At 68.7% G+C, this 115,343-nt stretch carries 83 protein-coding genes (1 of these 83 cut by a window edge); 47 read left to right on the top strand and 36 right to left on the bottom strand.

What is annotated here, in order from left to right; translation table 11 throughout:
- A protein-coding gene (locus tag FMQ63_RS03795) for a TonB family protein (protein WP_225909899.1) crosses the window boundary here: on the bottom strand, nucleotides 1–194 show its 5' end (the start). 220 nt of this gene lie to the left of the window's left edge; 194 of the gene's 414 nt are visible here — the first part of the coding sequence; its start codon is at nucleotides 192–194; its stop codon lies beyond the left edge, outside the window.
- A gap of 149 nt (nucleotides 195–343) precedes the next feature.
- Between FMQ63_RS03795 and FMQ63_RS03790 the strand changes: the two genes are divergently transcribed.
- Nucleotides 344–1,720 carry a cytochrome P450 gene (locus tag FMQ63_RS03790; protein WP_011552379.1) on the top strand — a complete coding sequence of 459 codons (1,377 nt, stop codon included), beginning with the start codon at nucleotides 344–346 and terminating at the stop codon, nucleotides 1,718–1,720.
- A gap of 66 nt (nucleotides 1,721–1,786) precedes the next feature.
- Nucleotides 1,787–2,698, top strand: coding sequence for a hypothetical protein (locus FMQ63_RS03785; RefSeq protein WP_020477596.1), 912 nt, complete (start codon nucleotides 1,787–1,789; stop codon nucleotides 2,696–2,698).
- 189 nt (nucleotides 2,699–2,887) lie between these two features.
- On the opposite strand, the gene FMQ63_RS03780 is transcribed toward FMQ63_RS03785, so the two are convergent.
- Nucleotides 2,888–3,511, bottom strand: coding sequence for a hypothetical protein (locus tag FMQ63_RS03780; RefSeq protein WP_020480707.1), 624 nt, complete (start codon nucleotides 3,509–3,511; stop codon nucleotides 2,888–2,890).
- A 498-nt stretch (nucleotides 3,512–4,009) separates the two neighbouring features.
- Here FMQ63_RS03780 and FMQ63_RS03775 point away from each other — a divergent pair, with 498 nt between their 5' ends.
- The 3 genes from FMQ63_RS03775 (at nucleotide 4,010) to FMQ63_RS03765 (ending at nucleotide 6,933) form a co-directional block, all read left to right on the top strand.
- The gene (locus tag FMQ63_RS03775; RefSeq protein ID WP_216609167.1) at nucleotides 4,010–4,720 is read left to right on the top strand and encodes an abortive infection system antitoxin AbiGi family protein; all 711 of its coding nucleotides are present in this window, start codon (nucleotides 4,010–4,012) and stop codon (nucleotides 4,718–4,720) included.
- 131 nt (nucleotides 4,721–4,851) lie between these two features.
- Nucleotides 4,852–5,148, top strand: coding sequence for a MerR family DNA-binding protein (locus tag FMQ63_RS03770; protein WP_020477594.1), 297 nt, complete (start codon nucleotides 4,852–4,854; stop codon nucleotides 5,146–5,148).
- A 69-nt stretch (nucleotides 5,149–5,217) separates the two neighbouring features.
- On the top strand, nucleotides 5,218–6,933 hold the full coding sequence (locus tag FMQ63_RS03765) for a CotH kinase family protein (RefSeq protein WP_216609168.1): 1,716 nt from the start codon (nucleotides 5,218–5,220) through the stop codon (nucleotides 6,931–6,933).
- A 48-nt stretch (nucleotides 6,934–6,981) separates the two neighbouring features.
- On the opposite strand, the gene asnS is transcribed toward FMQ63_RS03765, so the two are convergent.
- Nucleotides 6,982–8,382, bottom strand: coding sequence for an asparagine--tRNA ligase (asnS, locus tag FMQ63_RS03760; protein WP_011552374.1), 1,401 nt, complete (start codon nucleotides 8,380–8,382; stop codon nucleotides 6,982–6,984).
- Nucleotides 8,383–8,665: 283 nt separating this feature from the next.
- Between asnS and FMQ63_RS03755 the strand changes: the two genes are divergently transcribed.
- Entirely contained in the window at nucleotides 8,666–9,694 is a 1,029-nt protein-coding gene (locus FMQ63_RS03755) for a hypothetical protein (protein ID WP_011552373.1), read from the top strand.
- 121 nt (nucleotides 9,695–9,815) lie between these two features.
- Nucleotides 9,816–10,841, top strand: coding sequence for a methyltransferase (locus FMQ63_RS03750; RefSeq protein ID WP_011552372.1), 1,026 nt, complete (start codon nucleotides 9,816–9,818; stop codon nucleotides 10,839–10,841).
- Nucleotide 10,842: 1 nt separating this feature from the next.
- On the opposite strand, the gene FMQ63_RS03745 is transcribed toward FMQ63_RS03750, so the two are convergent.
- Complete coding sequence (locus FMQ63_RS03745; protein WP_020480708.1) at nucleotides 10,843–13,068, bottom strand: fused MFS/spermidine synthase; 2,226 nt, start codon at nucleotides 13,066–13,068, stop codon at nucleotides 10,843–10,845.
- A 101-nt stretch (nucleotides 13,069–13,169) separates the two neighbouring features.
- On the opposite strand from FMQ63_RS03745, the gene FMQ63_RS03740 reads away from it, so the two are divergent.
- From FMQ63_RS03740 to FMQ63_RS03730, 3 genes are all read left to right on the top strand, one after another.
- Nucleotides 13,170–13,376, top strand: a complete 207-nt coding sequence (locus FMQ63_RS03740; RefSeq protein ID WP_216609169.1) for a hypothetical protein — start codon at nucleotides 13,170–13,172, stop codon at nucleotides 13,374–13,376.
- Between the two features lie 4 nt (nucleotides 13,377–13,380).
- Nucleotides 13,381–14,190, top strand: coding sequence for an SAM-dependent methyltransferase (locus tag FMQ63_RS03735; RefSeq protein ID WP_011552369.1), 810 nt, complete (start codon nucleotides 13,381–13,383; stop codon nucleotides 14,188–14,190).
- A gap of 192 nt (nucleotides 14,191–14,382) precedes the next feature.
- Nucleotides 14,383–15,060 (top strand): hypothetical protein, encoded by a 678-nt coding sequence (locus tag FMQ63_RS03730; RefSeq protein WP_225909897.1) that lies wholly within the window; start codon nucleotides 14,383–14,385, stop codon nucleotides 15,058–15,060.
- Nucleotides 15,061–15,115: 55 nt separating this feature from the next.
- Here the strand turns inward: FMQ63_RS03730 and FMQ63_RS03725 are convergent, their stop codons facing one another.
- The 3 genes from FMQ63_RS03725 to FMQ63_RS03715 all read right to left on the bottom strand — a co-directional run bounded on the left by FMQ63_RS03725 (nucleotide 15,116) and on the right by FMQ63_RS03715 (nucleotide 20,173).
- Nucleotides 15,116–16,570 (bottom strand): hypothetical protein, encoded by a 1,455-nt coding sequence (locus tag FMQ63_RS03725; RefSeq protein ID WP_225909896.1) that lies wholly within the window; start codon nucleotides 16,568–16,570, stop codon nucleotides 15,116–15,118.
- A 146-nt stretch (nucleotides 16,571–16,716) separates the two neighbouring features.
- Nucleotides 16,717–18,468, bottom strand: coding sequence for a DUF4215 domain-containing protein (locus FMQ63_RS03720; protein WP_011552366.1), 1,752 nt, complete (start codon nucleotides 18,466–18,468; stop codon nucleotides 16,717–16,719).
- A 244-nt stretch (nucleotides 18,469–18,712) separates the two neighbouring features.
- Nucleotides 18,713–20,173 carry a M20 family peptidase gene (locus FMQ63_RS03715; RefSeq protein WP_171452311.1) on the bottom strand — a complete coding sequence of 487 codons (1,461 nt, stop codon included), beginning with the start codon at nucleotides 20,171–20,173 and terminating at the stop codon, nucleotides 18,713–18,715.
- Nucleotides 20,174–20,364: 191 nt separating this feature from the next.
- On the opposite strand from FMQ63_RS03715, the gene FMQ63_RS03710 reads away from it, so the two are divergent.
- Both FMQ63_RS03710 and thiD read left to right on the top strand, forming a co-directional pair.
- Nucleotides 20,365–22,155, top strand: a complete 1,791-nt coding sequence (locus tag FMQ63_RS03710) for a glycosyl hydrolase family 18 protein (protein ID WP_020477593.1) — start codon at nucleotides 20,365–20,367, stop codon at nucleotides 22,153–22,155.
- A 40-nt stretch (nucleotides 22,156–22,195) separates the two neighbouring features.
- A complete protein-coding gene (gene thiD, locus FMQ63_RS03705) occupies nucleotides 22,196–23,014 on the top strand; it encodes a bifunctional hydroxymethylpyrimidine kinase/phosphomethylpyrimidine kinase (protein ID WP_011552363.1) in 819 nt (272 codons plus the stop codon).
- A gap of 21 nt (nucleotides 23,015–23,035) precedes the next feature.
- Here the strand turns inward: thiD and FMQ63_RS03700 are convergent, their stop codons facing one another.
- On the bottom strand, nucleotides 23,036–25,249 hold the full coding sequence (locus FMQ63_RS03700) for a M3 family metallopeptidase (RefSeq protein WP_011552362.1): 2,214 nt from the start codon (nucleotides 25,247–25,249) through the stop codon (nucleotides 23,036–23,038).
- Between the two features lie 196 nt (nucleotides 25,250–25,445).
- Here FMQ63_RS03700 and FMQ63_RS03695 point away from each other — a divergent pair, with 196 nt between their 5' ends.
- Nucleotides 25,446–26,975 carry an acetyl-CoA hydrolase/transferase C-terminal domain-containing protein gene (locus FMQ63_RS03695; protein ID WP_011552361.1) on the top strand — a complete coding sequence of 510 codons (1,530 nt, stop codon included), beginning with the start codon at nucleotides 25,446–25,448 and terminating at the stop codon, nucleotides 26,973–26,975.
- A gap of 10 nt (nucleotides 26,976–26,985) precedes the next feature.
- Nucleotides 26,986–27,702 (top strand): tetratricopeptide repeat protein, encoded by a 717-nt coding sequence (locus FMQ63_RS03690; protein ID WP_011552360.1) that lies wholly within the window; start codon nucleotides 26,986–26,988, stop codon nucleotides 27,700–27,702.
- 314 nt (nucleotides 27,703–28,016) lie between these two features.
- On the opposite strand, the gene dusA is transcribed toward FMQ63_RS03690, so the two are convergent.
- Nucleotides 28,017–29,015: a tRNA dihydrouridine(20/20a) synthase DusA gene (dusA, locus tag FMQ63_RS03685; protein WP_011552359.1), complete on the bottom strand. Its 999-nt coding sequence runs from the start codon at nucleotides 29,013–29,015 to the stop codon at nucleotides 28,017–28,019.
- A gap of 230 nt (nucleotides 29,016–29,245) precedes the next feature.
- Between dusA and FMQ63_RS03680 the strand changes: the two genes are divergently transcribed.
- The 8 genes from FMQ63_RS03680 (at nucleotide 29,246) to FMQ63_RS03650 (ending at nucleotide 39,707) form a co-directional block, all read left to right on the top strand.
- Nucleotides 29,246–30,256 carry an NAD(P)-dependent alcohol dehydrogenase gene (locus tag FMQ63_RS03680; protein ID WP_011552358.1) on the top strand — a complete coding sequence of 337 codons (1,011 nt, stop codon included), beginning with the start codon at nucleotides 29,246–29,248 and terminating at the stop codon, nucleotides 30,254–30,256.
- A 215-nt stretch (nucleotides 30,257–30,471) separates the two neighbouring features.
- Nucleotides 30,472–31,098, top strand: a complete 627-nt coding sequence (locus tag FMQ63_RS03675) for a DUF47 domain-containing protein (RefSeq protein WP_011552357.1) — start codon at nucleotides 30,472–30,474, stop codon at nucleotides 31,096–31,098.
- Nucleotides 31,099–32,124: an inorganic phosphate transporter gene (locus tag FMQ63_RS03670; protein ID WP_011552356.1), complete on the top strand. Its 1,026-nt coding sequence runs from the start codon at nucleotides 31,099–31,101 to the stop codon at nucleotides 32,122–32,124.
- Nucleotides 32,125–32,232: 108 nt separating this feature from the next.
- Nucleotides 32,233–32,364: a hypothetical protein gene (locus FMQ63_RS38320; RefSeq protein WP_011552355.1), complete on the top strand. Its 132-nt coding sequence runs from the start codon at nucleotides 32,233–32,235 to the stop codon at nucleotides 32,362–32,364.
- A 159-nt stretch (nucleotides 32,365–32,523) separates the two neighbouring features.
- Nucleotides 32,524–34,983, top strand: a complete 2,460-nt coding sequence (thrA, locus tag FMQ63_RS03665) for a bifunctional aspartate kinase/homoserine dehydrogenase I (protein WP_011552354.1) — start codon at nucleotides 32,524–32,526, stop codon at nucleotides 34,981–34,983.
- Nucleotides 34,984–35,098: 115 nt separating this feature from the next.
- Nucleotides 35,099–36,712 carry a hypothetical protein gene (locus FMQ63_RS03660; protein ID WP_225909894.1) on the top strand — a complete coding sequence of 538 codons (1,614 nt, stop codon included), beginning with the start codon at nucleotides 35,099–35,101 and terminating at the stop codon, nucleotides 36,710–36,712.
- 13 nt (nucleotides 36,713–36,725) lie between these two features.
- Nucleotides 36,726–37,226, top strand: a complete 501-nt coding sequence (locus FMQ63_RS03655; RefSeq protein ID WP_011552352.1) for a hypothetical protein — start codon at nucleotides 36,726–36,728, stop codon at nucleotides 37,224–37,226.
- A 381-nt stretch (nucleotides 37,227–37,607) separates the two neighbouring features.
- A complete protein-coding gene (locus FMQ63_RS03650; RefSeq protein WP_020477592.1) occupies nucleotides 37,608–39,707 on the top strand; it encodes a spermidine synthase in 2,100 nt (699 codons plus the stop codon).
- A 57-nt stretch (nucleotides 39,708–39,764) separates the two neighbouring features.
- Here FMQ63_RS03650 and FMQ63_RS03645 read toward each other — a convergent pair whose 3' ends face one another.
- The 3 genes from FMQ63_RS03645 to FMQ63_RS03635 form a co-directional block, all read right to left on the bottom strand.
- A complete protein-coding gene (locus FMQ63_RS03645; protein ID WP_011552350.1) occupies nucleotides 39,765–41,132 on the bottom strand; it encodes a TAXI family TRAP transporter solute-binding subunit in 1,368 nt (455 codons plus the stop codon).
- A 113-nt stretch (nucleotides 41,133–41,245) separates the two neighbouring features.
- Complete coding sequence (gene rsgA / locus FMQ63_RS03640; protein WP_011552349.1) at nucleotides 41,246–42,331, bottom strand: ribosome small subunit-dependent GTPase A; 1,086 nt, start codon at nucleotides 42,329–42,331, stop codon at nucleotides 41,246–41,248.
- Between the two features lie 101 nt (nucleotides 42,332–42,432).
- Nucleotides 42,433–42,651 (bottom strand): hypothetical protein, encoded by a 219-nt coding sequence (locus FMQ63_RS03635; RefSeq protein WP_020477591.1) that lies wholly within the window; start codon nucleotides 42,649–42,651, stop codon nucleotides 42,433–42,435.
- Between the two features lie 85 nt (nucleotides 42,652–42,736).
- Between FMQ63_RS03635 and FMQ63_RS03630 the strand changes: the two genes are divergently transcribed.
- Nucleotides 42,737–43,207, top strand: a complete 471-nt coding sequence (locus FMQ63_RS03630; protein ID WP_026113942.1) for an FBP domain-containing protein — start codon at nucleotides 42,737–42,739, stop codon at nucleotides 43,205–43,207.
- Between the two features lie 56 nt (nucleotides 43,208–43,263).
- Nucleotides 43,264–45,567: a hypothetical protein gene (locus FMQ63_RS03625; RefSeq protein ID WP_171452312.1), complete on the top strand. Its 2,304-nt coding sequence runs from the start codon at nucleotides 43,264–43,266 to the stop codon at nucleotides 45,565–45,567.
- Nucleotides 45,568–45,827: 260 nt separating this feature from the next.
- On the opposite strand, the gene FMQ63_RS03620 is transcribed toward FMQ63_RS03625, so the two are convergent.
- A complete protein-coding gene (locus FMQ63_RS03620; protein WP_020477590.1) occupies nucleotides 45,828–46,280 on the bottom strand; it encodes a hypothetical protein in 453 nt (150 codons plus the stop codon).
- Between the two features lie 188 nt (nucleotides 46,281–46,468).
- Nucleotides 46,469–48,904: an ABC transporter permease gene (locus tag FMQ63_RS03615; protein ID WP_225909893.1), complete on the bottom strand. Its 2,436-nt coding sequence runs from the start codon at nucleotides 48,902–48,904 to the stop codon at nucleotides 46,469–46,471.
- Between the two features lie 193 nt (nucleotides 48,905–49,097).
- Here FMQ63_RS03615 and FMQ63_RS03610 point away from each other — a divergent pair, with 193 nt between their 5' ends.
- From FMQ63_RS03610 to FMQ63_RS03580, 7 genes are all read left to right on the top strand, one after another.
- The gene (locus tag FMQ63_RS03610; RefSeq protein ID WP_011552343.1) at nucleotides 49,098–50,171 is read left to right on the top strand and encodes a nitronate monooxygenase family protein; all 1,074 of its coding nucleotides are present in this window, start codon (nucleotides 49,098–49,100) and stop codon (nucleotides 50,169–50,171) included.
- A gap of 152 nt (nucleotides 50,172–50,323) precedes the next feature.
- A complete protein-coding gene (locus FMQ63_RS03605) occupies nucleotides 50,324–50,965 on the top strand; it encodes a DsbA family protein (RefSeq protein WP_011552342.1) in 642 nt (213 codons plus the stop codon).
- Nucleotides 50,966–51,020: 55 nt separating this feature from the next.
- On the top strand, nucleotides 51,021–51,788 hold the full coding sequence (locus FMQ63_RS03600; RefSeq protein WP_011552341.1) for an RNase H family protein: 768 nt from the start codon (nucleotides 51,021–51,023) through the stop codon (nucleotides 51,786–51,788).
- 80 nt (nucleotides 51,789–51,868) lie between these two features.
- On the top strand, nucleotides 51,869–53,749 hold the full coding sequence (locus FMQ63_RS03595; protein WP_011552340.1) for a methylmalonyl-CoA mutase family protein: 1,881 nt from the start codon (nucleotides 51,869–51,871) through the stop codon (nucleotides 53,747–53,749).
- Nucleotides 53,749–55,941: a methylmalonyl-CoA mutase gene (gene scpA / locus FMQ63_RS03590; RefSeq protein ID WP_011552339.1), complete on the top strand. Its 2,193-nt coding sequence runs from the start codon at nucleotides 53,749–53,751 to the stop codon at nucleotides 55,939–55,941. Before FMQ63_RS03595 ends, scpA begins: the two co-directional genes overlap by 1 nt.
- Complete coding sequence (meaB, locus tag FMQ63_RS03585; protein ID WP_011552338.1) at nucleotides 55,938–56,921, top strand: methylmalonyl Co-A mutase-associated GTPase MeaB; 984 nt, start codon at nucleotides 55,938–55,940, stop codon at nucleotides 56,919–56,921. The genes scpA and meaB overlap by 4 nt, the downstream gene beginning before the upstream one ends.
- Nucleotides 56,922–56,997: 76 nt before the next feature.
- Nucleotides 56,998–60,465 (top strand): methylmalonyl-CoA mutase family protein, encoded by a 3,468-nt coding sequence (locus FMQ63_RS03580; protein ID WP_011552337.1) that lies wholly within the window; start codon nucleotides 56,998–57,000, stop codon nucleotides 60,463–60,465.
- A gap of 134 nt (nucleotides 60,466–60,599) precedes the next feature.
- Here FMQ63_RS03580 and ybaL read toward each other — a convergent pair whose 3' ends face one another.
- Nucleotides 60,600–62,351 carry a YbaL family putative K(+) efflux transporter gene (gene ybaL, locus FMQ63_RS03575; RefSeq protein ID WP_011552336.1) on the bottom strand — a complete coding sequence of 584 codons (1,752 nt, stop codon included), beginning with the start codon at nucleotides 62,349–62,351 and terminating at the stop codon, nucleotides 60,600–60,602.
- 316 nt (nucleotides 62,352–62,667) lie between these two features.
- Between ybaL and FMQ63_RS03570 the strand changes: the two genes are divergently transcribed.
- Entirely contained in the window at nucleotides 62,668–64,329 is a 1,662-nt protein-coding gene (locus tag FMQ63_RS03570; RefSeq protein WP_225909892.1) for a hypothetical protein, read from the top strand.
- A gap of 91 nt (nucleotides 64,330–64,420) precedes the next feature.
- Entirely contained in the window at nucleotides 64,421–67,441 is a 3,021-nt protein-coding gene (locus FMQ63_RS03565) for a DEAD/DEAH box helicase (protein WP_011552334.1), read from the top strand.
- 17 nt (nucleotides 67,442–67,458) lie between these two features.
- On the opposite strand, the gene FMQ63_RS03560 is transcribed toward FMQ63_RS03565, so the two are convergent.
- Both FMQ63_RS03560 and trxA read right to left on the bottom strand, forming a co-directional pair.
- Nucleotides 67,459–68,880 carry an FHA domain-containing protein gene (locus tag FMQ63_RS03560; RefSeq protein ID WP_011552333.1) on the bottom strand — a complete coding sequence of 474 codons (1,422 nt, stop codon included), beginning with the start codon at nucleotides 68,878–68,880 and terminating at the stop codon, nucleotides 67,459–67,461.
- 2 nt (nucleotides 68,881–68,882) lie between these two features.
- A complete protein-coding gene (trxA, locus tag FMQ63_RS03555) occupies nucleotides 68,883–71,180 on the bottom strand; it encodes a thioredoxin (RefSeq protein WP_011552332.1) in 2,298 nt (765 codons plus the stop codon).
- A gap of 513 nt (nucleotides 71,181–71,693) precedes the next feature.
- Here trxA and FMQ63_RS03550 point away from each other — a divergent pair.
- A complete protein-coding gene (locus FMQ63_RS03550) occupies nucleotides 71,694–73,184 on the top strand; it encodes a serine/threonine-protein kinase (RefSeq protein WP_011552331.1) in 1,491 nt (496 codons plus the stop codon).
- Between the two features lie 15 nt (nucleotides 73,185–73,199).
- Here the strand turns inward: FMQ63_RS03550 and FMQ63_RS03545 are convergent, their stop codons facing one another.
- Nucleotides 73,200–74,774: a DUF4419 domain-containing protein gene (locus FMQ63_RS03545; RefSeq protein WP_020477589.1), complete on the bottom strand. Its 1,575-nt coding sequence runs from the start codon at nucleotides 74,772–74,774 to the stop codon at nucleotides 73,200–73,202.
- Nucleotides 74,775–74,974: 200 nt separating this feature from the next.
- Between FMQ63_RS03545 and FMQ63_RS03540 the strand changes: the two genes are divergently transcribed.
- Together FMQ63_RS03540 and FMQ63_RS03535 are read left to right on the top strand one after the other, a co-directional pair.
- Nucleotides 74,975–76,864 (top strand): S28 family serine protease, encoded by a 1,890-nt coding sequence (locus tag FMQ63_RS03540; protein WP_228556357.1) that lies wholly within the window; start codon nucleotides 74,975–74,977, stop codon nucleotides 76,862–76,864.
- A gap of 318 nt (nucleotides 76,865–77,182) precedes the next feature.
- A complete protein-coding gene (locus FMQ63_RS03535; RefSeq protein ID WP_011552328.1) occupies nucleotides 77,183–78,208 on the top strand; it encodes a phosphagen kinase in 1,026 nt (341 codons plus the stop codon).
- A gap of 27 nt (nucleotides 78,209–78,235) precedes the next feature.
- Here the strand turns inward: FMQ63_RS03535 and FMQ63_RS03530 are convergent, their stop codons facing one another.
- The 5 genes from FMQ63_RS03530 to FMQ63_RS03510 form a co-directional block, all read right to left on the bottom strand.
- The gene (locus tag FMQ63_RS03530) at nucleotides 78,236–79,147 is read right to left on the bottom strand and encodes a glycine betaine ABC transporter substrate-binding protein (RefSeq protein WP_225909891.1); all 912 of its coding nucleotides are present in this window, start codon (nucleotides 79,145–79,147) and stop codon (nucleotides 78,236–78,238) included.
- A 14-nt stretch (nucleotides 79,148–79,161) separates the two neighbouring features.
- Entirely contained in the window at nucleotides 79,162–79,995 is an 834-nt protein-coding gene (locus FMQ63_RS03525) for a proline/glycine betaine ABC transporter permease (protein ID WP_011552326.1), read from the bottom strand.
- Nucleotide 79,996: 1 nt separating this feature from the next.
- Nucleotides 79,997–81,181: a glycine betaine/L-proline ABC transporter ATP-binding protein gene (locus FMQ63_RS03520; protein ID WP_011552325.1), complete on the bottom strand. Its 1,185-nt coding sequence runs from the start codon at nucleotides 81,179–81,181 to the stop codon at nucleotides 79,997–79,999.
- Between the two features lie 8 nt (nucleotides 81,182–81,189).
- Nucleotides 81,190–82,392, bottom strand: coding sequence for a hypothetical protein (locus tag FMQ63_RS03515; RefSeq protein WP_225909890.1), 1,203 nt, complete (start codon nucleotides 82,390–82,392; stop codon nucleotides 81,190–81,192).
- A gap of 468 nt (nucleotides 82,393–82,860) precedes the next feature.
- Nucleotides 82,861–84,942 carry a WD40 repeat domain-containing protein gene (locus FMQ63_RS03510; RefSeq protein ID WP_225909889.1) on the bottom strand — a complete coding sequence of 694 codons (2,082 nt, stop codon included), beginning with the start codon at nucleotides 84,940–84,942 and terminating at the stop codon, nucleotides 82,861–82,863.
- An 895-nt stretch (nucleotides 84,943–85,837) separates the two neighbouring features.
- Between FMQ63_RS03510 and FMQ63_RS03505 the strand changes: the two genes are divergently transcribed.
- From FMQ63_RS03505 to FMQ63_RS03485, 5 genes are all read left to right on the top strand, one after another.
- Nucleotides 85,838–87,193 carry an FAD-binding oxidoreductase gene (locus FMQ63_RS03505; protein WP_225909888.1) on the top strand — a complete coding sequence of 452 codons (1,356 nt, stop codon included), beginning with the start codon at nucleotides 85,838–85,840 and terminating at the stop codon, nucleotides 87,191–87,193.
- 99 nt (nucleotides 87,194–87,292) lie between these two features.
- The gene (locus FMQ63_RS03500) at nucleotides 87,293–88,498 is read left to right on the top strand and encodes a class I SAM-dependent methyltransferase (protein ID WP_011552321.1); all 1,206 of its coding nucleotides are present in this window, start codon (nucleotides 87,293–87,295) and stop codon (nucleotides 88,496–88,498) included.
- A gap of 538 nt (nucleotides 88,499–89,036) precedes the next feature.
- Nucleotides 89,037–90,917 (top strand): methyl-accepting chemotaxis protein, encoded by a 1,881-nt coding sequence (locus FMQ63_RS03495; protein WP_225909887.1) that lies wholly within the window; start codon nucleotides 89,037–89,039, stop codon nucleotides 90,915–90,917.
- Nucleotides 90,918–90,998: 81 nt separating this feature from the next.
- Entirely contained in the window at nucleotides 90,999–91,727 is a 729-nt protein-coding gene (locus FMQ63_RS03490; protein WP_011552319.1) for a bifunctional 2-polyprenyl-6-hydroxyphenol methylase/3-demethylubiquinol 3-O-methyltransferase UbiG, read from the top strand.
- A 290-nt stretch (nucleotides 91,728–92,017) separates the two neighbouring features.
- A complete protein-coding gene (locus FMQ63_RS03485) occupies nucleotides 92,018–93,553 on the top strand; it encodes a hypothetical protein (RefSeq protein ID WP_225909886.1) in 1,536 nt (511 codons plus the stop codon).
- A gap of 177 nt (nucleotides 93,554–93,730) precedes the next feature.
- Here the strand turns inward: FMQ63_RS03485 and FMQ63_RS03480 are convergent, their stop codons facing one another.
- The 7 genes from FMQ63_RS03480 to FMQ63_RS03450 all read right to left on the bottom strand — a co-directional run bounded on the left by FMQ63_RS03480 (nucleotide 93,731) and on the right by FMQ63_RS03450 (nucleotide 103,057).
- Nucleotides 93,731–96,199: a helicase-related protein gene (locus FMQ63_RS03480; RefSeq protein WP_011552317.1), complete on the bottom strand. Its 2,469-nt coding sequence runs from the start codon at nucleotides 96,197–96,199 to the stop codon at nucleotides 93,731–93,733.
- Between the two features lie 94 nt (nucleotides 96,200–96,293).
- A complete protein-coding gene (locus FMQ63_RS03475) occupies nucleotides 96,294–97,271 on the bottom strand; it encodes an NADP-dependent oxidoreductase (protein ID WP_026113943.1) in 978 nt (325 codons plus the stop codon).
- A gap of 278 nt (nucleotides 97,272–97,549) precedes the next feature.
- On the bottom strand, nucleotides 97,550–98,119 hold the full coding sequence (locus FMQ63_RS03470) for an NADPH-dependent FMN reductase (protein WP_011552315.1): 570 nt from the start codon (nucleotides 98,117–98,119) through the stop codon (nucleotides 97,550–97,552).
- 128 nt (nucleotides 98,120–98,247) lie between these two features.
- A complete protein-coding gene (locus FMQ63_RS03465) occupies nucleotides 98,248–98,862 on the bottom strand; it encodes a hydrolase (protein WP_228556356.1) in 615 nt (204 codons plus the stop codon).
- A gap of 47 nt (nucleotides 98,863–98,909) precedes the next feature.
- Nucleotides 98,910–99,587, bottom strand: coding sequence for an isochorismatase family protein (locus FMQ63_RS03460; protein ID WP_011552313.1), 678 nt, complete (start codon nucleotides 99,585–99,587; stop codon nucleotides 98,910–98,912).
- Between the two features lie 662 nt (nucleotides 99,588–100,249).
- Entirely contained in the window at nucleotides 100,250–102,181 is a 1,932-nt protein-coding gene (locus FMQ63_RS03455) for a bifunctional UDP-sugar hydrolase/5'-nucleotidase (protein ID WP_225909885.1), read from the bottom strand.
- A gap of 126 nt (nucleotides 102,182–102,307) precedes the next feature.
- Entirely contained in the window at nucleotides 102,308–103,057 is a 750-nt protein-coding gene (locus FMQ63_RS03450; RefSeq protein ID WP_011552311.1) for a sulfite exporter TauE/SafE family protein, read from the bottom strand.
- A gap of 292 nt (nucleotides 103,058–103,349) precedes the next feature.
- Here FMQ63_RS03450 and FMQ63_RS03445 point away from each other — a divergent pair, with 292 nt between their 5' ends.
- On the top strand, nucleotides 103,350–103,898 hold the full coding sequence (locus FMQ63_RS03445; RefSeq protein WP_011552310.1) for a TetR/AcrR family transcriptional regulator: 549 nt from the start codon (nucleotides 103,350–103,352) through the stop codon (nucleotides 103,896–103,898).
- A 6-nt stretch (nucleotides 103,899–103,904) separates the two neighbouring features.
- Complete coding sequence (locus tag FMQ63_RS03440) at nucleotides 103,905–105,164, top strand: MFS transporter (RefSeq protein WP_011552309.1); 1,260 nt, start codon at nucleotides 103,905–103,907, stop codon at nucleotides 105,162–105,164.
- 149 nt (nucleotides 105,165–105,313) lie between these two features.
- Here FMQ63_RS03440 and FMQ63_RS03435 read toward each other — a convergent pair whose 3' ends face one another.
- Entirely contained in the window at nucleotides 105,314–106,339 is a 1,026-nt protein-coding gene (locus tag FMQ63_RS03435) for a pirin family protein (RefSeq protein ID WP_011552308.1), read from the bottom strand.
- Between the two features lie 189 nt (nucleotides 106,340–106,528).
- Nucleotides 106,529–107,845, bottom strand: a complete 1,317-nt coding sequence (locus FMQ63_RS03430) for a ferritin-like domain-containing protein (protein WP_026113944.1) — start codon at nucleotides 107,843–107,845, stop codon at nucleotides 106,529–106,531.
- Nucleotides 107,846–108,233: 388 nt separating this feature from the next.
- Between FMQ63_RS03430 and FMQ63_RS03425 the strand changes: the two genes are divergently transcribed.
- Nucleotides 108,234–109,316 carry a LuxR C-terminal-related transcriptional regulator gene (locus FMQ63_RS03425; RefSeq protein WP_225909884.1) on the top strand — a complete coding sequence of 361 codons (1,083 nt, stop codon included), beginning with the start codon at nucleotides 108,234–108,236 and terminating at the stop codon, nucleotides 109,314–109,316.
- 9 nt (nucleotides 109,317–109,325) lie between these two features.
- On the opposite strand, the gene FMQ63_RS03420 is transcribed toward FMQ63_RS03425, so the two are convergent.
- From FMQ63_RS03420 to FMQ63_RS03410, 3 genes are all read right to left on the bottom strand, one after another.
- A complete protein-coding gene (locus tag FMQ63_RS03420) occupies nucleotides 109,326–109,586 on the bottom strand; it encodes a DUF3892 domain-containing protein (RefSeq protein WP_026113945.1) in 261 nt (86 codons plus the stop codon).
- Nucleotides 109,587–109,678: 92 nt separating this feature from the next.
- Entirely contained in the window at nucleotides 109,679–110,362 is a 684-nt protein-coding gene (locus FMQ63_RS03415) for an iron-containing redox enzyme family protein (RefSeq protein WP_020477582.1), read from the bottom strand.
- An 81-nt stretch (nucleotides 110,363–110,443) separates the two neighbouring features.
- The gene (locus tag FMQ63_RS03410) at nucleotides 110,444–111,253 is read right to left on the bottom strand and encodes a GNAT family N-acyltransferase (protein ID WP_020477581.1); all 810 of its coding nucleotides are present in this window, start codon (nucleotides 111,251–111,253) and stop codon (nucleotides 110,444–110,446) included.
- Nucleotides 111,254–111,471: 218 nt separating this feature from the next.
- Here FMQ63_RS03410 and folD point away from each other — a divergent pair, with 218 nt between their 5' ends.
- The 3 genes from folD (at nucleotide 111,472) to FMQ63_RS03395 (ending at nucleotide 114,857) form a co-directional block, all read left to right on the top strand.
- Complete coding sequence (gene folD / locus FMQ63_RS03405; RefSeq protein WP_011552302.1) at nucleotides 111,472–112,350, top strand: bifunctional methylenetetrahydrofolate dehydrogenase/methenyltetrahydrofolate cyclohydrolase FolD; 879 nt, start codon at nucleotides 111,472–111,474, stop codon at nucleotides 112,348–112,350.
- A gap of 341 nt (nucleotides 112,351–112,691) precedes the next feature.
- Nucleotides 112,692–113,924: an SGNH/GDSL hydrolase family protein gene (locus tag FMQ63_RS03400; protein WP_225909883.1), complete on the top strand. Its 1,233-nt coding sequence runs from the start codon at nucleotides 112,692–112,694 to the stop codon at nucleotides 113,922–113,924.
- Nucleotides 113,925–114,050: 126 nt separating this feature from the next.
- Nucleotides 114,051–114,857 carry a glyoxalase gene (locus FMQ63_RS03395; protein ID WP_020477580.1) on the top strand — a complete coding sequence of 269 codons (807 nt, stop codon included), beginning with the start codon at nucleotides 114,051–114,053 and terminating at the stop codon, nucleotides 114,855–114,857.
- A gap of 36 nt (nucleotides 114,858–114,893) precedes the next feature.
- On the opposite strand, the gene FMQ63_RS03390 is transcribed toward FMQ63_RS03395, so the two are convergent.
- Nucleotides 114,894–115,154 (bottom strand): hypothetical protein, encoded by a 261-nt coding sequence (locus FMQ63_RS03390; RefSeq protein ID WP_020477579.1) that lies wholly within the window; start codon nucleotides 115,152–115,154, stop codon nucleotides 114,894–114,896.
- Nucleotides 115,155–115,343: the final 189 nt, after the last annotated feature.

Genomic DNA, 115,343 nt, shown 5'->3' with positions numbered 1-115,343 from the left:
CCCTTGGCACCGGGTTGCCGCCACTTCCCCGCGACGCGCGAGTAGACCTTCTGCTGGTAGTCAGCGCTGGTCAGGTCCTGCTGGAAGAAGGCCTGGAGTTGCGGACTGCCCGCGGCGGCCAGGGCCATGGGCGACAGGGCCAGGACGAGCACGGCGGCGAGCGCCAGGCGACCATTTCGGAACAGGGTTTCCAAGAACGTTCCCTCGTCAAGAAAAGGCCAATGGTAGTCCGCCAGCGTGCGCCCTCCAACGGGCCGGAGCCGGGCCCGGATGCGCTCGCCGCCGGGGATGAACACCCCATGCCCAGCACGAGGCTTCGTTGCCAGGAAGGGAGCTCGCGACCATGTCCATCCATCCAGCGGGTGCGTCGACCGCCGCGCCCCTTCCGCCCCTGTCACCAGGAGCCCCGCTGATCGGACATCTACGTGCCCTGAGAAAGGACCCGCTCCACTTCCTGCAAGCCCAGGCGCGGGAATACGGCGACGTGGTGCGCCTCCCCATGGGGCCCGCCGACCTCGTCCTGGTGGCGCACCCGGATGGCGTGCGCCACGTCCTCCAAGACCATGCGCGCAACTACAGCAAACAGTCACGCGGATTCAGGGTGCTTCAAGAACTGCTGGGCCATGGCCTGCTCACCAGCGACGGTGACCATTGGCTGCGGCAACGCCGACTCGCGCAGCCCGCTTTCCATCGCCAACGGGTCGCGGGCTTCACGAGGACCATGGTGGACGCGGCTGCGGACCTCGCCGCCACGATGGAGGCCCGCGCCGACACGGGCGCCGCGTTCAATGTGGCCGAGGACTTCACCCGCCTGACGCTTCGCATCGCCAGCTCGACGCTGTTCGGCGCCGATGTCAGCAGCGCCACGCATGACATCGCGACGGTGATGAGCCGGCTGCAAGTGTTTGTCTACAAGCGGCTCACACAACCCGTGCCGCTTTCCTTGCGCCTTCCGCTTCCCGCCCATCGGCAGTTCGAGCGAGACGTCGGCAGCCTCAACCGCGTGGTGCACGGCATCATCGCGAAGCGACGACGCGAGAGCGGCGAGCACCACGACCTGCTGCAGATGATGATGGAGGCACACGATGATGACACGGGCGAGCGGATGAGCGACTCGCAGCTCCGCGACGAGGTCCTGACCCTGCTGCTCGCCGGCCATGAAACGACGGCGAGCGCGCTGGCATGGACCATCATGCTGTTGTCCCAGCACCCGGGCGTGCGAAGGGACATGGAGTCGGAGCTGGCACGTGAACTGGGTGGCCGCAACCCCACGCACGAGGACCTGCCCCGGCTGGAACTCACCCACCGCGTGGTGGACGAATCCTTGCGGCTCTATCCACCGGCATGGGCCCTCTCTCGAATCGCCACCAAGGAGGACCTCGTGGGCGGATTCCGGATTCCCAAAGGCGCCCATCTATTGATCGCCCCCTGGGTGACACACCGGCACCCGAGCATCTGGGACAATCCTGAAGGCTTCGACCCGGATCGCTTCCTTCCCGAACGGGAGCAGGCGCGTCCACGCTTCGCCTGGTTCCCTTTCGGCGGTGGGCCACGTCAGTGCATCGGCAACCAGTTCGCGCTGATGGAGTTGGTGTTGGTGCTGGCCACCCTGCTCCAACGCGTCCGGCTGAACCTGACGCCGGGCCAAGTCATCCACCCCACGCCCGCCATCACCCTGCGCCCCAGGCCCGGCGTCTGGGTCACCGCCTCGCGGCCCTGATGACGACGGGTTGCAGCAGACGCGGCAGGAGCCCAAGCCGCGCGGTCATTGAGGTATAGCGGCCGCATGACGTCCTCTCCTCCCCCGCCCCCGGGCGCGGTCGCCTTCGTGGACCGCTGGCGCGAGCTGTTCGATGCCCGTGACTGGTCTGGCCTGCGGGCGCACGAGCATCCCGACTTTCCGGAGGCCGGCCCTCCCCGTCAGAACGACAGCTTCATCCGGGGACTCGGCACGAGCGGCTTTCGAGTCACGAGCGCGACGCTGAAGCCCTTCGTGCAGCCCCGGTGGTCCATCTTCCGCACGCAGCGCCTGCACCCGCAACCGACGTACTGGTGTGACCTGGTGTTGAAGAACGCGAAGGGCCACGAGACCGAGGCCTTCATCGCCCTGGCTCCGTGGGAGGGCACCGAGGGTGCCTTCCGCGCCTCGTACTACGTCGCGATTCCCCCGAAGAAGAAGGTCGCTCCGTTGGACTTGGGCAAGGAGCGCCAGCGCGTCGCGAAGTTCCTCGCCAAGGCGGTGAAGGACTTCTCCCGGGTCCAGGACGCACGGCCGCTCCAGCGACTGGAGCTCCAGTACTCCACCGACAACGGGACGCTGAACGTGAGCTTCGACCTCGACCCGGCGGCCGAGCCGGGACGTGGCGACGCAATGACTCATTTCGGCTTCGCGGAGCTCCTCGTCCCGCGCTGGGCCGACGTGAAGGACCACAAGCCGTCCCTGGTGGGCCTCGATGGCGCGAAGCTCGCGGCCCGCGAGGATGGGACCTGGGGCACGCCCGAGGCGCACGCGAAACTCGAGGAGCACTTGGGGAAGATGCTCGTCGCGACGCTGCTCGAGCTGCGGGACAGCAGCCAGTTCGAGGCCCTGCGCGCCTCGGCCACCGCGGAGCTGGGTGTCGAGGAGTACGAAGGCCACTTCGGCTGGCCCGACTACGAAGAGCGCGGGCGCGAGAACAGGATTGCGTCGTCCCCGTAGCGCCGCGCATGGAGGCACGGCTGGAGGCCCCGCCCTCTGGGCGATGGAGGGGGACTCCACGCCGCCGGTCCGTGGGCCCGGAGCGCCCCGGCTACCGCGACGCGAGGGGTGATGACGCGGCCCCGCAGCGGCCGCGGCATCGCAGCGTGCGGGTCGGGCGCAGAGGCCGCCGAGGCGCCGCCGCACGCCTCAGCGCGTGCCGGTCGCCGCGTGGCCGCCCACACCCCAGAAGAACAGGTCGATCTTGCCCTTCCCCGCATCGTGGCGCGCCATGTACTTGAGGTCGGCATCGAGCTGGACGGCGAAATAGCGCTCGCCGGGTTGCGCAAACCAGGGGCGGATCTCCGTCAGCCGGCCCGCCGTCCCGCCCCAGTTGTAGGTGCCGTTGGCGCGGATGGTCAGGCTGTTCATGGCGGCTCCTTGCGTATAGTTGCGATAGATGCGGCTGCCGTCGGTGCTGTACCAGATGCCGCCCGGCACCCACAGATTCCAGCGCCCCACCATGCCGGCCGGGACCTTGCCCTGCGGCTGGACGACCTCCGGATTGTCCATCGCCCGGGGATCGACCTGCTGGGTGGTGGTGGGGCTGGACGCGAGGCCCGGCTGGGACTGGCCGGGCCCGCCCTTGCCCGGCGTGGGCGGCGTCTGGGCAGGCGATTGCGCCTGCGTGCGCGGCTGGGCCTGCGGCTGCTGTTGCGACGGTTGCGACCATTGCTCGGTCTTTGCCGGCTGCGACCACTGCCCCGTCTGCGCGGTCGCCGGCGCGCAGGCCAAGACGACAAACGACACTGCCAGCAACGACCGTCCAGACATGTTCGACCTCATCCGTTCCATCGCGTGTCAAGCATTGTGACAAGGAAAGGCCATGGGTTCGCCGGGCGCGTCGTGAGCCGCGCCTTTGACGTCCCCGCAGGCGGGCCATGGCCGCAAAATCCTGAAATTCGACAACCTGAAATGTCGCGATTTTCACTCTCGCAGGCGATGTGAAAAAAATCAGCGGGAAATGCGCGCCTCCGCCCAGAGGGGGCGGGGCCCCTGCGGCACGTGGACGGACACACCGCTGCCGTGCGCGGTCCAGGCCCCCCGCCGCGCTCAGCGGCGCTTCGTCCCCTGCCTCGGCGGCTCCCTCAACCGGGCTGCCGCCTCAAACGGCTCCTGCCCCCAGGAGGCTTCCCTGCCTGGCAATCGGGAGCAACGCATTGCGCCGGCAGCCCTCGTCCCCCTGAATACAAGACAGGCAGGCGCGGCGTGCCACGCGTCGTTCGAGTTGCATCCCCCCGCTCTGTCCGAGACATTGCCTGCGGAGTAGGGATGATGCTCGGCTACCAGACGAATCCACAGTGGCGAGACATGTCTGACTTCGTGGTTCACTTCACGAAGCCGGGACCACCCTATCGTGACGCCTACCAGAACATGATGAGCATCCTCGGCGCCCGGACGCTCATCCCCGGCGCCGAGGGCTTCGGCATCGCCCGCCGAGAGCCCGCCGTCGCCGAGCGCCACCGCTCCGTGTGCTTCAGCGAGATTCCCCTGGACCAGCTCGCCCGGCTCGTCCAGCGCCGCAGCCTGTATGGCATTGGTTTCAGCAAGACCTACATCCTCTCCCAGGGCGGCGGCCCTGTCTGGTACGTCCAGTACGCCTCCCCCGCGCACCTCGCCCTGAAGCATCAGGTGGAGCGCGCGCTCGCGGCGCCTTCACCCCTGCAAGAGCCCATCTGGTCCATGACGCCCTTTGTGGACATCCAGGGCGACCATCACAACGCGCCCTACAGCTACCGCTTCGACTGGGAGCGCGAGTGGCGCGTGCCGGGCCTGCTCCGCTTCACCGAGTACGACGTCGCCGCCCTCTTCCTGCCCGAGGAGCTCCACGACACCGCCCGCGAGTTCTTCACCTGGGCCGTGCGCGAGAAGGCGGGCCCCGGCTACTTCTGCCCCTGCCTGGACCCGCTGTGGAAGTCGGACCAGATCGCCGAGGCGCTCGCGAAGCACGCCTCTGATTCCGTGCGACTCAAAGCCGGATAGTCCCCTGGAAGCGAGCTGGCCCGGGCCGCGGATGTGGGCATTCCCACGCGCCGGTTCGACGAACGGCGCAAGCGACTGCCCCCGCCCCGCCGGACGCAGAGCGCCTACCGCGAGTCCCCCCGGAGGATGTGATGCGCGTGCGCTTCGTCCGGCGGACGCAGGGGCTGGGCTTCACGCTGCGGGAGGTCGCCGCCTTCCTCGCGATGGAGGACGGGCGCATCCCCTCCCCCTCCGAGTTGGAGACCTTCGCGGCGGCGAAGCTCCAGGCCATCGACGCGCGCCATCCAGAAGCTGCTGGCCCAGGGAGGTTGCCCACCGGACACCGCGTGTCCCGTCCTGACCTCGCCGGGCGCCCTCCCTCCGGCGGCGTCCACGAACCGACAACGCCGGCACCGCGGGGGGTGCCAGGCGCGTCACGGAATGGTTAATCCTGCGAGCCGTGACGGGGCGTTGTTCGAGGGGGGAGGGCTCAGGTGGGCGGGAAACGCTTTCCAAGGATGTTCCTGGCGGGAGTCGCGGGGCTGATGGTGGCGTGTGGTGGCGACTCCGGAAGCCGTGGCCTTCCGGACCCCGCCAGCGAGCCCCCTGACAACGGGACGCTTCCCGACGCAGGCCTGCCCACGAACGGCACGGACGGAGGGACGACACCCGACGCGGGAACCGGCCCAGGTCCCCCTGACGGCGGCGAGCCCGACGGCGGCCCACCGCCGCAGTCCAACCTCTGTGAGCCCACCGCGGGCGAGCCACGCTGGGTGCTCGAAGGCGAGCCCGTCTCCGCCACCGTGACGTGCACCACCGGCCATGCCGCGCCGGACACGCGCTTCGTCGTGGACAACCTGCCGCCCGGCGCCCGGTTCGATGCGGCCACGGGCACCCTGAGCTGGACGCCCGGCAAGGACCAGGCCGCCGTGTGGCACCTCACGCTCCGGGAAGAGAGCACCGGCGAGACGGGCACGCTCAAGGTCGGCGTGGCGGAGAACGAGTCCGCGCCCGGCAACGTCCCCATCGTCGACCCGGCGGCCTACACGGAGGAGTTCGGCCTGCCGGTGTTCCACCTCTCCTACGAGGGCGGTTTGACGGCGGGCGGCTACCTGCCGGTGCAGCTCGTCTACCGGGGCCAGCGCTTCGACCTGGAGGCGAAGTACCGGGGCGCCACCTCCAGTGTGTTTCCCAAGCGCAGCCTCACGCTGAAATTCCCGGACGAGGACCTGTTCACCGAGCCTGTCTTCGGAAACGGCTTCGAGGACCGCAAGCGCGTGGTGCTCATCACCACGTTCAATGACAACTCCTACATTCGCTCACGGCTCGCCTTCGACGTGTGGAGCCGGATGAGCCCGGGCCATATCCACCTGCGCACCTACAGCGCGGTGCTCTACGCCAACAACAAATACGTCGGCCTTTACACGGCTGCGGACCACGTCAACAAACGCCTGATGGCCGCGCACGGCATCGACAAGGACGCGGACGCCTTCAAGGCCGTGGACCACCGCGCCAACTTCTCGCGCCTGCGCAAAGACGGCACGACCAAGAGCAGCCTCCACGAAGGCTTCGAAAAGTCGGAGGGCGATCCCGAGGAAGGCGAGCCTGGCGCCTTCGCGCCCATGGAGGCGCTCACCGCCTTCATCGCGGACTCGAACGCGGACGCCTTCCGCGCCGGCTTCCCGCAGCGGATGAATGCGCGGGACTACGAAGACTGGTGGATCTTCAACACGCTCATCCTGGGCGTGGACTCGCAGGCGAAGAATGCCTACCACGCCTACGACCCGGCCACCGGCGGCCCCTGGCGCTTCATCCCCTGGGACTTGGACGCGAGCTTCGGGCAGACCTACGACACCACCCGGACCTCACCCACGGCGCGGCCCAATTTCCGGGCGGACAACCTGCTCTTCCAGCGCATGCTGGCCGACCCCACCATCGCCGGGCCCTTGCGCGAGCGCTACCGGGCGCTGCTGCACGGCAGCCTGAACGTGGAGGTCATGCAGGCCCTCATCGACGGCTACGTCCAGGAGACGGCGCCTTCCGCGCGGCGTGACTGGGCGAAGTGGGGCGCCAAGCACCGCGCCTTCGGCGACCCGAATGACCCGTGGGGCGGCCATGGCAACTTCCCCCACTGGCACACGCGCAAGGACTTCAACTCCTACGAGAAGGAAATCGAGTACGTGCGCCAGTGGATTCGGACCCGCTGGGACGCGCTGGAGAGCCAGTTGCCCTGAACGGGCGGGTGTCCCCTCCCTCGGTGGAGGGGACACTCGGACGGCGGTTTAGAACGCCGCGGAGCCCGGCACGCGCGGGTAGGGAATCGCGTCCCGGATGTTCTGCAGACCGCACATGTAGACGATGAGCCGCTCGAAGCCGAGCCCGAAGCCCGCGTGTGGCACGGAGCCGTAGCGCCGCAGGTCGCGGTACCACTGGTAGCTCTCCGGCTTCAGGCCGAACTTCTGGATGCGCTGATCCAGCACATCCAGGCGCTCCTCGCGCTGGCTGCCGCCGATGATTTCGCCAATGCCCGGGGCGAGCACGTCCATGGCGGCGACCGTCTTCCCGTCATCGTTCAGGCGCATGTAGAAGGACTTGATGGCCTCCGGGTAGTTCATCACCACCACCGGCCGGCCCACGTGCTCCTCGGTGAGATAGCGCTCGTGCTCCGTCTGGAGGTCCTTGCCCCACTCGGGCTCGAACTCGAACTTCTTCTTGGCCTTCTTCAGGATTTCGACGGCCTCGGTGTAGTCGATGCGCTCGAAGCTGGAGTTGATGAACTTCTCCATGCGCTCGATGACGCCTTTCTGCACCCGCTCCTCGAAGAACTTCAGGTCCGGCGCACAGTCATTGAGCACCGCCTTGAAGACATGCTTGAGGAAGCGCTCGGCCAGGTTCGCGTCCTCGTTGAGGTCCGCGAAGGCAACCTCCGGCTCGATCATCCAGAACTCGGCCAGGTGCCGCGTGGTGTTGGAGTTCTCCGCCCGGAACGTGGGGCCGAACGTGTACACCTTGGACATAGCCAGGGCGTAGGCCTCCGCGTTGAGCTGGCCAGAGACGGTCAGGTACGCCTCCTTGCCGAAGAAGTCCTTGTGCCAGTCAATCTTCCCGTCCGACGTGCGCGGCGGATTCACCGCGTCCAGCGTGGAGACGCGGAACATCTGCCCGGCGCCCTCCGCGTCGCTCGCGGTGATGATGGGCGTGTTGACCCAGAAGAAGCCCTCCTCGTCGAAGAAGCGGTGGACGGCCTGGGCGGCGCGGTGCCGCACGCGCGTGACGGCGCTGAACGTGTTGGTGCGCACGCGCAGGTGGGCCACGTCGCGCAGGAACTCCAGCGTGTGCTGCTTGGGCTGGATGGGGTACGTGTCCGGGTCGTCCACGAAGCCCAGCACCTGGACTTCGTCCGCCTGGACTTCATAGGCCTGCCCCTTGCCCTGGGACTTCACCAGCGTGCCCCGGCTGATGACCGAGCAGCCCGCGGTGAGGTGCAGGATTTCCTTCTCGTAGTTGGGCAGCGAATTCGGAGCGACGACCTGGATGGGGTCGAACGTCGACCCGTCGCTGACGTTGACGAAGCTGATGCCCGCCTTGGAGTCGCGGCGCGTGCGCACCCAGCCGCGGACCTCCACCTTCGTCCCCTCCTCCACCCCTCCCGCGAGGGCCTTCTTCACACTGACGACCTGCATTGACGCTCTCCCTTGAGCCGTTTCGGGGACTGCGAGTTAGCCGGGCCCCGGCCCCGAGGACAAGGGCGCTGTGCCCCAAGCCTCGCCGCCCTGGCCGCCCAGAGGCGCTTCTGGGGGCTCCAAGCACCCCGCCAGACCGCCTGAAACCCGACCAACCATGTCAGACCCCCCAGGTATCTTTTTCCCATGGTCGCCCCAAAAGGGGACCAGCGATTCCACGAAACCCTCACGTCCCTCGCAGGCCTCACGGCCTGCCCTGGCCGTGCCCTACCTGGAGAGTCACATGGCTACTCGTAAGACGTCCAAGCGCAATGTCGTCGCCCGCAACCGCTCCACCGAGGCCACCAAGGCCGCCTTCGAGGAGCTCGCTCGCAAGGCGCGCAACAAGCCCATCGTCTCCACCAAGGAGCAGGACGCGCAGGAGGCCCACGCGAAGAACGTCCTCGCGGACGTGTCCAGCCTCACCGCCGAATCCGCCGTGAAGAAAGTCACGGAGGCGGGCCTCACCATCAACAAGACGCTGGCCGGCATCAACGAGCAGGTCATCTCGCTGGTGGAGGAGCTGAAGCAGCTCGACGAGGCCATCCAGCTCAAGACGGAGGAGCTGAACGGGCTGCACGGCAAGGACGTGGCCGCCAGCGCCATCGACGTGCTCGTGGCCGAGTACGACAAGAAGAAGGCCGAGCTCGAGGCGGAGATGGAGCGGCTCCAGAAGGACATCGAGGACACCCGGGCGAAGGCCGCCGCGGACCAGTCCTCCGAGCGGCAGGCCACCGAGGTCTCCCGCAAGCGCGCCGAGGAGGAGTACGCCTATGACACCCAGCTCCAGCGCAAGAAGGAGCAGGATGCCTTCGCCGAGTCGCTGCGCCAGCAGGCCGCCACCGAGCGCGACCGCAAGGAGAAGCTGGAGAAGGACTGGGCCACCCGCGAGGACGCCCTGAAGCAGCGTGAGAAGGAGTTGGAGGACCTGCGCAAGCAGGTGGCGGACTTCCCGCTGGTGCTCAAGAAGGAGACGGACACCGCCGCGGCCATCACCGGCAACCGGGTGAAGTCCGAGTGGGAGCTCAAGCTCACGCTCGCCACCAAGGACGCGGAGACGGCGCAGCGCGTCGCCGCCATGGAGATTTCCTCGCTCAAGGAGACCGCCACCAAGCAGGCCCAGGCGCTCCAGACGCTTCAGACGGAGCTGGCCGAGGCCAAGCGCCAGGTCCAGGCCATCGCCGAGAAGGCGCTCGAGTCCGCGTCCGGCGCCCGCGCGCTGGCCGAGGTCCAGGGCGTCATCGCCAGCCGCGACTACAGCAAGGGCAAGTAGCCCGGCGCGGTGGGCTCCCTGGCGCCGCGCCCTGTCCTGGCGCCGCCGGGGAGTCTCGGATCACGGCTTATTGGCGTCATCCCTGGTGATGACAGGATTTGAGCGCTGTTAGACTCCAAGCATGGACAAGACTCCCGGCGGGACTCCGTTTCCCACGCAGCTACTCTATGAGCGAATCGGCGGCTATTGGCTCACCCAGGTCATTGGCACGGCGGCCCGTCTGGGAATCGCGGACCTGCTCTCCAAGGGCCCGCGGAGCAGTGACGCGCTGGCGGACGAGCTCGGCATCAGCGCGGATGGCCTGTACCGGCTGCTGCGAGGCGGCATCTCCGCGGGCGTCTTCCAGGAGGTCGGTGAGCGGACCTTTGCCCTGACGCCCATGGGCGAAGGGCTCCGCTCGGATATCCCCGGCTCGCTGCGGGACGTGGCCATCGCGCAGAGTGACCGCGCCCACTGGCTGCCCTGGGGCCAGCTCATCGAGGCCGTCCGCACCGGGAAGTCCACCGTCCGCGAGGCCCTGGGGACAGACATCTGGGAGCACTTCGCCAAGCACCCCGAAGAGGCGACGCACTTCGCCCGGGCCATGGGCAACCTGTCGGCCCTGGTGGCCCATGAGCTGACGCAACAGGTCGACTTCTCCCCCTTCGCCCATGTGGCGGACATCGGCGGCAGCCAGGGCGCGCTGCTAGCGCGGGTGCTGCGCGCCAACCCCTCCTGCCGGGGCATTCTTTTCGACCTGCCGCACGTGCTCGAAGGCGCGAAGGCCCCAATGGAAGCCCAGGGCCTCCATGGACGGGTGGAGCTGGTGGGCGGCAGCTTCTTCGAGCCGGGCCTCCCCTCCGCCGAGGCCTACCTCCTCAAACACATCCTTCACGACTGGGACGAGGAGTCCGCCACCGCCATCCTGCGGAACATCCATGCCGCGGCGCCCGCGGGAGCCCGGCTCTTCGTGATGGAGCTGGTGATGCCCGACAACCAGACGCCCTCTCCCGTGCCCCTGATGGACCTCAACATGATGGTGCTGGCGGACGGACGGGAGCGCACGGCCAACGAATTCCAGACACTGCTGACCCGGACCTCCTGGGAGTTGGTGGGCATCCGCCCCACCCAGGCCGGCACGTGCATCATCGAAGCCGTGAAGCGCTGAGCTACGGCGCGACCTGTTCGCGGAGGAGGAAGAGCTCCGCGAGCAGGTTGTCCACCGGAGCGAAGTCATCCGTGAGCAGCAACGCGGGGCCCGCGGCCAGATAGGCGTCAATCTCCGCGCGAGGCACCCGGCCTGTGCGCGGCTGCTCGATGCCCACGCCGCGCAGCAGCTCCGGGAGACGCTCCAGTTCCATGGGCCGTGCCGAGCCCGCGACGATGTAGACACCCTGCCCCTTGGAGCCACTGCGGGCGTCGTGGAGCAGCTCCACGTGGGGGAAGACCTCCTGCATCGTCCGGAGGGCCGAGCGCAGAAAGGAGCCCCGGGGAATCTCGTCGATGACGGTCAGCAGGTAGAGGCCGTCCGGCTTGAGCAGCGAGCGCACCAGCATGTCGTACTCGCGCGTCATCAGGTGGTAGGGCACCGACAGGTCGTTCACCGCGTCCTGGACAATCAAGTCGTACGCGCCGCGCTCCGCCATCTCCTGGAGGTACTGCCGCCCATCCAGGCTGAAGGAGGCGATGCGCGTGTCCGGCTTCACACCGAAGCGCTCCAGCGCGATGCGCGTCACGGCCGGGTCTATCTCCACCACCTCCATCCGGACCTGCGGGACGTAGGTCTCCACCCAGCGCGGCACCACGTAGCCGCCGCCGCCAATCACGAGTACCCGGGGCTCCGCGGTGCGCGCGGCCACGTGGCGCACCACCTCCGAGTGGATGTACCCGTGCGGGTAGCCCAGGTACGACGGGTCCTCCAGGTCCACCATGGTGTGCGTCAGGTGGTCCAGTTGCATGGCCAGCAGCCGCCGACCGTCATGCTCCACCTGGTTGACCTTGATGCAGAAGTAGTCCGTCTCCTCCGTGCACGGCGACGCGAACAGCCCCAGCGCGCCGAACATGCCCGCCAGCGCGAGCGTGCCCGCGGTGGCGCCGACGAAGAGGGGCCGCCGCCACACCTGCCCCACGAAGGCCGCCAGCGCCACCAGGCCCAGGCTGGCTCCCATGACCAGCGGGTAGACGCCCACCTTCGCGATGAGCCACCAGCCGGTGAGGAACGAGCCCAGCAGCGCACCCGCGGTGCTCCACGCGTACAACCGGCCCACGGTGCGCCCCGCCCGCTCCACGTCCGCCAGCGCCAACCGGAGCACCTGGGGTGACAGCGTGCCCAGGGCCGTCACCGGCAGCAGGAACACCGCGGCCGTGTACCCGACGATGCGAGCCTGCAGGCCCAGGCCGTCGAAGTAGCCCTTCAGCACCAGCCACTGATGGATGGGCGGAATCAGCAGGCAGCTGGCCGCCGCCAGCAGCATGGAGCCGGCGAGCACCTCCTGCCGGGGCCACCGGTCCGCCAGGTGGCCGCCCAGGAAGTTGCCCAGCGCCATGCCCGTCAGCACCACGCCGATGATGCCTGTCCAGCTCAGCAGGGAAACACCCACGGTAGGCGCCAGGATGCGGCTGGCCGCCAGTTCGATGGCGAGCGTGCAGAAGCTCGCGCTGGCCACCAGGAAGCACGCCAGCACGGGCCGGGTGCGCAGGTCCACGCCCGTCGAGGACGGCGCGGCATCCGCTGCCGTCACGGCGCCGGCTGTCGCGGGGGCCGCCGGTTCGACGGGCGGCGCGGACACGGAGGCCTTGGGCAGCGCCAGCAGCGCGCACAACATCAGCGCGCCCGACACGGTGAGGACGATGGTGGGCACGGGGAACCACGCCACCAGCACGAAGCCCGTGAGGAAGTTGCCCGCGAGGCTCCCCAACGTGCCCAGCGCGTACAGCAGGCCCACGATGCGCCCGGCGCGCCCCAGGTCCGGCAGCAGCAGCCGGAGCGCCAGCGGCGTCACCATGGCCAGCACGAAGCTGACGGGGAAGAAGCCCAGGAAGGTGAGCAGGAAGGTGCGCGGCAGCACGGGGATGGGGCGCAGCGCGGCGCCATCCCCCAGCACGGCCACCCACCCCAGCGGCAGGAGCGCGAGCACCGCCCCCAGCGCGGTGAGGCCCGCCAGCCACCGGAACGATGCGCCCCGCTCCGACAGCCGGCCTCCGGCATAGCTGCCCAGACTGATGCCCGCGAGCACCACGCCGATGATGCTCGTCCACGTGTGGAGCGAAGCCCCGATGAAGGGCGCCAGCAACCTGGCGGCGGCCAGCTCCAACACCAGGGTAGCGCAGCTCGTCACCAACACGAGGAGGGCAGCGCGAAGCACATCCAGACGAGACGCGGGGAGAAGAGCCATGCAGTGGCGGCGACTGTACCACCCCCGTCCGAGGCGACCATCCGTGCTGGTGGGAATCACCCGAGGTGCGGGAAATCGCGCCCGGCGCATACGATGGCGCCATGTCCGCGCGCCCCGACCTCCAGCGCCTCCCCTACCAGGGCCTCTGGCTCGGCAGCTTCCCCCTCATGGGCATCCCCGGCCGCGCGCAGGCCCACTCGGACCACCCCGTCGTCGCCCTGGAACAGGGCGACTTCCTGCTGGTGAGCCTCATCCGCACCAGCCCCGAAGAAATTCCGCAGACCACGTCGATACGTTGGAGGCCCTGACCGCATGGATACCGAAGCGCTCGCCCGAATCCCGGGCGTCAACCCGAACGTCCCCAATGCCGCCCGCATCTACGACTACACGTTGGGAGGCACGCACCACTTCGAAGCCGACCGGCAAGCGGCGGAGTACCTGTTCTCGCTGGTGCCCTCCACCCGGAAGTGGGTGCCCATGCTGCGCGCCTGCCTGCGCACCGCCGCGCAGCGCCTGGCGGCCGACGGCTTCCACCATTGGGTGGACTTCGCGTCGGGGCTGCCCACCGGGGACCACGTCCACGCCGTGCTGCCAGACGCCCGCGTGCTCTACAGCGACGTCAATCCGCTCACCATCACCACGGCCCACCATCTGCTGGGGGACACGCCTCGCGTCCGCTACATGGAATGCGACATCCGCCAGGCGGGCGCCTTCCTGCGGCGGCCGGACGTCAATGCCTTCCTGGGGGGAGAGCGCCGCGTCGCTTTCGGCGCCAATGGCATCACCGTGTTCCTGTCCGCAGAGGAGAACCGCCAGTTCTTCCGTGACCTGTACGACTGGGCAGCCCCGGGCTCGAAGCTGTTCACCACCTTCGAGACGAAGTCACCGGACCTCAGCACCCCGAAGTGGGAGCAGTTCGTCGGCATGTTCCGGCAGATGGGCGAGTCCTTCCAGCTCTACTCCCTGCCCGAGTACCTGGACCTGTGTGGCCCCTGGGCCCGGGATGCCACCGGCGTGCTGCCCGTGCGCGAGTTCCTCGGGCTGCCCCCGGAGCACATCACCGACGAGGACCGTGAGGGCGTGGGCATCGAGTTCTACGCCGTCGTCCTGGAGAAGCGCTGACCGTCCCCCTTGGTGGAGCGAGCGTGCGGGCAGGCGCTCGCGCCCATCCCCGTCAGGGCAGCGCCACGGCACGCCTCCCTGCCGTCTGCCTCCCCAGCGGTGCGTGACTACCGTCTTTGCAGGCAACACGCGCACACGGAGAGGAGACGGAGCATGTTTCAATCGAGAAGGCGTCGGGTTCTTGCGGGCGTGATGATGGGAGCGGCCCTGTCGGTGGCGAGCGTTGGGTGCAGCTCGACGCGCTCGGCGAAGGTGGACGAGTCATGGCTGGCCCGGGTACCCGAGAGCCAGTTGGGCGACGTCCGCGAGGCCCAGACGCAGCGGCGCACGGCCCAGGACGCGGTGACCCGCTCCGACGTGGCCCTCAATGATGCGCGCCGGGAGCTGGAGGTGGCCAGGCGCAACGAGGACGCGGCCAAGTCCCGCCGGAAAGCGCATGACGAAGCGCTGAAGGCCGCCAACGCGACCGGGCAGAGCAGCAACATCACCCAGGCGCAGGCCGAGCTGAAAAGCGCGGACTCCAGCATGAGCGCGGCCCAGGCCCAGGTGAGGTACCGCGAGCACACCATCAAGACGATGGAGGCCCTGAAGGACCTGCGGGAGAGCGAGCTGGCGGAGGCCGACGCGAAGCTCAGCCAGGCCGAGTACGAGGCCCTGAAGACGAACCAGGACGTGCGCGCCCAGAATCTGTCCGAGGCCGACTTCGCCTCCGCCACGGCGGACGCCCAGCGCAAGGTGGAGGAGTCCCAGCGCAAGCTCCAGTCGCAGCAGCAGCAGGAGCGGCAGGCTCGCGCCACCTGGGAGCGGATGCGCAACCAGGTGCAGGGCTACGGCGGCAGCGGCACCGAGCACAAGCAGCGCAATCCGTAAGTCACCGCGACCACCGGCCCGGCTGAGCCAGAACAGGCACGGCCGGGTCCGTGGCTCACTTCGGCGGACGGAAGACGTACTGGAACACGGGCGTGTCGGGCCCCGGCGGGTACTGCGCGTCCATGAACGCGAAGTGGGCGTGGCCGGTGATGACCGCTTCGTTGAGGCTGTCATAGAGCACCGTCACGCCGGTGGCCCGGCCGGACGCGTCTACCTGGACTTGAACCTTGAGGTTGCCTTTGATGCCCGGCGTCTGCTGGAGCCGGTTCATGTAGAGCGCGACCAGGCCCAATGACACCCGGTTGTATATCTGGTCCTGGGTCCCCCGAGCGGGCTGGGACGGCAACCGGAAGTGGCGCACCAGCGCGGCGGCTTCGCTCTCGGCCTCGGCGACCCGGCGCTCGGGCGCAGCCAGCGCCGCGCGGTAGGCGGCCAGCGCATCCTGGTGACGCTCCTGCTTCAACACCAATCGGGCCCGCAGCACGTGGATGTCGGCGCGGGCGGGCGCTCGCTCGGAAGCCTTCACCAGGTGGGTTTCGGCCGCCTTGGAATCTCCGCGCGCTTCGGCCAGCTCGGCCAGGCGAAGCAACGGCTCCGGGTCTTCTGGCGCGGCGGCGACGAGCCGGACCAGGGCCTTGTCCTCCACGTCGGCGCGGCCCAGCTCCCGATACAACCGCACCAGCAACCCCAGGGCCGCAGGCTCCATGCCGCCCAGCTCCGCGTAGCGCTCCAGCGACCCGGCGGCCTTCTCCTTCTCCGAGGCGGCCAGCCACAGGTCGGCCTGGAGCCGGTGCGCATCTTTGTCCCGGGGCTTGAGGGCCACCAGCTTCTCGCCCGCGGTCGCCGCCGCACGCACGTCGTTGGCTGCGCGGGCCAACTGCGCCAGCTTCCGCAGCGCCTCGGGCTGCTCGGGCCACGCCTCCACGGTCCGCGTCAGCTCCGCGCGCGCGTCCGCTTCCCGCTCGGGAATCCCCGCCAGCAACATGGCCAGGGACGTCCGAATCTGCGGCGCATCCAACTGAGCGAGCGCCTCACGCAGCCGGACTTCCGCCTCCGCGGGCTTGCCCTCCGCTTGGAGCAACACGCCCTGCGCCCACAGCGCTGGTGCGAAGCCAGGGACCTGCTTCAGGGCGGCGGCGATGGGCGGTCGCGCCTCCGCCAGCAGCCCCCACCGCACGTAGATGAGCCCCATGCCCACGAAGGGCCACGGATTCTCCGGGTCCAGGGTGGAGAGCGCCTTCAGCTCGTTCCAGCACGCGTCCGAGGGAAAGGTGAGCCACGCCCGGTACATCCGCGGCATCAAATCCCCGGGCCGGACCCGTGACTGCTCTTCCAGCTCGCTGTCCATCGCGCTGGCACGGCCGCGTGCCCGGGCCGTCTCCAACTGCCGCAGCGTCGCCATGACCTCTTCGGGAGGAGGCAAGCCCGGGCGCACCACCGCCCCCCGTGCCGGCGCGGCAAGCGCGAGCAACATGACGCACAGCGGAAGCGCGAACGAACGGGAGGCCATGAGGCGCGCGGACGATAGCAGACGCCCGTCCAGCGGAGGCTGCCTGCTCCCTTGGCAGCACGAACTCATTGATTTCAGGGAAGCCCCGCTCCGGAAGGACGAACCTTCCGGAGCGGCGCCTCGACCTTCACCTCAGGACGACGGGCTCAGCCAATCTCCAGCCGGCACGTTGAGCTGCAACCATCGCGGCTGACGGTGTTGCCGTCGTCGCACTCCTCGCCCTCGTTCTCCTGGGTTTCGCCGTCGCCGCATCGGGGGCCCCAGAGGCAGCCACGGCCGCACTCACCATAGCCACCCGCGTTGACGCCGTCGTCGCACTCCTCGCCGGCATCCGCGTCCACCACGCCGTCGCCGCAGGTGGCGGTGCACTCGGTGCGGGCGGTGAGGAAGTTGTTGAGCGTGAGGCGGTACGACGAGCCCTCGGTGTGGCGCTCGGCCTGGAACACCACCACCTCGTAGATGCCGCCCCGCCGCAGCCCCAGCGTGCTCGCCTGGCCCGACATGAAGATGGTGCCATCCGCCGGGCCGTGCACGCCGCCCAGGTCCAGCGCCAGCCGGCCGTTGACGAAGACCCACACGTCGTCGTCACCGCGGAACGTCAGCTCCTCGGAGCCCTTGTACTCGAACCAGTAGCGGGCCTCGCTGGTGAAGTGGAAGTTGCGCTGCTGCCTCGCCAAGTCCCTGCGCAGCGGCTCGTGGCCCTCGGCCACCCAACTGCCGCTGACATCGTCGAGCGGGAAGAACGCATCGTTATCGAACACGTACGAGCCATCGGACTGCCGCCCCAGCACGAAGGAGCCGACGATGGTCTTGTTGACGTTCTCGACCGCCTTGTACCACTGGTCGAAATTGGCCCGGTTGCTGGTGTTGTTCGACGCCTGTCCTTCCTTCGCGTAGACGGGGCGGCCATTGGCATCGAGCCGGTTCTCGACGATGCCATCCTCACGGCCCGCGTTCCGGTTCTGGAAGTCCTCGTGGCCGCGGGGCAGGTCATTCGCCGGATCGGCGGGCAGGTCCCAACCGCGGAAGTCACGGTAGACGACGGGGATGGACACCTGCGCCGGCGGCTCCTGCTCGATGAGCACGCACGCGAAGCCATCCTCCAACTTGCAGTCCGGCGAGCAGCCGTCATTGGCGCGCGTGTTGCCGTCGTCGCACTCCTCAACGGCGCTGTTGGGGAGGATGAGCCCGTCGCCGCACGTCTCCTCGCAGTTTCCATCCGAGCAGCGGGGCTCCTTGGTGCACAGCGGCGAGCAGCCGTCACCCATCACGGTGTTGCCGTCGTCGCACTGCTCGGTGCCCTCGGTGATGCCGTCACCACAGGTGGTGCGGCTGCACGGCTGACCCGGCGGGCACTTCCAGCCTTCCTCGAGCCGGCAGACGTCGCTGCAGCCGTCGCCCGGAGTGGTGTTGCCATCCTCGCACTCCTCATCACCGGCGATGATGTTGTCACCGCACTCCTTGGCGCGGCAGCGGCCACCCTGGGCCGGGCACGCCCAGCCACGTTCGACCCGGCAGCTCCCGTTGCAACCATCACCGCTGACCAGGTTCCGGTCGTCGCACTCCTCGCCGTCCTCGACGCGGCCGTTTCCGCAGTTCACCAGGTGGACGCACGGCGCTCCTGGCACCTCGCAGATGAACCCGCCCTCCACCGTGGTGCACGTCGCGTTACAGCCGTCACCGTCCACCCTGTTGCCGTCGTCACAGGCCTCGCCGGACTGGCGCTGGCCGTCACCACAGTCGTCGCCAGCATCCGGCGTCGACCCGTCCGGGGTGTTCGGGCCGGTGCCGGCATCGGGCTTCGTCGAGCCTCCCCCGCCGTTACAGGCCACCAATGTGAAGAGAAGAGATGCGAGCAACGCGCTCGCCAGCCGAGACCTGCGATGGGGGTTCACCATGGGAGCAAATGCTGAAAGTGCTTCGCACCGCTGTCAACGCGTCACGGCAGGTCAACGGATGCGCGGTGCAGACGGCGCACAGATGTGCAGGCAGAACGGACTTTCCATGAGCTCCCCGTCTGCTGCGCACATCTACATTCATGACAACAACGCCTGAAACATCACTTTCGTAGAAAGTCGGAAGCGGCGTGAAGCACGGGGCGCACACGTCCCGTGCGGGCCATTCCCCCCGTTCCCACCGGCGTCACTGGGCCACGTTGCGGACGTATTGGGCATAGAAGCGCACCGCGTCCGCGTAGCCCTTCACCGACACGCGCTCGTCCTTGCCGTGGAGGCGTGACAGGTCGGCGCCGTCCAGGCGCAGCGGCATGAAGCGGTAGACGTTCTCACTCAGCCCGGTGAAGTAGCGCGAATCCGTCGCGCCCAGCATGAGGTACGGGGCCACGACGACGTCGGGGAACACCTGGCGCACGCTGCGCTGGAGCTGCGACCACGCCTCGGAGTCCATGCGCGACACGGGCGACGGTTCACTGATGAAGCCCAGCGTGCGCACCTTCACCCGCGGGTCATCCACCACGCGCCGCACGTGCTCCAGCACGCCCGCCACGGAGTCTCCGGGGAGGATGCGGAAGTTCACCACCGCGCGGGCGCGGGCGGGCAGCACGTTGTCGCGCTCGCTGCCCTCGAACATGGTGGCCGCGGTGGTGGTGCGCACCGCCGCGTTGGTGGTGGCCTTCGCGGTGAGCTGGCGCAGCACCAGCGGCTCGAACAGCCACAGGTTGGCGAAGAGCGTGCGCATCCCGAAGCCCATCTCCGGCCCCGCGAACTCGAACAGGGCCCGGCTGCCACCGCGCAGCTTCGCGGGCATGGGCGCATCCTCCAGCCGGGAGATGGCGCGGCTCAGCACGCCCACGGCCGTCTGGGGCGGCGGCATGGACGAATGGCCGCCTTCGCCATCCGCCACCAACTCCGCGCTGGCGAAGCCCTTCTCCGACACGCCGACCAGGGCCACCGGTGAGGCCACGCCGGGCACGGTGCCGGACACAATCATCCCGCCCTCGTCCAGCACGGATTCCAGCGTCACGCCCCGCTCGCGGAGCAGCTTCGCCATCGCCTCCGCGCCCTCGCGCCCACCCACCTCTTCATCCCCACCGAAGGCGAGCAGCACCGTGCGCTTGGGCTGGAAGCCCGCCGCGAGCAGCGCCTCCACCGACTCCAGGATGCCGAACACGCTCCCCTTGTCGTCCAGCGCGCCCCGGCCCCAGACATAGCCGTCCGCCACCAGCCCGCTATAGGGCGGGTGAGTCCAGGACGCCTCCGTGCCGGGCTCCACGGGCACCACGTCCAGGTGCCCCAGCAGCAGCGCCGGGCGCAGCGACGCGTCCGTCCCCGTCCAGGTGTACAGCACCGAGTGCGCCCCCACGGGCTCGCGCTTCAGCGCCTGATGAAGCCGGGGGTATTGCTCCCGCATGTAGTCGTGGAGCGCGGTGAAGGCGGCGTCCTCCGCAGCCTGCCCCTCCGCCGCCGCCAGCGTCTTGAGCCGCAGCGCACCGCCCAGCCGGGCCGCGGCGGCATCCGCGTCCACGGTGAACTCCGCGGGCGCCTCCGGCTGGACCTGCCGAGAGGTGAAGCGAAAAGCCTTCGTGAGGAGAACCCCCGCGAGGGCAACGACGACAAACAACAACGACAAGAGGATGCGTTTCATCGGCAAGACTCGCGGTGGGGACGCCTCACGCTAGCAAAGGCGGCCCGCCACCCCACTGCGTCTCCAGGGCAGAGCCTCCACGGCAGGCCTCGCTTCCACGAACCACGGCTTTACAGAATTGCAACCATTTTCCATGTTCGCCGCGAAACGCAAGGCGTGTAGATGACGCGGCTCGTCGCAGGGGGTGCGCAGTGAAGAAGCCGTCCACGGTGTGGAGACAGCTCTGGCTTGGCCTGGTGTTGGGGACACTCGCTGGCTGCACCGCTGGAGGCGCGGAGGACCCGGGTCTTCCGGGCGCCCCGGGCGCGGCCACGGCCCAGGCAGCCGATGCCGAGGCCTTGGTGACGTGGCTGCCGCCCACGAGCGACGGCGGCCACCCGGTCATGTACTACATCGTGCGATGTGAGCCCGCCTGCGGCGGCGCCATCGTCACGTCGGACGAGTTCCAGGCCACCGTGCGCGGCCTCCACAACGGCTTCGCGTACACCTTCAAGGTCGCGGCGGTGAACATCAACGGGGAAGGTCCCGCCTCCGTGCAGTCGGAGCTGGTGACGCCGCAGCCCGGCCTCTCCATCCCCAACCCCACCGTCCCGGGCCAACCCCGTGGCGTCCGGGCCACGCCGGGCAACGGCCACGCCTTCGTGAGCTGGCTGGCTCCAGCCAGCTACGGTGGCCGGCCGCTGCGCCAATACCGGCTGACGGCGGAGCCAGGGGGCGTCTCCGTGATGGTGGACGCGCCGGCCGCGAGCGCCGTCATCCCCGGACTGGTCAACGGCGTGCCGTACCGCATCACCGTGGCGGCCACCAACGAGAAGGGGGAAGGCCCCGTCGCGGTCGCCAACACCATCCAGCCCCGCGCCGGGGGCGAGCCCACCGAATGGGTGACGGGCTACTTCGTGGGCTACCAACTGTGGATGCAGCCGGTGGACGCGGTGGACCTGGCGGGCATCACCCACCTCGTCGTGGGCCGCGTCAAGCCGAACCCCAACGGCACCCTCAACGCGAACTTCGACGCCAACATCGACGACAGCCACGGCCGCGCCATGGCCAAGGCCCTGGCGACGCGCGCGCACCAGCAAGGGCGCAAGGCGCTGCTGATGCTCGGCGGCTTCGGCGAGCATGAGCACTTCGTGCACGCGGCGTCCGAGGCCCAGCGCGCGCACTTCATCCGCAACATCATCCAGCTCATGGACGAGCTGGGCTACGACGGCATCGACGTCGACTGGGAGCCCATCATCCTGGCCGCGGACATCCCGGAAGGCGCGCCCATGGAGCCCGATGACGGAGAGCCCCTGCTCGCGCTGCTGGAGGGCCTGCGCGCCGCGCGGCCGGACATCATCCTCACAGTGCCGGTGGACTGGCTGAACTCCAACTTCAAGATGAGCCGCTATCGCGCCGACTTCATGAAGCAACTGGCGTCGCGCGTGGACCAGCTCAACATCATGTCCTACAAGATGAGCGGTCACTGGGGCGGCTGGGAGAGCTGGCACTCCAGTCCGCTCTACGGCCACTCGCAGTTCCACCCCACCTCCGTCTCGCACTCCGTGGAGGGCTACCTGGACGCGGGCGTGCCCGCGGGACGGCTGGGCATGGGCATTGGCTTCTTCGGGACGTGCTGGGGCGGCGTGACGGAGCCGAACACTCCCCTGGATGGTCGTGAGGGTGTCTTCGAGGGCCAGAGCGACAACTTCATGAGCTACACCAACATCATGACGCACTACTACCGTGCGGACGCCAGCCGCTGGGACGACGAGGCGAAGGTTCCCTACCTATCCTTCCCCACCGGCCACGGCCCGGGGCTCTGCAACTACGTCTCCTACGAGGACCCGCGCTCCATCTCCGTCAAGGGCCAGTACGCGCGCGAGAAGAACCTGGGCGGCGCCATCATCTGGACCATCAGCCAGGGGCACTTCCTCCAGCCGACGAACGGCCACAGGGACCCGCTGCTGGACGCGGTGAAACACGCCTTCCTGGACCCGTGAGCGCGGGAAGCACTGGCGGCGGAGCGCCCGCTCCCGCACCATGGCGGCCATGGAGACTTCGAAGTCCGTAGCCACCGCGCTCACCATCGCCGGCTCCGACAGCGGCGGCGGCGCCGGCATCCAGGCCGACCTGAGCACCTTCGCCTTCCACCGCGTTCACGGCACCAGCGCCCTGACGGCCATCACCGCACAGAACACACAGGGTGTCACTCGCGTGGACGTGATGGCCCCCGAAGCTGTCGCCGCGCAAATCGACGCCGTGGCCTCCGACATCGGCGCGGGCGCGGTGAAGACGGGCATGCTCGTCAACCCGGCCATCATCACCACGGTGGCCCAACGCTTGCGCGCGCTGGGCCTGGGTCCGCTGGTGGTGGACCCCGTCATGGTGTCCCGCGCCGGCGCGCGCCTCATCGACGACGCGGCGGTCGGCGCGCTCAAGGAGCTGCTGCTGCCCCTGGCCACGGTGGCCACGCCCAACCGGCACGAGGCGGAGCTGCTCGCCGGCATGAAGTTGGAGACGCTGGAGGACATGCGGGAGGCCGCGCGCCGCATCCACCGGCTCGGCCCCAAGGCGGTGCTGGTGAAGGGCGGCGGCATGACGGGTGCGCTGCGCGGCACCGACGTCTGGTTCGACGGCGAGCGCCTGGAGACGCTGCACCTGCGCGCGGTGGACACGCGCAACACCCACGGCACGGGTTGCACGCTGTCGGCGGCCATCGCCGCGCACCTGGCGCTGGGACAGCCGCCGCTGGAGGCCACGCGGCGCGCGAAGGACTACGTCACCGCCGCGCTGGAGCACCCCCTGCCCCTGGGCAAGGGCCCGGGCCCCTTCAGCCACTTCTTCCCGCTGGAGGGGTAGCCCGGGCCCGCCACCGGGCGACTACTTCGCGGCCTTCTTCGGCGCGGCCTGCGCGGCAGGCACGGGGAAGCCGCGCTTGCGCATCAGGGCCTGGATGCCCGCCTCACGGCCCCGGAAGGCGCGGTACGCGTCGGCCGGGTCCAGCGTGTTGCCCACGGAGAAGACGTGCTTGCGCAGGAGCGCGGCCACGTCCTTGTCGTAGGCGCCCTTGCCTTCGGTGAAGCGCTCGTAGGCGTCCGCCGTCAGCGTGTCCGACCACAGGTAGCTGTAGTAGCCCGCCGAGTATCCGTCACCCGCGAAGACGTGGCCGAACTGCGGCGTGCGGTGCCGCATGACGATTTCCTTCGGCATGCCCAGCGCGTTGAGCGTGTCGCGCTCGAAGGCGTCCGCGTCAATGGGCGTAGCCCCCGCCAGGTGCAGCTTCATGTCCACCAGCGCGCTGGACAGGTACTCCACCGTCCCGAAGCCCTGGTTGAAGGTGGCGGCCTTCTCGATGCGGTCCACCAGCGCCTGGGGAATGGGCTTCCCCGTCTGGTAGTGCAGCGCGTAGGTGTTCAGCACCTCGGGCGTGGACAGCCAGTGCTCCAGCAATTGCGAGGGGAACTCCACGTAGTCGCGCGCCACCGCGGTGCCGGCCAGCGACGGGTACGTCACGTTGGAGCTGAGGCCGTGCAGCGCGTGGCCGAACTCGTGGAACAGCGTGGAGGCATCCTCCCAGCTGATGAGGACGGGCTCACCGGGCTGGCCCTTCACGAAGTTGGAGTTGTTGGAGACGATGGTGGTGACTTCACCCCGGAACCGCTCCTGGCTGCGGTACGCGTTCATCCACGCGCCGGAGCGCTTGCCCTTGCGCGCGTACGGGTCGAAGTACCACAAGCCCACGTGACGCCCGCTGGCCTGGTCCTTCACCTCCCAGACGCGCACGTCGGGGTGGAACACGGGCACGTCGTTCACCTGCGTGAAGGAGAAGCCGAACAGCTCGCCGGCCACCCAGAACATGCCCTCGCGCAGCTTCTCCAACTGGAGGTAGGGCTTCACCTCGTTCTGGTCCAGGTCGTACTTCGCCTTGCGGACCTTCTCCGCGTAGTAGCGGTAGTCCCAGGGTTCAATCTTGAGCTTCGCGCCCTCCTTGTTGGCCACGCGCTGCATGTCCGCGACCTCTTCGTGAACGCGGGCCACCGCGGGCTTCCAGACGGCCTCCATCAGCTCCATGGCGCGCTCGGGCGTGCGGGCCATGGCGTTCTCCAGCCGCCAGTGCGCGTGCGTCTTGTAGCCCAGCAGCGTGGCGCGCTCGGCGCGCAGCTTCAGGACTTCGGCGATGATGACGTTGTTGTCGCGCGCGTCGCCGTTGTCACCTCGGTTGACGTAGTTGCGCCAGACCTTCTCGCGCAGGTCGCGCCGCGACGAGTACGTCAGGAACGGCTCCATGGAGGAGCGCGTGTTGGTGATGAGCCACTTGCCCTTCTGACCGCGCGACTCGGCCGCGGCGGCGGCGCCCGCGCGCACGGAGTCCGGCAGGCCCGCCAGGTCCGCCTCGGACTCCAGGACGACGGTGTAGCCCTCTTCGTCCGCGAGCACGTTCTGGCTGAAGGACGTGTAGAGCGACGCCAGCCGCTGGTTGATGGCCGCCAGCTTCTGCTTGGCCGCCGCGTCCAGCTTCGCGCCGGAGCGGACGAAGCGCGTGTAGTGCAGCCAGGTGAGCCGCTGCTGCTCGGGCGTCAGCTTCGCCTTGTCGGGCGACTGGTACACCGCCTCGATGCGGCGGAAGAGCGCCTCGTTCTGGAAGATTTCGTCGTCGAAGGCGGCCAGCTTCGGCGCCATCTCCCGCTCCAGCGCCTGGAACTCCGGCCCGCTCATGGACGAGCTCCAGATGCCGTAGAGCGTCTCCACTTCGCCCTGCGTCTTGCCGGCGGACTCCAGCGCGACGATGGTGTTCTCGAACGTGGGCGCCGAGGTGTCGTTCGCGATGGCCGCCAGTTCGCCGCGCGTCCGCTCCATCGCGGCCTCGAGCGCTGGCTTGAAGAGCTCCACCTTCACCTGGTCGAACGGCGGAACGCCGCCATGGGCGCCCGTCCACTTCGCGATCAGCGGGTTGGTCTGCTCCGGAGCAGCCGGCGCGGCGGGGGCGGTCGTCTGGGGCGCGGTGGCCAAGTTCTGGGACTCCTGCGAGGTCGTCGCACAGCCGGTGGACACGAGTACGGCCATGCCCGCGCCAGCGAAGAAGAGCTTACGCATGTAGAGGATGTCTCCCGACGAAAGGGGGGCTACCTGAAGAGGGACGCAGCCTAGCGGCATCGCGTCGCGAACCGGGGGACGGAATCGCGGGCACACCAACATGCCTGCCTGCCCATCTGTTCCCGGCCAACACCATGGTCACGGGAAAGACGCGGTGTGTTACACCCATTGCCCCCACAGCATTCACCCTCCAGGAATGACCGTGACGAGCACGCTGAAGGACCGCATCGAGAACACCGAGTTGCTGGCGAAGGTCGTCCCCGTCGAAGAGGCGGTGAAGCACGTCGTCCACGGCAACACCGTGGCCATCAGCGGCTTCACCAAGTCGGGTGAGCCGAAGACGTTCCTGCCGGCGCTTGCCTGGCACTTCTCCCAGACGGCACCGGACGCCCGCATCACCCTGCTGTCCGGCGCGTCCCTGTCCGAGGATGTGGAGGGCCCCATGGCGCCCTTCATCGCCAAGCGCGGTCCGTACATGTCCTCGCCTGCCTCGCGGCGCCGCATCCATGCCGGAGAGATGGACTTCACGGACGTCCACCTGTCCGCCTTCGCGCGCAACCTGATGTATGGCTTCTACGGCGACATCGACGTGGCCGTCGTCGAGGTGTCGCGCATCCGGAAGAACGGCAGCGTCGTCCTCACGTCGTCGGTGGGAATCAGCGCGGAGGCGCTGGCCCGCGCGAAGAAGATCGTCCTCGAGGTCAACACCTCCGGGCCGGACTACACGGGCTTCCACGACATCGTCCTGCCCGCCGTCCATCCGCACGTGGGCTGGCCGCTGCCGCTGGTGAACGTGAGGGACCGCATCGGCAACCCCTACGTGGAGCTCGACCTGAGCAAGGTGGTGGCGGTGGTGGAGTCCCGCACGCCCGACCACCCGGTGCCCTTCAAGGCGGCGGATGACACCGCCAAGCGCATCGCCGAGCACGTCATCGACTTCCTGATGCGCTGCCGTGAGCAGTACCAGTGGGGCAAGCGCCTGCCGCCCATCCAGTCCGGCGTGGGCAACGTGGCCAACGCCATCATCAGCCAGCTCTACGACTCTCCCTTCCAGAAAATCCGCTTCTGGACCGAGGTCTTCCAGGACGGGATGTTGCGCTACGTGGAGGACGACGCAAAGTTCGAATACGCGTCCGCCACCGCGGTGTCCTTCTCCTCTGAGGGCCGCCAGCGCTTCCTCGACATGTTCGAGCGGAGCAAGGACCGGCTGGTGCTGCGGCCCATGTGGCTGTCCAACAGCCCCGAAATCATCTCTCGCCTCTTCGTCATCGCGATGAACACCCCCATCGAGGTGGACATCTACGGGCACGTCAACTCCACGCACATCGACGGTTCGCGCATCGTCAACGGCCTGGGCGGCTCGGGTGACTTCTTCCGCAACGCGTACCTGAGCATCGTCCACACGCCGTCCACGCGAAAGCTGCGGGATGGCCGCACCGTGAGCTGTGTCATGCCGTACGTGCGGCACATCGACCACACCGAGCACGACATCAAGTGCGTCGTCACCGAGCAGGGCTACGCGCTCAACATGGACATCCGCTCGCCCAAGCGGCGCGCCCAGGACATCATCGACCGCTGCGCGCACCCCTACTTCCGGCCGCTGCTGCACGCGTACCTGGACATGGCGGGCCCTGGCGACGAGCCGCGCGCCACCGACATGAAGGTGCTCCAGGGCTGGTGGGCGGACTACGACGCGGCGACGCGTGCCTTCCCCCAGAACGGCTGAGACCCCGGCGGTGGAGCGCAACGGCCGCGAAGCCTGTCCCCCGGAGCTGGCCGCCCAACTCCGGGAGGTGGACCGCCTGCGACGCAGCGGGCGTTACGCATCCGCCCTCACGCTCGCGCGAGCGCTGGCGGAGGCGCATCCCCGGCAGGCCCGCGTGCTGCTGGAAGTGGCGCAGACGCTGGCCATCTGGGGCGGCGTCCCCGGGGAAGCGCTGGAGTGGTACGAGCGCGTGCTGGCGCTGGCCCCCGGCCACCTCACCAGCCGACTGCACCGCGCCTTGTGCCTGTCACGCCTGAGCCGCCATGAAGAGGCGGTCGCGGACTTCGACGCGCTTGTCGCCTCGGGCTACCGCAAGGCACTGGTGCTGCACATGAAGCGCGCCGAGGCGCTGGAGGCGCTGGGCCGGGATGAAGCAGCGGAGCGGGACTGGACGCTCGCGATTGAGGAGGCCCTGGGCAACCCGTGGCTGCTCCAGCAGCGCGCCGCCGCGCGGGCCCGCCTGGGCCGGCTGGACGACGCGGCGCAGGACCTCACCGAGGCGCTAGCGTCCCAGACGGGCGACGAGGTGGACCCGGAGCTGCTGCACGCGCGCGGTGTGTTGCGTGAGCGGCAAGGTGACGTGGACGGTGCGCGCGCGGACTTCGAGGCGGGACTCTCCGCCTTTCGTGAAGGCGACCCACCCGCCCTGCTGGACGCGCTTCGTGAAGGAACCATGCGCAAACCATGACGGGCCCTTCGCGGCCACGGCATGCGACAAGAATGGCCATGCACACGGCGGCTCCGGCCGCGGGTGCTGATTCCGGGCCTGATGCTCCCGGAGGGGCGGGGGTGCTCGCGAGTGGGCCGAGCGCCGATGCAATGCCTGACACCACGTGAGAGCGCCGACTTGGGGCGGTGCTTGGGAACCACGTTGGTGGAGGGGAGCGTCGTGCGGGCGCGGACCACGCCGAGCGCAGCGGTGGGCCAGAGGGAATCGCATGCCGGGCCGAAAGGAAGCGGCTCGTACCTGCGGTTCCCTCTGGTGTCGGGGTGATGCCCCAGTCAGGCCGCGACTTCGGCTTCGGGCTCCCGCCGCACCTTCGCCAGCGCCGCCACGACGACCTCCGGCCCGGCGCCCTGCTTGTGGGCATTCTCACTCAGGTGCCTGCGCCACGCGCGCGCCCCCGGGAGCCCCTGGAAGAGCCCCAGCATGTGTCGGGTGATGGCGCCCAGCGGCGCGCCGCGCAGCATGGCCTTCTCGATGTACGGCAGCATGGCCTCGACGACTTCGTGCCGCTGCGGCACCGGCGTGGTGGCGCCGAAGAAACGGCGGTCGGCCTCGGCCAGCAGGTACGGGTTCTCATACGGGGCGCGGCCCATCATCACCCCGTCCACATGGCGCAACTGCTCCGCGGCGGCGTCCAGCGTCTTGATGCCGCCGTTGATGCTGATGTCCAGGTGCGGGAACTCCACCTTGAGCCGGTGCACCAGGTCGTAGCGCAGCGGCGGGACGTCGCGGTTCTCCTTGGGGCTCAGCCCCTGGAGCCATGCCTTGCGCGCGTGCACGATGAAGCGGGTGCAGCCCGCGGCGGACACCTTCCGGATGAAGCCCTCCAGCGTGGGCCACTCCTCCAACTCGTCGATGGCGATGCGCGACTTCACCGTCACCGGGATGCTCACCGCCTCTCGCATCGCCCCCACCAGCCGAGCCACCAGGTCCGGCTCCGCCATCAGGCACGCGCCGAAGCGGCCCGACTGGACGCGGTCGCTCGGGCAACCCACGTTGAGGTTGATTTCGTCGTAGCCCCACTGCTCGCCGATGCGGGCGGACTCGGCGAGCGCCGCCGGCTCCGAACCGCCAAGCTGAAGCGCCACCGGGTGCTCCGCGGCGTCGTAGCCCAGCAGCCGCTCCCGGTCGCCATGCAGGATTGCGCCCGTGGTGACCATCTCCGTGTAAAGCAGCGTGTGGCGGCTGAGCTGGCGATGGAAGTACCGGCAGTTGCGGTCCGTCCAGTCCATCATCGGCGCGACAGACAGCGGCATGGGATGAGTCGGCATCATGCGAGAACCCGGGGCAGCAACCGGAGCGTCCCGTTCGGCGGGCCGCTCCCCTGCCGCCTGCATGTAGCCGGGTTTTCCGCCCCTGCCCACCCCTTTGCCGCCCCTCTTCCCTGGCCACCGGGCAGGCGCCCACGGCGAACCACTTCACTCCGGGCAAATCCACCCAGCCAGCGAGCCCTTCCCGCATGGTTGTCTGGCCGCCCTGACGGTCCGTGGATAGTCATGCCCGCATGAAAGCCTACGAACTGAAGCAGACAGGGAGCGCCGACGCATGGGTGCAGGTGGAGCGGCCGGAGCCCACGCCGGGCCACGGCCAGGCGCTGGTCCGGATCCGCGCGGTGTCCCTCAACTACCGGGACCTCTACATCGCCCTGGGCCGCTATCCCGGACCGCGCCCTGCCTCCCTCATCCCCGTGTCGGACGGCGCGGGAGAAGTCGTGGCCGTGGGCCCCGGCGTCTCACGCGTGACGCCGGGTGACCGCGTGGCCCCCACCTTCTTCCAGACCTGGACGGATGGCCCAGCCTCGCCGGAGAAGACGCGGAACGCCCTGGGTGGCAGCGTGAATGGCGTGCTCGCGGAGTACGTCGTCGTGGACGCGGAGGGGCTCGTCCTCCTCCCTGACCACCTGTCCTTCGAGGAAGGCGCCACCCTCCCGTGCGCCGCCGTCACCGCCTGGAACGCCCTGGTCGCCGAAGGCCGGCTCCAGCCGGGCCAGACGGTGCTGGCGCAGGGCACCGGCGGCGTGTCCATCTTCGCGCTCCAGTTGGCCAAGGCGCTGGGGGCGCGCGTCCTCATCACCTCCAGCCAGGACGCGAAGCTGAAGCACGCCCGGACGTTGGGTGCGGATGGCACCATCAACTACAAGACGCACCCGGACTGGGAGGAGCAGGTGCTGGCGCTCACCGGCGGCCAGGGCGTGGACCACGTCCTGGAGGTGGCCGGCGAGGAGACATTCCCCCACTCCGTCCGGGCCACGAAGCCCGGGGGCCACATCTCCCTCATCGGCATGCTCAGCGGCGGCTTCGCCAAGCCGGACCCCGCCCTGGTGGAGCCCAAGAAGCTCGACGTCCAGCGGACTTACGTGGGCAGCCGCGCCATGTTCGAGGACATGAACCGGCTCCTCATCCAGCACCGCCTCGAGCCCGTCATCGACCGGAGCTTCCCCTTTGAGCAGGCGCGCGAGGCCCTGCGTTACATGGAGTCCGGCGCCCACTTCGGGAAGATTGTCATCGCCGTCTGAGCGGCCGGGGCGCGAGCAAGGTGGCCAGCCCTGGCTCCCACCCTCTGCCACCGGCGGGCGCGCCCTAGCGAGGGAGAAAGCCACAGGCAAGCAGAAAGGAAGGCTGGAGATTCTCTCCACTTAGGGTAGTCACGGGCGCGCCAAGGGTGCGTGACAGACATGTCAACCGCCCTCAAGAACGGCGTCGCCTGCCCTCAGGCGACTTGGAGGGACGGATGCTCGAGAAGCTGATGCCGAAGTCGGACGAGTTCTTCGACGACTTCGATGCGCAATGTGCCGTCACCGTCGAAGGCGCGAAGATGCTCTACGAGTTGCTCAGTGACTACCGCGACGTCGGCCCGCGGGTCCAAGCGCTCAAGGACGCGGAGCACCGTGGGGACGAAGTCACCCACACCGCCTTCAACCGTCTGCACAAGCAGTTCATCACCCCATTCGACCGGGGACAGATTCACACCCTGCTCTCCCGCATCGACGACGTGTTGGATTTGACCAACGCCGCCGCCGCCCGCCTGCACTACTACGAAATCCCGGCCAGCCTGCCGGACGCCACGGAGCTGGCACGCCTGCTGGTGCTGTCCACGCAGAAGGTGCAGGAAGTGGTGGCCGCGCTGCGGCTCATCAAGAAGCCGGAGCAGATTCTCGCCGGGTGCAAGGAAATCAAGCGCCTGGAGACGCAGGCGGATGAAGCCCTGCGCTCGGGTGTCGGCCGGCTCTTCAAGAGCGGCGCAGACACGCTGCTCATCATCAAGTGGAAGGAGATTTACGACTTCATTGAGACCGCCACCGACAAGTGCCAGTCGGTGGCGAACGTCATCGAAGGCGTGGTGCTGGAGCACAGCTAAATGCTACTCGCCGCCGTCATCCTCATTGTCGCGGTCGCACTCATCTTCGATTTCATCAATGGATTCCACGACGCGGCGAACTCCATCGCCACCGTGGTCTCCACCCGAGTGCTGTCCCCCAACCTCGCCGTGGCCTGGGCCGCGTTCTTCAACTTCGTGGCGGCCTTTGGCGGGAACGTCCACGTGGCCAACACCATGGGCAAGGGCATCATCAACTTCGAGATGCTCCGGGCTCAGGGCCCCAGCGCGGTGCTCGCCGTCATCTTCTCCGCCCTCATGGGCGCCATCGTCTGGAACCTGTTGACGTGGTGGTGGGGCCTGCCCTCCTCGTCGTCGCACGCGCTGGCCGGAGGCATGATTGGCGCCACGCTGCCGGTGCTTGGCTTCGCGGGCCTGGTGGGCTCGGGCATCGCGAAGATCGCCGCCTTCATCGTGCTGTCGCCGCTCATTGGCATGACGCTGGGCATCGGTCTGATGGTGTTGAGCACGTGGGCGGTGCACCGCCAGACACCGCTGAAGGTGGACTCGTGGTTCCGCCGGCTGCAGCTCGTGTCGTCCGCCATCTTCTCCTACAGCCACGGCACCAATGACGCGCAGAAGGTGATGGGCATCATCGCGGTGGTGCTCTTCGGCACCATCTGGCAGGACCGGCCGTTCCACATCGACTGGTGGATGATCATCTCCTGCCACGCGGCCATCGCCCTGGGGACCTTCTTCGGCGGGTGGCGCATCGTCCGCACCATGGGCCACAGCCTCACCAAGCTGGCGCCCATCGGCGGCTTCGCCGCGGAGACGGGCGGCGGCGTCACCATCATCGCGCTGGCCCAACTGGGCATCCCCGTGTCCACCACGCACACCATCACCGGCGCCATCGTCGGCGTGGGCGCCACCCGGGGCTGGCGCGCGGTGAAGTGGGGCGTCGCCGGCCGCATCATCTGGGCCTGGGTGGTCACCATCCCGGCCGCGGCGCTGACCGCGGTGGTCTTCTACGGACTCACCCAGGTGGTCATGCGCCTGGCAAGCTGAGCGCTGGGGAGGGCTCGCATTGACCTCCGCGAGCCCTTCCCCGTCATGCATGGACCTGCCGGGTCCCCTGCTTGACTTGCCGCGGCAAGTTCGGCCAGCCTTCCCTTCATGAACGGCGTCAACGGCCAGCACGTGCAGCGCGAGGGAACGACGTTCCTCGCCCGCGCGTGTGTCCTGACGACCGTGCTGACCACCACCACCACGACCACGACGACTCCCCGCCGGGCGCGGGTGGTCTAGCGACGGAACCACCTTGGTTTCCAGCTCGGCCCCGCGCTCTCCGGCGCGGGGCTTTTTTGTTTTCACATGCCGCAGGAGCCCCGACATGCAGCCCTCCTCGCAGTCGACACCGACAAACCCGCCGTCCCGCCTCGCCGCCTTCCACGCGGAGGTGCGCTCATGAGGGTGATGAAATTCGGGGGGACGAGCGTGGGCAACGCCGAGCGGATGCGCGGCGTGGCGGACCTGGCCGCGGCGGCGCGCAAGCAGACGCGGGTGATGATGGTCGCCTCGGCCGTGTCCGGCATCACCAACCTCCTGTTGGAAGCGGCCCGCGCGGCCCAGGAAGGTCAGCCGGTGGAGTCGCTCCACGGCCGCTTCGAGGACGTCCACCGCGGCATCATCCGCGAGCTGGCGCCGGAGCTGGGGGAGGCGCGGCAGCGCTCGCTGGAAGAGGGACTTTCCACGCTGGCCTCGGAGCTGCGCGGGCTGCTGCAGGGCGTGGGGCTGCTGCGGGAATGTTCGCCCTCCGTGCTCGCGCACCTGTCCGGACTGGGCGAGCGCGCCGCGTGCCTGATTCTGGGCGCGCTGATGCACGCACGCGGACTGGAGCCGCACGCAGTGGAGCCACGGGACGTCATCCTCTGCGCGGGGGACCCGCTCCAGGCCACGCCGCTCCAGGAGGAGACCCGGGCGCGCTTCACGCCGCTGCGCGAGGCCGGCGGTCCCGGGTTGATGCTGATGCCGGGCTTCTTCGGCGGTGACACCCGGGGCAAGACGATGTGCCTGGGCCGGGGTGGCTCGGATTATTCGGCGGCGCTGGCGGCGGCGGCGCTGGACGCGGAGCTGCTGGAGATCTGGACGGACGTGGACGGCATCTTCAGCGCCGACCCGCGGCTGGTGCCAGAAGCCTTCCCGCTGCCCGAGGTGAGCTTCGAGGAAGCCATGGAGCTGGCCTACTTCGGCGCCAAGGTGCTCCACCCCAAGACGATTGCGCCCGCGCGCGAGCGCGGCATCCCCGTGCGCGTCTGCAACAGCTTCCGCCCCGACCACCCGGGCACCCGCGTCACCGACGACGCCGCGCCGCCCGAGCACCCGGTGCGCGGCCTCTCCTTCCTTCCCGGCATCGCCCTGGTGAACCTGGGCGGCGCGGGGCTCAAGGGCGTTCCGGGCACCGCCGCCCGCGTCTTCGAGTCCATGGCCCTCGCCAACATCTCCGTGGTGCTCATCACCCAGGGCTCCAGCGAATGCTCCATCAGCTTCTGCGTCCAGCAGGCGGACGCGGAGCGCGCCGTGCAGGCCCTGGAAGTCGCGTTCGAGATGGAGCGCGCGGCGGGCAAGGTGGACACCATCGAGCAGCAGCGCGGGCTCGCCGTGCTCAGCATCGTCGGTGATGGCATGCGCCACCGCGTGGGCGTGGCGGGCACCTTCTTCAGCGCGCTGGCGGACGTGGGTTGCAGCATCGCCGCCATCGCGCAGGGCTCCAGCGAGCGCAGCATCTCCGCGGTCATCGCGGAGACGGACGGTCCCCGCGCCCTGGCCCATGTCCACGGTCGGTGCTTCGGCACCACGGAAGTCGTGGAGCTGCTGCTGGCCGGCGTGGGCAGCGTGGGCGGCGAGCTGCTCAAGCAGGTCCACCAGCAGGCGCCCAAGCTGCGCGCCCACGGCGTGGACCTGCGCGTCTGCGTCATCGCCAACAGCAAGCGCGTCGCGACGGCGAGCGAGGGAATTCCCCTGGAGGACTGGAAGCAGCGGCTGGCGGCCAGCAGCGACGGCGCGCCCCTGGACGCCTTCCGCGACTGGGCCCGCGCGAAGCGGCCGGGCCGGCCCGTCTTCGTGGACTGCACCAGCAGCGAGGACATCGCGCTCGCCTACCCGTCGCTGATGGAGGCGGGGCTCCACGTCGTCACCGCCAACAAGAAGGCCAACGCCGGCCAGTGGAGCCACTACCGCAAGCTGCGCGAGACGGCCTCCCGTCACCAACGCCGCTTCCTCTACGAGACGAACGTGGGCGCGGCGCTGCCCGTCATCGACACGCTGAAGAACATGCTTCGCACGGGAGACCGGGTGCTGCGCGTGGAAGGCATTCTCTCCGGCTCGCTGTCATTCATCCTGGGCCTGACGGAGGAAGGCGTCCCCTTGTCGCAGGCGGTGGGCACCGCCATGGAGAAGCGCTTCACCGAACCCGACCCGCGCGACGACCTCCACGGCACCGACGTGGCGCGCAAGGTGCTCATCCTCGCCCGCGAGCTGGGCCGCCAGGTGGAGTTGGAGCAGGTGACGCTGGACTCCCTGCTGCCGTCGGACTTCGACGCCACCGGGCCGCTGGATGACTTCCTCGCCCGGCTCCCCCAGGTGGACGCCGCCTTCCAGCGCCGCGTGGAGACACTCCGCGCGGAGGGCAAGGTGCTACGCTACGTGGGCAGCGTCACGGAGGACGGTTGCTTTGTCGGGCTCGTGCCGGTGCCCCTGACGCACCCGCTGGCGGCGGTGAAGGGCGGAGAGAACGCGCTCAGCTTCACCTCGGAGCGCTACAGCCCCACACCGCTGGTGATTCGCGGCTATGGCGCGGGCGCCGCGGTGACAGCGGCTGGCGTGCTGGCGGACGTGCTCCGCCTGGTCGACGGGCCACTCCCCTGAGTTGACGCCCGGTCCGACAGGTCCGCGGCCGATGTACGTTTGAAGTTGGCTGCGGACTTGTCGACAATGCCCCGCCTGCCCTCGAATGCGCGAGAGGCAAGGGGGAGAGAACGGAATGGACGTGACTCGCAAGCCGACCCGAGACCTCACCTGCAAGGTGCTGGCGCTCGCATTCACCCTGGCGCTGACAACTGCGTGTCCCGGTGATGACGACGATGATGATGGGGGCAACGGTCCCCCGGGCGACCCCGTCACCCTGAGCGGCACGGTGACGTACGACTTCGTCCCAGCCGTCTACTCTCCCTCCACGCGGCGGGGGACCCTGGAGTTCAACCAGGCCCAGAAGCGACCCGTGCGCAACGCAGTCGTCCAGGTGCGACAGGGGACGCGGGTGCTCGTCGATGGAACGACGAACCAAGAGGGCCGCTACACGCTGACGTACAGGCCGTCTGGCAGCGGCGCGCTAACGGTCGTCGCGCTCGCCAAGACGACCCAGCCCGAAATCCAGATTGAGGACAACACCGACAACAACGCCATCTGGGCGTTGGGTGGCGACATCACCACGACGGTGACGACCAAGGACTTGCACGCGACCCACGGCTGGGCGGGCACCAGCTACACGGCCAGCCGGCGCATCGCGGCGCCCTTCGCCATCCTCGACAGCATGTACACCGCGTCGCGGGCCTTCATGGACGTGCGCCCGGTCAACTTCCCGCTGCTGAAGGTGAACTGGAGCCCGAACAACGTGCCCCAGTCTGGCAGCAAGCCGCAGGGCCGCATCGGCACGTCGCACTTCTCCTTCTCGGAGAACGAAATCTACGTGCTCGGCCGGGACGGCGTGGACACCGACGAGTTCGACGCCCACGTCATCGTCCACGAGTGGGGGCACTACTTCGAGGCCAACCTGTCGCGCGCGGACAGCCCGGGCGGACCGCACTCCAGCGGTGACATCCTTGACCCGCGCCTCGCCTTCGGCGAGGGCTATGGCAACGCGCTCGCCAGCATCCTGCTGCCGGAGCCCATCTACGTCGACACGATGTGGAGCGGCTCGACGCTGGCCGCCTTCGGCTTCGACGCGGAGAGCGAGCCGCCCAGCACCGACGACCCGGAAAAGGGCGCCTTCTCCGAGATGAGCGTCTTCCGGCTGCTCTATGACTTGTACGACTCCGGCACCAACGAGTCGTACGACAGGGTGTCGTACGACCTGGGCATCCTCTACGACGTGCTCGTCGGCCCGCAGAAGTCGACGCCCGCGCTGACCACCATCGGCTCGTTCATCAACGGCCTCAACGCCCAGCCCGGCGTCAGCACCGCGGACGTGTACCAACTGCTGGCCCACTACAACATCGGGTCCATCTCCTCGGACTTCGGAGATGGGGACACCCGGCTGCGCGCCATCTACACCGACGTGCCGGGCATCCCGTACACCACCGAAGTGCCGCTGGTGGGCGGGCTCGACTACAACAAGCGCAAGCAGAACCAGTACTACGTCTTCACCGGCACGGGCCGGAACATGACGCTCAGCGCGTCCCATGCGTCGCAGGACGTGGGCATCGAAGTCTTCGGCCAGGGCCGGAGCCTGGCGGAGTCCGACATCAGCTACACCGGTACGGAGACGGTCAGCATCCCGACCCAGGCGGACGCGCGGTACGTCGTCGTCGTGTACGGCTTCAAGGAGACGACCGGTAACTACAGTCCCTTCCCCACCCTCTCCATCACCAGCCAGTGATTCCGGAGCGCACATGAACCTCAAGGCAATCGCAGCCCTGTCCAGTCTCCTCGCGCTCACGGCGCAGGTCGCCTGCACCTCCCCGTCGAAGTCGAACCCCACGCCCAGCGACAGCTCGGACACCACGAAGGCCGGCGCGCCAGTGAAGGTGGACGCGAAGCTGGGTGAGGACCAGGCCCGCGTCTCCCTGCGCTTCGACGCGCCGGCGACCGACGTCAAGGTCAGCCTCTCCGGCGTGGACGGACTGGAAGTGAAGAGCTCCGCCACCCCCGTGTCGGGTGGCAGCTTCACCCCGGACGCCGTGTCCGAGTTCGACGTGAGCTTCACGCCGGGTGAAGGGCAGTCTCACCTCGTCGTCACCGTCACGGGTGATTTCCGCGGCGCGCACCTGTCGCGGGTGTTCAGCTTCGCGGTGGGCACGCCCACGGCGGCGCAGCAGAAGACCGAGGGCACGACGGTGACGGGCGACGACGGGCAGCCCATCAAGGTCATGCCCTCGTCCGACGCCGAGTAGTCCGGCGGGCACAGCCGGGGCCCGGAGAACCGGGCCCCGCCGAAGCAGACCCCCTGAAAAAACACAGCGGGGAGCGCGCCCCCCGACGCACTCCCCGCCGCGTGAGCCACTCAGACGAGAGCTCCAGAAAAAAACATTGGGAGCACGCCCCCTCGACGTGCTCCCAATGACTGCGCGGCCCGACTCCGGCGCGCCCTCCCCCTCTGGAAGCAACAGCCCCCCCGGGCTTGCTTCCTCCCCATCCCCACTTCGAAATTCAAAACGCACGGCGCCGAAAACCTTGAAGCACCCCTGCGTTTTTTTTCCGGGCCGCCTGGAGCGATGCTCCGCCCACACGGCCACACACACGCTGCGTATGGGCCTTCGCGAGTGGCTCCCAGGATGACGACCGACCTTCCCGCCCCGAAGCCCTCGACCCACGGCCTCACAGGGACGCTGTTCCACCTCTGGGTCTTCCTCGGCTCCTTCCTGCTCTTCCAGGTGGAGCTCATCCTCGCGCGGCTGCTGCTGCCCTCCTACGGAAGCAGCGCGGCCATCTGGACGACGTGCCTGGTGTTCTACCAGGCGGTGCTGCTGCTCGGTTACTTCTACTCGAGCCGGGTCGCGGTGGCCGCGCACCAGGGCCGCTACCGCTGGGCCCACCTGGGCTTCGTGCTGCTCGCGGTGGTCGTCTTCCCGTTCCGGCTGCACCTCTTCGAGCTGCACCCCGTGGCGGCCATCCTGCTCACGCTGACGCTGTCACTGGGGCTGCCGTTCCTCGCCCTGTCGACGACGAGCGTCGTCGCCCAGGGGTGGTTCACCCGAACGGAGCATCCCTCCCGGGGTGACCCGTTCTTCCTCTACGGAACGTCCAACGCGGGCGCGCTCACGGCGCTGCTCACCTTCCCCTTCCTGGTGGAGCCGGCGCTCGACATCCAGGAGCAACTGGCCGTCTGGTACGTGGGCTACGGCGCGTTCGTCGTCTTCGCGCTGCTCTGCATCCAGCGCGTTCGCCCGGCGCTTGCCGGTGGAAGCACGACGTCCGAGCCAGCGGCCCGGACCGAGCCGGTGCCCCGCGCGCCGCGCGCCTCACGCATCACCTGGCTGCTGCTGTCCGCGAGCGCCAATGCGCTGCTGCTCGCGGTCACCAACGTCCTCACGCTGGATGCCTCCATCCCGCTGCTGTGGATCCTCCCGCTCTCGCTGTACCTGCTCACGCTCATCGTCTGCTTCTCGAAGCGGCCCCCCACGCCCACGGGGTTGAACCGGCTCGCGCTGGGAAGCCTCGCCGTCGCGGCGGGCGCGGCGCTCTTCTCGCTGGCACGCGCGCAGACGTCGCTCCCGTCCCTGGTGCTGCACAGCGCGGTGCTTTGGGTGGGCTGCCTGCTGATGCATGGCAACCTCGTGTGGTGCCGCCCCTCGGACCCGCGCCTGCTGGGCTCGTTCTATCTGCACGTCTCGCTGGGCGGCCTGGTGGGCACCTTGCTGCTGGCCCTGCTCGTTCCCCTGACGCTGGGCTCGCTGGCGCTCCCGTACCTGGACCACGGCATCACCGGCCTGCTCCTGCTGGGAGGACTGGCGGCGCGGGACATGATGCGCCGGGGCCAGGGGCTGCCCGTCCCGAAGCTGGCGCCCTACGTATCGAGCGGAGCCGCCCTGTTCGTCGTCGCGGTCCTGGTGCTCTCCGGGTGGATGCTCGCGCGCGGGCGCATCGAAGGCTCGCGCACCTTCTACGGCCTCTACACGGTCAAGGACGCGGAGGGCCTGCGGCTGTTCCAGCACGGCAGCACCGTCCACGGCGTGGAGAACCTCCACCCGGACGAGCGAGGCGAGCCCCTCTCCTACTACCACCGGGGCTCCGCGGTGGGCCGGGTGCTGGCCTCGGAACGGATTCCGCGTGAGCGCGTGGCCGTCGTGGGGCTCGGCATCGGCAGCCTCGCCGCGTATGGCCGCACTGGCGAGCATTGGGACTTCTACGAGTTGGACCCGGAGGTGGAGCGGCTCGCGCGCCAGCACTTCAGCATGCTCGGCTCCAGCCAGGCGGAGCTCCGCGTCCTCGCGGGGGATGCGCGCCTTCGCATGGAGGAAGCCAAGGACGGCGGGTACGACGTCATCGTCCTCGATGCGTTCTCCAGCGACTTCGTCCCCACGCACCTGCTGACCCGGGAGGCGCTGAGCCTCTATCTCCGGAAGCTCGCGCCGGAGGGGCTCCTGCTGTTCCATGTCTCCAGCCGGCTTTTCGACCTGGTCCCCGTGCTCACCCGCTTGAGCACGGAGCTGCGGGTCCAGGGGCTCGTGAACCGGACGGAGCGCCTCACCGCCGAGGAGCTGGCGTCGGGCCGCTCCCCCAGCGTCTGGTTCGCCATGAGCGCCAACAGCGACGTCGTGGCCCGCCTCACCCAGGAGCTGCCCTTCCAGCCGGTGGACACGCCGCCCGAGCTGAAGGACAGGCGCGTCTGGTCCGACAGCTACGTCAACCTGCTGCACGCGCTCGCGCACTGACCCACGGCCTCGTGGCGCTTCCGACCAAGCCCCGGAAGCGCCCTGTGGCCGCGACGGCTACGCGGTCTTCTCCCGGGCCGTGAGCACCTCGGACGAGGGCTCGCCGGATTCGGCGATGCGCCGGGTGAGGCGGCGACGGACGACGTCGACGTGCTCCCGGAAGAAGTAGAGGTTCTCCGCGTAGGCCAGGGGCATGGGGATGCGGTTCACCTCGCGCTCGGCCTCGTCGAGCCGCCGCAGCATCTCCTCCAGCATCTCCCGGCCCGGGCCCTCCTCGAGCTGGAGCTCGATTTCCTTCAGCCGCGCGTACCAGCGGAAGATGCGCGAGCGCACGCGCCACTGGTACAGCGCCGGCGCCACCCGGCCCAGGGGCACCAGGACGGCGATGAAGGGCACCAGCATCACCCAGAGCCGGTCCACCAAGTTGGCGGCCCAGAACGGCAGATAGCGGTGCAGGAGCGGAACGCCGGACTCGTAGTAGCGGCGCGCCTCGCTGCTGAACGGAAAGCCCGCCTCGAGCGCCGCCGGGAATTCGCCCGTGCGGTCCAGGATGCCGGCCTTGCCGTGGACCTCGCTGGCCGCGCGCATCAAGAGGTAGGCCAGCGCCGGGTGGAGCGCATCGGTGGCGACCAGGTTCGCGGTGGGCGCCAACATCACCACGTCATGGCCTGGCACGTCCGCGGCCAGGTCGAGCACGCCCCGCGGCAGCACGTGCCGGGACAGATAGGGGTAGCGGCGCACGTAGGCCTCGCCCCGCGAGAAGCTGAGGAGATGGATGTCCGGCACCCGCGCGAGCCGCTGGACGGGCGGCGACTCCGCTGGGGACACGATGAAGACAGCATCGACCTTGCCCTGCTTGAGCTGCTCGATGGCCTCGTCGCGCCCCAGGTTCAAGAGTTCCGTGGGCGCGGCGCCCACGCCGTTGGCCTCCAGCAACTTCATGGACAGGGCGCGCGTGCCACTCTCCTCGGGGCCCACGACGATGCGCTTGCCCTGCAGGGCATTCAGGTCGTCGATAGTGGGCCCTCGGTAGAAGACCCACAACGGCACATAGGAGAGGCTTCCCAGGGACACGACGTGCGGCGCCTTGGTGGCGTCGGACGTCCCGCTCTGAACGAAGGCCACGTCCACGCCCGAGCGCTCGTCCTCCAGCAGTTTGATGCTGGTGAGCGAGCCGTCCGTGGGACGAATCTCCACCGTGACGCCGTGCTTCGCGAGAATCTCCTGATACTTGCGCGCGAAGTACCGGAAGCCGCCCTCGTCCCCAGCCGCGGCGATGACGACCTTCTTCGGCGGCGCGGGCTTGACGAAGTAGAACGTGACGGCGAACGCGATGCTGACGATGACGAGCGCGGGGCCCAGCGTCATCCAGAGGTCCCACCGCAACGTGCGACGCAGGCGGGCCTTGAGCGAGTCCTTCTTCATGATGGGCGCGGAGTATAGACACGGCGCGCGCCAGCCACGGGGCCCGGCCGCCGGTGGGGCGGCCGGGCAGTCAGAAGGCGGTCACTCCACCCGCCTCCCGAGGGACGGACGTCTCAGTCCCGCCGGCGCTTGGAGCGTGACGCCTCCCAGCCCATCAAGGTCCTGCCGCGCTCGTGGCGCCGGTGGTCGCGCTCGGCGGACGCACTGCGCTGACGGACCTGATAGGCCTGCTCACGCCGCAGCCGCTCGTAGCTGGCGAGCCGCGCCTCGGGCAGGGCCCCCGACGACACGGCCGCGCGCACCGCGCACCCGGGCTCGCGCTGGTGCTGGCAGTCCGTGAAGCGGCAGCCGGCGGCCAGCTCGAGGATGTCGGTGAACGTCTGGCCGATGCCGTCATCCTCGCCCCACAGCCCCAGCTCGCGCATGCCGGGTCCGTCGATGAGCAGTCCGCCGCCCGGGAGCACGAACAGCTCGCGGTGCGTGGTGGTGTGACGGCCCTTGTCGTCCTCGGCGCGGACCGCCTGGGTGACCAGCCGCGCCTCGCCCAGGAGCCGGTTGACCAGCGTGGACTTGCCAACACCGGAGGAACCGAGCAGCGCCCCCGTCTTCCCGGCCGGAAGCTGCGCGCGAAGGGCCTCGATGCCCTCCCCCGTCCAGGAACTCAGCGCGAGCACGGGTACGCCTGGAGCCAGCTCCTCCACCTCGGCCACGAGCGAGTCCGCGTCCGGGCGCAGGTCCGCCTTGGTGAGCACCACCACGGGCGCGGCGCCGCTGGTCCACGCCAGCGCCAATGCCCGTTCGATGCGGCGGGGATTGAAGTTGCCGTCCAGTCCCGCGACGAGGACCACGACGTCCAGGTTGGCGGCGATGAGCTGCCCGTCGCGCTCACTGCCCGCCTCGCGCCGGGCGAGCACGCTGGCGCGAGGCAGCACCGCGTGGAGCAGCGCCTCGCCGTCCCCATCGGGGAGTTGGAGCGCCACCCAGTCGCCGATGGTGGGCAGGGACTCGACGCCGGGGGCTTGATGGAGAAGCCGGCCCGCGGTGCGCGCCAACAGGGTGCGCGTGTCCGTCTGGACCGTGAGCAGCCCTCGATGCTGGCGCACGACGCGGCCAGGGACGAGGGACAGTGGGGACTGCGAGACGAGCGTAGAGAATGCGTGTTCGAAGGCTGGACCCCAGCCGAGGGTTTCAAGCGACATGGTTGGAAGGACTCCGGACAGAGCGGTGCCAATGGCGCACCTGGTTCTTCAGGGCTCCCCGAGGAGCGCACGGCCGCGCTGTGTCAGACCTTCGCGGCCGGCTAGGCGGCCTGCGCCCTCGAGGCGAACAGGACTTCCACCGCGTCGAGCACAAGGGGCGAGTTCACGATGCCTCCAAAGGACTTCAAGGGGCGGTGCCCACCACCGCCCGGCACGGCATGTCTATCCCGGCGCGTGGCGGCGGGGAATGGCCACGTGTGCAGAACCGCCGCCAGCGCCCGGCCGTCCAGGTAGCGCAGCGCGCCGAGCACATGCCGCACCGGGCGAGCGCCCGCCTTGCGGGTGGGTTCCGGTGGAAACGGACGCACCCCATTGTTAGGGGCAGATGTCCTCCAAGGAGCAGCCGTGTTCCGATTCGAAAACGACCGGGCGCTCATCGAATCCTTCCGCCCCAGAGACCGCCGAGTCATCGAGATGCCCCCGGGCATCACCTTCCCACTCTTCGTGCGGGACTACCTCGCCTGGACGGAGACGTCCGGCGCGCGCGTGTACCTCATCTTCTCCGCACCGGGCAGCCGCAAGCCCATTGGCATCATCTTCCGCCGGGACGCCCTGGGCGGCGAGCCCGTCACTCGCATGTGCGAGTGGTGCCACAGCTACGGCTCGGCTCACGAGGTGTGCCTGCTCACCACAGCGGTGGACAACAAGCGTCGTGTGGGGGTGAACCTCTGCGCCGACCTTCGGTGCAGGGAGAAGATGGAGGACGCGGCGGACCGCTCCGGTCGACACCCGCTTGAATTTCTCGGAAAGCTCAATGAACGAATGTTTCGTTTCGCGCATGAGGCGTTGGGCATCGAAGCGCAGCCCGCCGCCTGATGCCGCCGGGCAATCGGGCTTGACGGTGGCGGCATCCTTCGCTCTTTAGCGAAGTGATGCCCCCTGTCCGCCTCGTCGTTCTCGCCTCGCTGCTGGCCGCGGGGCTCGCCGCCGCCGCCCCCGTCGTGCAAGTGCCGGAGGGTGGCCGCCCCGTGGAAGTGCTGGCCCAGGGGGTCGTCTGCGGACCGGTCCGCAACGGCTGGAGCCTGGGCCCGGATGGTCGCTCCGTGCATCCGCCCGCCAGGCCGGACGACAACGCGCGCACGCAGGACCTCAAGGTCGCCGACACCCCGGCGCAGTGCGCGACCAGTGAGCGAATCGTCACGGTGATTGCCACCGGGCCGCTGCCGCGCATCGACTTCTCGGGGACTTCCTTCTATCCGGACGAAGGCCGCCTGGAGCTGCGCGGCGTGGGGCTGTTGAACGTGGGCGTCGCGTGGTCGGGCAAGCCGCGCGGCGAGCCGGAGCGCCCCGCCATGGAGGGGCAGGACGTCTGTCTGTCCCCCTCCAAGCCCCGGGGCCTCGCGGACTGCGCGGTGCCCGTGCCGCAGGGCCTGCCCACGGACACGTCGCTGTACTGGATTCCGCCCTACGGCCGCGTCGGGCCAGACGTGAAGACCTACGACGCCCTCGGGAACCTGGTGGACCCCGAATCGCTCCGCATCCGCCCCGGCCGCACCATCCTCACCGAGCCCCTGGTGCTCTCCAACGGAATCGACGTGTCGAAGGGGCCGGGCAGCGTCCCCGTCAGCCACTCCGAGGCGATTGCCACCGCCGACTGCGGCATCGCCCGCTGCGAACCAGCCGAAGGCTTCATCTCCGTGCGCAACGTCCCGGGCGTGGATGCCACGGTGACGCTGCGCGCGCGACTGGTGCCGCGCGTCTACTTCTCGCGCGCCGATGTGCTCGACCAGGTCATCACCACCACGCTGTCCGTGCTGGCGTGTCCCCTCACGGCGGTGGAGGGCTCGGTGCTGCGCGGCGCGGAGAACTCCGCGCTCGTGGTCCGGTTGGATCCCGTCTGCGCCCATGACCCGCGCACCCTGGTGTGGACCGTCAACGGCCTGCGCGTTCGCGTGGAGCGCGTGGTGAAGCTGGCGGAGGGCACCTATGTACTGCTGCGCACGGGCGGCACGTCCGATCAGCAGGTGACCATCACCGCGCTGACGTCGCGGCAGGATGGAACGGTGGTGGCCTCGGAGACGGCGAAGACGCTGCCCCTGCCCGTGCCCCGGGCCAGCTTGGAGCTGCCCGGGCTTGGCTCCATCGATTTCATCCCGACGAACCGGCCCGCCCAGGTGAGCATGGCGTCCAACGCCGGCCTGGGACGCTTCGTGCTGGAGCCCTTGCCTGGCGCCTACAGCGTCACGACGCGGGAGTCCGTCACCCTCATCCAGGGCGAGGCGGCGCCGGGCGCCTTCGTGGCGCTGCGCTTCGGCTACCGGCTCCCCACGCTGCCCGCGGAGCTGGCCACCACCGACCTGGTGCTGGTGGATGAGCGCTTCCAACGCGTGGTGCGCGAAGCCAGCGTGCCCGCCCGCATCGAGAACCTGGTGGAGTTCGTCTGCGCGGACAAGGACGGCAAGGACCAGGTACTGGAGCCCAGCCGCCCCCACCGGATTCCCTACGAGATGCGCAACACCTGTCGCGTCATCGTGCACCGTCAGCGCTTGAAGCCGGAGGATGGGAACCAGGAGGTCCTGCTCCGCATCAGCGTCACGAAGCCGGATGGCTCGGTGCGCGGGGAGAGCGGCGTCGAGCAGCGGATGTTCCTGCGTCCGCAGGGAGAGCAGCGCGACATCCCCGTCCCGGGCAACATGGGGCAGTACGACCGCATCACCGTCCAGGTCTCCCACGTGGCGGACGAGTCCCGTTACGCCTTGAGCACGACGGACCGTACGGGCCTGCCTTCCGCGCAGTGGACGGCCATCGTCACCGGTGGCCTCTTCCGGCTCTACACGACGGCTGCCATTCCCGCGGGCCTCTACCGCGCCACCGAGCCCACCGGGCAGCTCGCCATCAACTTCGGTGTCGTGTCGCGACTGGCGTTGCTGAACAACGAAGGCCAGGAACGCCTGCTGGGAATCGAAGCGGGTTTGATGGGACTGGGGCTCGTGCCGCAGTCGGGTGACATTCAATTCCCGCCGACGCTCGCGGTCGTCTTGGGCCTGGGACTGCGCGTTCCGATTGGTCCGGGCGCTGCCGTCGGTGCGCAGGCGTGGCTGGCCTACGAGTTCCGCGGAGACATCCGACGTCGCACGGGAGGAGACCCCACGCTGGACCCAATCGTTCCGTCGAGCAAATGGTCCTTCATCTTCGGACCGAGCATCTCTGTCGGCAACGTGGGCTTCAATCTCTGAGCGCTGTTGAGTCGAACCGGTCCTCGCGAAGGCACACCTCCGCTGAGGACCGGCTCCCACTCGCCCATCCCACATACCCGAGCCGTGCCAACCCGTAGCTTCCGCAGGCGCGCTCCCAGCCCGTGCTCCGCGACCGGCGGCAACATCGGCGCAGGACCGCGCCTCCAACACGCATCCAGGAACGGCGGGAGCCGCGGCCGGGGCGGCGGTGAACCTGCACCGTCACGCTCCGGACCGCGGCCGTCCCCGTGCGGCGTGGACTACTTGTTCATCTTGTCGATGGAAGACGCCATGTTCTCGGTCGTCTTCTCCACGTTGAACTTGGTCCGGACCTGGTCCCCCTCCTTGATTTCACGCCGGAGGTGACTGTGGATGTCGCGGTGCTTCTCGATGGGCTTCCCATCGATTTGCGTGGAGTGGTTCACGCCCATCGCCACCACCGCGCCGTTCTCATCCTTGATGAAGACCTTGTCCTTCCGCAGGGCCACCACGGAGCCGCTCAGCTCCTGCTGGCCCTGCATCTGACGGCCTTGCATGCCGCCGGACGTCTGCGAGCCGCTGCTGGGTGGATGCTGCATCGATGGGTCCTGCTGCATCGATGGGTCCTGCGGCATCGATGGCTCCTGCGGCATCGACGGCTCTTGCGAGCCCTGCGCCAGAGCCGCGCCACCCGACGCCAGACCCGCGATCATCCCAATCACCTTGAGCTTCATGACCGACCCCTTTCGTCCTGGAGGGCGCACCTCGCCTCCGAAGCCAACCGTGACCATGCCCGGCGGCGTTGCCACCCGGTGCCACGGTGCGACCCGCCCCCTGGAACGCACCTCCAAGCTCGTCCGTCCCTCCTCGCGGTACGATGACCGCCGCGCCCCGTTGAAACGCAGCGGCCCCGGACGCCTGCTCAGTCCGCCCGGAGCGCCACCGCGGGGGAGACTCGTGCGGCCCGGCGCGCGGGCAGCAGCACCGCCAGGACGGCCACCGCCAACAGCACCGCCGCCACCGCCACGTACGTCAGTGGGTCCGTGGGCCGCACGCCGCTCAGCAGGTGCGTGAGGCCGCGGCTGGTGGCCACCGCCAGCCCCAATCCAATGAGGAGCCCACACGCCGTCAGCCCCAGGTAGCGGCCGAGCACCAGCCCCAGCACCTGCGCCTGACGCGCGCCCAGCGCCATGCGGATGCCCAGCTCGCGGGTGCGCTGGAGCACCGCGTAGGCCACGACGCCATAGAGGCCCACCGCCGACAGCACCATCGCCAGCGCCGCGAAGGCCCCCGCCAGCAGCAGGTAGAAGCGCAGCGGCGCCACCGTGCGGTCAACCACCGAGGCCAGCGTGCGGACACTGCCTGGCGCCAGGCTCGCATCCAACGCACGAATCTCCGCGCGAGCCGCGGGAGCCAGGTCGAGCGGCGCCCCCTTCGTCCGCAGCAGCACCACCATGCTCGTGGTCCGCGCCTGCACGTAGGGCACGTACACCTCCGGCAGGGACGGCGCGCCAAGCCCTTCCAGTGCCACGTCGTCCACCACGCCCACCACGCGCCCACCCATGGCACCACTGCCCCAGTCCATGCCGGTGTCCAGCGTGCGCCCCAGGGGCTCTTCGCCAGGCCAGAAGCGGCGCGCCGCCGCCGCGTTGACCAGCACCGCGCGCCCACCCGCGCCCTGGTCCGCCGCCGAGATTCCCCGGCCCTGAAGCACCTTCACGCGCAAGGCCTCCAGCGCCCCGGGCGTCACGATGCGCACGCTGGCCTGCCATGGCTCCGTCCCCTCCGGAACGGGCCGCATGGGGTCCTTCACGGGAACGGTCCACCGGGCCCCATCCAGTGGAAGCCCATTCACGGCACCAACCTGCTCCACGCCGGGCAGCGCCCGCAGCCGCTCGAGCAACGTGTCATAGAACGCCGCGGGCGCGGCGGTGCCAAAGCCATAGTGAAGCGGCGGCAGGTCCACCTTCACCGTCAGCACGCCCTCGGGGTCGAAGCCGGGCTTGGCCCGTTGCAGGTGCACGAAGCTGCGCAGCAACAACCCCGCGCACACCAGCAGCAGCACCGCCAGCGCCGTCTCCGCCACGACGAGCACGGAGCGCGTGCGGTGCCCCTGCGCGCCGCCACCCCCGCCGCCCACCACCCGCTTCAACCCACGAACCAGGTCCAGCCGCCCCGCCTGGAGCGCGGGCACCAGCCCGAACAGCAGTGTGGTCAGCACGGCCAGTCCCGCGGTGAAGGCCAGCACCGGGCCATCCAGCGACACCTCTTCGATGCGGGGAATGTCCTGAGGCCCCCACGTGGCCAGCGCATCCAGCGCCCACATCGCCACCAGCAACCCCACAGCCGCGCCCAGACCCGCGAGCACGCCGCACTCCACCAACAGCTCGCGCGCGATGCGGCCACGGCTCGCGCCCAGGGCGATGCGCACGGAGACTTCCCCCTCACGCGAGGCTGCCCGCGCCAGGAGCAGGTGCGTGAGGTTCGCGCACGCGATGAGCAACACCAACCCCACCGCGCCCAGCATCAACAGGAGCGACGGACGGACGTTGCCCACCAGCACGTCGCGCAGCGGCTCCACGCGCGCATCCTTGCCCTCGTTCGTCTGGGGGTACTGCCCCGCGAGACGGTGGGCGATGGCGGAGAGCTCGGTGCGCGCGGACTCCAGCGCCACGTCCGGGCCCAGGCGGCCATACACCTCCAGCCAGTGCGCCCCGCGCCCCTCGGGCTTCGTCATGCCCTCTTCCCAGAGCAGCGGGCTCCACAGCTCCGAGCGTGCGGGGAAGTCGAAGCCCGGCGCCATCACCCCCACCACGGTCCACGGCTCCGGAGCGCCCAGGTCCACCGAGCGCCCCAGCACGGCGGCGCTCCCGCCGAAGCGCCGCTGCCACAGCGCATGGGAAATCACCGCCACCTTCGGAGCGCCGGGCCGGACGTCATCGGGGTGAAGCGCGCGCCCCAACTGCACGCGAGCGCCCAGCATCGGGAAGAAGTCGCCCGTCACCATCCCCGCCTGCACCTTCTCCGGCAAGGTGTCCGCGCTGTCCGCCGCCAGCGTCACCGCCACGGGCGCCACCGCGGACAGGCCCTTCAGCGTGCGGCTCTGCTCCCGCAGGTCCATGAAGTCCAGCACGGAGGTGGGCCCCGGCCCCTGCGTCCTCAGGCTGTACATGCGCACCAGACGGGCGTCGTCGTGCATGGGCAGCGGCCGCAGCAACACGGCATTCACCACGCTGAAGATGGAGACGTTGGCGCCAATCCCAAGCGCGAGCGTGGCCACCGCGACCAGCGTGAAGGTGGGACTGCCACGAAGCCGGCGCAGCGCGAAGCGGAGGTCCTGGCCAAGGGTCATCGTCATGTCCAGGACGCCCGAGCATGCCGCGTGCCACACCGGCGTACAGGCCATCTGGACGAAGCGAGAAGCCCGGTTGCACGGGAATGGGAATCGGAGTCCCGCATCCGGACATCCCGCGCGCTTCCGCGTGTCGTTTCTCGCACCCCGTCCAGCGTCCGCGGTTATCCCTCCGCCATTCCCGACTGAAGGAGCCGCGATGAGCCCGCACCGAACGAACGAAGCCCTCCAGAAGCTGGGCATCCAACACCCCATCATCCAGGGCCCCTTCGGAGGCGGACTCTCCACCGAACGACTCGCGGCGGCGGTGTCGAATCTCGGAGGGCTGGGCTCGTATGGGGCGTATCAGCTCCCGCCCGAGGAGCTTGGCCGCGTGGCGGACCGGATTCGGGCGCTGACGGACAAGCCCTTCGCGCTGAACCTCTGGGTCTCCGACCATGACGCTGGCGGAGACGCACTCAGCCCTGAGGATTTCGACCGCGTCTACCGACTCTTCGAGCCGTACTACCGCGAGCTCGGCGTGGAGAAGCCCGCCATGCCCGAGCGCTTCCACCACCGCTTCGAGGACCAGGTAGAGGCGCTGCTCGAAGCCCGTCCCCCCATCTTCAGCTTCGTGTTCGGCGTGCCCCCCGCCTCGGTCCTGGCGGAGTGTCGGCGCAAGGGCATCCTCACCGCCGGCGCGGCCACCACGCTGGCCGAAGCCGAGGCCCTGGACGCGGCGGGCGTCGACCTCATCGTGGCCACGGGCTTCGAGGCGGGCGGACACCGTCCTTCATTCCTCGCGCGCGCCGAGGACTCGCTGATGGGGACGCTGGCCCTCACGCCGCTCGTCGCCGACCGCGTGAAGGTGCCCGTCATCGCGGCGGGAGGCATCGCGGATGGCCGAGGCATTCGCGCCGCGCTCACACTGGGTGCCCAGGCCGCGCAACTGGGAACGGCGTTCCTTGCCTGCGAGGAATCGGGAACGACGGACGCCCACCGCGAGCTCCTCTTCAGCGACCGCGCGAAGCACACCACCTTGACGAGGTCCTTCACGGGCCGGCTCGCGCGAGGCATGCGCAATCGTTGGACTGAGGAGGTGGCCCATCAACTGTCAGCGCTCGCGCCCTTCCCCATCCAAGGTTGGTTCCTGTCGAAGCTCAAGCCCGCGGCCGTCAAGGCGGGCCGCACGGACCTCGTGTCGCTCTGGGCAGGTCAGGCCACGCCCAACCTGCGGCACCGGACCGTGCCCGCCCTGATGGACTCCCTCATCAAGGAGCTCTCGGCTTCGTGACGCGGCGCACCCTCCATCCTTTCGAGCGCGCGGCAACGGCCCGCACGCCCGGCTGGAGTCCAGGAGGACCGGCGCCACTGCATCCCGCGCACGCACGGGCATGGCCAACGTGAGGAGATGTCCCCTGCGGGGGACTTCAAGGAGCCTCGCCCATGGCCCAATCGGACACGCCGGTCCGCCTCGACGTCTGGAGCGATTACGTCTGCCCCTTCTGTTACCTCGAGCTTCCCGTCCTCGAGCAGTTGCATGCCCGGCTGGGCTCGGCGCTCGACATCCACTGGCGCGCGTTCGAGCTGCGTCCGGTGCCCGCGCGACCGCTCGCCCCGGTGAGTGAGCCCCCTCGGTCGGCCTGGGCCCGCTCCGTCTACCCGTTGGCCGAGCAGCGGGGCCTGACGATGAGGCCGCCGCCGGTGCAACCGAAGAGCCGGCTGGCGCTCGAAGCCGCCGAGTTCGCCAAGGACGCTGGGTCCTTCTCCCCGTTCCATGAGGCCCTCTTCCGTGCCTTCTTCGCGGACGGCCAGGACATCGGGGACCTGCGCGTGCTGGGGGCGCTGGCGGAGGACGTAGGCATGGACCGCGAGTCCATGACACGCGCACTGGAGGCGGGCCGGTACACCGCGCGCGTGCTCGCCGACGAGGAGGAGGCACAACGGCTGGGGATCCGCGGCGTCCCGGCCATGCGGCTCGCGGGCAATGGGCCCGTGCTCCTGCTGACCGGCGCTCAGCCGGAAGAAGCCGTTCGCGCCGCCTTCGCGCGCGTCCGGCCGGGCCCCTCCCTGAGTGCCGTGCACTGAGCGCGCGGCCACCGCCGTCCTGGCGGGAGCACTTCGCGCCGAATAGGGTGCCGGCATGGAGCACCGCCCGACCCTTGTCTTCGCTGATGGCGCCTGTTCAGGAAACCCTGGCCCGGGTGGCTGGGGGAGCATCATCGTCACGCCCGACGGGCTGGTGACGGAGCTGGGCGGACACGAGCCGGAGACCACCAACAACCGGATGGAGCTGACGGCCGTGGGCAAGGCCCTGCGCCACCTGGAGCGCGCGCCGGGCCCCATCCACATCCACACGGACTCCACGTATGTGATTCAGGGAGCTACCAAGTGGGCGTTCGGCTGGAGCCGGCGCGGGTGGAAGACGGCCGAGGGTGGCGAGGTCGCCAACGCCATCTATTGGAAACGGCTGATGGCGCTCCTGGCGCAGCGCAAGGAGAGCCATGCCGCCGAGGCCGCCGCCGTCGCGTGGTTCTACATCCGGGGCCACGTGGGCGTTCCCGGCAACGAGCGTGTGGACGCCATCGCCGTGGCCTATTCCAAGGGGCGTGACGCGAGGCTCTACACCGGCCCGCTCCACGGCTACGGCGTGGCGGTGCACGACCTGCCGGAGGACATGTCACTGCCTCCAGAGAAGCCCAAGGAACAGCGGGAGGCAGCGGCCAAGGCCTACTCCTACCTGAGCCAGGTGGGCAGCTCCGTGAAGCGCCACGCCTCCTGGGCCGCGTGTGAGCGCCGGGTAAAAGGTGTGTCCGGCGCCCGTTTCAAGAAGACAAAGAGCGCGTTGGATGAAGCCAAAGTGCTGGAGGACTGGGGCTTCAAGGGACAGGACGTCCCGTCGGAAGACTGAGGCAGCCCCTCCAAGCCCATTGCCCCGCCGGTCCATTGCGCCTATGGGTCGGTGCCACTCCCATCCCGCGAGGACGCAGCATGGCTCAAGAGCCTCTCCATATCGCCTCGGAGTTCCCGGCCCCGTCGGTGGAAGACTGGCGCCGGCTCGTGGACAAGGACCTGAAGGGCAAGCCCTTCACCGCGCTCCAGTCGCAGTTGGAAGGCGGCCTATCGCTCCAGCCGCTCTACACGCAGCAGGATGCCGCCGTCGCGCCGCCCGGCGTGGCCCCCTACGTGCGCGGCACCCAGGCCCTGGGCCTCACCGAGGGTGGATGGCTGGTGTGCCAGGAGTACAGCGAGCCAGACGTGACGCAGGCCGCCGAGGCCATCCGCACGGACCTGGACCGGGGCGGCTGGGGCGTGTGGCTCCACCTGGGCGACACGCACGGCGTTCGCGTACCGGATGCCGAGGCGCTGCGGCGGCTGCTCGCCCATGCGCCACTGGACACGACGCCCGTCCACCTGGAGCCCGAGTCCGACCCGCTGGCCGCCGCCCAGCGCCTGCTCCACGTCGCGGAGCAGACGGGCGTGTCCCGCGCGGCGCTGAAGGGCAGCCTCGGCGTGGATCCGCTCGGCATCCTGGCCCGTACGGGCTCGCTGCCCATGGGGCTGGACGCGACGCTTTCCCAGGCCGCGCCCCTGGTCACCTCGCTGCGTGAAGCCGCGCCCGGCCTCCGGGTGCTGCTCGTGTCCACGCGCGCCTACGCGGACGCGGGCGCCACATCGGTGCACGAGCTGGCCTGGGCCATCGCCACGGGCGTGGCGTACCTGCGCGGACTGGAGCGCGCGGGCGTCTCCCCCGACGTCGCGGCGCGCTCCGTCCAGTTCGCCATGTCCGTGGGGGGACAGTTCTTCCCGGAGATTGCCCGGCTGCGCGCGGCGAGGCTCTTGTGGTCCAAGGCCGTGGCGGCCTGTGGCGGCTCGCCGGAGGCCCAGGCCATGGTGCTGCACGCGCGCACCGCGAGCACCACGAAGACGCAGCGGGACCCGTGGGTGAACATCCTCCGCGCCACCGCGGAGTCCTTCGCCGCCGTCGTCGGTGGCGCGGACAGCGTCAGCACCTCGCCGTTCGACGAAGCCCTGGGCACGCCCGACGCGTCCGCCCGCCGGCTGGCGCGCAATACGCAGCTCATCCTGCGCGACGAGTCGAGCCTCAACCGCGTCGCCGACCCCGCGGGCGGCAGCTACTACCTGGAGCAGCTCACACAGGACATCGCCCGCGCGGCGTGGACCGAGCTGCGGCGCATCGAGGCGCTGGGCCGCATGGAGCAAGCGCTCACGAGCGGCGACGTGGCCCGCGTGCTCGCGGAGACGCGCGCGGCGCGCGACAAGGCCGTGCGCACCCGCCGCCTGCCCATTGTCGGCGTGAGTGAGTTCCCCCACCTGGGCGAAACACCCGTTCAGCGGAAGTCCCGCGCCGAGGCGTCCACGGCGCCAGCGACATCGGGCCCCCTGCCGCTGCGCCCGGCGCGAGTGGCCGAGCCCTTCGAGGCGCTGCGCGACGCGAGCGACCGCCACCTCGCCGCGCACGGTGCACGCCCCAAGGCCTTCCTGGCAAGCCTGGGCACGGTGGCCGAGCACACCACCCGCTCCACGTGGACGGCCAACGTCCTGGCCGCGGGCGGTATCGAGCCGGCGGACCAGCATGGCTTCGCGGACATCGCGGACGCGGTGGCCCGCTTCCAGGCATCCGGCGCGCCGCTCGCCGTCATCTCCGGGCCGGACGCGCTGTATCCAGAATGGGTGCCCGCGTTGACGGCGGCGCTGAAGTCGAAGGGCGCGCGCGCGGTGGCCGTGGCGGGCCGGCCCGGTGACCATGAGGCCGCCTTCCGCGCGGCCGGCGTGGACGTCTTCTTCTACGCGGGAGCGGACCTGTTCGCGCTCCTGTCCTCACTGCACCAGCAGCTCGGAGTGGCCTGATGCGCCCCCACGTACCGGACTTCTCGGGCATCGACTTCGACGCCCCCGAAACGCACTCCGCCGCGCCCATGCGCGACCAGCAACTGCGTCAGGCCGGCGAGGCCACGCGCAACGCCGAGCGCTGGGACACGCCCGAGGGCATCCCCGTCAAGCCGGTGTACACGCGAGAGGACATGGAGGGCGTGGAGCACCTGGGCTCGCTGCCGGGCCTGCCGCCCTTCGTGCGCGGCCCCTACTCCACCATGTACGTGCAGCAGCCGTGGACGGTGCGGCAGTACGCCGGCTTCTCCACGGCCGAGGCCTCCAACGCCTTCTACCGCCGAAACCTCGCGGCGGGACAGAAGGGCCTGTCCATCGCCTTCGACCTCGCGACGCACCGGGGCTACGACAGCGACCATCCCCGCGTGGCGGGTGACGTGGGCATGGCGGGCGTGGCCATCGACTCCATCAAGGACATGCGCATCCTGTTCGACCGGATTCCGCTCGACCAGATGAGCGTGTCCATGACGATGAACGGGGCCGTGCTCCCGGTGCTGGCGCTCTACGTGGTCGCCGCCGAGGAGCAAGGCGTGCGCCCCGAGCAGCTCAGCGGGACCATCCAGAACGACATCCTCAAGGAGTTCATGGTCCGCAACACGTACATCTACCCGCCCGCTCCGTCGATGCGCATCATCGGCGACATCTTCCGCTTCACGGCGGAGAAGATGCCGCGCTTCAACAGCATCAGCATCAGCGGCTACCACATGCAGGAAGCCGGGGCGACGCAGGACCTGGAGCTGGGCTACACGCTGGCGGATGGCGTGGAGTACGTGCGCGCCGGGCTCGCGGCGGGACTGAGCGTGGACGCCTTCGCGCCGCGCCTGTCCTTCTTCTGGGCCATTGGCATGAACTTCTTCATGGAAGTGGCCAAGATGCGCGCCGCCCGCCTGCTCTGGGCGAAGCTCATCAAGGGCTTCTCCCCGAAGACGGACAAGAGCCTGGCGCTGCGCACCCACAGCCAGACGTCGGGATGGAGCCTCACCGCGCAGGACGTCTTCAACAATGTCGTGCGCACCTGCGTGGAGGCCATGGCCGCCACCCAGGGCCACACGCAGAGCCTGCACACCAACTCGCTGGACGAGGCCATCGCGCTGCCCACCGACTTCAGCGCGCGCATCGCCCGCAACACCCAGCTCTATCTCCAGTTGGAGAGCGGCACCACGCGCGTCATCGACCCGTGGGGTGGCAGCTACTACGTGGAGCGCCTCACGCACGAACTGGCGCACAAGGCGTGGGCCCACATCCAGGAGGTCGAGGCGCTGGGCGGCATGACGAAGGCCATCGAGGCCGGCCTGCCCAAGCTGCGCATCGAGGAGGCGGCGGCGCGCACCCAGGCGCGCATCGACTCCGGCCGCCAGGCCATCATCGGCGTGAACAAGTACCCGCCCGAGCGCGAGGACTCCATCGAGATTCTCAAAGTGGACAACTCGGCGGTGCGCGAGGCGCAGATTGCCCGGCTGCGCGAGCTGCGCGCCGAGCGCAACGCGGAGGACGTCCGCCGCAAGCTGGACGCGCTCACCGAGGCGGGACGGCGCGGCGAGGGCAACCTGCTGGCACTGGCCATCGACGCGGCCCGCGCCAAGGCGACGGTGGGCGAAATCAGCGACGCGCTCGAGAAGGTGTTCGGGCGCTACGAGGCCACGGTGCGCAGCGTGACGGGTGTGTATTCCAGCGAAGCGGGCAAGGACGCTCAGGGAATCATCGACGCGCGCGAGAAGGCGGACGCGTTCCTCGCGCGCTTCGGCCGCCGGCCGCGCATCCTCATCGCGAAGATGGGGCAGGACGGACATGACCGCGGCCAGAAGGTCATCGCCACCGCGTTCGCGGACCTGGGCTTCGACGTGGACATCGGTCCCCTGTTCCAGACGCCCGAGGAGTCCGCGCGGCAGGCGGTGGAGAACGACGTGCACGTCGTGGGCGCCAGCTCGCTCGCCGCCGGCCACCTGACGCTGGTGCCGCAACTCAAGCAGGCCCTCAAGGCGCTGGGCCGTGAGGACATCATGGTCGTCGTGGGCGGCGTCATCCCCGCGCAGGACTACGACGCGCTTCGCGCCGCGGGCGCCGCGGCCATCTTCGGCCCTGGCACGGTCATCTCCAAGGCGGCCATCGAACTGCTCGACAAGCTGGCCGCGTCGCTGGAGGAAGAGGCGTGAAGCTGCTGTCCGCGGACGCGTATGTAGACGGTGTGCGCGCGGGTGACCGCGCCATGCTCGCGCGCACCATCACCCTGGTGGAGAGCGAGCTGCCGCGCCATGCCGCGCTCGCCCAGGAGGTCCTCACGCGGCTGCTCCCCGCCACGGGTGGCAGCCGGCGCGTGGGCATCAGCGGCGTGCCGGGCGCGGGCAAGAGCACCTTCATCGACGCGCTGGGCATGCACTTGGTGAAGGCCGGCAAGCGCGTGGCAGTGCTGGCCATCGACCCGTCCAGCACCGTGTCCGGCGGCAGCATCCTGGGTGACAAGACGCGCATGGCGCGGCTGTCGCGCGAGGAAGCCGCGTACATCCGCCCCAGCCCCTCCAGCGGTACTTTGGGCGGCGTGGCACGCAAGACGCGCGAGACGCTGCTCTTGTGTGAGGCGGCGGGCTTCGACGTGGTCCTGGTGGAGACGGTGGGCGTGGGCCAGTCGGAGACGGTGGTGGCCGACCTGGTGGACTTCTACCTGGTGCTCATGCTGGCGGGCGCCGGGGACGAACTGCAGGGCATCAAGCGCGGCATCCTCGAGGTGGCGGACATGCTCGCCATCAACAAGGCGGACGGCGACAACAAGCCGCGCGCCGAAAGGGCCCGCTCCGAGCTACGCGCCGCGTTGCACCTGATGCGGCCAGGCGCCGAGCCGGAAATCACCACCTGCAGTGCCCTGGAGGGCACCGGCATCGAGAAGCTGTGGACATCCGTCGAGACGCAGCTCGGGCGGAGCGCGGTCTCGGGCGCGATGGAGCGCCGCCGCAAGGCGCAGCAGGTGCAGTGGATGTGGTCCATGGTGCAGGACGGCCTCCGAGCGGCCCTGCGTGCGCACCCCGAGGTGTCCGCACTGGTGCCCACGCTGGAGGCGGACGTGCGCGAAGGGCGTGCGACACCGACGTCGGCCGCACTGCGGGTGCTGGGCGCGTTCCTCCCTGAAACGAGGGCCTGACAGCCCGCGTCGAGGAGCGGTCAGTCACGCTCCAATCCCTTGCCTCGACACAAACGGCGCTCTTACTGTACGCGCCGTGCGAAACGTCCAGCAGACACCCGTTCCCCAGCCCTACAAGCCTCGTTTCCACGTCCGCATCGTGACGGCCGCCTCCCTGTTCGACGGGCATGACGCCGCCATCAACGTGATGCGCCGCCTCATGCAGTCCTCGGGCGCGGAAATCATCCACCTGGGGCACAACCGCTCGGTGGCTGAGATTGTCGACTGCGCCATCCAGGAGGACGTGCAGGGCATCGCCATCACGTCCTACCAGGGCGGTCACGTCGAGTTCTTCAAGTACATGATTGACCTGCTGCGCGAGCGGAAGGCCAACATCAAGGTCTTCGGCGGCGGTGGCGGCACCATCCTCCCGTCGGAGATTGAAGAGCTCCACCGCTACGGCGTCACGCGCATCTACTCGCCGGACGATGGGCGGGCCATGGGCCTTCAGGGGATGATTGACGACCTCATCTCCCAGTGCGACTTCGAGAAGCGGCCGGCGGACTTCGCGCCCCTGCTCGATGCGCCCTCGATGCGCGAGCCGTCCCGGATTGCCCCGCTCATCACCATCGCGGAGAACTTCGCGTCCCAGGGCGCGGCCCTGCGCGAGGCCATGTCGCATATCCAGGCCAGGGGCCCGCGCGTGCCCATCCTGGGCATCACCGGCACCGGCGGAGCGGGCAAGTCCAGCCTCGTGGATGAGCTGGTGCGCCGCTTCCTCGCCGACTTCCCGGACAAGACGCTCGCCGTGCTGTCCGTGGACCCGTCCAAGCGCAAGTCCGGCGGCGCGCTCCTGGGCGACCGCATCCGGATGAACGCCATCGACAATCCGCGCGTGTACATGCGCTCGATGGCCACCCGCCAGAGCAACCTCGCCCTGTCCAAGCACGTGGGCGACTCCATCGAAATCTGCAAGGCCGCCGGCTTCGACCTCATCGTGGTGGAGACCTCCGGCATCGGCCAGTCCGACACCGAAATCACCGAGCACTCCGACGTGGCGCTCTACGTGATGACGGCGGAGTACGGCGCGGCGACGCAGCTCGAGAAGATCGACATGCTCGACTTCGCGGACGTCATCGCCATCAACAAGTTCGACAAGCGCGGTTCGCTGGACGCGCTGCGCGACGTGCGCAAGCAGTGGAAGCGCAACCACAACGCCTTCACCACCGCCGATGACGCGGTGCCCGTGTTCGGCACCATCGCCTCGCAGTTCAACGACCCGGGGATGAACCAGCTCTACCGGGCGCTCATGGACACCATCTCCACGAAGACGGGCGCGCCGCTCAAGTCCGGCTTCGAGCTCACGCCGGGGATGAGCGAGAAGAAGTGGATCATCCCGCCCGAGCGCACGCGCTACCTGGCGGAAATCGTCGAGGCCTGTGAGTCCTATGACGGCTTCGTGAAGGCCCAGGCCGCCATCGCCCGGCGTATGTACCAGCTCCACGGCACCATCGAGGCGCTGCGCACCAACGTGGGCAGGAAGCGCCTGGAAATCGTCGAGCCCAAGGACCCCTCGGACACGGTGCAGGTCACCGAGCGCGTCGAGGGCGAGCCCGCCTACCTGAGCGAGCTGGTGGAGCTGTACAAGGATTTGGAGTCGCGGCTCCACGCCGACTGCCGCCGGCTGCTGGCCGAGTGGCCCGCGACGAAGCGCCGCTACGCCGCGTCCAAGTACCAGTTCCAGGTCCGCGACAAGGTCATCGAGCTGGACCTGTACGCGGAGACGCTCTCCCACCTGCGCATCCCCAAGATTGCCCTCCCCCGTTACGAAGACTGGGGTGACATCCTCACCTGGCTGCTGCGGGAGAATGCGCCGGGCGCCTTCCCCTTCACCGCGGGCGTCTTCCCGCTCAAGCGCGAGGGCGAGGACCCCGCGCGCATGTTCGCCGGCGAGGGCGGCCCGGAGCGCACCAACAAGCGCTTCCACTACGTGTCGCGGGGCCTGCCCGCCAAGCGCCTGTCCACGGCCTTCGACTCGGTGACGCTGTACGGCGAGGACCCGGACCACCGGCCGGACATCTACGGCAAGGTGGGCAACTCGGGCGTGTCCATCGCCAACGTGGACGACGCGAAGAAGCTCTACTCCGGCTTCGACCTGGCGGACCCGTCCACGTCCGTGTCCATGACCATCAACGGCCCCGCGCCGATGCTGCTCGGGTTCTTCCTCAACGCCGCGGTGGATCAGCAGTGCGAAAAGTGGATTCGCGAGAACGGCAAGGTCGACGAGGTCGAGAAGAAGATTGATGCCCTCTACCGCGAGCGCGGCCTGCCGCGGCCCCGCTACCAGGGCGACTTGCCGCAGGGCAACGACGGGTTGGGCCTGCTGCTGCTCGGCGTGTCCGGCGACGAGGTGCTCCCGCGCGACGTCTACGAGCGCATCCGCGCGAAGACGCTCCAGTCGGTGCGCGGTACCGTGCAGGCGGACATCCTGAAGGAGGACCAGGCGCAGAACACCTGCATCTTCTCCACGGAGTTCGCCCTGCGGGTGATGGGCGACATCCAGCAGTACTTCATCGACCAGAAGGTGCGGAACTTCTACTCGGTGTCGATTTCCGGCTACCACATCGCGGAAGCCGGGGCGAACCCCATCTCCCAGCTCGCCTTCACGCTGGCCAACGGCTTCACCTTCGTCGAGTACTACCTGTCGCGGGGCATGGACATCGACGACTTCGCGCCCAACCTCTCGTTCTTCTTCTCGAACGGAATGGACCCGGAGTACGCCGTGCTGGGCCGCGTGGCGCGCCGCATCTGGGCCAAGGCCATCCGGGACAAGTACGGCGGCAATGACCGCTCGCAGAAGCTGAAGTACCACATCCAGACGTCTGGCCGGAGCCTGCACGCGCAGGAGATTGCCTTCAACGACATCCGGACCACGCTGCAAGCGTTGCTCGCGCTCAACGACAACTGCAACTCGTTGCACACCAACGCCTACGACGAGGCCATCACCACGCCCACCGAGGAGAGCGTGCGCCGCGCGCTCGCCATCCAGTTGGTCATCAACAAGGAGTTCGGCCTCTCCAAGAACGAAAACCCCAGCCAGGGTGCGTTCATCATCGAGGAGCTGACCGACCTGGTGGAGGCGGCGGTGCTGGCGGAGTTCCGCGCCATCTCCGAGCGCGGCGGCGTGCTGGGGGCCATGGAGCGCATGTACCAGCGCTCCAAGATTCAGGAGGAGTCCCTCTACTACGAGACGCTGAAGCACGACGGGACGCTGCCCATCATCGGGGTGAATACGTTCCTGGACCCCAAGGGCTCTCCGACGGTGACGCCGCCCGAGGTCATCCGCGCAACGACGGAGGAGAAGAACTACTCCATCACCTCGCGCGACGCCTTCTGGAAGCGGAACGAGGCGACGGCGCCCAAGGCCCTGGAGGCCGTGCGCCGCGCGGCGCTGGACAACGGCAACATCTTCGCCGCGCTGATGGACGCCTGTAAGGTCTGCACGCTCGGCCAGCTCTCCCGCGCGCTGTACGAGGTGGGCGGGCAGTACCGGCGCAACATGTAAGGCTGACACCGCGTCCCCAGCCGGGCGGACGCGGCGATGAAACGCACGGGCCGAGGCGCTTGCCGCGCCTCGGCCTTTTTCATGTCACGACGACGCCGTCTCGAGTGGGAGCCGCACCGCAGTTCCCGCGGGCCTCAAGGCACCACGGCGTCCGCGGGTGCCGGCAACAGAGGCCCGGCCTTCAGTGCGGACAGTCGCTCCAGCACGTAGTCCAACATGCTCCGTGCCAGCGCGTGCTCGCCCATCACCACCCGGTCCACGCCCAATGACACCAAGTAATCCCGCTCCTCGTCCCCATGCGTGCGCACCACCGCGGGAAGGGACGGATTCACGCCTTTGGCCTGCTCCACGATGGCGCGGGCCTGCAGCGCGTCCGGCGTGGCGACGATGAGGATGGACGCCGTATCCAGGTGCGCGTGCTCCAGGATGCCGGGCACCGCGGCGTCCCCGTAGATGGCGGGCACGCCCTCCTCACGAAGGCGCTCCACGTACTCGCGGTTCTGCTCCACGACCACGAAGGGAATCTTCTGCTCCGTCAGGCTCTGGCCAATCACGCCGCCCACGCGCCCGTAGCCAATCAACACCGCGTGCTCGCGCAGTTGCACGTCCCCCATGCCAATGGGCAGGTCGGACAGCTCATCTTCCTCGGGGTCCATGCGCGCGGCGAACCTTGGGTGCCGGCGTAGCCACGCCAGCAGCGGATCAATGGTCTTGAAGACGAGCGGATTGAGGGTGATGGACAGCAGGGCTCCCGACAACACCAGGCTCTGCCCTTCTTTCGGCAGCAGCCCGAGCGTGACGCCCAATCCCACCAGGATGAATGAGAACTCCCCAATCTGCGCCAGGCTCGCGGACACCGTGAGGGCGGTGTTCACCGGGTAGCGGAACGCCAACACGATGAAGAAGGCGGCCAGCGACTTGCCCAGGACGATGATGCCCAGCACGGCGAGGACCTCGAGCGGCTGCTTCACCATCACCATCGGGTCGAAGAGCATTCCCACCGACACGAAGAACAGCACCGAGAACGCGTCCTGGAGCGGCAGCGAATCCTCCGCCACCCGGTGGCTGAGCTCCGACTCACTGACCACCACGCCCGCGAAGAAGGCGCCCAGCGCGAAGGAGACGCCGAAGAGCGCGGCGGCCCCGAACGCAATCCCCAGCGACACCGCCAGCACCGACAACGTGAACAGCTCGCGGGAGCCCGTCTTGGCCACCTGGGTCAGCAGCCAGGGCACCAGCCGCGTGCCGGCGACCACCATCAGCGCCACGAAGAGGCACACCTTCCCCAGCGTGAAGGCCAGGGTCCAGATGAGGCTGTCTCCAGCGGCCGCCGTCGCGGGCGTCTGCGTGTCGGCGGAGCCAAGGACGTTGCCCAGCGCGGGGAGGAGGACCAGGGCGAGCACCATCGCCAGGTCCTCGACAATCAGCCAACCCACCGCGATGCGGCCATTCACCGAATCGAGGATGCCCCGCTCCTCCAAGGCGCGCAGCAGCACCACGGTGCTGGCGGTGGACAGCGCGAGGCCGAACACCAGGCCCGCACCCAGGCTCCAACCCCACCAGTGCGAGACCGCGGTCCCCATCACGGTGGCCGCCGCGATCTGCACGACGGCGCCCGGCACCGCGATATTGCGCACGGCGAGCAGGTCCTTGATGGAGAAATGAATCCCCACGCCGAACATCAGCAGGATGACGCCAATCTCCGCCAACTGACCGGCAAGGCCCCCATCCGCGACGAAGCCCGGCGTGAATGGCCCCACGGCCACGCCCGCCAGGAGATAGCCCACCAAAGGTGGCAGCTTCAGCCACCGTGCGACGAACCCACCGACGAAGGCCAGTCCGAGTCCAACTGCGATGGTGGCGATGAGCGTGGTGTCGTGAGGCACGGCGGAATCTCCCTGGGCGCTACGCGGATGGGGGTATGAAAAAGCGGCGCAACGAGGAAGCCGGCCCTGGGGGCGGAACCCTCGAACACCTTTCGAGCATGGGTGGTCTTGAGCGGACGCTCGCGCTGCTGCAGTGAGATTCCGCCGGGCGGGAATCTACTACGGCGCGGGCTCGTTCCCAACCCTCATCCGCACGCGGAAAGTGATGCGCCCGCCAAGCATCACTTCAAGTAGGCAACGCGCCATGTCACCCCGTGGGCAGTGCGTCGGCGCGTCCCCAGGTTGGGGAAAGAGCACATCCCCGCGGAGGTCCCCCATGCGTGCTCCCCTGCCCTATGTCTTGATGTTGGCCATGGCGGTCGCCGGCACGTCCGCCGCTGCGGCGGAGCACTCGGCCCCGACCCTGGATTCCCTGGCAGACGGCGCGTTGCTGCTCGACGGGCTGGGGACGCACGAACGCCAGGTCACCACGGCCTCCCCCCAGGCCCAGGCCTTCTTCAACCAGGGCCTGCGGCTGGCGTATGGCTTCAACCACGACGAGGCCGCACGCTCGTTCGCCCGAGCCGCGCAGTTGGACCCCACCTGCGCCATGTGTTTCTGGGGCGTCGCGCTGGTGCTGGGTCCCAACTACAACATGCCCATGCTGGCGGAGAGTGCGCCCGCCGCCTGGGACGCCCTCCAGCGCGCGCGGCAGCTCGCACCCCGTACGACGCCGGTGGAGCAGGCGCTCATCACCGCGCTCGTCCAGCGCTACCCCGGCCCGAATGCCCTGCCACCGGAGAAGATGGCCCCCTTCAACGAGGCCTATGCCAGCGCCATGGCGGACGTGGCCGCGCGCTACCCGGAGGACCTGGACGTGCAGACGCTCCATGCCGAGGCCCTCATGGACCGGAATCCCTGGAAGCTGTGGTCGCTGGACGGGGCGCCGGCTCCGGGCACGGAGCAGATTGTCGCCACGCTGGAGTCCGTGCTCACCCGGGCCCCCTACCACCTGGGCGCGAACCACTATTACATCCACGCGGTGGAGGCCTCGCCGAACCCGGAGAAGGCGGAGCCTTCCGCGGACCGGCTGGGCGCTCTGGCGCCGAAGGCGGGGCACATCGTCCACATGCCGGCCCACATCTACCAGCGCGTGGGCCGCTACGCGGATGCATCGGAAAGCAATCGGAAGGCGGCGGCGGCGGACCTGGCCTACCAGAAGCAGGCGAAGCCGCGCGGCCACGTCTACCCCATGTACACGTCCCACAACTTCGGCTTCCTGGCGTACTCCGCGTCCATGGAGGGGCGGAAGCAGGAGACGTTGGAGGCAGCCCGGGCCTCGGCGAAACACTTCCCGCCGGAGCTGCTCACGATGATGCCGGGCATGGACTTCTTCGTGGCCCAGCCGCTGTTCGCCATGGTGCGCTTCGGGGACTGGGAGGGCCTCCTCGCCGAGCCCCGCCCGAACCCGAAGTACCCCGTCCAGACGGGCCTCTGGCTCCACGCGCACGGCATGGCGCTGGCGGCCACGGGGCAACTGCCACAAGCCCGCGCGGAGCTGGCCGAGCTGCGACAACTGGCCCGCACCGTGCCTCCGACCCTGGCCGCGAACCTCAACACCGCGAAAGACGTGCTGGGCGTCGCGGTGCGCGTGTTGGAGGCCCGCGTGGCCCAGGCCGAAGGCCGGCCCCAGGCCCTGACGCTGTGGCGGGAAGCCGTCGACGCCGCGGACCGGCTCTCCTACGCCGAGCCCGCGGACTGGTTCTATCCGGTGCGCCACTACCAGGGCGCCGCGCTGCTGGAGGCCGGGCGCAATCAGGAAGCGGAGGCCGTCTACCGCGAGGACCTGCGGCGCAACCCGAAGAATGGCTGGGGCCTGTTTGGCTTGACGCAGTCGCTCGAAGCGCAGGGACGCCATGAGGAGGCGGCTCGCACCCGCTCCGCTTTCGAGAAGGCCTGGGCGCGCGCGGACTTTCCGCTCACGACGACCGCGCCCTGATGACAAGGGACACCCCCTGACACCCCGCCGCACCCGGAACGAGGCCCGGGTTGCACGAGGCTCCGCATGGGGATAGGGAAGCAGGCCTCGTATGTCTGCGACCGCGGAGCTGCTCGATGCCGTCCGGGAGGAAGCGCGCCCGGACACCTGGTCTGCCGGCACGGGCCTCGCTCGCGCGGGCGCCGTCTCGGTGCAGTCCGTGGATGAGGAAGAGGCCGTGCTGCGGGTGCGAGTGCCCAGCCGGCCCGCCCCCGTGAAGACGGTGCTCTACCTGGATGAGGCCATCTGGGAGTGCGACTGCCGCGGCCGGGTGGACCCCTGCGAGCACGTGGTCGCGGCGGCGCTGATTCTCCACCAGCATGCCACGGCGCGGCGTACCCCCGCGCAGCGTCCGGCCACCCCCGCCGCGCGCCCAGGTGCGAACACCATCACCAGGCCCAGCGCACCCGCGGCTGGCGCGCCGAAGCCGGAGCGCATGGTGTACCGGTTCAAGCGCGTGGACGGCGGGCTCCAGTTGGAGCGGCTGGTCGTGCGTCCGGACAACACCGCGCGACTGCTGGCGCGCAGCCTGGCCTCGCTGCTCACCAATCCCGTGGAGGCCGCTCGCATCCAGACGCAGCCGTGCGACCTGCTCGCGGACAAGCTGCTGCTGAAGCCCACCCGGGGCGCGCTGCCACCCGAGCGGCTCAACGCGCTGCTGCGCGTCCTGGAGCCCGCGCGCACCGTGCTCTTCGACGGCGCCCTGGTGTCGGTGACGAGCGAGCCCCTCATGCCCCGCGTCACCGTGGAGGACCGCGGTGAGAACACGGTGCTCAAGGTGGAGAAGGACCCGCGCGTCACCGAGGTGGTGAGCCCCGGCCTCGCGCTGTGCAGCGGGACGCTCTGTCCCCTGGGGGAACAAGGCCTCACGGGACCCTGGCTGGAGAAGCTGCCGCAGGAGCGCGCCTTCGCGCCCCACCAGATGGGAGACCTGACGGGAAAGGTGCTGCCGGACATCGCACGGCGCATGCCGGTGGATGTGCGAAGTCAACGGCTGCCGCCCATCGACCGCACGCTGAAGCCTCGCATCTCCCTGGAGTTGAACCAGCTCGACACCGGCCTCTCCGTGCTGCCGACGCTGGTGTATGGCTCGCCGCCGACCGTGCGCATCGACAGCGGACGCATGGTGTACCTGAAGGGCGCCGCGCCCGTGCGCGACGAGGCCGCCGAGCAGATGCTCATCCACCAGCTCCGCGACGAGCTGAACATGGCCCCCGGGCGGCGCGTCACGGTGCAGGGGAAGGAAGCCGTCCAGCTCGCCGACAAGCTGCGGCGCTGGCGCGGGGGCCTCACGGGGGATGGCGCGGCGGTGGTGACGAACCCGAACGTGCAACTGCGCCCGGTGCTCAAGGTGGACACGGGCGCCGTCACCGAGGGCGTGCCGCACGTGGGCTTCTCCTTCGACTTCCAGGTGGAGGGCGAGGACCGGGAGTCGCCCCGCTCCGTGGATGCGGCGGCGGTCATGCGGGCCTGGGAAGAAGGGCTCGGGCTGGTGCCGTTGGAAGGTGGCGGCTGGGCGCCCCTGCCCGCGGAGTGGCTGAAGTCCCATGGCCAGCGCGTGGCGGACCTGCTGTCCGCGCGAGGCCGGGATGGCCGGCTCGCCAACCACGCCATCCCGCAGCTCACTGGCCTGTGTGAAGCGCTGGAGCACCCCTCCCCGCCGGGCCTGGAGCGGCTGGCGCCCCTGGTGAAGGGCTTCGAGAAGCTTCCCGAGCCGCAGCTGCCGGAAGACCTCACGGCGACGCTGCGCGCGTATCAGCTCCAGGGCGTGAGCTGGCTCACCTTCCTCCGGCAGGCGGGACTGGGCGGCGTGCTCGCGGACGACATGGGCCTGGGCAAGACGCTGCAGACCATCTGCACGCTGGGCCCGGGCACCCTGGTGGTGGCGCCCACGAGCGTGCTGCCCAACTGGGAGGCGGAGGTGAAGCGCTTCCGTCCCTCGCTGAAGGTCTCCGTGTACCACGGCCCCGGACGCGCGCTGGATGAGTCGGCCGACGTGACGTTGACGACGTATGCCTTGATGCGCCTGGACGCGGAGGTCCTGGGCGCGAAGCAGTGGAGCACCGTCGTGCTGGACGAGGCCCAGGCCATCAAGAACCCAGACAGCCAGGTGGCGCGAGCCGCGTATGGATTGCAGGCGGACTTCAAGCTGGCGCTGAGTGGCACGCCCATCGAGAACCGGCTGGAGGAGCTCTGGAGCCTGATGCACTTCACCAACCAGGGCCTGCTCGGCGGACGGAAAGACTTCGAGGAGCGCTGGGCGCGGCCGGTCGCGGACAACCACAAGGGCGCGGCGGAGCGGCTGCGGGCGCGCATCCGGCCCTTCATCCTGCGCAGGCTCAAGCGGGACGTGGCGCCGGAGCTGCCGCCCCGGACGGACGCCGTGCGCCACGTGACGCTCACGGAGCGGGAGCGCGCCGTCTACGACGCCATCTACGCGGCGACGCGCGAGGAAGTGGTGTCGCAGCTCGAGGCGGGCGGCAGCGTGTTGAAGGCCTTGGAGGCCCTGCTGCGGCTGCGGCAGGCGGCGTGCCACCCGGCCCTCGTGCCGGGCCAGCAGGCGAAGACCTCGTCCAAGGTGCAAGCCCTGGTGGAGGCACTGGGTACGGCGGTGGAGGACGGGCACAAGGCGCTGGTCTTCTCACAGTGGACGTCGATGCTGGACCTCATCGAACCCGCGCTCCAGGAAGCGGGCATCGGCTTCATCCGGCTGGATGGCAGCACGGCGAACCGAGGCGCGGTGGCGGCGTCGTTCCAGGACCCGAAGGGCCCACCGGTGATGTTGATTTCCCTCAAGGCGGGAGCGACGGGGCTCAACCTCACGGCGGCGGACCACGTCTTCCTCGTGGACCCATGGTGGAACCCGTCCGTGGAAGCACAGGCCGCGGACCGCGCGCACCGCATCGGTCAGCAGCGGCCTGTCATGGTGTACCGGCTGGTGTCCCAGGGGACCGTCGAGGAGAAGATTCTCACGCTCCAGGCGAAGAAGCGGGAGCTGTTCGAGGCAGCGCTCGGCGGCGGCTCCGGAGCCACCGCGATTACGCGTGCGGACCTGATGCAACTCCTCGAGTAGCCGCCGCCCCCTCTTGTTCAACCGCCCGCGGGACGCATCGTGAAGGACACGGCCTCCGTGCCGAGCATGTACTCGTCACCGTCCGAGACCTGCTGCCGTGTGATTCGCTCGTTGTTGAACCAAGTTCCGTTCGAGGAGTTGAGGTCCTCGATGAAAACCTCGTCCCCCACCCGCGTCACGACCGCGTGCTCGCGCGAGACACGCTCCGACTTCACGACGAGGCTGCAGCGAGGGCCCCGGCCAATCGTGAAACGCTCCGTGGAGACGGCCACCGGCGCGCCTTGCGCCCACTGGACGAAGACCTCCAGTGGCGCGGGAGCCTTCACGATGTTGGTCGTCTCCGCCGACTGGTCCTCCAGAATCGTCGCGGCTTCGTCAGGTGGCCGGATCTTCGGCACAGGACGCGCCACCAGTGGACGTGCCGTAATCGGCGTCGCGACGGGTGCCTCCACCTTGGCAGCCTCCGCGGGCTCATCCTCGATACCCAGTGCCGCAAGCTCCGCGGCAATGTCGTCACTGGACACATCCCCCTTCACACCGCTGCCCGCCGGTACCTCCGCCTCATCGTCCGACGCAGCTTCTTCGGACTCCGAGTCGTCCTCCGAATCCTCCTCCTCGGCATCCTCATCGGACGCATCGTCTTCCGAGTCCTCATCCGACGACTCCTCGGCATCCTCATCGGACGCATCGTCTTCCGAGTCCTCGTCCGACGACTCCTCGGAATCCTCATCATCGGCGTCGTCAGACTCCTCGTCATCGGAGTCGTCGGATTCATCATCGTCGGCGTCGTCAGACTCCTCGTCATCGGAGTCGTCGGATTCATCATCGTCGGCGTCGTCAGACTCCTCATCATCGGAGTCGTCGGATCCATCATCGTCGGCGTCGTCTGATTGCGCGGCCAGCCCCTCCGACGGCAGCACGGATGCCTCGACCTCCGCGAGAATCTCCTGCATTCGCGCGAGCACCAGCTCAGTGGAATTCACCTGCGCCACGGACAATGGCACCGAGGTGACGCCAGGAGGTTCCGTCGCGGGCTCCTCCGTCGCGTCGTCCGCCGAGAAGGCGCCCACGACCGGGGCAGCCGTATCCGCCACCACTGCCACGGCAGACACCGACTCCTGCGCGCCGCCCCCTGGATTGACGGGCGGAACAGCCGCTGCCACCGGTTCGGGGACCGGAGGCGCGACCACGCTCGACGCCACCACCACGGGTGCAGCGGCCTGGACCACGGGCTCCGCAGCCGTCACGGCCCCACCGGCCACCTGCGCCTCCCCGCCCAGCGACACCGCGGTGGGGGACACGTAGCCATTCTGGCGCGCGAGTTGGAACAGGGCCTGCGCCACCAGCGCATCCCGGTCCACGCCCATGTCGCGGCTCATCAATTCCAGCGCCCGCCACAGGGGCTCGGAGACTTCAATCGTCTGACGAATCCGCTTCATGACTACCCCCTCAGATTGGCCTGCCACGGAGACACGTGGTTCGCGTCGGTCAGCCAGAAGAACATCGCCTGCGTCTCCGCGTACTGCTCTTCGGCAATCCCCGCCAGATTGGGATGCAGCTCCTGGAGGGCAACCCCTTCGAAATCGAACGTTGGCAGGTCCGGGTCGATGCGACCACGGGACCGCCGGTTGCGGCACTGCCACAGCCGCTGCGTGGCCTGTCCCGCGGCCTGACCGAAGTCGGCCGGAGGCGTCAGCGCATCCGGCATCCGAATCGAATCCACCCCGCACGCCCACAAGAGCCAGGTCAGCGCGCTCCAGTCTCCACGGGCCGCACGGGACAAGGCCGGAATCCCCATCCCCTTCGTGGACAGCGTCTCGTCGACATCCACCGAGTCACCATCCGCGTCCTCGACCTCCGTCTGCTCCAGTTCGACGGGCCCGTCCGGCAGCAAGGACGACACATCGGGCGGCAGCCAGGGCACGTTCGTGCCGGGCTTGAAGCGGGAGAGAATCTCCGCGCGCAGCAACTGGAGTCGAGTGGCGTACTTGCGGACCACGGCCTGCACCGCGTCCAGCTCCTTCGTGGGCCCGTCGGGGACCTCATCGAACGTGCAGTGCGCGGGCTCACGTCCCGGCCAGAACTCGAAGCGCGGAAACAGCACCCGCCGGTAAGCCGAGAGGAACTTCCACGAATCCGGCTCCGCCGGCGCCAGCGCCTCCGCGTCCTTCTGCATCTGCTCGCCCAGCCCCAGGTTCGCCAGGATGAGGCTCCGAGTGAACAGGTACGCCGAGCGCTCCGGCGCGAGCAGCATCGCGGCCAGGATGAAGTCCAACGCCGCCCGGGGCCGGTCCTGCTGGTCGTGGAGCACCGCGAAGCCCCGAAGCAACATCGCGGCCTCCGCGCCACGCATCATCGCATCCGCCAACGCCGCCCGCTCATCCCCCGCGCTGTTCATCACGCCTTCGGCATTCTCGCGAGCACTCGCCTCCGTTCGAGGCAGGGTGAGCGACTCGAGCCATGCCTTCAGCGGGCCCGCATCCAGCGACACGGCGCTTGCCCGCGCCATGGCCAGCAGCGCCTCCCGGTATCGCCGGTCCGCCCGAGCCTGCTCGGCGAACGCACGCCATTCAGCGGCGCTCCTCGGAAGGTTCGAGAACACCTCCGAGGCATCCAACGTCTCGTGGTCCTGGACAACGCCCAGGTCCCGGGTGACGACAGCGTTGCCCTCCGCATCCAGCAACTTCCACGTGCCGCACGCGAAGTCGTCCTCCATCTCCCCTTCGTCGAACCGCACCCGAGGGTCCGCGTACTCGTCCACGGCGCGGGAGTGATAGCGGCCATGCCGGCTGCCTTCGTGGAATTCGCACTCCCAGAGGAGCTGCCCCTCCCGGTCCCAGAATCGGCACAGCCCGTGCCGCTCGGCCTTCGCGTTGAGCGACACGGACGCCCACTGGTCCTGGTCCTCGCGGTACTCAGCCTTCTCGGGGAGGTTCGCGGGCCGCGTGGGGTACGGCTCTCCGGTGGAGGGCACCACGCGTTCGCCGGCGCCATTGTAGTGCAGCACCTGCGTCACGCGGCCGTTCGCGTAGACCATCACCGTGCGGCGGACCTTCTCGCTGACGCCGTTCTCATGCATCCGCTCGGTGGTGAATTGGTCGGACGCGTACCAGGTGCGCGGGCCGTGCAGATTGCCCTGCTCGAACGCGCCATCCTGGGACACCTCTCCGCTCTCATGGAAGCGCTTGAAGGGGCCGTGGGGCTTGCCGTGGACGAAGATGCACTCGTTGCAGAGGGTTCCATCCGCGCGCCAGTACTTCCAGGGGCCGTGCTTCTCACCCTCCTCGTCGGTGTCGCCGGAGCACCACTCCTCGTCTCCGGCGTCCCATTCCGCGTGGGGCGGAATGCCAGGCGGCGGCGTCCCCTCCTCCGTCAGCTTGCGGTTCGCCGCCCGCTGCTGCTCGACGGCCAGGTCCACGGAGTCCAGCTTGCTCAGCCAGGTCGCGAACGCCGAGGCCGACATCGCGCCCGAGGCGCGCCGGACCTCGACGCCATCCTTGAAGGCCACCAGCGTGGGAATGGAGCGAATCTCCATCCGGCCGGAGACCTCTTCCTGCGCCTCCGTATCGAGCTTGCCGAAGGTGATGTTCGGGAACTCCTTCGCGGCGGCCTCGAAGGTCGGCGCGAAGCCGCGGCAGGGACCACACCACTCCGCCCAGAAGTCCACCACGCACACCCCGGCCTCCTGGGTGATGCGCTCGAAGTTCTCCTGGGTCAACTCAACGGTCTGTCCTGCCAAGGCGACTCCCTCGCGAGATGCGTGGGACGATAGAAATGAGCGAGGGCCCTCACGTCAACGGTGCAGTTCACGAACGGCACACGCGACGCTCGAACACCGCCAAGTTCGGGAATCCACACGCGAAATCCGTCTCAGAAAGCGAAAAAGCCCAAGCTTTGAGAAGAACGTGCCCGCGAAGTCCGGCGTGAGCCGCTCGGAGCGCGGGACACCGCCAGTAGAATCCGTGAATGAAAGCCGCCGACGACGAGCCCTACGCCCCGTTCTGGCGTACGCCCAGGGACTCACGACGGAGGTCGTCGGGAAGATGCTGCGCCCCTGGCTCGATGGGTCCGCCCCACCTGGGAGAGGTCACCACGACCCCGGGTGAAACAGCCCCGCGAAACTCCTGAAACAATTACAATACCGGTAGGTCGCTGAGCGAAGGGCCTTCCGCGAATTCAACGGCGGCTGCATCCGTCATCGGGCGGATCGTCGCCAACGTTCTTCATCAGGCTCGGGTATACACGTTGCGTCATGAGTCGCTCATCCTTGGTTGGAACAGTGCTGGGGCAGAAGTATCGACTGCGCCAGCGGATTGGCGTGGGGGGGATGGGCACCGTCTACGAGGCGGAGCAACTGGACGTAGGCCGAACCGTGGCCGTCAAGGTGCTCCGGCAGCACCTCCTCGGTGAGCCGGCCGTGCACGCACGCTTCCGCCGCGAGGCCCAGGCCACCGCGGGCGTGAAGCATCCGAACATCGTCGAGGTGATGGACTTTCACGACGCACCCGATGAACCGCCGTTCCTGGTGATGGAGTTGCTGAAGGGCCAGACGCTGAAGTCGCTGCTGAAGAAGGAAGGCCCCCTGCCCGTGGAACGCGCGGCGGCCATTGCCCATCAGGTGGCGAACGCGCTGGTGGTGGCGCATCAAGCCGGCGTCGTCCACCGCGACATCAAGCCCGACAACATCTTCCTGGTCGACACGGGGACCGAAGCCCTCCACGTGAAGCTGCTGGACTTCGGCGTCGCGCGGCTCATGCACGAAGACGACGCCACCGCGCTGGGCACGGAGTCTGGCGCATGGGTCGGCACGCCGTCGTACATGGCCCCGGAGCAGATCCGCTGCCGCCCTGTCGACGGACGCGCGGACATCTACTCGCTGGGCGCCTGCCTGTACCAGATGGTGACGGGACAGCGGCCCATCGATGTGGCGGACAACGTGGCCCTGCTCTCCGCCGTCATGCACCAGGTGCCCGCTCCGCTCAACGGCGTGCGCACGGACGTGCCGGACGGTTTCTCCCAGGTGGTGGCGCGCACGCTGGAGAAGGACCCGGCCACGCGCTACGCGGACTCCCACGAGCTGGCCCAGGCGCTCGAGCACTGGATTCACGCCGCCTCCGTGGCGGCCCCTTCGGCCCCTCAGCCTGAAGTCGCAAGCGCCGCGCCCCTGGAGCCCGCGAACACAGCACCGGTACCCTCAACGCCTGTCGCGGCGGAACACGTCGCCACACCGCACACGAGCTCCGGCCCGCAGCCCGTCCTCGTTGCGGCGGAACACGTCCCCCCGCCGCGCACGCGCTCCCGCCTGCAGACCCTCCTCATGGTCGCCAGCGCGCTGGCGGTGGGCCTCGCCGCAACGGGAGGGCTCGTCTTGACGGCCTCTGGGATGACGCCCACGGAGGAGCTCGCCCACCTCCGAGTCATCGAGCTGCCCCGCCTGACGGAGAACGGCGCCGTCGCGCCCGCGCCCCGCGGGTACGCGGACGGCTGGGTCGCCGAGTCCATTGAAGGGCGCCTGCCCGCGCTCGACAGTTGCTACGCGCGGAACGGCGAGGACGTCGCATGCCGTCAGGATACCTACGCCGTGGTCTACTCCCCCGAGGGCATCGTCCTCGGAGCACGCATGCACCCGCCCCAGCTCATCCCGCTCGCCCAGTGCATCAACAAGGCGCTCCGGGGGCTCTCCCTGGGCAAGCCACGCGAAGCCATCGACGGCGCCGCCACGGTCACGCTCAGGCGGGAGTAATCCCTCTCAAGGGAATCAGAACCACAACTCCTCGACCTCTCCCGGCGTGAAGCCCGGCTCCTGGAAGTAGACGCGCCCCTGTGAATTGAGCGCCTTGTGAAGGAACTCCGTCAGCGAGGCGGCGACGCACACGCCGGTCCGCGACTGAGCGCTTTCCACCCAGTAGAGCGGGAGCTTCCCATGCTGCTGTGAGTTGAAACGGTAGGCCAGGAAGCCGTGTTCGCCCACGTCACAGAAGCGCGTCCAGCCGTGCGGGTAGCCGCTGGATTGCGGATCTGCCAGACGGGTCTTGTTCCAGCGCGTCCCGTCGTGGAACTCCAGCGCCCCCGACGCCCGGATGCGGTACACGGCCGCATCCCCCTGGCCGAAGAGCGACGCGCCGTCGCATGCGGCGTAGAACTGGCTGATGTCCGCCGGGATTCCACATTCCCCCCACAGGTCGCGCCACTTGCTGTGACGTGCCTCCGAGAGGGCATCGGCCATGCGGTGCTCATCCTTGATGCGCCGGAGCATCGCATCCAGCCCCAGGTCCTCGTGGACCACCCAGCCTGGCACCGGCCGCAGCGCCAGCGTCTCCGCGGACTGGAGCGTCCCCATGAAGCCCGCCGTCAGGGCCATCCGTGCCTTCACCATCCCTGAATCGGTGGCCACTGCGAGCAGGAGCGACACCCGGGACAGCCCGGTGGGCAATCTGTCACTGGACAGGGTTTCGCCCTTCTCCGTGGCGTCGGGCTTGCCCAGCGCCTGGGCCTCCAGCATCGGATTGGGAAAGTCATATTCGCCCGTCAATTGATTGCGAAGGAAGGGGAACAGCTTGCCAATCCAGCCATTGAAGGTATCGCTGCCATAGGCGTGGTGCAGCTTGTAGATGGATTGCCAGAATTTGCGATCCTCCCGTCCCTCGGAAGCTCGGATGAACTGGTCACACAGCGGCAGCAGGTGCCGGGCCCAGGTTTCCATGCCGTACCGAGGAAGCTGTCCGACCTTGTCCCGCAGCTTGCGCCAGTCCTCCGGTGAGCCCTCGAGCGTGATGGTGGGAATGCCGCAGATGCACATCACCACGTAGTCGAAGTACTCCCGCATCGCATCCATCAGCACGATTTGACTGACCACGCGCTCCACCGGCCCCGTCGTGGAGAAATCGCACACCATCAGGTCGTGCAGTGCGGGCGAGTGCCCTTGAATCATCCCGGAGAAGTCGTCCACGACGCCGGGCCAGAAATCATCCGATGCGAGGTCCGTCTGGGACGCGTCGCGTGTCACCACCAACTGCTTGCGCCCCTGGTGACGTACCAGATCGAATCGCAGCGCCTCCGCGTTGCGGGTGATGTGCAGGGCCAGCCCCTGGGCGATGGTGATCCAGAGGATGTCCGGAGACAGCACCAATGGGCGGTGCCCGCTGAAGGCGAGATGCACCGCGGAGAGCAGTGGATGGGTCGCCTCGGGACGAACGAACCGCGCCTCGCGATGGGAGGCCCCGAGCACCTTGGCGTCCAACCGCCCACTCAGGGCTTCGGTGAGTCCGACCTCTTCCAAGGGCAGGACGGCGGGCTTCACGGCATCGACGGCGAACGTCACGCGATGGGGCATGCACGCATTACATCGCGCGTGCTCGGATGACGGCAAGCGCCCCATCGAACGTGAAGGCAGACAGCGCTCCGGCTGGAATCCTCCAGCGGCGCGCGGGGACTGGCACCCGCACCACAACGGGGCACGGCGACGGCAGACCGATGCGCTACAGTCTCGCAGCCAAGGCATCTGCGACACCGCGTCCATCAACTGAGGGGTTCATGCTCCGTTCAAGAAGGTTGTCTCACTCCATCCTGCTGCTACTTCCGCTGCTGCTGGCCTTGACACAGACGGCCTGCGGCGGCGACACGCCCGAGCCCCGCCAGGATGCAGGCATCCAGACGCCCGACGCAGGCAGGGACGATGCGGGCACCGATGACGCGGGCACCGATGACGCAGGTACGGACGACGCGGGCACCGAGCCGGACGACGCGGGCACCGACGACGCGGGCACGGAGCCGGACGACGCAGGCACCGACGACGCGGGCACGGAGCCGGACGACGCAGGCACCGACGACGCGGGCACGGAGCCGGACGACGCAGGCACCGACGACGCGGGCACGGAGCCGGACGACGCGGGCACCGATGACGCGGGCACGGAGCCGGACGACGCGGGCACCGATGACGCGGGCACGGGTGAGGAGGACGGAGGCTCGGGCCCGACGGACGGGGGCACCGGAGACGGGGGCACGGAACCACAGGAGTGCCCGTTCGGGCCGCCGGATGGCGGTGTCTCGAACCCGGGCGACCCGACTGTCATCCAGGACCCGACCGCGGACATCCTGGACCGGCTGCGGGCCATTCCCGGCCTCACCGTCGCGGAGAACCCCAACGGCGTCACGGTCCCCGCGGGTCACCGCTTCTTTGTCATGGAGTACGACCAGCCCGCCGACCACGCACGCCCCGAGTGCCAGCGATTCAAGCAGCGATTGGTCCTTCTGCACCGTTCGGTCACGGCGCCCATGGTCTTCTACGCGAGCGGCTACTACGTGTCCCTGAACGCGGGCCGTCGCGAGCTGACGACGTTGCTGGCCGCGAATCAGCTCTCCATCGAGCACCGCTTCTTCCTGCCCAGCCGTCCGGAGCCCGCTGACTGGAGCCAGCTCACCATCAAGCAGTCAGCGGACGACTTCCACCGGGTCGCTCAGGCAATCAAGCAAATCTATTCCGCGTCCTGGGTGTCCACGGGCGTCAGCAAGGGCGGAGAGACCATGGTGTTCTACCGCCGGTTCCACCCGGAGGACGTGGACGCGACGGTGGCCTATGTGGCGCCGCTCGTGCGCGGCGAAGATGAGCGTTTCCCCGCCTTCCAAGCCACCGTGGGAGGTCCGCAGCTGGAGGGGTGCCGCGAGCAAATCCACACCTTCCAGCGCGCCGTACTGAACCGCCGCCAGGAGATGGTGGCGCTGCTGCGCGCCTATGCCGTGAACCAGGGCCTCACCTACAACCACCTTGGCTTCGAGCGGGCCCTGGAGCACGCCGTCATCGAGACGTACTTCGCCTTCTGGCAGTACTCCCTCCCCCAGTACTGCGACGCGTTCCCGGATGACACGGCGTCGCCTGAGTACATGCTGGACATCATTGACTGGGCGGTGGGCCTTGAAGCGTTCTCCGACAACAGCAGCTCCGGCATTGCCGCGTACTACCCCTACTACTACCAGGCGAGTCTGGAGCTGGGCTGGCCCAAGCCCTACGAGGCGCACCTGGGCAGCCTCATCCAGTACCCCGGGACGAACATCGCGCCGGTGTACTCGACGCCCGGCGTGCCGGTCGTGTTCCGGCCCCAGGCCATGCAGGACATCGAGGACTGGCTCGTGACGCATGGCGAGCGGGTGATGTTCATCTATGGCGACCTGGACCCGTGGACCGCGGCGGCGTTCCCGCTCGGCAACGCCCAGGACTCCTTCGTGTTCACGGCTCCGGGCGGCAACCACGGAAGCACCTTCAACTGGCTTCCCACCACCCTTCGGGACCAGGCCCAGGACATCGTGCGGCGCTGGGCAGGCGTCCCGTCACTGAAGCACGCCCCGGTGCCGCTCCCGGAGGCCGACACCGTCGAGTTCGGCCCACACCTGCCGCCCCGGCGGCTGCAACCGCCCCCGGCCCCGTAACCCGCGGCGAACGCCGCTCACCGGAGAAGCCGTTCCGGTGAGCGGCTGAATCCATCCAAGCCACCCACGGCCGCGGCCCCGTATCAAGCCGTATCGTGGGTACGCTTCCACGGGGCGCCGTCCAGCTTCACGGCCCTGCCCGTCACGCTCGGCGCCCTCGTGCCCTGAGCGTGACACCGGCCCGGCGCTGACGTGTCATCCCTCCAACTGACGCGTCAGCGCCGCGTGATACACGGCAGCTCGCTCGCCAAACATCGAAAATCACATACATTTGAGCAGCAACAACCGTGGCATATATCGTGCTCAAGCCACGGAGCGATGCTGCTCCACAAGCACCTCACCCCCGAGCTGAAATCCCGGCTCGAACGGCTCACGACACGCAACGGCTGGACGCTCCGGAAGACCATCCAGAGTGGCCTGGACCACGGAGACTCCCAGATGGGTGTCTACGCGGGTGACAGCGAGTCCTACGCGCTCTTCTCCCCGCTGCTGCATCCCATCATCCGGGACCATTCGGGCCATGACCTGAGCGGACACACGAGTGACTTCTCACTCGACGGGCTGCCCCAGGGCGACCTGGACCCCACGGGCGAGTTCATCCTCTCCACGCGGGTCCGCGTCGGACGGAACCTGGCCCGGTATGCCTTTCCTCCGGCCATTGGCGCCAGGGACAGGGCCGCGCTGGAAGCCGAGGTCGTCCAGGTCCTCTCCGGCCTGAGGGGCCACCTCGCGGGCAAATACCATCCCCTGGCCAGCCTCTCCGAGGCGGAGCGGCTGGAGCTGGTGCACCACCACGTCCTGTTCCAGCAGTCGGACCGCTTCCTGGACAGCGCGGGCGTCAACCGCGACTGGCCTCGCAACCGCGGCATCTTCCACTCCGCGGACATGCGCTTCATCGTCTGGGTCGGGGAGGAAGACGCCCTGCGCATCATCAGCATGCAGCCCGGCTCGGGGCTGGCGCAGACCTACCTCCGGCTCCAGACGGCGCTCGAGCAGTTCGACGGGCAGCTCGACTTCGCCCAGGACTCACGGCTGGGCTTCCTCACGGCGTGCCCCACCAACCTGGGCACCGCCATGCGAGCCTCCGTCCTCATCCGCCTGCCCCACTTGTCACGGCGGCCGGACTTCCGCGCGCGGTGTGCCCGCCTGGGGCTCGCGGTGCGGGGGCTGCACGGCGAACACTCCGAAGCCCGGGACGGCATCCATGATGTCTCCAATGCCACCCGTCTGGGCGTCACCGAGCGGGACATCTACGAACAGCTTCGGACGGGCATCCACGCGCTCATGGAGATGGAATCCGCGGCACGAAAGCGCGGACACCCGAAGGTGGCGCCCGGGAACTGAAAGCCCCCGGAGCGCCTCGCATCGCGCTCAGGACTTGGGAATCCAGCCATCCACGAGCGCCTGGTTCTTCTTCACCCACTCCCGGGTGGCCTTCTCCGGCGCGTCCTCGGCCTCGGCGATGGCGCCCATCAGGCTGCCGAGCTGCTGGTCATCCAGCTTGAAGTTGCGCAGCAGCGTCGCGACGTCGGGCAGGTCCTTCTCCAGGCCCACGCGGGTGAGCGTGTGGATGGACTCCTTGGCGCCATAGACGCCCTTCGGGTCATCCAGGAACTTCAGGTCCCAGCGCGCGAACTTCCAGTGCGGCTTCCAACCGGTGACCACCACGGGGCGCTTCTTGGCGATGGCGTCCTTGAGTTCCGCGGTCATCGCCGGGCCGCTGGAGGGCACCAGCTTCAGGTCCAGCTTGTACTCCGCGATGGCCTTCTCCGTCGTCGTCATGATGCCCGCACCGGAGTCGATGCCCACGATGGACTGGTTCAGGTCCTTCGCCTTGCCGTTGAGCTGCTCGATGCTGGTGATGTCCAGGTCCGCCGGGACGACCAGGCCAATCCGGGCGTCCTCGTAGTTGGTGCCCAGGTCCACCACCTTGCCCTGGAAGCGCTCCATGTAGCTCTGGTGGGTGACGGGCAGCCATCCATCCAGGAAGGCATCCGCGTCGCCGTTGGCGAGCGAGGCGAACACCGGGGCGACGTCCGCCATGGTGGTCTTCACCTCGTAGCCCATGCGGTCCTCCAGGATGGCCTGGACCAGATGTGTCATGGCCACGCCTTCGGCCCAGTTCACGTACACCAGCCGGACCACGGGCTTCTTCGCGGGGGCGGGCGCCTCGGTGTCACCCGCGGCGGGCGCCTTGTTCTCCTGCTTGCATCCGGGGGCGACGAGCAGCCCCGCCACGGCCGTGAGCAGCAGGGGCAGACGATTGAGAGAGGAAATCTTCACGGGACGGGTCTCCTTCATGATGAGCGCGTCCGGGGCTTGCCCAGCGCATGAGTCAGGCGGTCCAACACGATGGCCAGGATGACCACCGCGATGCCGCTCTCGAAGCCCAGCCCGATGCGGAGCTGGGTGATGCCCTTCAGGACCTGCTCGCCCAGTCCCCCCGCGCCAATCATGGCGGAGATGACCACCATGGACAGCGACAGCATGATGGTCTGGTTCACTCCGGCCAGCAGCGTGGGGACGGCGATGGGGAGCTGGACGTTGAGCAGCGTCTGACGCGGCGTCGCGCCAAACGCGATGGCGGCCTCCACGACTTCAGTGGGCACCTGCCGGATGCCCAGGTTGGTGAGGCGCACCGCGGGCGGCATGGCGAAGATGACGGTGGCCACCACGCCGGGCACCTTCCCCAGCCGGAAGAAGAGCACCGCGGGGATGAGGTAGACGAAGGCGGGCATCGTCTGCATCAGGTCCAGGGCGGGCCGCAGCACCCGCTCCACGACGCGGCTGTACGCGGCCCAGATGCCCAGGGGGATGCCCAGTACCAGCGCCACCATCGCCGAGCTGAGGACCAGCGCCAGCGTCTCCATGGTCGCCTTCCACAGGCCCATGTCCTGGATGAGCAGCATGCCCAGCGCCGTGAAGACGGCCGTGCCCAGGCCGGACAGGCGCCAGGCGAGCACCATCAACACCGTGATGATGGCGTAGCTGGGCGGCAGGAGCAGCGCGCTCTCCAGGCCGTTGATGCAGGCCGTGAGCCCCGAACGGATGGCGTCGAACACCGGCGCGCCGCGCGTGCCCATCCAGTCAATCAGCTCCTCGAAGCCTTCGCCGATTCTCAGTGTGCTCATGTCAGGGCTGCTCCCCCGCGATGCTGGCCAGCAGCGTGGCGCGGCTCACGATGCCCAGGAACGACTGGTCCTCGGCGACGACGGCGATGGGAATCTGAGTCGTGGCCGCCACCGCCACCAGCTTCGCCAGCGGCGTGTCCGGTGACGTGGTGGGCAAGTCGGTGACGAGCGCCCCCTCCAGGCTGTGCTTGTTCTCCGCCATGAGCCGCAGCGTGTCCTCGATGCGCACCAGGCCCACCAGCTTGCGGGCCTGGTTGGTCACGAAGAGCGTGGAGGTGCCCGACTCGCGCATGCGCTTGACGGCCAGGGCGGGCCCGTCCTTCGGGTGCACCACCGACTCCGGCCGCCGCATGATGGCCCGCGCGGTGAGGACCTTGGTGCGGTCCACGTGCTCCACGAAGGCGCGCACGTAGTCGTCCGCGGGGCTCCTGAGGATTTCCTCCGGCGTGCCGAGCTGCGCGATGCGCCCGTCCTTCATGATGACGATGCGCCCACCCAGCTTCAGCGCCTCATCCAGGTCATGGGTGATGAACACGATGGTCTTGTTCATCCGGGACTGGAGCTCCAGCAGCTCGTCCTGCATCTGCCGGCGGATGAGCGGGTCCAACGCGCTGAAGGCCTCGTCCATGAGCAGGATTTCCGCGTCGGTGGCAATGGCCCGCGCCAGCCCCACGCGCTGCTGCATGCCGCCGCTGAGCTCGTGAGGCAGCTTCTCCTCGTAGCCCTTCAGGCCCACCAGCTCGAGCGCCTGCATCGCCTTGGACCGCGACTCCCGCCGCTCCAGGCCCTGCATCTCCAGCCCGTACTCCACGTTCCGGATGACGCTGCGGTGGGGCAGCAGGCCGAAGTTCTGGAACACCATGGCCATCTTCCGGCGCCGGACGTCCAGCAGGCCCGCCCTGTCCGCCCGGGTGACGTCCACGCCGTCCACGTGCACGCTGCCGGCGGAGGGCTCGATGAGGCGGTTGAGGCAGCGGAGCACCGTGGACTTGCCGCTGCCGGACAGGCCCATGATGACGAAGATTTCGCCGGCCTTCACATCGAACGAAGCCTCCTGGATGGCGACGGTGCACCCCGTCTCCTCCAGGATCTGCTGCTTGCTCTGCCCCTTCTCCAGCAGGGCAATGGCCCGCTCCGGGTTGCCGCCGTAGATCTTCCGCAAGCCACGGACTTCAATCTTCTCCATGGGGCATCTCAGAAGTAGTAGCCGACGTTGATGTTGAAGCGCGTCTCCCACGGGGCATTCGGATCGCCCTCCGCGAGCGCGTGGCCATAAGCAGGCCCCAGCCAGGGCTGGTTCTTCCCGCTGGCCACGTCCACGTAGGTGTAGACGGGCCCCGCGGTGACGAGCATGCCGAGCACGTTCTGCATCGACGTCTCGAACGCGGCGTTGGCTTTGTCGAAGAGGCTGAAGTCGTCGTAGAAGGTCAGCTTCGTGATGGGGCCCCACGACACGGGCACGTCGTACGAAAGGCCCGCCGCGTAGACGGTGCCCCGGGTGGCCATCTTGTAGGGCGCGTCATAGGCCCCCATCGTCACGATGGAGTCGTCGTGGCCCTCGGGGTTCTTCAGGTCGTAGCCGTAGCTGAGGACCTCCATGCGCAGGTTGAACGGGCCGTAGTAGCCGTCCAGGTGCACCGCGCCAGCCCAGTTCAGGCCATTGCGCTTGGTGACGCTGTTGTAGATCTGCCCGGTCTGCGCGGAGACGCCCACTTCCGTGCGGCCCAGGTCCCCGTGCTGGAATGTGTACGCCGCGCGTGCATTGAGCTTGTTGCTCTCGTGGTTCGCGCTGTCCACGCCCAGGTACGCCTCGCCCGGGTTGGAGCTGCTCACCTGCACCACGTCATACGAGTAGCGCGCGCTGTCCGTACTCCGGCCGGTGAAGCTGCCCTCGTCGTTCTTGTAGAAAGCGACCTGCAGGTCCCATGGCCCCTGCGTGTGGACCAGCTTCAGCCCCAGGTCGTAGTCGTCCTCCATGCCCATGTAGTAGGGCAGGGAGAAGAACCAGTTATGTGAGGCATAGGGCAGCACGCCGAAGGGCACGCGGTGCACGCCGAACTGGAGCTGGGTCGCCTTCGTGAACTCATAGCCCACCCAGCCGTGGTGGAGCATGGAGTACCCCGAATAGAGGCGGTACTCGGCGGACAGCAACACCTTGGAAAGTCTGGCGTCGACATTGAGCCGGAATGTATCGAACGCCACGTCGCCACCGCGGTTGCGGTTGTCTTCTTCTCCAGGCCACGTCTTGAAGAAGGCATTGAGGCGCAGCGCACCGCCGACCTTGAGCATGTCCGGGTCTTCCACCACCTCCTCCTCGGCGCGTGCTTCGGGCGCGAGCAGGCAGGTCAATCCAGACAGGAAAAGCGCATGCGAGAAACGGGTAAGACGGGTGGACAACCGCAACTCCTGGCAATGGACGACAGGCGCGAGCGGACCAGAACAGGCCACACTCGTCCTGAGCGCCAGACTTGGCACAAGGGGCGGCCCTCTCCCGATCCACACTCAGCGAGGACGCTGGCGCGCGAGACAGTCCACCCAGAGAACAGGGCAGTCAGTCGTTAACAGGTCAGACGGAGCACGTCCATACTTTTGAGCTCAAACAATTTGGCCACTGGGCGCCGCCCGCCTGCTCGCGGGGCATGCGCGGCGCGCCCGCCAACCCACACGGGCGGCTCAAGGCGCCCGTGTCACCGTCACGGGGGATAGGTCCGAAACGCCCTCTACCGGAACGACTCCCTGCCCAGGGACTCCGCTGTCTATCTCATCATTCCGTGACGCTTCAGCGGCCGGGGCGTCAAATCCAGATGCCCCTCCCCTGTTGCCGGCGATGCCGCTCAAGCCCACGGACGACGACTGCCATCAGTGTCAGTGGAGAGTGAACGCGCCCCGCAAGTCATCCCAGGCCAGCCCATGGCGCCGCAGAATCCGCGTCAGGTCCGGCTCCACGGGCGGCGGGAGTGCGAAGGCGTCGAAGCCCAGCAGGTGGAACGTCCGGTCGGAAGCCGCTGCCGCCAGCCACGCTCCATCCGAAGAGAAGGTCACGGCGGAGACGAACCCCTGCAACCCGGGCACCTCCCCCATGAGCGCCCCGTCGGGAAGCCGCCAGACCTTCATCTCTCCTCCCACTCCGCCGGACGCCACGAACGCCCCCTGAGGCGCCATCGCGAGCGACAAGACGCCTACCGTGAGCGAATCCATCGACGTCAGCACGCGGCCGTCATCTGGGCTCCAGAGCCGGATGGGCTGACGCATTCCCGCGGTCAGCAACTCCCCGGACGCCAGGAACGTGACGGCGCGGACCCGGTCGCCCGCCTCCAGGACGCGAATCACCGTGCCTCGCGCCACGTCCCAGATACGCACCGTGTGGTCCGCCGCGCCCGAAGCCAGCCTTTGCCCCGTGGCATCGAATGCCAATGCCCACGCCTTCCCGGTGTGCCCTGTCAGCCGGGCCACCTGGGTCGCGGAGGGGACAGCCCACAGCACGACGTCCTGCGCCACTCCCGCGGCGAGCAATGCGCCGTCTGGGCTGAAGGCCAACGCCCGGATGGATTCGCGCGCGGCCGGAATCACCATCAGCTGATTTCCGGACCGGACGTCTCGCACACGCACCTCCCCCTTCAACGTGCCCACCGCGAGCAACCGCCGGTCCGCGCTCACGGCCACGGCCCCCACGGCGTCCGGTGCCTCCAGGCGGGAGTGGAGTTCGCCTCCGGCCGAGACTGACCAGCTCCGCAGACCGTCCTCCCCACCCGACACGAAGGCGTCTGGCCCCACGGAGGTCAGCACCTCAGGCCAGGCGGGAAGCTCCCGCAGCAGGACGTCCGGAGGCACCTCCGGCCGCGACCAGACCTTCAGGACACCGTCCATGCCACCGGAAGCGAACGTGCGTCCGTCCGGAGACAGGGCCACGGCCATCACGAAGGTCCGGTGCGCATCCAACCGCTCCAGGACCTCGCCACCGCCGCGCACGTCCACGCGCTGCACGCGCCCCTCCCACCCCGCCTGCACGAGCTGCTGGAAACCCGCATCGATGGCCACGGCCGAAAGCGCCCCCGTGTTGCGCTGCACGTCGAGCAGGGCCCCGGTCCGGGCATCCCAGAAACGGATGGCACGGTCCGCGGACGCGGTCATCACCCGCTCGCCATCCGCGGAGAACGCACAGGACTCCACCTTGTCCCCGTGTCCCGTCAGCCGGTGCAGTTCGCGACGCGCCGTCAGCTCCCACACCCGCGCGGTCCGGTCCATGCTCGACGACACGAGCCGTCCTCCGTCGGGGGAGAAGGCCACCGCGATGACGATGTCGTCATGCGTGAACCTGAGCACCTCCGCGCCGTCGCGGATGCGCCAGACACGAACCGTCCGGTCCAGTCCACCACTCGCCAGCCACTCACCATCCGGGGAGAAGGCCAGGCCCCGCACGACATCCGTGTGCCCGGACAGCAAGGCCACCCTGCGCCCCTGCTTCCAGTCCCAGAGCCAGAGCGCGCCGGGCCTGCCCGCGGCGGCCAGCCACCGGCCATCGGGAGAGAACGCGACGGCATGGAGCTCGGCTTCGTGGCCCTTCAGCTCCGCCACCTGCGCCCCGGCCGCCACGTCCCAGACGCGCACGACCGCGTCATACCCTCCCGACGCCAGCAGCCTGCCGTCCGGTGAGAAGGCCAGCGCCAGCACCGAACCCTCGAACTGCTTCGCCCACTCGAGCGACGAGGCGCGCTTCTCCGCCCACACCTGTCCCCAGCGCGCCGTGGGTGAGTCTTCCGTGTGTCTCGCGGACGCGAAGTAGCCCGCGGCCAGGGCCCATTGCTTCGTCTCGATGGCCGCGTCACCGCGGGCCCGGAAGAGTTCGGACCGAGCGTCTCGCCCCCCAAGGTCCTCGGACGAGGAGCGTCGCCCCGCGCAGGACACCGTGAGCAGGACCAGGACCCACCACCACGAACGGAGGCGCATTCCGGATTCATCACCCGGGGCATGGCCCCGGCACAATCCCCTTCGCCCAGCGCATGAGCCCGTGGCGGAACCGACACCGAGCATCACCGGCTTTCCTGCTTTCGCATTCTCTAGGGTGGCTGGACCGTACACATCCCCAGGGCCTCACGTGTTTCGAAACGCCCCCTCCTGCCGTGCATGGTTGGTCGTGGGCGCCCAACCCCACGCAGTTCACGCCGTAAGCCAGGCGCACCACCGCGACGGTTCGCCCTTCCGACTCAGCGAACCATCACGGTCGCTCGTCAGAACGAGTAGCGCACTCCGAACCGCACCTGTAGCGGCGGCAGGACATACAAGGGGGGCACCCCGTCAGACTCCACCGAGCGCCCCTCTCCCAACCACGCCCCCGGCTGCGTATTCAACAAGTTGAGTGCAGCAAGCTCGAAGGACACCGACTCGAACCTCGACACTTGATACTTCAAGTCCATTTCACGCCAGCATGGCACGGCGACTTGCCCATGGATTGACAATCTCCATCCCGCGCTGCCGCTCTGGACATAGTCATCACCAGACAACCATCCGGGAGCCGGGCCCTCCAGAGCTCGAACTCAAACCCTGTGGCGCTGAAGGAAGACGAAGCTCCTGGTCTGCCCCCTCTCCCCTATCGGGCCTACCAAGCGCCACGTCCTCGTCCCTCCGCCAACGCGTGCCTGGGCGCCCCCTCCCGCCCACCTGCCGTGAACGCGCCTTCGCGCTCGCCGACCGTCGTCCCTAGCTTGGCTGTAGGGGCCTTTCCCATCACGGCCCCACGGAGGAGAAAGCCATGCCCCTGGACCCTCGAAGTGAGCCTGCGCGAACAGGCGAAGGACGACCGCCCGGGCTGCCCCCAGGCCGGGTCGAGCAGTTACGGGCCCGCTTGCGCGGCCGGCTCGTGCGCCCGGGGGACGCGGACTACGAGGAGCACTGCCGCGTCTACAACGCCATGATTCACAAGCGGCCAGCGTTGATTGCCCGATGCGCCGACGTGGCGGACGTCCTCGCGGCGGTGGAGTTCGCACGCGAGCAGGGCCTCATGCTCGCGGTCCGTGGGGGTGGGCACAACGGTGCCGGCCTGGGCACCTGCGACGGGGGGCTCGTCGTCGACCTGTCACTCATGCGCGGCGTCCGGGTCGCCCCCGAATCAGGCACCGTGCGTGTCGCGGGAGGAAGCGTCTGGGGCGAAGTCGACCATGCCACCCACGCGTTCGGGCTCGCCGTTCCCTCGGGAATCATCTCCACCACGGGCGTCGGGGGCCTCACCCTGGGTGGTGGCCTGGGCCACCTCTCGCGTCGCTACGGCCTCACCATCGACAGCCTGCTCGCCGTGGACATGGTGCTGGCGGACGGGCGCTTCGTCACCGCGAACGCCCAGCAGCACCCGGACCTGTTCTGGGCCGTGCGCGGCGGTGGCGGCAACTTCGGCGTCGCCACGTCCTTCCTCTTCCAGGCCCACCCGGTGGACACCATCCTGGGAGGGCCGACGCTCTGGCCCCTGGAACGCGCCGAGGAGGTGATGCGGTGGTACCGCGAGTTCATCCCCACCGCGCCCGAGACACTCACCGGCTTCTTCGCCTTCCTGGTCGTCCCGCCCGCGGCGCCCTTCCCGCCCCACCTGCACTTGCAGAAGATGTGCGCGGTGGTGTGGTGCTACACCGGAGACCCGGCTCAAGCCGACGCGCTCTTCGCGCCCGTGCGCGCCATGGCCCCCGCGCTCGACGGCGTGCAGACCATGCCCTACCCCGCGCTGCAGACCATGTTCGATGCGCTCTATCCGCCGGGCCTCCAATGGTACTGGCGCGCGGACTTCGTGCGGGAGCTGGGGGACGAAGCCATCTCCCGACACGTGGCGTTCGCCCACCGACTGCCCACGATGCACTCCACCATGCACCTCTATCCCATCGACGGAGCGGCGCACCGGGCGGCACCAGGCGACACCGCCTTCAGCTTCCGGGACGCGCGGTGGGCGGAGGTCATCGTCGGAGTGGACCCCTCTCCTGACAAGGCCGGGGACATCACCACCTGGACGAAGGACTATTGGAATGCCCTGCATCCCTATTCCGCGGGCGGCGCCTACGTGAACTTCCTCATGGAGGAGGGCCAGGAACGCGTCCAGGCGACGTACCAGGACAACTACGCAAGGCTGGTGGAAGTAAAGGACCGCTACGACCCGAACAACCTTTTCCGCGTGAATCAAAACATCCGCCCCAGCACCGGCACGCCGCTTCGCCATTAAGCAACCATTCGCACGCGCCATTGCTCGCCCGGAGCGGCCTCGGTTGGTACCTTCCGTGCCCGCAGTTCGCTCCACCACCAACGGCGAGGAGACAGAGGCATGGCGACGGGCTTCGAGGCTTACAGGATGGAGGACCCCACGCTCCTGGCGAATGTGCGCGAGGCCCTGCTGCAATCCTACTTCGCGGACTTCGATGCAGGCTTCCTGAAGTCGCCGGCCGGCCAGTCGGACATCGCGGACCATGTGGATGGCCGTTACAACCGGTGCATCGACCACGTACTGCCCTGGCTCGCGCGCTACACGAAGCTGGGCAAGGCGAACGTCGTCGAGCTGGGCTGTGGCACGGGCTCCAGCACGGCGGCCTTTGCCCAGGTTGCCAGCCACGTCACGGGGTACGACATCCACGCGCCCTCCGTGCGCGCGGCCCAAAGCCGCATGAAGGCCCTGGGATTGCGCAACGTCGACACGCGCGTCGTGGAACCCGCGAAGTTGCTGGAACAACTGAGGCAGGAGAACCCCCAGGGCGCCGACATCTTCGTGCTGTACGCGGTGCTCGAACATCAGACGCCCGCCGAGCGACTGGAGACGCTCCGCACCGGCTGGGACCTGCTGCGTCCCGGAGGACTGCTCGTCGTCGTGGATACGCCCAACCGGCTCGTGTACTTCGACGCGCACACGTCCCTGATGCCGTTCTTCCACTTCCTGCCGCCTGAACTCGGGTGGCCGTATGCCTCGCGTTCCCCCCGCGAGAACTTCCGAGATTCGATGGCCCAGGCGTCTGCCAAAGACGCCCCCATGCTGCTGACCCGATGGGGCATCGGCGTCAGCCACCATGAGCTCGAGCTGGCGCTGGGGGACATCGACCCCTTGTTGGTGGGGACGGGCTTCGAGCCAGAAGTGCTCGACATGTTCCCTGTCACACTCGACGAAGAGGTGCTGCGTCTATACGTGGAGAAGAGCGGCGCTCGCGTACCCAAGGCCCTCACCCGGAACACGCTGAACTTCGTTCTTCGCAAGGGCGACAACGCCGACCTCATCGCCCGCCGGCCTTCGCCGCCTCCGGTTCGACACCTCGTCAACGAGACGTCGAACCCGGTCCAGGCGCAACGCCTCCACGAACTGGAACATCGTCTCCTGGAGCAGGCCCAGCGCATCCGGGAGCTGGAAGAGCACATCGCCACCCCGCCCCTGCGACACCAACTCGTTGATCAGCTCAACGGCGCCCTCAAACAGACGGCCCTTCACCGTCAGGCCCGGAAGCTCGTCGAATGGTCGGTGGGCCGCGTCAAGCGCGCCTCGCGCTGAGTCTTCGCCGCCCCAGGACTCCCAGCCGGGTGGCGCAGTGATACACGCGCCGCGCCATCCGGCATCCCCTCCGGAACTTTGTCCTGCCGACGAAGCCCGTGAAACACAAAAACAGAGTAATTCCGGACCCAAGTATCACCGCCTGTCGATGAAACACATACGGACAGAGGTCGAGCGCCGGGCGGGGTGAAGCAGACCCATTTTACACGGACGCCTCCCGCCCCCGAGGATGGACGCATCCATGCGTCACATCCGCATTCCGACTCACGCGCCGGCGACTCACGCGCCGGCGACTCACGCAGTCTCCGGTGTTTCACCTGTCTCACCTTCCGGCGCATGCATGTCTTCACGACGCACGTCGTGGTGCTGGGTGCTGCCGTTCCTCCTGATACTTTCCACCTCCGCGTGGGCGGACACAGGACGGCCCAGCATCGACTTGAATCAGGGCTGGCGATACCGCTGGGGAGACTCACCGCCGGGCCCCGCCGATGTACCAGCCTGGGCACTGGAGTCCGGGGATGAGCAGGCGTGGCAGCCCGTGGCAGCCCTCCGCGAGCCGCCGGGCCGGGGAGCGCACACCGTCCTCTGGCTGAGCCTCCCCGTCCCCCAGGGGCAGTGGCTGGAGCCCGCGCTCTACCTGGGCACGGTGGCCAATGCCTTCGAGGTCTACGCCAACGGCCACCGCATCCATGCGAGCGGACGGCTGAATCCCTCGGGCCAGGAGGAGACGGACAACCTCGCGTGGCGGCTCATCCCCCTGCCACCCACGGTGGAAGGCTCACGCCTGCTGCTGCGAATCCAGAGCAGCGGTCCAATCATCGGCGTGGGAGGCGCGGCTCGGGTGGGGGCACACCATCAGCTCCTCGCGACGGTGACGCGCACGGGGCTGGCGCCCTTCGTCATGGGCATGCTGCTGCTCACCATCGCCAGTGCCGCCGCCTTGGGTGCCCTGGTACGGCGTCAGACGCAGATGCTCCTGCCGCTCGTCATCTTCACGAGCGGCTCGGCGGCCCTGCTTCTGGGCACGAGCGGCCTGATTCCTGCGCTCTGGGGCCGCTATCTGCTGGGGAGCCAGCTCACGCTGGTGGGCTCGCACTGCATCCTGCCCGCGCTCGCCTGGTTCATCTCCGACAGCGTCCTGGAGAACCGGATGCGCTGGTTCCGCTGGAGCGCCTGGGCCGCGTGCGTGCCGGCCTCCCTTCAAGTCATCATCGTGATGGCCGACCTGGGCATGGCGCAGCGGAACCTTGGCCTCTTCGTCCTCTACTCGGTGCCTTGCCTGCTCGGGTGCGTCATCGTCGCGGGAATCTCAGCGTGGCGGGGCAACCCCGACGCGCGAATCTTCTCCATGGGCCTGGGCGTGTTCTTCGGTGTCGTCATCCACACCACGCTGCCGGTGTTCGGGCTGGCGGAGGCCACGGACTCCCTCATGCACTGGGGCTTCCTGGCGCTCACGCTCTCATTGGTGGGCATCGTCGTGCGCCGCTCGGTGCTGGTGGTGCGCGCGCTCGCGTCGCACACGCACCAGCTCGAGGAGCGTCGTCATGAAGTGAAGCGGCTCGCCCAGGACATGGGGAGCGGCGCTGGCGAGCTGGCCACGGTGGCGCAACAACTGCGCACGTCCAGTGAGGTTCAGACAGCGGGGGTCAGCCGACAGGCCGCGGCGCTCCGCGAGGCGGAGCAGACGGTCCAGGAAATCCGGCAGGGCTCCCTGGTGACGGCGAACAAGGCGCGGCAGCTCGCGGGCTCCATCGAAACCGCCGAGGAGGCGGGGCGCGATGGCGGCGCGGCCATCACCCACACGTTGACCAATCTGGAAGCCATCCGCCAGGAGGTCTCCGAGATGTCGAGCCACATCCTCGCGCTGGACGCACGCACCCGCGAAATCTCCAGCATCGTGGACACCGTGAAGGGACTTGCGGACCAGTCCAACATGCTGGCCATCAACGCCGCCATCGAAGCCGCGCGCAGCGGGGAGCACGGCCGGGGCTTCGGCGTCGTGTCGCGAGAGGTCCGCAGCCTCGCCGACCAGTCCATCCTGGCGACCCATCGCATCCGCGAGGTGCTCGACGGTGTGAGTCTGAGCATGCGTGAGGCCGCGAAGAGGAGTGAACAGGGAGAGCAACGCGTGAAGGCGAGCCTGGACGCGGTGCGCGTCTCCGGCACCCAGCTCCAGCGGCTCACGGGCATCATCGACGACACCGGCACCAATGTGCGGCAGATTTCCGCGGCGGTGGCGCAGCAGGACGCGGGCACCTCCCAGATTGCCCAGGCCATTCAAGAATTGTCCGCCCAGATGCGGCATACGCTGCGCACCGCCGAGGAGACTCAGAAGGTGTCGGGTTCGGTGCAAGCGCTGGCGGAGAACATGGCGGGCACGGCCCGCATCGCGCTCCAGACGGGAACACTCGATGACTGAGCCGCGTCCCGTGACGTCCGCGCCGTGACGGATGGGAGCGCATCGGTTGCAGGTCCGCGCAAAGGGTGCTCAGAAGCCACCATGGCGCAGAACATCTACGACGACCCTGGCTTCTTCGAAGGCTACAGCCAGTTGCGGCGCTCGATGGAGGGGCTCGCAGGTGCACCGGAATGGCCCGCGCTGCGGGCGATGCTGCCCGAGCTGCGGGGCCTCCGGGTGATGGACCTCGGCTGCGGCTACGGCTGGTTCTGCCGGTGGGCCCGGGAACAAGGGGCACTGCAGGTTCACGGGCTCGACGTCTCGGCGCGAATGCTGGAACGGGCCCGGCAGCTGACGTCCACCCGCGACATCGTCTACACCCAGGCAGACCTGGAGACGGTGGAACTTCCTCGAGCCAGCTTCGACCTCGTCTACAGCTCCCTGGCCTTTCACTACATCGAAGACCTGCCGAGCCTGCTCGCGAAGGTGCACGCCACCCTGGTTCCGGGTGGCGCGCTGGTCTTCTCCACCGAGCATCCCATCTACATGGCTCCCACCCATCCGGGCTGGCGAGTGGATGAACAAGGCCAGAAGACATGGCCTCTCAATGGCTACCAGGCCGAGGGGCCCCGCACCACGGACTGGCTCGCCAAGGGCGTCCTCAAGTACCACCGCACGCTGGGCACCTTGTTGAACGCCCTGATTCACACCGGTTTCAGTCTGCGCCAGGTCAACGAATGGGGTCCGACCGAGGCACAGCTCTCCGCCCAGCCGGAACTGGCCGAGGAGCGGGAGCGCCCCATGATGTTGCTCGTGTCCGCGCGGCGTTAGACAAACGCGGCGGCGTCCACCCTGCCACCCCCAGTAGGACGCAGCGGATGGGCCCGGCGCCCGAGCCCCTGCCTGGCCCTCCCCGCGCATGATGCGACGCATCCCGGATGCTCCGGCTCCGGATTGCCGGGCATTGAAGCGTCCTGTGCACGGACGCGTGGAACCCTCCCAGTCAATGGCAGCCCTCCCGCCGCGTCCGCACCCTCGGCCTCGCGTCAAAGGGGAGGCAGCTCATGAAGGGTTGGCGGCTGGGTTGTGCAGCACTCGCGGCGTGGTGGTTGGTTGGGTGCATGGGAGGACCCGACGAGCAGGCAGACAGCTTCGCGGAGCAGGCGGAGTTGGAGTCGAAGTCTGTCGAACAGGAAAGCGTCGAAGCGCAGTGGAAGGACGCGGAGAAGAAAGTCTATTCAGAGAACTTCGGGAAAGGCGCGGGCCCCGAGTGGAGCCACCGCACCGTGTCCCGGACGCCGAACGGAGAACGAAAGTTCCTGGGGCCCTTCAGCGAACAGGAAGTCACGCTCAGCCTGGCCGGCCTGCCGGACCATGACGAGGTCGAGGTCCAGTTGGAGCTGTTCGTCCTCAAGTCGTGGGACGGTAACGACACGACGAAGGGGCCAGACCGCTGGGTCGCGAGCGTGGACGGCGGTCCCGTCCTGCTGGATGCCACCTTCTCCAATGACGACGCGCCGTTCGACGCACGCTACGGGCAGTCGTACCCGAAGCCCTACCTCCAAGGCAGCCACCCGGGCCTCACCGGCGCATCGATGAAGGGCAAGCTCGGGTACCGGGACGAGTCCGGCGATGGCAGCAAGGGGTACGCCATCTACCCCCTGTCCTTCACCTTCCGGCACACCGGAGACCGGCTGACACTCCGCTTCGCGGACCCGCCTCGAGGCGAGGCCAACAAACAGTGGGGCCTGGATTCGGTGAAGGTGAAGGTCCGGAAGAAGAAGAAGGGAGGCGACCTGCTGGTCAGCAACAACGTGAACAGCAGCGTGCTGCGCTACGACGGGAAGACGGGCGACTTCGTGGGCGTCTTCATCCCGCCCGGCGCCGGCGGGCTCAACAACCCGCAGGAGCTCGTCTACGGCCCTGACGGCAACCTCTACATCGCCAGCTTCGCCAGCAGGGAGGTGCTGCGCTTCAACGGGAAGACGGGCGCATTCATCGACATCTTCGTGCCCGTGGGCAGTGGCGGGCTGGGCTTCCCCGGCGGCCTCATCTTCGGTCCTGATGGCAACCTGTATGTCGCAGACAGCTTTGGCGGCACCAACAGCGTGCTGCGCTACGACGGGACGACAGGCGCCTTCATCGACGTGTTCGCTTCGGGTGGCGGACTGCTCGTTCCCCAGAAGATGGCGTTCGACAAGAAGGGGAACCTGTTCGTCGTCAGCATCATCGGCAACAACGTGGTGCGCTACGACGAGAATGGCGCGCCCTTCCCCGCTGCCGGACAGCCCGGTGCCATCTTCATCCCGGACATCGACGCGGTGACGATTGCCACTGGCAAGAACCACAAGCTCTACGTTGGCACCACGGCCGGAGACGACGTCCTGCGCTTCAACGCCAAGACGGGCGCCTTCATCGACGTCTTCGTCGAGTCGGGGAGCGGTGGCCTGACTGACTTCGTGGACATGGAGTTCGGTCCCGACGGCAACCTGTACATCCCGGACTTCCTCCCGGCCACGGTGTTGCGCTTCAGCGGAAAGACAGGGAACTTCATTGACGTCTTCGTGCCGGCGGGAAGTGGCGGCGGCGCCAATGCGGCCACCCTGACGTTCATGCCCTCGAAGCGAAACAAGCCGCACGGGCGCGAAGCGAACTGAGCGCCTCCGTCCCCTGAAGCCCCAAACCAGGCCTCGCCTCCGCTCCCGGATGAGCGCCACCAGCGCTCGAAGGCTGGCGGGGGCGGGGCCCGGCTCGGCGGACGTCCAGTCGCCGAGCACCTGCACGAGCCGCCCCTTCAAACGAGGAGCTCCGGCGCAGACGGGTGCGCCAGCGCCTCATGATTCCGAGGGTCCGTCTCGAAACGCCGTGGCATTCCGGACCGCCCCCTCTCGGGGCCGACGTCCCTTCCGCTCCGAGGCCCCGCTCCGAGGCGAACCTGGGTGAGCGCCGCTCGTGCCGGACACTTGCGCGGCGCCGCCACGTCGGCGACGGCGCCGCCGCGGCGGAGGGTTTCCAATGGCGCCTCCCAGCTCGCGCAGCACCCGAGCCCGGATACTCCCCTCCAGGCGGAGGTCCTGCATGAGCGCCTGCACCTGCCGGCCCCCATGCGGGTGGCGCAGGGCCTCGCACAGCCGCTCGACGATGTCGATGCGAAGAACCACGCTCCCGAGCACCTCGTACCCATAGGCACGTGCGTCGCGGCGATCCAACTCGGAGAGCTGAAGCACGGGTTCTCGTGGCACCCCGGTGGGACATGTCCGCTGGAGGAACAGCGACGTGAGCATGCAGCGCCGCTCCAGCGCATGCGGGCTGAGGGCCTCGGCGACGTAGACGAAGCGGTGTCCCTCGCAGACGCCTTGCTCCGTCAAGCGCGCGCGAGCCTCCTCATCCAACAGCCGCCACTGCTCATGCGCCTCGCCCTGCGTAATCACGCCCAGTCCTTCGGACAGGCGATACGCGAGCCCACGCGCCGCCGCGTTGCGCCCCGCTCCGGAGAAGGACTCGGAGGGAAAGCCGCCCATGGCCTCGGTGACGAGGTCCCGCGCCAGCGCGAGCAGACGCCGCTCCAGCCGCTGCCGCGCGCCGCCCGTCCAGACCTCCGGCTCCGCCAGTGCCAGCAAAGGGGAGCGGCGGTCCGTCCCGCGAACGAGGCGCGCCAGGGGCTCGCCTTCGAAGGAGATGGCGCCACTCGCATCCACCTGGAAGGCATCATGGCTCGCGTCCACCACCCGCTGGACGAACTGCTCCTCCGTCATCGCGAAGCCCTCGGCGCCCGGCATCTCCTCCAGCATCTGCCCCAGCTTGGCGAAGGGACTGGCCGAACCGGACGGAGGGCGCGCGGTGGCCTTCACAAAGCGACGCGTGCTGCGCCTCGCGGCGCGCTGCACGAAGCGCTCGACGAGCCGTTCATGGAGCGCGTCCCCCAGCGCATCCTCGATGCCGCGCGTCCGCTCCTGCCAGTGTTCCGCCTCGTGCAGCCACCCCGGCCGATGACTGATGTACGTCCAGATGCGGATGGCCGCCAGCCGGTCCATCAGCGTGTGGATGTCTCCGGACACGTCGTCGAGCGGAGCCACCTGCTTGTTCAGCCAGACGGCGTCCAGCTTCCCGTCCCCCGCGGTGAGTTGCAGGAACGTCTCACGCAGCAACGCGACATGCTGGCCGAAGAGCCCCTTCCGGAAGTCGGGTATCTGGCAGACCTGCCACAGCAGCTCCACCATGGCCGGCCCGGTGGCCAGGTCCTGGATGGTTGGAACACGCGAGAGGTCCTTGAGCGCATCGAAATCATCCGCGCGCTCCACCCGGATGAAGGCACTGTGGCCCGGCGCGCGCGCCAGTGAATCCAGCAGGGCCTCTGGGCTCGAGAAGTCGAGCGCGGCATTGCGCCAGATGAGGCTCCGGACCGCCGGGAAGCGGTGCGTCTCGATGGCGGAGACCACCCGCGGCGGCAGCTCCGGCAACGTGTTCAGCGTGCCGAAACTCCCATCGTTCAAGTGGCGGCCGGCGCGGCCAGCGATCTGCGCCAGCTCGTCCGGATAGAGCTCGCGCTGGTCGGCGCCGTCGAACTTGGACAGCGCGGCGAAGGCCACGTGGTTGAGGTCCAGGTTCAGCCCCATGCCAATGGCATCCGTGGCCACCAGATACTGCACCTCTCCGGATTGGTACATCGCCACCTGGGCGTTTCGCGTCCGGGGAGACAGCGCGCCCAGCACCACGGCCACGCCGCCCCGGAGGCGCCGCAGCGACTCGGCCAACTCGTAGACGCGGTCCGCGGAGAACGCGACCACCGCCGACCGCGGCGGGAGGCTCTTCAGGGAGCGATGCCCGGCATAACGAAGCTGTGACAGACGGGTAGCGCGCTTCACCGAGGCATGGGGGATGAGCGTCTGGACCATGGGACGCATCGTGTCCGCGCCCAGGAACCAGGTCTCCTTGCGTCCCCGCGCATGGAGCAGTCGATCCGTGAAGACGTGCCCGCGTTCACGGTGAGCAGCGAGCTGGATTTCATCCACCGCGAGGAAGTCGACGGACTTGTCGGTCGGCATCGCCTCGACGGTGCAAATCCAGTAGTCGGGGCGCGGGGGCACGCGCTTCTCCTCCCCCGTCATCAGCGCCACGCGGCCCTCACCCACCCGAGCGGTCACCCGGTCATAGACTTCGCGGGCGAGCAGGCGGAGCGGCAACCCCATGATGCCCGAACCGTGCTCGAGCATGCGCTCGATGGCTCGGTGGGTCTTCCCCGTGTTCGTGGGCCCCAGCTCCGCCACGACGACGGACGACCGGCTGGATGGGCTGGAGTTCATCCGCGGAGTCTAACCTCGGACAGGCCCCTCCGCCCGGCTCCAGCGGCGGCGGCCGCGAAGCCCACGCCAGCGTCCTGGCGTGGCGCGCGGTGGCTCAGTGGATGCGCAGGGCCAGCTTGCCCAGATGGTGCTTGCGCGCGGCTTCGAGCGCGCGGCCCGCGTCGTCTAGCCGGTACACCTGGAAGACCTCGACATGGAAGGGCCCTGCTTCAATGAGCCGGTTGAGGCGCGCGAGGACGTCAGCATTCGACTCGCCATTGTACGCGGTGAGCTTCACACCCTCGGGAGCCCGTGGTTCCGGTTCGACGCCATTCGGGTAGGCGATGTGGCCCCCCTTCTTCACGGCTTGCAGCGCCGGGGCCCTGCCCTCGCCGCCCGCGAGTACCAGCGCCGCGTCGAGCCCGTCCGGCGCGAAGTCCCGAATCGCCTTCGCCACGTCATCACCACCCCGTCCGTCCACCGCCTTCTCCGCCCCCAGGCGTTTCACCAACTCCACGCCGTCCGAGCCCGAAGCCACCGCCAGGACCCGCGCGCCCAGTCGCCTGGCGAGCTGCACCGCCAGATGGCCCACACCGCCGCTCGCGCCGTACACCAGCAGCGACATGCCCTGACGAACGTTCAGCGCGTCCTGCACACCTTGGAGCGCCGTGATTCCATCCGCGGCCAGGACGCCCGCCTGTTCCGCGCTCAAGCCCTTCGGCACGAGCGCCGTGTCATCGGCCTTCACCACCGCGTACTCGGCGAAGAACCCGCCCTTGTCATTGAGGAAGCCGGAGCCGTACACCCGGTCGCCCACCTTGCGGGACGTGACGCCCTCGCCCACCGCCATGATGGTGCCGGCCCCGTCCGTTCCCAGCACATAGGGGAAGGATGACTTTCGAGGCTTGAGCAGCTCCATTTCCCCCTCGCGCTCCGCCGCATCCCAGCTTCCGACGCCCGCGGTCTCCACTTGGATGAGCACCTCTCCCGCGCCTACGACCGGAACGGCCACCGTCTTCACCCCAAGCACCTCCGGCCCACCGAAGCGGTCGATGGCGGCGGCCTTCATCTGCGACGGAATAGATGTCTTCATGGAGAGTCCTCGCGGGCGGGGAGCTCACGCCCCGACAGGGTTCTTCCGGAGCGTGGGCACGACTCCCGCGGAATGCAGGGGACACCCACGGCGCCGCGAGCCAGGGGCCGCCCGCATGCCCGCCACCAACGGCTTCAAGCGGCCACTTCTTGCGCCGGGCGTAGACGCCCAGAGTCATCTCGGTGCGCTCCCATCACGATCTCCTGGGCGACTCCGGTAGCAGCGCCCCCCAATGATGACGCACGCATTTTTTCGTTTCTCGGCCGTTACGGCGTGCCCTACGTCGCCTTCCCGACGGCGAACTCCACGAACCCCGCCATGTACTCCCGGAGTTGCGTACGGATGCGGTCGTCGACGAGTCGGCCCGATTCATCGAAGACCTTGTTCGCGCCACCCACGAGCAGCCGAGGGCCCCACCACGGTCGCATCCCGAGGGCCCGGAGCACCGGGAGCCACGCGGTCTGCGACATCACGGTGCCGAAGCGCCCTGGGCTTGCGCCCATCAGCGAGACAGCACGACCTCCAAATACGCGAGGGATGTCCGAAGCCGGGCGCGACAGCCAGTCGATGGCGTTCTTGAGAACGCCTGGAATCGAGTTGTTGTATTCGGGTGTCACAATGATGAGCCCGGCCGACTCGGCGATCTTGTCTTTCAGCTCCCGCACGGCCTCGGGGATCCCGCGCTCCGCCTCCACGTCGCCGTCGTAGAGCGGGACTCCGCGGATCGACACCGATTCGATTCTGGCTCCCGGCGGCGAGAGCTCTATCGCCGCCCGGAGCAACGCCGCGTTGTACGAGCCCTTGCGAACGCTCCCCGCGATTCCGACGATGACCGGCGAGCCGCCCATCTATGCGGTCTCCGGGAGCGACGTACACACAGGTTCAAGCGATTGCGTCCAGCTCATGTTCTGTCGCGTCCTTTCGCTGTTCGAGACTCGCCGAACCGTCTCGTTCCACGCGGCGACGGCTCGAAGGGTCATTCGCTCCAGTCGTAGGAGAACTGGATACCCGCGGTGCCTCCGGTCTGAATGAAGAGGTCCATGAATGCAGGGACCGTCTCTTTGCGCGACCAATCGCGCTGCAGCTCACAGAAGAGCTGCGGCACGCTGATTATCTTGCCGCCGGCCTGCTCGATGCGACGCAGACCGGCTTCGTGCGCCGCCACAGAGGTGCCGCCCACCGCGTCAGCGACGACATAGATTTCGTAGCCAGCCTTGAGCGCATCGAGCGCTGGAAATGTCAGGCAAGCCTCCGTCCACAGTGCCGTCAAAATCAGCTTCTTGCGACCCGTGGCCTCGATGGCGCTGCGGAACTCCACGTCCTCCCAGGAGTTGATCGTAGTGCGATCGTAGGTGGGGAACTTCTCAAGCACCTTGCGCAGCTGCGGAATCGGGGGCTTGTTGAGCCCGGTCTTCACGTTGACGGTGGAATGAACGATGGGCAGGCCGTACACGACAGCGGCCTTGGCCGCTCCGACAATGTTGTTGACGAGCAGCTGACGGTCCATCGACGCGATGGAGTTCACCTGAACCGGCTGATAGTCGATGACGACGAACGCCGAATTCTTGGGGGTCAGCAGCTGATCTTTCACGGGGTCACGAATTGGTTCACTGGCCATTGTGATTCTCCTTTCGTCGCCTACTTGCGCTGCGAGTCGAGCTGCTCGCCTTCCTTGGCGACCTGCTGCGCTTTCGCATAGCTCTCGATCAAGAGCCGATATGGCGGGAATATCTTGGTGTAGATCTCAGCCCACTTTTCGGCGTCCGCGCGGTTCCAGGTCCTCTGCAGTTCCGAGGCGACACCGGCAGTATCGATCGGTACCACGCCGGCCTGGACGACACGCGCGAGCGTGATCTCCTGGGCCATCTTCGAGTACGTGCCCGACGCATCGACCACCACGAAAACTCTGTAGCCCTCGTGAACCGCGGCGATGGCCGGGAGGGCCATGCACACGCTGGTAATCGTGCCGGCGATGATCAGCGTCTTCTTGCCCGTGGCCTTGACGGCCGCAACGAAGTCCGGATTGTCCCAGGCGCTGATTTCGCCCTTTCGGGCAACGTACTTGGCGTGTGGAGCGTTCTGATGAATTTCAGGAATCAAGGGTCCGTTCGGCCCTTGAGGTACGGACGCTGTCGTGATGACAGGCAGCTCCGAGAGGCTCGCCATCTTGGCCAGCGCCGCCGCGTTTGCTCGAAGCGACGGCATCGCCATGTCCTGCACCGTCTGAAACAGTCCGCTCTGGTGGTCGATGAGCAGCATCACCGCATCTTTCAGGTCGATGGTCGGCTTCTGCCCGTTGAAGTTTGCTGCGCTCATGTTCACCTTTCGTCCCCCTTCCAGCATTCCCGATGCAGGTGAACGCCTACGCCCCGCCGGTGGGGCGTAGGCGAGGAGTTGTGCGCCGGGTGGTCGTCCAGAAGCAGGAATGGATTGAGCTTCCGGATGGCATTCGGGTTCGCGGAGAAATACCCCGCGACGCGAAAACCGTTCCGGCCCAGTGGAACCCGGGAGGCGAGTAGACGCCCTCGACCTCGCGTGCCTAGCCACCGGCTGCGCGAGCCTGGGTGTTCAGCGTTTGTGGTCGTCATCGCTCTTCTCCTCATTCCAAGCAGGAGACCCGCCGGCACCATCGCCATCCGTAGATGACGCCTTGAAGAAATCGGGCGCCTCCTCGCACCGACGAGGACTCTCACCAGGGCCCGCTACAACAATAGTCACCGTTCACCGGTTGGAGCCTGCGTGAAGGGACCGCCGGGCAGCGGGCGGTGGGCGGGACGGCGCTCGGCGGTGGTGGCCTCGGCGTGACACACCGCCACGCGTGGCGGCGCTCGCCCCCAAGGCTGCGCGCATCGCGGAGTTGAGAGCACAGGTGCCGCTCGAAGTGACGCATCGAGGGCACGTCCCGTGGCGGATGCGACGTCCGCCACGGGACAACTGCTTCACTTGCTGATGACAGGCGGGCGTGTCTCTTCGACGCGCTACTCGACGAACGACTTCGTGCTGTAGAGCGAAGCATCCACCTTGTGCAGGACGGGCAGGTTCGTGCCGGGCTTGCGCTCGGCCTGACGGTCGATGTACGTCTGGAGGACGTCGGCATCGAGCACGCCGATGTCGGAGCGGCGCTCGGCCGGCACGTTGGCCAGCGTCACGTAGCCATCACCACCCGTGGCATTGAAGCTCAGCACGAACAGGCGATAGGTGGCGGTCGGCTGAAGTTCGTTCCACTGGCCCGTCGTCTGGTCCAGCACCTCCAGGTTGCTGGCGCGCTGGCCGCGAGCGTGAGCGGCGTTGACGTCGAAGCGCAGGCCGCCGGTGTACGGATAGGGCCCCGTGGTGCCTCCCTCCCGGAACGTGGCGTGCAGCCCGTCCTCAATCATCGACTTCACCTCGGTGCCAGTGACGTCCAGCCGGAACAGCATGTTGCCGAAGGGCAGCACCTCGATGACGTCCGCCGCCGTCACCGGTCCCTGCAGCGGCCGGCGCACGCCGCCCGCGCTCTGCAACGTGATGTCCGCGCCGCCGTAATCCGCGTTCGCCACCTCCAGGTAGGCCTGCGCCACCAGTTGCTGGATGTCGCCGCCCCGGCTGTGGACCTCCCCCAGGGCGTTGCAGCTCACGCTGGAGCGGCCCGGCTCCGTGTTTCCCGGCACGCGGCGATTGCAAAGCTCGTCGTCCGCCGTGGCCACCACCGTCCGGCTGTACTCGTCGATCCGGCCCTGGAACGGCGCCAGCACCTGCGCGGCGGCGGCATCCGGCTGCGTCACCCGCAGGAAGCCGCTGACGGCCACGCTGGCCAGCATCGCGGCGTTGTCGGATTCGGAGACGGGCGTCCCGTCAATGGAGAACTGATTGCCGATGAGTACGTGGGGCGTGCCGCCACAGGAGGTGACCACGCCCTCGGCGTCGAAGCGGAGGGTCATCTCTCCGACGACCTGCGAGTACTGCCAGGCCTGCCCCAGGCACACGGTTTCGCCGTCGCGGTTGCGCAGCGACTCCGCGTAGGGCCCCGCGGGCGTTCCGACGTTGAAGGTCTCCATGGCGGCAGGCCCCAGCAGTGTGTGGGAGTCACCGCCGATGACCGCGTCCACGCCACTCAACTGCGGGATGATGGTCCGGTCGAGCTGGTACCCGATGTGGCTCATCACGATGATCTTGTTGATGCCCTGGGCCCGCAGCGCATCGATGGCGCGCTGGGCGGCGGGCACCTCGGCCTCGAACGTGGTGTCCGCATCCGGGCTGGAGGACTCCTTCGTCTTGCCCGCAATCGTCAGGCCGACGAGGCCAATCTTCTGGCCCCCCCGTTCGACGACGGTGAAGGGCTCCACGTAGCCGGCAGCCCTGGAGGTGTGCAGGGCGGAGCCCGCGCCGAACTGGACGTTGGCGCTGATGACGGGCGTCTGACACTGGCCGGCATGCAGGCGGTCGATGAAGCGCTTCAGCTCGGTGTCGCCCTTGTCGAACTCGTGGTTGCCCAGGGTGAAGGCGTCGAAGCACACCGTGTTCATCATCGCGGCGTCGGCCTCGCCAATCTGGCCCGCGCGGTTGAAGTACAGCGTGCCGGTGAGGGCGTCACCCGCGTGGAGCTTGAGCACGTTCTCCTTACCGGCCGCCAGCTCCTTCATCGCGGACGTGACGCGCGCGAAACCCGAGGATTCAACCTCCGCGGCCACGGTGTCACCCGCGGCGTTCGTCACATTCAGCTCCAGACTGGAACCCGCGAGGTGCGAGTGGTGGTCGTTGATGTGGAGGATGGTCAGGTCCAGCGGCGCGGGCTGCTCGCCAGGGTCGACGGCATCGTCATCACCACACGCGGACAGCACGCTGGCCGCCATCCACGTCACCGTCAACCAGCGCGTCCGGCTCGACGAACGCGCCCCCCTGCGCACTTCCATCTCCGTCTTCAATCGCATGAACCGCTCCCAGGTGCCTTTCGGAAGGCAGCATGGTGTCGGGCGCGAATGACAGCCCGGTTACGCCTTCCTACCCGGCCGGTGACACTTTCATGGCGATTGTCCGCGGCCCAGGACCCAGCACCTTCACCCCACCCGCATTTCGCGGGCAACCATGTGCATCCCGAGGAGCATCAAGCTGACCAGGAAACACGCCCGGAACAGCACGGGCGAGAGCTTCTGGCGCAGCCACTGCCCTACCTGCATCCCGACGAGCGCCGGAAGCAACATCAGGAGGGATTGGCCCAACTGCGCCCCAGCGCCAGCGGCGTTGACGTAGAGCCCCGCCGCCAGGGCCAGCGTGGATACCGTGAACGAGATACCCATGGCCTGAATCAGCTCCTCTCGCTCGAAGCCCAACGCTTGCAGATACGGCACCGCCGGGATGACGAAGACACCCGTCGCCGCCGTCACGAAGCCGGTGAGCGCGCCCACCCAGGGCCCCAGGCGCGCCTCCGCCACCGGGCCCACCGGGAGTCGGGCCCCACTGAGTCCCCAGGCCGCATAGGCCACCAACGCCACGCCCAGGGACACCGTGGCCCACGCGCCCACAGGCGCGCCCAGCACCCACGCTCCGACGAGCGTGCCGGCGCAGACGCCCACCTGCATCCGCGCCAGTCGCCGCAGCAGAGGCCCCAAGGTCGACCAGGGCCGGAGTTGCCAGACATTGGTGACCAGGGAGGGCACGATGAGCAGGACGGCCGCTCGGGCGGGAGGCATCACCAGGGCCAGCAGCGCCATGGCAATGGTGGGCAGGCCCAGCCCCACCACGCCTTTGACCAGGCCGGCGAGCACGAAGACGGCAACAGTCACCAGAAGGCTGTCGGATGAAGGCATGAGGGAAGATCCCGGCGGGTGAGGGACACGCGACGCATTGATTCTGGGTGACACCCTCCGGCCCGAAAATTCGGAACTGCCCGCTGCCGCCTCAGGCCCACCCTGAGGCAGCGTGCGACCTGCCGCCCAAGGCGCCCTGCGGGAAGACCGCGCCGCGGCCCTCGATGCGCTAGCGCGGCGACCCACCAGGGAAGCGCCACGGCCCGGTGGAATAACGGGATATGTACGTTCGTACATATCGCCAGCGGCACCTCGCGGCTTCATGCCGCCTGCCGCATCCCCGGAGACCCACGTGGCCACGCGTAGACATGACCCCGAGCGAAGGGATCGCATCATCGAGGCCGCGCTGGCGGTCATCGCCGAAGGGGGCGTGGCCGGCACGTCGCACCGCCGGGTCGCCGAGCGCGCGGGCGTCCCCCTGGGCTCGATGACCTACCACTTCACGAGCATGGACGAACTGCTGCACGAGGCGTTCAGCCGCTTCGCCCAGCGCATCAGCGAGCGGTTCGCCGAGCGGATCGCCGCGGCCACCGACCTTGACGCGTTGGTCTCCGCCATCGTCCACATCGTGCACGACGACCTCGCGGCGGGGCAGGACGAGCTCGTGCTCACGCTCGAGCTCTACACGCTCGCGGCGCGCCAACGCGCCTTCCGGCAAATCACCCACGACTGGATGCGCCGCAGCCGCGCCGTGCTGGAACGGTTCGTCGACGCCAGGATGGCGCACGAGCTCGACGCCTTGATTGAGGGGCTGTTCATCCACGTCAGCCTCGACCCCGCCCCCCGCAGCCGCGACCTGACCCGGGACGCCGTGCGCCGCCTTCTCTCGCGCTCCCCCTGACCCGCCATGCCCTCCTCCTCCCCTCGTCTGGTCCCCCGCGAGTACCGGGCGGCCCGCGCGGCCGTCGCGGCGCTGTTCCTCACCAACGGCGCCATCCTCGCCAACCTCCTGCCGCGCTATCCGCAAATCAAAGCCGACCTGGGCCTCAGCAACGCGCAATACGGGCTGGCGGTCGCCGCGTTCCCCAGTGGCGCGATGGTGGCGGGGCTCGCCGCCGGAGCGCTCATCCGCCGCTTCCGCTCCTCACGGGTCGCCGTCGCCGGCACGCTATTGACGAGCCTGGGCGTGCTGGTCGCGGGCCTCGCATCATCATGGTGGGTGCTCGCCGTTTCGCTCTTCTTCGCGGGCGGCATGGACGCCATCACCGACGTGGCGCAGAACTCCCACGGGCTGCGGGTGCAGCGGCTCCATGGCCGGTCCATCCTCAACTCCTTCCACGCGGTCTGGAGCATCGGCGCGGTGGTCGGCGGACTCATGGGCGGGCTCGCCGCGGGACTGAACGTGCACCGGGGCCTGCATCTGGGATTCTCCGCCCTGCTCTTCGCCGGGGTGTCCTTGATGGCGCTGCGCTACACGCTCCCCGGCCCCGAGCCCATCGTCGCCGTCGAGCCTGAGCCCGCGGCGGCGCACCTGGACAGCGTTCCCGCACGGCGCCAGCCGACGGGGCGCATCTGGCTGGTGATTGCCGCGCTGGTCTTGATTGCCGTCGGCGGCACGCTCGTCGAGGACGCGGGCATGACGTGGGCAGCCGTCTACCTCTCCGGAACGCTCGGCGCCACGGCAGCCGTCGCTTCATTCGGGTTCGTCGCCCTCGTGGGCGCGCAGTTCGTGGGCCGGATGCTGGGCGATGGACTGGTGGACCGGTTCGGTCAGCGCGCCATCGCTCGGGCCGGCGGGGCCACCACGGCGCTGGGCATGAGCGCGGCGCTCCTGCTTCCCTCGATGCCGGGCACCATCGCGGGCTTCGCGCTCGCGGGCTTCGGCGTCGCCACGTTGGTCCCCGCCGCCATGCACGGCGCCGATGAGCTGCCCGGCCTGAGACCGGGAACGGGACTCACCGTCGTCAGTTGGCTGATGCGCCTGGGGTTCCTCGCGTCGCCCCCGCTCGTCGGGCTCGTCGCCGACGCCGTGGGCTTGCGTGTGGGGCTGCTCGTGGTGCCGCTCGCGGGGACCATCGTCGTGTTGCTCTCGGGAGTCCTGGCCACCGTCCGCGCCACCGCCACCGCGCCGGGTGGCCAAGGCCCCTCCCTCCCGCAGCCCCATTGATGCGATAGGGCAGCCTCGCATCCTGGTCCGTCTTCCAGGGGTGTCATCTCATCAAGGGCGGCGGATGGCCCCGCCCCGCTGCACGGCCGCATCCAGAATGGGAAGACTCAGCGCCCATGCAGCGGGGCTCCAGCTGACGGTGCTCCCGCTCAGGCCGGACGTTCGATGCGCCCATCCCCGTGCCGGGCGAAGCGCCCTTCCTCTGGCGGATGGACCGGGTCATTGGCCGGCCACGGCCAGCCCCCGAAGCCCGTGCGCTGGTAGTCCGCGAAGGCCTCCTGAATCTCCTGCCGCGAGTTCATCACGAACGGGCCGTACTGCACGACGGGCTCTCCAATTGGACGGCCCTGCAACATCAACAACTCCGCCTCGTCCGCGCCGTTCTCCAACTCCACCGCGACGTCCGCCCGCAGCTCGATGCCATGTGACGGCGGAATGGCACGCCCCGCCACGCGCAGGCTGGAGCCGAGGAAGAAGTAGAGCATCCGGTTGCTGCCACGGGCCGCCGCCGGCAGCGTCCACCGCGCGCCCGGGGCCAGCTTGAGCGTCCAGATGGCCACGTCCGACTCTGCCTGCGCGGCCCACGACTTGGGCGGCGGCGGTGGCGCCTTCACGTCTCCCAGGCTTCCGGCCACCACCGTGACTTCCGTGGCGCGCCCTTCCGCGTCCCGGGCAACGTGCCGCGGGATGACGTGGTTCCACATCATGGAGAAGTGCGGCTCCACGAGCTTGTTCGCCCGCGGCAGGTTGAGCCAGATTTGAAACAACTCCACCGGGTTGGGTTGGTCGCGCTGGAGCAGCGGGAACATCTCCGAATGATTGATGCCCGCGCCCGCGGTGAGCCACTGCACATCCCCACCGCCGAAGCGCGCCGCCGCCCCCAGGGAATCCGCGTGGTCGAGCAGCCCGCGACGCACCACCGTGACGGTCTCGAACCCCCGGTGCGGGTGCTGGGGAAAACCGGGCACCACGGTGCCGTGATACATGTTCCAGCCGTCCCGCCCATCGAAGTCCTGGCCCAGGTTGCGGCCCGCCAGCGAGGCGGACGGCCCGAGGCGCTCGTTCCCCATGGGGTACTTGTCGTCGTGGTGGACGCAAAAAAGAAACGGATCCGGGGTCCGCCACGGCATCCCGAGCGGCTCCACACGAAGGACGGCTTCTGGCTGCTGACTCATCTCCTACGCCTCATCCCTTCCAGAGCCCCATAAAAATTCCCTGAGCCGGGGCTCTATCCGGTGAGCGTAACAACGAGCCCTCCGCGCCGCTTGCCCCGTAGGGCCCCCGCCCAGATGCCGAGCCACCCGCTGGGTGCACAGCGGGCGCGGCGAGTGGGGCACGTCACCTGCCCCACCGTTCCACGAACCTCAGGCCCACAGCTCCTGAGCGAGCGTGTCCACCATCGCCACGGCGACCTCGGGCGGGGGCAGCCCGGCCTCGGACACGAGCACGGGATTCACCGGCACGCAGGCCTCCTCGCGCAGGGCCGCCGCGGCCCGCTGCTTCGCCAGCCGGAGCACCTCGCGCTCCCCCTCCGACAGCCGCGCCTGCGCCCAGGCATCAATCTTCCACGAGAGCTCCGCGTGCCGCGTCTCGTCCTCCGCGATGCGGGCCATGGAGGCGCGCACCTCGGCGTCCTGGGCATGGAGCGACTGGTGCCGCGCCACCAGCGCGCCGAATGTCTCCCGCACACAGCCCTCCACCGCGTTGTCCAGCGCCACCGCGAACAGGGAACGGGGCGCCGCCGCGTCCACCCTGGGAGCCTGGGGCGTCGCGCCGTGCCGCCCCGCCAGGCGGGCGCTGACCTCCGTGTGCATGACCTCCTCCAGGGCACTCATCAGCGCCGCGTCCTGCAGCGCGAGGTCCGCGCCATGCGCGGCCAGCTCCTCCCGGAGCAACAGGAAGGCCTGGATGGACGCGGCCTCCAGATGGGCAATGGCGGCGAAGTGCTGTCCCAGCACATCGTCACACGCCACCGCGCCTTGTGAGCGCAGTCCTCCGGGCCTGCGCCCCACGGAACAGTTATCCGCACCCCGCTCCAACACATTGCGCTCCTCCTCCACCACCTCGCCCGTTGACGACACGCGCAGAGCATACTGCGTCAACTCCGTCCCCTTGCCACACGCCATGCCCTTGGTGCCGACGACGCCGAACGCACCGTCGCCCAACTCCTTCACCGCCCCATACTTGAGCCCGCCACAGCGCACTGCGTAGCCCGCGGCAAAGGCCGTCAGCGCGGCCTCCTGCGCCGTATCAATCGGCCCTAGGAACGACTTCAGGGCCTCCAGCGAGGAGATGGCAGACACCACGTCGCCCCGGGTCGTCGCGAGGAAATAGTCGGTGCAGATGAAGCCGCAGGCGTCGCGGAACCCACGGGCAGGCGCCAACGCCTCGAGCTCAGACAGACATGTCTGGGGCTGGGTCGCCGTCGCGCAAGGTGTTCCTACGGAGGAGACGGGGCTCGTTGCCGCGGGCTCGCCCGCCGCATGGAAGCTCCGCAGTTGCACGAAGTCCGGCGCGGCCGCAGGTGACAAGCCTGTCATGGCCAGCGCGCCATTGTCGCAAGCGGGTGGCGAATACCCCGTCAGGTCCACCTCACCATCACATCCGGCCAGCGTCAGGGGAGACAGGAGCGAGGCGCGAAGGGCCCGGGAGAAGAGCAGACGCAAGCGATTCGAATCCATGGGTGCAAGGCCTCCTGCGGTTGGGAGCCCGCACTTCAGCAATGAAGATGCCAACGCCTGCACGCCAGGGGGCGCCTGACAGGTGTCACGAAATGACGACGTTTCCTGCCTGCCCTGCTCAGAAACCTGAGGGGTGGTTCCTCGTCTGACGCCCTGCCTGTCATTCCGGCCCGACTTGCCTGGGTCATCCCGTCCCGGGCGGACCGCGTCTTGTCAAGCCATCGACAGCCCCTTGCATGACCACCGAAAGGCGAGGGAGCCTCCTGTCAAGCTCGGGGCCTACCACTGGGGGGTGAGGGACAGCCTTTCAGTCGGAGCCTATTGAATGGCCTGACACAGAAACGGACCCGCAGGGTTGCCTGACCAGGCAGGAAGGAAGCTCGCGTCGATGAACGTCTCCTCCCATGAGTTCCTACTCCAGAACAAAGTCATCGCGGCACTCAACAGCACCTTGTCCCTCCCCCAAGCGCTCGAATCCGCCCGGGAGCCCCTGCTGGAGCTGACGCCCGCCGACTACGTGGGCCTGTGCCTCATCAACCTGGGCCCCATCGTCGAGTTCCAATGGCTGGTCCCCGGCTACCGGCTGGCCCTCCTGGATGAGTATTCCAAGTGGGTCGATTCCGACTTCGTGCGGGCCCCCATCTTCGCCCAGCCGAATGTGGTCCTCCGGGACTCGGAGATGATTACCCGCAAGGAATTGGAGCGCAGCGCGCTCTACCAGCGCAGCAAGGAGTTGGACCTGAGCCTGGAGCACGTCATGGCGGTGCTCCTGCCCGTCCATCCTCAACTCCTGGGAGCCTTCACGCTCTACCGGGACCGCCGGCTGGCTTTCTCGGAGAAGGACGCCGCCTTCCTGACGAGCCTCACGCCCCACCTGCTGAACGCGGTGCGCAACTGCCGCGACATGCAGACGGCCTCGACGGGCTCCCGGCTCCTGGAGGAGCTCTACAGCCGGCCGGACGCCGCCTACGTCGTGGTGGCGCCGCCCTCGCACGAGGTGCTGCGCTCACGCCGGGCCGCCACGCTGCTGGAGCGGTGGTTCAAGCCCTCGGACCTGCATTCCTCGGGGATTCCGCTCGTCCTCATGGAGCGGCTGGGGGCCCTAACGCGGATGACGCCGGACGCGCAGCTCCAAAACAATCTCTGGGTCTCCCTCCACGGCGATTCGTACCGCGTGGTGCGGTTCGTCGAGCTCCCCGAAACCGAAGGCCCGCGTCAGTGGGCCCTGATTCTGAACGAGATTCCCTTGTCGATTCCGCTCCCCGAAACCATGCGCATGCAGCTCACGGCCCGGCAGGTCGACATCGCCCGGGGCATGCTCCACAACTGGTCCAACGAGCAGATTGCCAGCGAGCTGGGCCTCTCCGAGGACACCGTGAAGACGCACGTGCGCGACATCTTCCGCCGCCTGCAAGTCGATAACCGGACGGACTTCCTCTACCAGGCGGCGCACCTCAACAAGCCCGTCTGAGGCGACGCTTCAGAAGCGCGGCAGCTCCAGCAGGTTGTCCGTGAGGATGCCATTGGCCTTCGTCCGCAGGTACGGAGGCCGGGCGTCGATGACCTCGACCTTCACGTCCCGGGGCCACGTCTGTACCCGGGCATCTCCCCCCGCCTTGAGCCACTGGACCAGCTCCAAGCGGCTGCCCTCCCCCACCTCGTTGCCCTCCTTCCAGCGAAGGCGGGCAATGTGTTCGTGAAGCGCGCCTCCCTCGAGACGGATCTGGGTGATGTAGCGCATGAAGACGCCTCCCACTTCGCGGACGACGATTCGCAGGGGAGGATCGCCTTCAGGCGCGGGACTGTCTCTACCACCGGGGAGGTATGCGGCCTTCAGCGCTCGCGGAAGATGCCCGGGTAGATGCACCGCGTGGCGCGGGCGGAGAAAATCACCGCCGCCTGGTCCTCGGGGTCCGTCAGCGTCCGCAGCACCGCTTCCATCTCCGCCACATGGTCCCCGTCGAGCGCGCCGTGGCTGCGCAGGAAGGTGACGGACTTCCGGATGTTCGGAATCGCGTCGGCCGCAATCAGACGTTCCACGACCCCCGTCGCTCGCGTCTGGGACAGGTACTCCAGCACATACGCGGTCCCCAGCACCGCCGTCGGCACGCCGGACCGGGAGGTGAAGAAGTTCCAGCCGGTGTAGGCGTCCACCGCGGGAGTCCGCGCCGCGGTCTCCACGCGCACCTCCGGACACCCCAGGTTCTTCAGGTCCGACAGCAGCCACTTCTCGTGGCCGCGTTCCTCTCCGGCCTTCTGCACCAGCAGCTCCGCCAGGTGCGGGTGCCGGCCCTGGCGCTCGAGCCGGTGGCCCGCCTCCGCCAGCATCGGCGTGCTCCAGCGCGCATAGTGGTAGGTCTGAATCAGGTAGTGGATATAGCCCTCGGTGTCGATGGTGCCGTCGAAGAGACGACGGGCGTCGGGCTGCACGTCCAGCGCGGCCACCAGCCCGCGGGCCTCCTGCTCCAGCACTGCCACCCAGTCCACCTGCGTCGGGTTCTGCACTTGCGTGTTCACGGACGTCTCCTGTTTCCGGGCCGTTTCCGGTCCCCGGCTGCTGCGCGTTGAAGGTGAAGGGAAGGGAGAAGCGCCAGCGGCCTAGGCGGCGCGGCGAAGGGGGTGCTGCGCCAGCGCGTTGAAGCGCGCCAGGGTGCTGGCGGGAACCTCATCCAGCGCGGCGATGAGCGGCAGGGTGAAGCGACGGAAGCTGGCGTCGTAGAGAGGCTCGGAGATGAAGCGCGCCCCCATCTTCCGGGCGAAGAGCGTGGGCGCCCTCGGCACGCGCAAGCCGTCCAGCAGGCCCTGCTCCGCGCGCAGCCGCTCCATGGGCGTGTAGTAGGGATTGCTGGGGATGACGGGTGCATCCACCGGCTCCGGCACGTCCACGCGCCAGCGCTGGCTCATCCAGCCCCGGTAGGCGGCCACCTGACAGGACAGCATCGCGTCCTCGCGCGAATCCGTGTCCAGGTTCGCGGACGCAAGCCAGTGCGTCACGCCGCGCCGCCGGCTCTCCTCGTAGATGCCCGCGTGCAGCCGGGTGACGGCCTCGGAGTGGCGCCAGCCGTCGAGCACGCAGAAGCGCGACGTCTCCGCGACGACCATGCCCGGGCGGACCACCTCGGACAGGTCCAGCTTCTGCTCCAGCTCCAGCCCCAGCCGTCCGCCGATGGCATCCGCCACCTCCGGGTTGGGCAGCAGCAGCCGCAACGTAGCCACCGGGGCCGCGTCCGCATAGACGACCAGATGCACGGTGGTGTCCAGCGTGTCGAAACAGCTCACCTCGCGACGCGACGGCGGCATCCACCCCGTCATCAACCCCAGCTCTCCGCCGAAGACGGTCCAGCGGACGCGGACCGCGTCATCGAGCTCGCGCTGGGTGGTGGCAACACGACAATGCATGGACGTCATGGGTTTCTCCGGGAAGCGAAGCGGGTCCGGCGTCGCGCCGTCCTCGCCCTTTCATTCGCCGCCCAAGCCCCGAGTGCGCGCGGGCCCTGCTCTTTTTGCTCACCGCGAATCCAGGGCCCGCGGGGTACGACGGGGAGCGTGTCCCAGGACACCGTCTGGGGTGGACATCAAGAAGAAGCGCTGCGCCAACCTGGAGAATCTGGCGTAAGAAGCCGCGCATGGCGCGGACCCTCGATGGAACCGAAATCAGCCGGGTGATGCGGGCGGAGATGGCCCAGGACGTCGCGGCGCTCCAGGCCGCCGGCGTGACCCCCGGGCTCTCCGTGGTGCTGGTGGGCAACAATCCGGCGAGCCAGGCGTACGTCGCGAGCAAGACACGAGCGTGCGAGTCCCTGGGGATGCGCGGCCAGACGCTGACGTTGCCCGAGGACGTGTCGAAGGAGGCGCTGTTCGCCGTCATCGACCGGCTGAACGCCGACCCGTCCGTGCACGGCATCCTGGTGCAACTGCCGCTGCCGGCCCACCTGCCCTACAAGGCCGTCCTGGAGCACATCCACCCGGCGAAGGACGTGGATGGCTTTCACCCGGTGAACGCCGGGCTCGCCTTCGTCGGAGACCCCCGGGCCTTCGTGCCCTGCACCCCCGCCGGCATCATGGAGATGCTCCGGCGCGAGGACATCCCCACCCGGGGCAAACACGTGGTCATCGTGGGCCGCAGCCTCATCGTCAGCAAGCCGCTGGCGTCGCTGCTGATGGCGCCGGGCCCCGACGCCACCGTCACCATCACCCACCGCCACACGCCGGACCTCGCGTCATTCACGCGGCAGGCGGACATCCTCATCGTCGCGGTGGGCAAGCAGAACCTCATCACCGCGGACATGGTGAAGCCGGGCGTCGTCGTCATCGACGTGGGGCAGAACCGCGTGTCCGACGCGAGCTCACCGCGCGGCTACCGCATGGTGGGGGACGTGGATTTCGATGCCATCCAGCCCATTGCCAGCGCCATCACCCCGGTGCCCGGCGGCGTGGGGCCGATGACCATCACCATGCTGCTGGCGAACACGCTCCAGGCCGCGCGGCAGACCCAGGCCCGGTGAGCCCGTCAGCGGCCCGGGCCTGGACGTACGCCGCCAGGCCCAGAGGCGGACTCGCACGGCCACGAAACAATCGCTCGACGCCCGCGGGGACGTTCACCACCAACGGCGCGGCGGGCATTCCGGGCGCCATGCCGTCCTCCCTGAACATGAGCATCCCCGGCGGGACGTGGAGCCATCCCTCCTTCCCGCTCCACCGGCTGACCGGCCCGTAGCGCGCCACGTGGCACCGTGCCGAGCCTCGTGCCGGCATGGTGCCCGATGCCCGCGCTGACGTCCCCTGGACGCCGGGTGCCCTGCGTCCCCAGCGCATGCGTGTCCGTCTTGCGATATCCACTGAGCGCATGAGGAACGCCCTTCATGCGGTGCGTGGCATCGGCGCGGCCCTGGCGCGGGGACTGCTGGTCGCCAGCGTGGGAGCCGGACTGCTGGTGAGTGGGTGCAAGTCAGCCTCGCACACCCCGCCGCTCGCGCCAGACGCGGGTGCACTGGCGTGGGTGCGCATTCCCGCCTCCGACGCACGCGTGCAGTACCTCGGCCGGACGTACCGTTCGGACACCGGCGTCGTCTTCTCCCACCCCGGAGTGACCATCCGTGCCCGCTTCTGGGGAGACGCCGTTCGGATGGAGCTCCACGACGCGGGCCAGGGTGGCGAGGTGGGGACCACCTACTTCGATGTCGTGATTGACGGGGCGCCCGCGCGACAGCTCGCGGTGAGCCGCCATCAGTCCAGCTACCTGCTCGCCACCGGCCTGGAGGTGGGGCTGCACACGGTGGAACTCATCAAGCGCACCGAGTCCCTGGTCGGCCACAGCGAACTCGTGGCGCTGGAGGTTCATGGCGAGCTCCGGGAGCCGCCCGCCCGCTCGGGACTCCGGATGGAGTTCGTTGGGGACTCCGTCACCTGTGGCTACGGAAGCGACGTCGCCCTCATCCCGGGCTCGCCCTCCTGGACCGCGCCCACCTTCACGTCGAAGAACCAGAATCCCCGGCGCACCTATGCCTGGCTCACGGCGGGGAACCTGGGCGCGGAGGCGGTGCTCATCTGCTATTCGGGCCACGGGGTGTACCGCAACCTGGACATGTCCACGTCCGGCCTGGTGCCCGCGCTCTACGAGCTCGCGGTCCCCGGCCACGGCGTCGCCTGGGACTTCTCTGGCCCGTCGCCCGATGTGATTGTCGTCAACGCGGGGACCAACGACACGTTCGCCGGCAGCGGCACCGACGCCTACCTTCCGGACGAAGCGGCCTTCAAATCCGCCTACCGCGCGTTCCTCACGCGGCTGCGGACGCTCCACCCGCGCGCCCATCTCGTCTGCACGTTGGGGAGCATGTCGGACGGCCGCAAGCAGCTCGAGCAGAACGGCACGACGACTTCGGCCCATGTCGGTGACTGGCTCACCGAGCTTGTAGCAGAGCGACAGCAACAGGGAGACGCCCGCGTCTACCGGCACGTGATGGCCGTGCAGAATCCCAACGTGGACGGCGTTGGCGAGGACTGGCACCCGTCGGCGGCCACACACCAGAAGATGGCGGAGGCGCTGACCTGGTTCATCCGGGATGTCGTGCGGCCCTGAGCGGCTTCGTGCGCCACGAGCCGCCGCGCATGTGCGTCTCATAGCGCCGCCATACGCAGGAACAGGCACCTGGGCGCATGACGCGAAGAGGTGCCCCCGGCAACGTCGCTCGTTTATCATCGGGCCATGCCCACCCATGAGACGAAGGCCACCGCCATCAGCGGGAAGGAAACGACTGTTCCGTTGCTTCCCTGCGTCTCGGCTGACGAAACACTGGCGTTCTACCAGGCGCTCGGCTTCACCGTGACGTACCAGATGACCAAGCCGTACCTGTACCTGGCGTTGCGCTGGAGTGACATCGAGCTGCACTTCGGCAAGGGCGCCAAGAGCCTGGACCCGAGCGAAGAGAACTCGGGTGGCTGCCTGGTCATGGTGGATTCGGTGGAGCCCTACCACCGGGCCTTCACGGATGCGCTGCGCGCGAAGTACGGCAAGGTGCTGGCCACGGGCAGGCCTCGCATCACCCGGTTCAGGCCCGGCCAGAGCCGCTTCTCACTGATTGACCCCACCGGCAACAACATCATCTTCATCCAGCGCGATGAGCCGGAGGACCTGGAGTACGGCGGCTCCGCGAAGCTCACGGGCCTGGCGAAGGCCATCGACAACGCGCGCATCCTGCGTGAGTTCAAGAATGACGACAAAGCCGCCGCGCGGGCGCTCGACATCGGACTCGCCAGGTATGAGGCGGAGGCGCCCGTGGTGGACCGGGTTCGTGCCCTGGCCGCCCGGATGGAGCTGGCGATTGCCCTGGGGGATGCCACGACGGGACGTGCCTTGAAGCAGCAACTGCAGGCCGTGCCCCTTCCCGAGGAGGCACGGAGCCAGTTGTCCGACGAGCTGAAGGCCGCGGAGCGCCTGGAGGACTGGCTCGCCCGAACCAGGCCCGACCCGGCGCCGTCCCAACGCACGGGTTCCCCGCGGCGGCGGCGCTAGCGACGGAAGCCGCGCACAAGTCCCTCGCGCGGATCCTCAATCAGCGTCGACGCCGGCGTCGGGATTCCCCGAGCCGCCCCGGCCTTCCTTGAACCCCTGCGCCGCCTCCCGGGCCGCGCCATGGGTTTCCTTCGCGGCCTCCCGAGCGCCTTCCTGAACCTCCTTCGTCGCCTTCCCTACTTCACGGCCCACCTGCCGCGAGTTCTCCCGCGCGGACTGCTCATTGCACCCGGTGAACGCCGCGAGCGACGCCCCCAGGCCCACCAGCGTGAGCCACTTCCACCCCTTGCCTTGCATTGCACGCCTCCTTGGCTCTTGGTGCGTTCGCACCTTCCGCAGGCCAAGGTAGTCACGCCCTTGCGGTGCGGCTGCCCGGGGGCCGAGCGCTCCCCTGGTGCGCCCAGGCAATGACATCCACGCTGGCATGTGCGGGAGAGAACTGTCGGCGCGTCTTCTGGCTGGAAGCTGACACTCGACGGTGCCTAG

Origin of the sequence: Myxococcus sp. CA005 (assembly GCF_006518205.1) — a bacterium.
Classification (GTDB): Bacteria; Myxococcota; Myxococcia; order Myxococcales; family Myxococcaceae; genus Myxococcus; species Myxococcus xanthus.
This window is presented reverse-complemented; position numbering and strand designations above follow the sequence as displayed.

What these genes read in the sequence shown, in the direction of transcription:
- FMQ63_RS03765 (WP_216609168.1), top strand. Translation starts at nt 5,218, where the DNA reads ATGTTCCTGGCGGGAGTCGCGGGGCTGATGGTGGCGTGTGGTGGCGAC.
- FMQ63_RS03520 (WP_011552325.1), bottom strand. Translation starts at nt 81,181, where the DNA reads ATGGAGAAGATTGAAGTCCGTGGCTTGCGGAAGATCTACGGCGGCAAC.
- FMQ63_RS03560 (WP_011552333.1), bottom strand. Translation starts at nt 68,880, where the DNA reads ATGAAGCGGATTCGTCAGACGATTGAAGTCTCCGAGCCCCTGTGGCGG.
- FMQ63_RS03470 (WP_011552315.1), bottom strand. Translation starts at nt 98,119, where the DNA reads ATGGGCGGCTCGCCGGTCATCGTCGGAATCGCGGGGAGCGTTCGCAAG.
- FMQ63_RS03680 (WP_011552358.1), top strand. Translation starts at nt 29,246, where the DNA reads ATGAAAGCCTACGAACTGAAGCAGACAGGGAGCGCCGACGCATGGGTG.
- FMQ63_RS03615 (WP_225909893.1), bottom strand. Translation starts at nt 48,904, where the DNA reads ATGACGATGACCCTTGGCCAGGACCTCCGCTTCGCGCTGCGCCGGCTT.
- FMQ63_RS03485 (WP_225909886.1), top strand. Translation starts at nt 92,018, where the DNA reads ATGGGAGGACCCGACGAGCAGGCAGACAGCTTCGCGGAGCAGGCGGAG.
- FMQ63_RS03455 (WP_225909885.1), bottom strand. Translation starts at nt 102,181, where the DNA reads ATGCGATTGAAGACGGAGATGGAAGTGCGCAGGGGGGCGCGTTCGTCG.
- FMQ63_RS03570 (WP_225909892.1), top strand. Translation starts at nt 62,668, where the DNA reads ATGCGTGCTCCCCTGCCCTATGTCTTGATGTTGGCCATGGCGGTCGCC.
- FMQ63_RS03715 (WP_171452311.1), bottom strand. Translation starts at nt 20,173, where the DNA reads ATGAAACGCATCCTCTTGTCGTTGTTGTTTGTCGTCGTTGCCCTCGCG.
- folD (WP_011552302.1), top strand. Translation starts at nt 111,472, where the DNA reads ATGGCGCGGACCCTCGATGGAACCGAAATCAGCCGGGTGATGCGGGCG.
- FMQ63_RS03740 (WP_216609169.1), top strand. Translation starts at nt 13,170, where the DNA reads ATGTCCGCGCGCCCCGACCTCCAGCGCCTCCCCTACCAGGGCCTCTGG.
- FMQ63_RS03420 (WP_026113945.1), bottom strand. Translation starts at nt 109,586, where the DNA reads ATGCGCTACATCACCCAGATCCGTCTCGAGGGAGGCGCGCTTCACGAA.
- FMQ63_RS03475 (WP_026113943.1), bottom strand. Translation starts at nt 97,271, where the DNA reads ATGAAGACATCTATTCCGTCGCAGATGAAGGCCGCCGCCATCGACCGC.
- FMQ63_RS03440 (WP_011552309.1), top strand. Translation starts at nt 103,905, where the DNA reads ATGCCCTCCTCCTCCCCTCGTCTGGTCCCCCGCGAGTACCGGGCGGCC.
- FMQ63_RS03460 (WP_011552313.1), bottom strand. Translation starts at nt 99,587, where the DNA reads ATGAGCGCAGCAAACTTCAACGGGCAGAAGCCGACCATCGACCTGAAA.
- FMQ63_RS03720 (WP_011552366.1), bottom strand. Translation starts at nt 18,468, where the DNA reads ATGGTGAACCCCCATCGCAGGTCTCGGCTGGCGAGCGCGTTGCTCGCA.
- FMQ63_RS03675 (WP_011552357.1), top strand. Translation starts at nt 30,472, where the DNA reads ATGCTCGAGAAGCTGATGCCGAAGTCGGACGAGTTCTTCGACGACTTC.
- FMQ63_RS03545 (WP_020477589.1), bottom strand. Translation starts at nt 74,774, where the DNA reads ATGCCCCATCGCGTGACGTTCGCCGTCGATGCCGTGAAGCCCGCCGTC.
- FMQ63_RS03510 (WP_225909889.1), bottom strand. Translation starts at nt 84,942, where the DNA reads ATGCGCCTCCGTTCGTGGTGGTGGGTCCTGGTCCTGCTCACGGTGTCC.
- FMQ63_RS03770 (WP_020477594.1), top strand. Translation starts at nt 4,852, where the DNA reads ATGCGCGTGCGCTTCGTCCGGCGGACGCAGGGGCTGGGCTTCACGCTG.
- FMQ63_RS03565 (WP_011552334.1), top strand. Translation starts at nt 64,421, where the DNA reads ATGTCTGCGACCGCGGAGCTGCTCGATGCCGTCCGGGAGGAAGCGCGC.
- asnS (WP_011552374.1), bottom strand. Translation starts at nt 8,382, where the DNA reads ATGCAGGTCGTCAGTGTGAAGAAGGCCCTCGCGGGAGGGGTGGAGGAG.
- FMQ63_RS03775 (WP_216609167.1), top strand. Translation starts at nt 4,010, where the DNA reads ATGATGCTCGGCTACCAGACGAATCCACAGTGGCGAGACATGTCTGAC.
- FMQ63_RS03780 (WP_020480707.1), bottom strand. Translation starts at nt 3,511, where the DNA reads ATGTCTGGACGGTCGTTGCTGGCAGTGTCGTTTGTCGTCTTGGCCTGC.
- FMQ63_RS03435 (WP_011552308.1), bottom strand. Translation starts at nt 106,339, where the DNA reads ATGAGTCAGCAGCCAGAAGCCGTCCTTCGTGTGGAGCCGCTCGGGATG.
- FMQ63_RS03610 (WP_011552343.1), top strand. Translation starts at nt 49,098, where the DNA reads ATGAGCCCGCACCGAACGAACGAAGCCCTCCAGAAGCTGGGCATCCAA.
- FMQ63_RS03535 (WP_011552328.1), top strand. Translation starts at nt 77,183, where the DNA reads ATGCTGCTCCACAAGCACCTCACCCCCGAGCTGAAATCCCGGCTCGAA.
- FMQ63_RS03500 (WP_011552321.1), top strand. Translation starts at nt 87,293, where the DNA reads ATGGCGACGGGCTTCGAGGCTTACAGGATGGAGGACCCCACGCTCCTG.
- FMQ63_RS03645 (WP_011552350.1), bottom strand. Translation starts at nt 41,132, where the DNA reads ATGAAGAAGGACTCGCTCAAGGCCCGCCTGCGTCGCACGTTGCGGTGG.
- scpA (WP_011552339.1), top strand. Translation starts at nt 53,749, where the DNA reads ATGCGCCCCCACGTACCGGACTTCTCGGGCATCGACTTCGACGCCCCC.
- FMQ63_RS03650 (WP_020477592.1), top strand. Translation starts at nt 37,608, where the DNA reads ATGACGACCGACCTTCCCGCCCCGAAGCCCTCGACCCACGGCCTCACA.
- FMQ63_RS03655 (WP_011552352.1), top strand. Translation starts at nt 36,726, where the DNA reads ATGAACCTCAAGGCAATCGCAGCCCTGTCCAGTCTCCTCGCGCTCACG.
- FMQ63_RS03730 (WP_225909897.1), top strand. Translation starts at nt 14,383, where the DNA reads ATGATGGGAGCGGCCCTGTCGGTGGCGAGCGTTGGGTGCAGCTCGACG.
- FMQ63_RS03525 (WP_011552326.1), bottom strand. Translation starts at nt 79,995, where the DNA reads ATGAGCACACTGAGAATCGGCGAAGGCTTCGAGGAGCTGATTGACTGG.
- FMQ63_RS03490 (WP_011552319.1), top strand. Translation starts at nt 90,999, where the DNA reads ATGGCGCAGAACATCTACGACGACCCTGGCTTCTTCGAAGGCTACAGC.
- FMQ63_RS03390 (WP_020477579.1), bottom strand. Translation starts at nt 115,154, where the DNA reads ATGCAAGGCAAGGGGTGGAAGTGGCTCACGCTGGTGGGCCTGGGGGCG.
- FMQ63_RS03400 (WP_225909883.1), top strand. Translation starts at nt 112,692, where the DNA reads ATGAGGAACGCCCTTCATGCGGTGCGTGGCATCGGCGCGGCCCTGGCG.
- thrA (WP_011552354.1), top strand. Translation starts at nt 32,524, where the DNA reads ATGAGGGTGATGAAATTCGGGGGGACGAGCGTGGGCAACGCCGAGCGG.
- FMQ63_RS03425 (WP_225909884.1), top strand. Translation starts at nt 108,234, where the DNA reads ATGAACGTCTCCTCCCATGAGTTCCTACTCCAGAACAAAGTCATCGCG.
- FMQ63_RS38320 (WP_011552355.1), top strand. Translation starts at nt 32,233, where the DNA reads ATGAACGGCGTCAACGGCCAGCACGTGCAGCGCGAGGGAACGACGTTC.
- FMQ63_RS03595 (WP_011552340.1), top strand. Translation starts at nt 51,869, where the DNA reads ATGGCTCAAGAGCCTCTCCATATCGCCTCGGAGTTCCCGGCCCCGTCG.
- FMQ63_RS03450 (WP_011552311.1), bottom strand. Translation starts at nt 103,057, where the DNA reads ATGCCTTCATCCGACAGCCTTCTGGTGACTGTTGCCGTCTTCGTGCTC.
- FMQ63_RS03790 (WP_011552379.1), top strand. Translation starts at nt 344, where the DNA reads ATGTCCATCCATCCAGCGGGTGCGTCGACCGCCGCGCCCCTTCCGCCC.
- FMQ63_RS03745 (WP_020480708.1), bottom strand. Translation starts at nt 13,068, where the DNA reads ATGGCTCTTCTCCCCGCGTCTCGTCTGGATGTGCTTCGCGCTGCCCTC.
- FMQ63_RS03670 (WP_011552356.1), top strand. Translation starts at nt 31,099, where the DNA reads ATGCTACTCGCCGCCGTCATCCTCATTGTCGCGGTCGCACTCATCTTC.
- FMQ63_RS03410 (WP_020477581.1), bottom strand. Translation starts at nt 111,253, where the DNA reads ATGACGTCCATGCATTGTCGTGTTGCCACCACCCAGCGCGAGCTCGAT.
- FMQ63_RS03430 (WP_026113944.1), bottom strand. Translation starts at nt 107,845, where the DNA reads ATGGATTCGAATCGCTTGCGTCTGCTCTTCTCCCGGGCCCTTCGCGCC.
- FMQ63_RS03700 (WP_011552362.1), bottom strand. Translation starts at nt 25,249, where the DNA reads ATGCGTAAGCTCTTCTTCGCTGGCGCGGGCATGGCCGTACTCGTGTCC.
- thiD (WP_011552363.1), top strand. Translation starts at nt 22,196, where the DNA reads ATGGCGGCCATGGAGACTTCGAAGTCCGTAGCCACCGCGCTCACCATC.
- FMQ63_RS03755 (WP_011552373.1), top strand. Translation starts at nt 8,666, where the DNA reads ATGGCTACTCGTAAGACGTCCAAGCGCAATGTCGTCGCCCGCAACCGC.
- dusA (WP_011552359.1), bottom strand. Translation starts at nt 29,015, where the DNA reads ATGATGCCGACTCATCCCATGCCGCTGTCTGTCGCGCCGATGATGGAC.
- FMQ63_RS03735 (WP_011552369.1), top strand. Translation starts at nt 13,381, where the DNA reads ATGGATACCGAAGCGCTCGCCCGAATCCCGGGCGTCAACCCGAACGTC.
- FMQ63_RS03750 (WP_011552372.1), top strand. Translation starts at nt 9,816, where the DNA reads ATGGACAAGACTCCCGGCGGGACTCCGTTTCCCACGCAGCTACTCTAT.
- FMQ63_RS03600 (WP_011552341.1), top strand. Translation starts at nt 51,021, where the DNA reads ATGGAGCACCGCCCGACCCTTGTCTTCGCTGATGGCGCCTGTTCAGGA.
- FMQ63_RS03395 (WP_020477580.1), top strand. Translation starts at nt 114,051, where the DNA reads ATGCCCACCCATGAGACGAAGGCCACCGCCATCAGCGGGAAGGAAACG.
- FMQ63_RS03605 (WP_011552342.1), top strand. Translation starts at nt 50,324, where the DNA reads ATGGCCCAATCGGACACGCCGGTCCGCCTCGACGTCTGGAGCGATTAC.
- FMQ63_RS03540 (WP_228556357.1), top strand. Translation starts at nt 74,975, where the DNA reads ATGCTCCGTTCAAGAAGGTTGTCTCACTCCATCCTGCTGCTACTTCCG.
- FMQ63_RS03550 (WP_011552331.1), top strand. Translation starts at nt 71,694, where the DNA reads ATGAGTCGCTCATCCTTGGTTGGAACAGTGCTGGGGCAGAAGTATCGA.
- FMQ63_RS03620 (WP_020477590.1), bottom strand. Translation starts at nt 46,280, where the DNA reads ATGAAGCTCAAGGTGATTGGGATGATCGCGGGTCTGGCGTCGGGTGGC.
- FMQ63_RS03785 (WP_020477596.1), top strand. Translation starts at nt 1,787, where the DNA reads ATGACGTCCTCTCCTCCCCCGCCCCCGGGCGCGGTCGCCTTCGTGGAC.
- FMQ63_RS03625 (WP_171452312.1), top strand. Translation starts at nt 43,264, where the DNA reads ATGCCCCCTGTCCGCCTCGTCGTTCTCGCCTCGCTGCTGGCCGCGGGG.
- FMQ63_RS03660 (WP_225909894.1), top strand. Translation starts at nt 35,099, where the DNA reads ATGGACGTGACTCGCAAGCCGACCCGAGACCTCACCTGCAAGGTGCTG.
- FMQ63_RS03695 (WP_011552361.1), top strand. Translation starts at nt 25,446, where the DNA reads ATGACCGTGACGAGCACGCTGAAGGACCGCATCGAGAACACCGAGTTG.
- FMQ63_RS03725 (WP_225909896.1), bottom strand. Translation starts at nt 16,570, where the DNA reads ATGGCCTCCCGTTCGTTCGCGCTTCCGCTGTGCGTCATGTTGCTCGCG.
- FMQ63_RS03480 (WP_011552317.1), bottom strand. Translation starts at nt 96,199, where the DNA reads ATGAACTCCAGCCCATCCAGCCGGTCGTCCGTCGTCGTGGCGGAGCTG.
- rsgA (WP_011552349.1), bottom strand. Translation starts at nt 42,331, where the DNA reads ATGTCGCTTGAAACCCTCGGCTGGGGTCCAGCCTTCGAACACGCATTC.